Origin of the sequence: Amycolatopsis nalaikhensis, assembly GCF_030264295.1 — a bacterium.
GTDB lineage: Bacteria > Actinomycetota > Actinomycetes > Mycobacteriales > Pseudonocardiaceae > Amycolatopsis > Amycolatopsis nalaikhensis.
This window is the reverse complement of the sequence record NZ_CP127173.1, coordinates 7380270-7490903: the sequence shown is the minus strand read 5'-3', so window position 1 is coordinate 7490903 and position 110634 is coordinate 7380270. Positions and strand designations below refer to the sequence as shown.

115 protein-coding genes and 4 pseudogenes (1 of these 119 cut by a window edge) are annotated in these 110634 nt (G+C 73.2%); 58 read left to right on the top strand and 61 right to left on the bottom strand.

The features are described 5' to 3' along the window. Positions 1-113 precede the first annotated feature (113 nt). Positions 114-437 (top strand): DUF3140 domain-containing protein, encoded by a 324-nt coding sequence (locus QP939_RS36635; protein ID WP_285450979.1) that lies wholly within the window; start codon positions 114-116, stop codon positions 435-437. Between the two features lie 199 nt (positions 438-636). Here QP939_RS36635 and QP939_RS36630 read toward each other — a convergent pair whose 3' ends face one another. From QP939_RS36630 to QP939_RS36615, 4 genes are all read right to left on the bottom strand, one after another. Further along, complete coding sequence (locus QP939_RS36630; protein ID WP_285450978.1) at positions 637-1839, bottom strand: FAD-dependent monooxygenase; 1203 nt, start codon at positions 1837-1839, stop codon at positions 637-639. A gap of 31 nt (positions 1840-1870) precedes the next feature. Next, on the bottom strand, positions 1871-4858 hold the full coding sequence (locus QP939_RS36625; protein WP_285450977.1) for an ATP-binding protein: 2988 nt from the start codon (positions 4856-4858) through the stop codon (positions 1871-1873). A 116-nt stretch (positions 4859-4974) separates the two neighbouring features. After that, on the bottom strand, positions 4975-6048 hold the full coding sequence (locus QP939_RS36620) for a winged helix DNA-binding domain-containing protein (RefSeq protein ID WP_285450976.1): 1074 nt from the start codon (positions 6046-6048) through the stop codon (positions 4975-4977). Then, complete coding sequence (locus tag QP939_RS36615; RefSeq protein WP_285450975.1) at positions 6048-7166, bottom strand: epoxide hydrolase family protein; 1119 nt, start codon at positions 7164-7166, stop codon at positions 6048-6050. Before QP939_RS36615 ends, QP939_RS36620 begins: the two co-directional genes overlap by 1 nt. Positions 7167-7227: 61 nt before the next feature. Between QP939_RS36615 and QP939_RS36610 the strand changes: the two genes are divergently transcribed. Further along, positions 7228-8196, top strand: a complete 969-nt coding sequence (locus QP939_RS36610; protein ID WP_285450974.1) for a helix-turn-helix transcriptional regulator — start codon at positions 7228-7230, stop codon at positions 8194-8196. Here the strand turns inward: QP939_RS36610 and QP939_RS36605 are convergent. Both QP939_RS36605 and QP939_RS36600 read right to left on the bottom strand, forming a co-directional pair. Continuing rightward, on the bottom strand, positions 8165-8662 hold the full coding sequence (locus QP939_RS36605; protein WP_285450973.1) for an SRPBCC family protein: 498 nt from the start codon (positions 8660-8662) through the stop codon (positions 8165-8167). The two genes, QP939_RS36610 and QP939_RS36605, sit on opposite strands and share 32 nt — an antisense overlap. Position 8663: 1 nt before the next feature. Further along, positions 8664-8999, bottom strand: coding sequence for an ArsR/SmtB family transcription factor (locus QP939_RS36600; RefSeq protein ID WP_285450972.1), 336 nt, complete (start codon positions 8997-8999; stop codon positions 8664-8666). Positions 9000-9082: 83 nt separating this feature from the next. On the opposite strand from QP939_RS36600, the gene QP939_RS36595 reads away from it, so the two are divergent. Beyond that, positions 9083-10027: an alpha/beta hydrolase gene (locus QP939_RS36595; protein WP_285450971.1), complete on the top strand. Its 945-nt coding sequence runs from the start codon at positions 9083-9085 to the stop codon at positions 10025-10027. Here QP939_RS36595 and QP939_RS36590 read toward each other — a convergent pair. Next, entirely contained in the window at positions 9978-11165 is a 1188-nt protein-coding gene (locus QP939_RS36590) for an amidohydrolase (RefSeq protein WP_285450970.1), read from the bottom strand. The genes QP939_RS36595 and QP939_RS36590 overlap by 50 nt on opposite strands. Positions 11166-11245: 80 nt before the next feature. Here QP939_RS36590 and QP939_RS52405 point away from each other — a divergent pair. Both QP939_RS52405 and QP939_RS52400 read left to right on the top strand, forming a co-directional pair. Beyond that, a pseudogene (locus tag QP939_RS52405) lies at positions 11246-11884 on the top strand (aminotransferase class I/II-fold pyridoxal phosphate-dependent enzyme); the annotation flags it as partial. Between the two features lie 67 nt (positions 11885-11951). After that, complete coding sequence (locus QP939_RS52400; protein ID WP_491624957.1) at positions 11952-12707, top strand: Orn/Lys/Arg family decarboxylase; 756 nt, start codon at positions 11952-11954, stop codon at positions 12705-12707. A 117-nt stretch (positions 12708-12824) separates the two neighbouring features. Here QP939_RS52400 and QP939_RS36580 read toward each other — a convergent pair whose 3' ends face one another. Next, complete coding sequence (locus QP939_RS36580) at positions 12825-13442, bottom strand: TetR/AcrR family transcriptional regulator (RefSeq protein ID WP_285450969.1); 618 nt, start codon at positions 13440-13442, stop codon at positions 12825-12827. 117 nt (positions 13443-13559) lie between these two features. Between QP939_RS36580 and QP939_RS36575 the strand changes: the two genes are divergently transcribed. Further along, positions 13560-14294: an SDR family NAD(P)-dependent oxidoreductase gene (locus QP939_RS36575; protein WP_285450968.1), complete on the top strand. Its 735-nt coding sequence runs from the start codon at positions 13560-13562 to the stop codon at positions 14292-14294. Between the two features lie 28 nt (positions 14295-14322). Then, positions 14323-14949: an NADPH-dependent F420 reductase gene (locus QP939_RS36570; protein ID WP_285450967.1), complete on the top strand. Its 627-nt coding sequence runs from the start codon at positions 14323-14325 to the stop codon at positions 14947-14949. On the opposite strand, the gene QP939_RS36565 is transcribed toward QP939_RS36570, so the two are convergent. Further along, the gene (locus QP939_RS36565) at positions 14927-15703 is read right to left on the bottom strand and encodes an SDR family NAD(P)-dependent oxidoreductase (RefSeq protein WP_434219595.1); all 777 of its coding nucleotides are present in this window, start codon (positions 15701-15703) and stop codon (positions 14927-14929) included. The genes QP939_RS36570 and QP939_RS36565 overlap by 23 nt on opposite strands. A 93-nt stretch (positions 15704-15796) precedes the next feature. On the opposite strand from QP939_RS36565, the gene QP939_RS36560 reads away from it, so the two are divergent. Continuing rightward, complete coding sequence (locus tag QP939_RS36560) at positions 15797-16405, top strand: TetR/AcrR family transcriptional regulator (RefSeq protein WP_285450966.1); 609 nt, start codon at positions 15797-15799, stop codon at positions 16403-16405. A gap of 3 nt (positions 16406-16408) precedes the next feature. Here the strand turns inward: QP939_RS36560 and QP939_RS36555 are convergent, their stop codons facing one another. Together QP939_RS36555 and QP939_RS36550 are read right to left on the bottom strand one after the other, a co-directional pair. Then, a complete protein-coding gene (locus tag QP939_RS36555; RefSeq protein ID WP_285450965.1) occupies positions 16409-16888 on the bottom strand; it encodes a hemerythrin domain-containing protein in 480 nt (159 codons plus the stop codon). An 8-nt stretch (positions 16889-16896) separates the two neighbouring features. After that, complete coding sequence (locus tag QP939_RS36550; RefSeq protein WP_285450963.1) at positions 16897-17265, bottom strand: hypothetical protein; 369 nt, start codon at positions 17263-17265, stop codon at positions 16897-16899. Between the two features lie 97 nt (positions 17266-17362). Here QP939_RS36550 and QP939_RS36545 point away from each other — a divergent pair, with 97 nt between their 5' ends. Further along, positions 17363-18460: a carboxylate-amine ligase gene (locus QP939_RS36545; protein WP_285450961.1), complete on the top strand. Its 1098-nt coding sequence runs from the start codon at positions 17363-17365 to the stop codon at positions 18458-18460. Here QP939_RS36545 and QP939_RS36540 read toward each other — a convergent pair. Next, positions 18457-18861: an STAS domain-containing protein gene (locus QP939_RS36540; RefSeq protein ID WP_285450959.1), complete on the bottom strand. Its 405-nt coding sequence runs from the start codon at positions 18859-18861 to the stop codon at positions 18457-18459. The genes QP939_RS36545 and QP939_RS36540 overlap by 4 nt on opposite strands. A 111-nt stretch (positions 18862-18972) precedes the next feature. On the opposite strand from QP939_RS36540, the gene QP939_RS36535 reads away from it, so the two are divergent. Further along, complete coding sequence (locus QP939_RS36535) at positions 18973-20106, top strand: carboxylate-amine ligase (RefSeq protein WP_285450957.1); 1134 nt, start codon at positions 18973-18975, stop codon at positions 20104-20106. Between the two features lie 8 nt (positions 20107-20114). Then, entirely contained in the window at positions 20115-21119 is a 1005-nt protein-coding gene (locus QP939_RS36530) for an iron-containing redox enzyme family protein (RefSeq protein ID WP_285450956.1), read from the top strand. A 3-nt stretch (positions 21120-21122) separates the two neighbouring features. Here QP939_RS36530 and QP939_RS36525 read toward each other — a convergent pair whose 3' ends face one another. Both QP939_RS36525 and QP939_RS36520 read right to left on the bottom strand, forming a co-directional pair. Next, positions 21123-21335, bottom strand: a complete 213-nt coding sequence (locus QP939_RS36525; protein ID WP_285450954.1) for a CDGSH iron-sulfur domain-containing protein — start codon at positions 21333-21335, stop codon at positions 21123-21125. Continuing rightward, positions 21322-22041, bottom strand: coding sequence for a HemK2/MTQ2 family protein methyltransferase (locus QP939_RS36520; RefSeq protein ID WP_285450953.1), 720 nt, complete (start codon positions 22039-22041; stop codon positions 21322-21324). The genes QP939_RS36525 and QP939_RS36520 overlap by 14 nt, the downstream gene beginning before the upstream one ends. Before the next feature lie 151 nt (positions 22042-22192). Between QP939_RS36520 and QP939_RS36515 the strand changes: the two genes are divergently transcribed. Then, positions 22193-22357, top strand: coding sequence for a hypothetical protein (locus QP939_RS36515; RefSeq protein ID WP_285450952.1), 165 nt, complete (start codon positions 22193-22195; stop codon positions 22355-22357). 237 nt (positions 22358-22594) lie between these two features. On the opposite strand, the gene QP939_RS36510 is transcribed toward QP939_RS36515, so the two are convergent. Continuing rightward, on the bottom strand, positions 22595-23869 hold the full coding sequence (locus tag QP939_RS36510) for an ATP-grasp domain-containing protein (RefSeq protein ID WP_285450951.1): 1275 nt from the start codon (positions 23867-23869) through the stop codon (positions 22595-22597). An 84-nt stretch (positions 23870-23953) separates the two neighbouring features. Here QP939_RS36510 and QP939_RS36505 point away from each other — a divergent pair, with 84 nt between their 5' ends. Continuing rightward, the gene (locus tag QP939_RS36505; RefSeq protein ID WP_285450950.1) at positions 23954-25456 is read left to right on the top strand and encodes an FAD-dependent oxidoreductase; all 1503 of its coding nucleotides are present in this window, start codon (positions 23954-23956) and stop codon (positions 25454-25456) included. A gap of 166 nt (positions 25457-25622) precedes the next feature. Here QP939_RS36505 and QP939_RS36500 read toward each other — a convergent pair whose 3' ends face one another. After that, on the bottom strand, positions 25623-26147 hold the full coding sequence (locus QP939_RS36500) for a DUF1360 domain-containing protein (RefSeq protein ID WP_285450949.1): 525 nt from the start codon (positions 26145-26147) through the stop codon (positions 25623-25625). Further along, complete coding sequence (locus QP939_RS36495; protein ID WP_285450947.1) at positions 26144-26944, bottom strand: SDR family NAD(P)-dependent oxidoreductase; 801 nt, start codon at positions 26942-26944, stop codon at positions 26144-26146. Before QP939_RS36495 ends, QP939_RS36500 begins: the two co-directional genes overlap by 4 nt. Before the next feature lie 92 nt (positions 26945-27036). On the opposite strand from QP939_RS36495, the pseudogene QP939_RS36490 reads away from it, so the two are divergent. Both QP939_RS36490 and QP939_RS36485 read left to right on the top strand, forming a co-directional pair. Further along, positions 27037-28049, top strand: a pseudogene (locus QP939_RS36490) (DNA topoisomerase IB). Positions 28050-28183: 134 nt separating this feature from the next. After that, entirely contained in the window at positions 28184-28519 is a 336-nt protein-coding gene (locus QP939_RS36485) for a hypothetical protein (protein ID WP_285450944.1), read from the top strand. 77 nt (positions 28520-28596) lie between these two features. On the opposite strand, the gene QP939_RS36480 is transcribed toward QP939_RS36485, so the two are convergent. The 3 genes from QP939_RS36480 to QP939_RS36470 form a co-directional block, all read right to left on the bottom strand. Further along, on the bottom strand, positions 28597-29166 hold the full coding sequence (locus QP939_RS36480; protein ID WP_285450942.1) for a hypothetical protein: 570 nt from the start codon (positions 29164-29166) through the stop codon (positions 28597-28599). 104 nt (positions 29167-29270) lie between these two features. After that, positions 29271-29651, bottom strand: coding sequence for a VOC family protein (locus tag QP939_RS36475; RefSeq protein WP_285450941.1), 381 nt, complete (start codon positions 29649-29651; stop codon positions 29271-29273). A 4-nt stretch (positions 29652-29655) separates the two neighbouring features. Next, on the bottom strand, positions 29656-30636 hold the full coding sequence (locus QP939_RS36470) for a YihY/virulence factor BrkB family protein (protein WP_352248244.1): 981 nt from the start codon (positions 30634-30636) through the stop codon (positions 29656-29658). 87 nt (positions 30637-30723) lie between these two features. On the opposite strand from QP939_RS36470, the gene QP939_RS36465 reads away from it, so the two are divergent. Then, positions 30724-31191: an SRPBCC family protein gene (locus QP939_RS36465; RefSeq protein WP_285450939.1), complete on the top strand. Its 468-nt coding sequence runs from the start codon at positions 30724-30726 to the stop codon at positions 31189-31191. Between the two features lie 213 nt (positions 31192-31404). Here QP939_RS36465 and QP939_RS36460 read toward each other — a convergent pair whose 3' ends face one another. From QP939_RS36460 to QP939_RS36430, 7 genes and pseudogenes are all read right to left on the bottom strand, one after another. Further along, the gene (locus QP939_RS36460; RefSeq protein ID WP_285450938.1) at positions 31405-32997 is read right to left on the bottom strand and encodes a phytoene desaturase family protein; all 1593 of its coding nucleotides are present in this window, start codon (positions 32995-32997) and stop codon (positions 31405-31407) included. 15 nt (positions 32998-33012) lie between these two features. Continuing rightward, positions 33013-34083 carry an NAD-dependent epimerase/dehydratase family protein gene (locus QP939_RS36455; RefSeq protein ID WP_285450937.1) on the bottom strand — a complete coding sequence of 357 codons (1071 nt, stop codon included), beginning with the start codon at positions 34081-34083 and terminating at the stop codon, positions 33013-33015. A gap of 34 nt (positions 34084-34117) precedes the next feature. Continuing rightward, complete coding sequence (locus tag QP939_RS36450; protein ID WP_285450936.1) at positions 34118-36142, bottom strand: CocE/NonD family hydrolase; 2025 nt, start codon at positions 36140-36142, stop codon at positions 34118-34120. A 21-nt stretch (positions 36143-36163) separates the two neighbouring features. Further along, a complete protein-coding gene (locus tag QP939_RS36445; RefSeq protein WP_285450935.1) occupies positions 36164-37348 on the bottom strand; it encodes a zinc-dependent alcohol dehydrogenase in 1185 nt (394 codons plus the stop codon). Between the two features lie 175 nt (positions 37349-37523). Then, positions 37524-38519: an inorganic phosphate transporter gene (locus QP939_RS36440; RefSeq protein WP_285450934.1), complete on the bottom strand. Its 996-nt coding sequence runs from the start codon at positions 38517-38519 to the stop codon at positions 37524-37526. Then, complete coding sequence (locus QP939_RS36435) at positions 38520-38651, bottom strand: hypothetical protein (protein ID WP_285459927.1); 132 nt, start codon at positions 38649-38651, stop codon at positions 38520-38522. A gap of 136 nt (positions 38652-38787) precedes the next feature. Beyond that, positions 38788-39135: pseudogene (locus QP939_RS36430) on the bottom strand (DUF47 domain-containing protein); the annotation flags it as partial. Between the two features lie 95 nt (positions 39136-39230). Between QP939_RS36430 and QP939_RS36425 the strand changes: the two are divergent. Both QP939_RS36425 and QP939_RS36420 read left to right on the top strand, forming a co-directional pair. Further along, positions 39231-40160 carry a glycosyltransferase gene (locus tag QP939_RS36425; protein WP_285450933.1) on the top strand — a complete coding sequence of 310 codons (930 nt, stop codon included), beginning with the start codon at positions 39231-39233 and terminating at the stop codon, positions 40158-40160. 22 nt (positions 40161-40182) lie between these two features. After that, complete coding sequence (locus QP939_RS36420) at positions 40183-41391, top strand: glycosyltransferase (RefSeq protein ID WP_285450932.1); 1209 nt, start codon at positions 40183-40185, stop codon at positions 41389-41391. 69 nt (positions 41392-41460) lie between these two features. Here QP939_RS36420 and QP939_RS36415 read toward each other — a convergent pair whose 3' ends face one another. Genes QP939_RS36415 through QP939_RS36405 form a run of 3 tightly spaced genes read right to left on the bottom strand, consistent with a single transcriptional unit; the run spans position 41461 to position 44047 of the window. Next, positions 41461-42351, bottom strand: coding sequence for a glycosyltransferase family 2 protein (locus QP939_RS36415; protein ID WP_285450931.1), 891 nt, complete (start codon positions 42349-42351; stop codon positions 41461-41463). Further along, on the bottom strand, positions 42330-43196 hold the full coding sequence (locus QP939_RS36410; protein WP_285450930.1) for a glycosyltransferase family 2 protein: 867 nt from the start codon (positions 43194-43196) through the stop codon (positions 42330-42332). Before QP939_RS36410 ends, QP939_RS36415 begins: the two co-directional genes overlap by 22 nt. Then, the gene (locus QP939_RS36405; RefSeq protein ID WP_285450928.1) at positions 43193-44047 is read right to left on the bottom strand and encodes a polysaccharide pyruvyl transferase family protein; all 855 of its coding nucleotides are present in this window, start codon (positions 44045-44047) and stop codon (positions 43193-43195) included. Before QP939_RS36405 ends, QP939_RS36410 begins: the two co-directional genes overlap by 4 nt. A 71-nt stretch (positions 44048-44118) precedes the next feature. Between QP939_RS36405 and QP939_RS36400 the strand changes: the two genes are divergently transcribed. The 9 genes from QP939_RS36400 (at position 44119) to QP939_RS36360 (ending at position 52627) form a co-directional block, all read left to right on the top strand. Beyond that, entirely contained in the window at positions 44119-45084 is a 966-nt protein-coding gene (locus QP939_RS36400; RefSeq protein WP_285450926.1) for a UDP-glucuronic acid decarboxylase family protein, read from the top strand. A gap of 114 nt (positions 45085-45198) precedes the next feature. Further along, positions 45199-46866, top strand: coding sequence for a carbamoyltransferase family protein (locus QP939_RS36395; RefSeq protein WP_285450924.1), 1668 nt, complete (start codon positions 45199-45201; stop codon positions 46864-46866). Beyond that, positions 46866-47426 (top strand): D-sedoheptulose-7-phosphate isomerase, encoded by a 561-nt coding sequence (locus tag QP939_RS36390; RefSeq protein WP_285459926.1) that lies wholly within the window; start codon positions 46866-46868, stop codon positions 47424-47426. The genes QP939_RS36395 and QP939_RS36390 overlap by 1 nt, the downstream gene beginning before the upstream one ends. Continuing rightward, the gene (locus QP939_RS36385) at positions 47423-48790 is read left to right on the top strand and encodes a PfkB family carbohydrate kinase (protein WP_285450922.1); all 1368 of its coding nucleotides are present in this window, start codon (positions 47423-47425) and stop codon (positions 48788-48790) included. The genes QP939_RS36390 and QP939_RS36385 overlap by 4 nt, the downstream gene beginning before the upstream one ends. Before the next feature lie 25 nt (positions 48791-48815). Continuing rightward, positions 48816-49502 (top strand): SDR family oxidoreductase, encoded by a 687-nt coding sequence (locus QP939_RS36380; RefSeq protein WP_285450921.1) that lies wholly within the window; start codon positions 48816-48818, stop codon positions 49500-49502. After that, positions 49493-50443, top strand: a complete 951-nt coding sequence (locus QP939_RS36375) for a glycosyltransferase family 9 protein (RefSeq protein WP_285450919.1) — start codon at positions 49493-49495, stop codon at positions 50441-50443. Before QP939_RS36380 ends, QP939_RS36375 begins: the two co-directional genes overlap by 10 nt. Further along, positions 50436-51746: a UDP-glucose dehydrogenase family protein gene (locus QP939_RS36370; protein WP_285450917.1), complete on the top strand. Its 1311-nt coding sequence runs from the start codon at positions 50436-50438 to the stop codon at positions 51744-51746. Before QP939_RS36375 ends, QP939_RS36370 begins: the two co-directional genes overlap by 8 nt. Beyond that, positions 51743-52348: a flavodoxin family protein gene (locus tag QP939_RS36365; protein WP_285450915.1), complete on the top strand. Its 606-nt coding sequence runs from the start codon at positions 51743-51745 to the stop codon at positions 52346-52348. The genes QP939_RS36370 and QP939_RS36365 overlap by 4 nt, the downstream gene beginning before the upstream one ends. A 99-nt stretch (positions 52349-52447) precedes the next feature. Continuing rightward, positions 52448-52627, top strand: coding sequence for a hypothetical protein (locus tag QP939_RS36360; RefSeq protein ID WP_285450914.1), 180 nt, complete (start codon positions 52448-52450; stop codon positions 52625-52627). A 97-nt stretch (positions 52628-52724) separates the two neighbouring features. Here the strand turns inward: QP939_RS36360 and QP939_RS36355 are convergent, their stop codons facing one another. Both QP939_RS36355 and QP939_RS36350 read right to left on the bottom strand, forming a co-directional pair. Then, a complete protein-coding gene (locus QP939_RS36355) occupies positions 52725-53807 on the bottom strand; it encodes an FUSC family protein (protein ID WP_285450913.1) in 1083 nt (360 codons plus the stop codon). After that, positions 53804-55153, bottom strand: a complete 1350-nt coding sequence (locus QP939_RS36350) for an aldehyde dehydrogenase family protein (RefSeq protein ID WP_285450911.1) — start codon at positions 55151-55153, stop codon at positions 53804-53806. Before QP939_RS36350 ends, QP939_RS36355 begins: the two co-directional genes overlap by 4 nt. Positions 55154-55242: 89 nt before the next feature. Between QP939_RS36350 and QP939_RS36345 the strand changes: the two genes are divergently transcribed. After that, positions 55243-56721, top strand: coding sequence for an HAD-IIIA family hydrolase (locus tag QP939_RS36345; protein WP_285450910.1), 1479 nt, complete (start codon positions 55243-55245; stop codon positions 56719-56721). Next, positions 56718-57767, top strand: a complete 1050-nt coding sequence (locus tag QP939_RS36340; RefSeq protein WP_285450909.1) for a glycosyltransferase family 9 protein — start codon at positions 56718-56720, stop codon at positions 57765-57767. Before QP939_RS36345 ends, QP939_RS36340 begins: the two co-directional genes overlap by 4 nt. Here the strand turns inward: QP939_RS36340 and QP939_RS36335 are convergent. Continuing rightward, a complete protein-coding gene (locus QP939_RS36335) occupies positions 57716-58573 on the bottom strand; it encodes an SDR family oxidoreductase (protein WP_285450908.1) in 858 nt (285 codons plus the stop codon). The genes QP939_RS36340 and QP939_RS36335 overlap by 52 nt on opposite strands. A 150-nt stretch (positions 58574-58723) precedes the next feature. Here QP939_RS36335 and QP939_RS36330 point away from each other — a divergent pair, with 150 nt between their 5' ends. Beyond that, positions 58724-59245: an antibiotic biosynthesis monooxygenase gene (locus tag QP939_RS36330; protein ID WP_285450907.1), complete on the top strand. Its 522-nt coding sequence runs from the start codon at positions 58724-58726 to the stop codon at positions 59243-59245. Positions 59246-59336: 91 nt separating this feature from the next. Here the strand turns inward: QP939_RS36330 and QP939_RS36325 are convergent, their stop codons facing one another. Next, positions 59337-60356, bottom strand: a complete 1020-nt coding sequence (locus tag QP939_RS36325; protein WP_285450906.1) for a Ppx/GppA phosphatase family protein — start codon at positions 60354-60356, stop codon at positions 59337-59339. 78 nt (positions 60357-60434) lie between these two features. On the opposite strand from QP939_RS36325, the gene QP939_RS36320 reads away from it, so the two are divergent. Next, entirely contained in the window at positions 60435-61259 is an 825-nt protein-coding gene (locus tag QP939_RS36320; RefSeq protein ID WP_285450905.1) for an SDR family oxidoreductase, read from the top strand. Positions 61260-61353: 94 nt separating this feature from the next. Here QP939_RS36320 and QP939_RS36315 read toward each other — a convergent pair whose 3' ends face one another. From QP939_RS36315 to QP939_RS36295, 5 genes are all read right to left on the bottom strand, one after another. Continuing rightward, positions 61354-61650: a DUF1540 domain-containing protein gene (locus tag QP939_RS36315; protein WP_285450904.1), complete on the bottom strand. Its 297-nt coding sequence runs from the start codon at positions 61648-61650 to the stop codon at positions 61354-61356. Between the two features lie 263 nt (positions 61651-61913). Then, the gene (locus tag QP939_RS36310) at positions 61914-62753 is read right to left on the bottom strand and encodes an LLM class F420-dependent oxidoreductase (RefSeq protein ID WP_285450903.1); all 840 of its coding nucleotides are present in this window, start codon (positions 62751-62753) and stop codon (positions 61914-61916) included. Positions 62754-62792: 39 nt separating this feature from the next. Beyond that, entirely contained in the window at positions 62793-63539 is a 747-nt protein-coding gene (locus tag QP939_RS36305) for a succinate dehydrogenase/fumarate reductase iron-sulfur subunit (RefSeq protein WP_285450902.1), read from the bottom strand. Then, positions 63536-65467, bottom strand: a complete 1932-nt coding sequence (locus tag QP939_RS36300) for a fumarate reductase/succinate dehydrogenase flavoprotein subunit (protein WP_285450901.1) — start codon at positions 65465-65467, stop codon at positions 63536-63538. The genes QP939_RS36305 and QP939_RS36300 overlap by 4 nt, the downstream gene beginning before the upstream one ends. A gap of 2 nt (positions 65468-65469) precedes the next feature. Then, positions 65470-66186: a succinate dehydrogenase cytochrome b subunit gene (locus tag QP939_RS36295; protein WP_434219594.1), complete on the bottom strand. Its 717-nt coding sequence runs from the start codon at positions 66184-66186 to the stop codon at positions 65470-65472. A gap of 85 nt (positions 66187-66271) precedes the next feature. On the opposite strand from QP939_RS36295, the pseudogene QP939_RS36290 reads away from it, so the two are divergent. Further along, positions 66272-67220 (top strand): annotated as a pseudogene (locus QP939_RS36290) (LysR family transcriptional regulator). Positions 67221-67249: 29 nt separating this feature from the next. Further along, complete coding sequence (locus QP939_RS36285; protein WP_285450899.1) at positions 67250-67402, top strand: hypothetical protein; 153 nt, start codon at positions 67250-67252, stop codon at positions 67400-67402. Position 67403: 1 nt separating this feature from the next. Here the strand turns inward: QP939_RS36285 and QP939_RS36280 are convergent, their stop codons facing one another. Genes QP939_RS36280 through QP939_RS36270 form a run of 3 tightly spaced genes read right to left on the bottom strand, consistent with a single transcriptional unit; the run spans position 67404 to position 68880 of the window. Next, complete coding sequence (locus QP939_RS36280) at positions 67404-67775, bottom strand: hypothetical protein (RefSeq protein ID WP_285450898.1); 372 nt, start codon at positions 67773-67775, stop codon at positions 67404-67406. 14 nt (positions 67776-67789) lie between these two features. Further along, positions 67790-68494, bottom strand: coding sequence for a WXG100 family type VII secretion target (locus tag QP939_RS36275; RefSeq protein ID WP_285450897.1), 705 nt, complete (start codon positions 68492-68494; stop codon positions 67790-67792). Next, the gene (locus QP939_RS36270) at positions 68491-68880 is read right to left on the bottom strand and encodes a hypothetical protein (RefSeq protein ID WP_285450896.1); all 390 of its coding nucleotides are present in this window, start codon (positions 68878-68880) and stop codon (positions 68491-68493) included. The genes QP939_RS36275 and QP939_RS36270 overlap by 4 nt, the downstream gene beginning before the upstream one ends. Before the next feature lie 180 nt (positions 68881-69060). Here QP939_RS36270 and QP939_RS36265 point away from each other — a divergent pair, with 180 nt between their 5' ends. The 7 genes from QP939_RS36265 (at position 69061) to QP939_RS36235 (ending at position 74939) form a co-directional block, all read left to right on the top strand. Further along, positions 69061-70197: a serine hydrolase domain-containing protein gene (locus QP939_RS36265; RefSeq protein ID WP_285450895.1), complete on the top strand. Its 1137-nt coding sequence runs from the start codon at positions 69061-69063 to the stop codon at positions 70195-70197. Between the two features lie 184 nt (positions 70198-70381). Further along, complete coding sequence (locus QP939_RS36260; RefSeq protein ID WP_285450893.1) at positions 70382-70747, top strand: STAS domain-containing protein; 366 nt, start codon at positions 70382-70384, stop codon at positions 70745-70747. Positions 70748-70888: 141 nt separating this feature from the next. Then, positions 70889-71347, top strand: coding sequence for an ATP-binding protein (locus QP939_RS36255; protein WP_285450892.1), 459 nt, complete (start codon positions 70889-70891; stop codon positions 71345-71347). 181 nt (positions 71348-71528) lie between these two features. Next, positions 71529-71942, top strand: a complete 414-nt coding sequence (locus QP939_RS36250) for a hypothetical protein (RefSeq protein ID WP_285450891.1) — start codon at positions 71529-71531, stop codon at positions 71940-71942. A gap of 82 nt (positions 71943-72024) precedes the next feature. Beyond that, positions 72025-72705 carry a DUF6766 family protein gene (locus QP939_RS36245; protein WP_285450890.1) on the top strand — a complete coding sequence of 227 codons (681 nt, stop codon included), beginning with the start codon at positions 72025-72027 and terminating at the stop codon, positions 72703-72705. 83 nt (positions 72706-72788) lie between these two features. After that, positions 72789-73277 (top strand): DUF4383 domain-containing protein, encoded by a 489-nt coding sequence (locus tag QP939_RS36240; protein WP_285450889.1) that lies wholly within the window; start codon positions 72789-72791, stop codon positions 73275-73277. A gap of 213 nt (positions 73278-73490) precedes the next feature. After that, complete coding sequence (locus QP939_RS36235) at positions 73491-74939, top strand: phospholipase D-like domain-containing protein (RefSeq protein WP_285450887.1); 1449 nt, start codon at positions 73491-73493, stop codon at positions 74937-74939. On the opposite strand, the gene QP939_RS36230 is transcribed toward QP939_RS36235, so the two are convergent. Together QP939_RS36230 and QP939_RS36225 are read right to left on the bottom strand one after the other, a co-directional pair. Next, positions 74913-75374 carry a redoxin domain-containing protein gene (locus QP939_RS36230; protein WP_285450886.1) on the bottom strand — a complete coding sequence of 154 codons (462 nt, stop codon included), beginning with the start codon at positions 75372-75374 and terminating at the stop codon, positions 74913-74915. The two genes, QP939_RS36235 and QP939_RS36230, sit on opposite strands and share 27 nt — an antisense overlap. Before the next feature lie 8 nt (positions 75375-75382). Beyond that, the gene (locus QP939_RS36225; RefSeq protein ID WP_414641840.1) at positions 75383-75919 is read right to left on the bottom strand and encodes an RNA polymerase sigma factor; all 537 of its coding nucleotides are present in this window, start codon (positions 75917-75919) and stop codon (positions 75383-75385) included. 74 nt (positions 75920-75993) lie between these two features. Here QP939_RS36225 and QP939_RS36220 point away from each other — a divergent pair, with 74 nt between their 5' ends. After that, the gene (locus QP939_RS36220; RefSeq protein ID WP_285450884.1) at positions 75994-76698 is read left to right on the top strand and encodes a haloacid dehalogenase type II; all 705 of its coding nucleotides are present in this window, start codon (positions 75994-75996) and stop codon (positions 76696-76698) included. A 1-nt stretch (position 76699) separates the two neighbouring features. Here the strand turns inward: QP939_RS36220 and QP939_RS36215 are convergent, their stop codons facing one another. From QP939_RS36215 to QP939_RS36195, 5 genes are all read right to left on the bottom strand, one after another. Next, positions 76700-78274 (bottom strand): succinic semialdehyde dehydrogenase, encoded by a 1575-nt coding sequence (locus QP939_RS36215; protein ID WP_285450882.1) that lies wholly within the window; start codon positions 78272-78274, stop codon positions 76700-76702. Next, positions 78271-79908: a GMC family oxidoreductase gene (locus QP939_RS36210; protein WP_285450881.1), complete on the bottom strand. Its 1638-nt coding sequence runs from the start codon at positions 79906-79908 to the stop codon at positions 78271-78273. The genes QP939_RS36215 and QP939_RS36210 overlap by 4 nt, the downstream gene beginning before the upstream one ends. Before the next feature lie 191 nt (positions 79909-80099). Then, complete coding sequence (locus tag QP939_RS36205; RefSeq protein WP_285450880.1) at positions 80100-80582, bottom strand: hypothetical protein; 483 nt, start codon at positions 80580-80582, stop codon at positions 80100-80102. Continuing rightward, positions 80579-82957, bottom strand: coding sequence for a molybdopterin oxidoreductase family protein (locus QP939_RS36200; protein WP_285450879.1), 2379 nt, complete (start codon positions 82955-82957; stop codon positions 80579-80581). The genes QP939_RS36205 and QP939_RS36200 overlap by 4 nt, the downstream gene beginning before the upstream one ends. A 68-nt stretch (positions 82958-83025) precedes the next feature. Beyond that, entirely contained in the window at positions 83026-83481 is a 456-nt protein-coding gene (locus QP939_RS36195) for a MarR family winged helix-turn-helix transcriptional regulator (RefSeq protein ID WP_285450877.1), read from the bottom strand. 53 nt (positions 83482-83534) lie between these two features. On the opposite strand from QP939_RS36195, the gene QP939_RS36190 reads away from it, so the two are divergent. From QP939_RS36190 to QP939_RS36160, 7 genes are all read left to right on the top strand, one after another. Further along, positions 83535-83867 carry a DUF6292 family protein gene (locus QP939_RS36190; RefSeq protein ID WP_285450876.1) on the top strand — a complete coding sequence of 111 codons (333 nt, stop codon included), beginning with the start codon at positions 83535-83537 and terminating at the stop codon, positions 83865-83867. 81 nt (positions 83868-83948) lie between these two features. Next, entirely contained in the window at positions 83949-85742 is a 1794-nt protein-coding gene (locus tag QP939_RS36185) for a thiamine pyrophosphate-requiring protein (protein ID WP_285450875.1), read from the top strand. After that, positions 85742-86857 carry an enolase C-terminal domain-like protein gene (locus QP939_RS36180; RefSeq protein WP_285450873.1) on the top strand — a complete coding sequence of 372 codons (1116 nt, stop codon included), beginning with the start codon at positions 85742-85744 and terminating at the stop codon, positions 86855-86857. The genes QP939_RS36185 and QP939_RS36180 overlap by 1 nt, the downstream gene beginning before the upstream one ends. Then, on the top strand, positions 86854-89922 hold the full coding sequence (locus tag QP939_RS36175) for an FAD-binding and (Fe-S)-binding domain-containing protein (RefSeq protein WP_285450872.1): 3069 nt from the start codon (positions 86854-86856) through the stop codon (positions 89920-89922). The genes QP939_RS36180 and QP939_RS36175 overlap by 4 nt, the downstream gene beginning before the upstream one ends. A gap of 100 nt (positions 89923-90022) precedes the next feature. After that, entirely contained in the window at positions 90023-90370 is a 348-nt protein-coding gene (locus QP939_RS36170) for a hypothetical protein (protein ID WP_285450870.1), read from the top strand. A 15-nt stretch (positions 90371-90385) separates the two neighbouring features. Then, positions 90386-91396 carry an SDR family oxidoreductase gene (locus QP939_RS36165; RefSeq protein WP_285450869.1) on the top strand — a complete coding sequence of 337 codons (1011 nt, stop codon included), beginning with the start codon at positions 90386-90388 and terminating at the stop codon, positions 91394-91396. Then, complete coding sequence (locus QP939_RS36160; protein ID WP_285450868.1) at positions 91393-93135, top strand: glycoside hydrolase family 15 protein; 1743 nt, start codon at positions 91393-91395, stop codon at positions 93133-93135. The genes QP939_RS36165 and QP939_RS36160 overlap by 4 nt, the downstream gene beginning before the upstream one ends. 3 nt (positions 93136-93138) lie before the next feature. Here the strand turns inward: QP939_RS36160 and QP939_RS36155 are convergent, their stop codons facing one another. Then, positions 93139-93705 carry a helix-turn-helix domain-containing protein gene (locus QP939_RS36155; RefSeq protein ID WP_285450867.1) on the bottom strand — a complete coding sequence of 189 codons (567 nt, stop codon included), beginning with the start codon at positions 93703-93705 and terminating at the stop codon, positions 93139-93141. A gap of 89 nt (positions 93706-93794) precedes the next feature. Between QP939_RS36155 and QP939_RS36150 the strand changes: the two genes are divergently transcribed. After that, a complete protein-coding gene (locus QP939_RS36150) occupies positions 93795-94409 on the top strand; it encodes a class I SAM-dependent methyltransferase (RefSeq protein WP_285450866.1) in 615 nt (204 codons plus the stop codon). A gap of 9 nt (positions 94410-94418) precedes the next feature. Continuing rightward, positions 94419-94901 carry a DinB family protein gene (locus QP939_RS36145; protein ID WP_285450865.1) on the top strand — a complete coding sequence of 161 codons (483 nt, stop codon included), beginning with the start codon at positions 94419-94421 and terminating at the stop codon, positions 94899-94901. Between the two features lie 116 nt (positions 94902-95017). Here the strand turns inward: QP939_RS36145 and QP939_RS36140 are convergent, their stop codons facing one another. Beyond that, a complete protein-coding gene (locus QP939_RS36140) occupies positions 95018-95623 on the bottom strand; it encodes a hypothetical protein (RefSeq protein ID WP_285450864.1) in 606 nt (201 codons plus the stop codon). Positions 95624-95646: 23 nt separating this feature from the next. Continuing rightward, on the bottom strand, positions 95647-96135 hold the full coding sequence (locus QP939_RS36135) for a hypothetical protein (protein WP_285450863.1): 489 nt from the start codon (positions 96133-96135) through the stop codon (positions 95647-95649). A gap of 239 nt (positions 96136-96374) precedes the next feature. On the opposite strand from QP939_RS36135, the gene QP939_RS36130 reads away from it, so the two are divergent. Then, entirely contained in the window at positions 96375-97217 is an 843-nt protein-coding gene (locus QP939_RS36130) for an SDR family NAD(P)-dependent oxidoreductase (RefSeq protein ID WP_285450862.1), read from the top strand. 51 nt (positions 97218-97268) lie between these two features. Here the strand turns inward: QP939_RS36130 and QP939_RS36125 are convergent, their stop codons facing one another. Beyond that, entirely contained in the window at positions 97269-98060 is a 792-nt protein-coding gene (locus tag QP939_RS36125) for a S1 family peptidase (protein WP_285450861.1), read from the bottom strand. A 475-nt stretch (positions 98061-98535) separates the two neighbouring features. Further along, positions 98536-98904: a DUF6292 family protein gene (locus QP939_RS36120; RefSeq protein ID WP_352248203.1), complete on the bottom strand. Its 369-nt coding sequence runs from the start codon at positions 98902-98904 to the stop codon at positions 98536-98538. Between the two features lie 314 nt (positions 98905-99218). Here QP939_RS36120 and QP939_RS36115 point away from each other — a divergent pair, with 314 nt between their 5' ends. Genes QP939_RS36115 through QP939_RS36105 form a run of 3 tightly spaced genes read left to right on the top strand, consistent with a single transcriptional unit; the run spans position 99219 to position 101850 of the window. Further along, the gene (locus QP939_RS36115; protein WP_285459923.1) at positions 99219-100229 is read left to right on the top strand and encodes an Acg family FMN-binding oxidoreductase; all 1011 of its coding nucleotides are present in this window, start codon (positions 99219-99221) and stop codon (positions 100227-100229) included. Between the two features lie 14 nt (positions 100230-100243). Continuing rightward, complete coding sequence (locus tag QP939_RS36110; protein ID WP_285450860.1) at positions 100244-100483, top strand: SHOCT domain-containing protein; 240 nt, start codon at positions 100244-100246, stop codon at positions 100481-100483. Next, complete coding sequence (locus tag QP939_RS36105) at positions 100480-101850, top strand: wax ester/triacylglycerol synthase family O-acyltransferase (protein WP_285450859.1); 1371 nt, start codon at positions 100480-100482, stop codon at positions 101848-101850. The genes QP939_RS36110 and QP939_RS36105 overlap by 4 nt, the downstream gene beginning before the upstream one ends. 7 nt (positions 101851-101857) lie before the next feature. On the opposite strand, the gene QP939_RS36100 is transcribed toward QP939_RS36105, so the two are convergent. From QP939_RS36100 to QP939_RS36085, 4 genes are all read right to left on the bottom strand, one after another. After that, the gene (locus QP939_RS36100) at positions 101858-103378 is read right to left on the bottom strand and encodes a WS/DGAT domain-containing protein (RefSeq protein ID WP_285450858.1); all 1521 of its coding nucleotides are present in this window, start codon (positions 103376-103378) and stop codon (positions 101858-101860) included. A 97-nt stretch (positions 103379-103475) separates the two neighbouring features. Further along, complete coding sequence (locus QP939_RS36095) at positions 103476-104165, bottom strand: CBS domain-containing protein (RefSeq protein ID WP_285450857.1); 690 nt, start codon at positions 104163-104165, stop codon at positions 103476-103478. Continuing rightward, positions 104165-104671: a universal stress protein gene (locus tag QP939_RS36090; RefSeq protein ID WP_285450855.1), complete on the bottom strand. Its 507-nt coding sequence runs from the start codon at positions 104669-104671 to the stop codon at positions 104165-104167. Before QP939_RS36090 ends, QP939_RS36095 begins: the two co-directional genes overlap by 1 nt. 23 nt (positions 104672-104694) lie before the next feature. Beyond that, positions 104695-105282 (bottom strand): CDP-archaeol synthase, encoded by a 588-nt coding sequence (locus tag QP939_RS36085; protein WP_285450854.1) that lies wholly within the window; start codon positions 105280-105282, stop codon positions 104695-104697. A 181-nt stretch (positions 105283-105463) separates the two neighbouring features. Between QP939_RS36085 and QP939_RS36080 the strand changes: the two genes are divergently transcribed. Continuing rightward, positions 105464-105859, top strand: a complete 396-nt coding sequence (locus tag QP939_RS36080; protein ID WP_285450853.1) for a CBS domain-containing protein — start codon at positions 105464-105466, stop codon at positions 105857-105859. Between the two features lie 443 nt (positions 105860-106302). Here QP939_RS36080 and QP939_RS36075 read toward each other — a convergent pair whose 3' ends face one another. Together QP939_RS36075 and QP939_RS36070 are read right to left on the bottom strand one after the other, a co-directional pair. Next, complete coding sequence (locus tag QP939_RS36075; RefSeq protein WP_285450852.1) at positions 106303-107289, bottom strand: Acg family FMN-binding oxidoreductase; 987 nt, start codon at positions 107287-107289, stop codon at positions 106303-106305. 134 nt (positions 107290-107423) lie between these two features. Then, positions 107424-108707 carry an MBL fold metallo-hydrolase gene (locus QP939_RS36070; RefSeq protein ID WP_285450851.1) on the bottom strand — a complete coding sequence of 428 codons (1284 nt, stop codon included), beginning with the start codon at positions 108705-108707 and terminating at the stop codon, positions 107424-107426. A 170-nt stretch (positions 108708-108877) separates the two neighbouring features. Between QP939_RS36070 and QP939_RS36065 the strand changes: the two genes are divergently transcribed. The 3 genes from QP939_RS36065 to QP939_RS36055 all read left to right on the top strand — a co-directional run bounded on the left by QP939_RS36065 (position 108878) and on the right by QP939_RS36055 (position 110318). Then, positions 108878-109168: a hypothetical protein gene (locus QP939_RS36065; protein WP_285450850.1), complete on the top strand. Its 291-nt coding sequence runs from the start codon at positions 108878-108880 to the stop codon at positions 109166-109168. A gap of 24 nt (positions 109169-109192) precedes the next feature. Continuing rightward, positions 109193-109372, top strand: a complete 180-nt coding sequence (locus tag QP939_RS36060; protein ID WP_285450849.1) for a hypothetical protein — start codon at positions 109193-109195, stop codon at positions 109370-109372. Positions 109373-109862: 490 nt separating this feature from the next. Next, positions 109863-110318, top strand: coding sequence for a universal stress protein (locus QP939_RS36055; RefSeq protein ID WP_285450847.1), 456 nt, complete (start codon positions 109863-109865; stop codon positions 110316-110318). A 69-nt stretch (positions 110319-110387) separates the two neighbouring features. Here the strand turns inward: QP939_RS36055 and QP939_RS36050 are convergent, their stop codons facing one another. Next, positions 110388-110634 carry the 3' portion of a hypothetical protein gene (locus QP939_RS36050; protein WP_285450845.1) on the bottom strand. Its footprint extends 470 nt past the window's final position, so only the last 247 of its 717 coding nucleotides appear in the window; its start codon lies beyond the right edge, outside the window; the stop codon is at positions 110388-110390.

The following is a 110634-nucleotide window of genomic DNA, read 5'->3' as shown; positions in this document are numbered from 1 at the left end:
AACTCTGGTTGCCCGCGTCCCAGCGCACGCGGTCGCCCCTGCGGAACTCCTTGCCCATCACCACACCTCCTGACCTGGGGAGTACCCGTGATCACGCGGGGTACCCGTCCGGAATGGACGACGAGGAGACCCGCCGCGAGTTCGGCGACGCCGTGAACATGACCGCCCGGCAGCTGGACGACTGGCTGCGGACCGACGAGTCGAAAGCCGCCGGGCAGCACGACGGCGGCGGCGAGTCCGTCGGCCACCAGTCCGGCCGCCGGATCGTCGAGCTGCTGCGGACCAAAAAGGCCGACCTGACCGGCGACGACCACGCCCACATGCGCAAGGTCGTCGGGTACGTGCACCGGCACCTGGCCCAGCGGCCCTCCGGCGACGTCCGGGACACCACCTGGCGCCACTCGCTGATGAACTGGGGCCACGACCCGCTCGCCTAGGGCCTGTATCGAAGTCGGCGCCGGTGTCCGGCATGGACGCCGCGGCTTCCGCGAGGTCTTGAATGAGTCATTCAGGACCTCCGAAGACCTGAATGACTCATTCAAGACCTTTGACTAGCGGCCACCGGCGGCAGCGTGGACGGCGAGGCGTAGGTCGGCTGCGATCGCCGAACGGCTCCGACCGAATTCGATACAGGCCCTAGGCGTAGTCCTTCAGCACCAAGGCGTTCGCCGCCTCGCGGACGGGGCGGGCCATCTGCTCCAGGACGCGGTTGCGGCCCGGGAGGTGGGGCATCAGCTTGATCATCCGGGTGTTGATCCACGCGAACGCCCGCGACTGCGGGAGGATCCCGCGCAACGCCGTCTTCGCCAGCGCCTGGTTCTTTTCGATGTACGGCCGCATTTCCGCTTCGTACCGCGCGAACGCCGGCTCGTGGTCGCCCGCGGCCGCGGCCAGCTCGCCCGCCAGGACGTACGCGCCCGCCAGCGCCAGGCTCGTGCCCTGGCCCGACGCCGGGGACGGGCAGTACCCGGCGTCACCCAGCAACGTCACGCGGCCCGCCGAAAGCCGGTCGGCGACGATCTGGCACACCGGGTCGAAGTAGAAGTCGCCCGCCGCGCGCATCGCCTCCAGCAGCTCCGGGATTTCCCAGCCCAGACCGTCGAACTGGGACGCGACAAGCTTCTTCTGGCCGTCGACGTCGCGCCGGTCGTAGCGCAGCGGCGGGGCGCTGAACCAGAACGCCGCCTTCGCGTCGGCGGCCCCGGCCGTGCTGTAGACGTTGACCATCTTGCCCGGCGCCGCCGAGTGCAGCAGCTCCCAGCGGTCCAGCCGGTGCGTGTTGGGCACCGTCGAAATCGAGATGTAGGCGTCGAAGCGGCGCAGGAAGTCCTCTTCCGGGCCGAACGCCAGCGCGCGGACCCCGGAGTGCAACCCGTCCGCGCCGACGACCAAGTCGAACCGGCGCGGCTCGCCGTGCGCGAACGTGACGTCGACGCCCGCCGCGGACTGGTCCAGCCCGGTGATCCAGTCGCCGAAGACGTACTCCACGTCGGCGCGGGTGTGGTCGTACAGGATCTTCGCCAGGTCGCCGCGCAGGATTTCGGTGTCGTCGCCGTGGCGGAAACCGAAGGTGTCGGCGTCGAGCGTCGCGACCTCCTTGCCGCGCTTGTTCACGAACGCCGCACCGCGCATGTCGGTGCTCGCCGCGTGCACCTCGTCCAGCAAGCCCATCCGGCGGACGACGTCGACCGCGACGCCGCGGATGTCGACCTTGTAGCCGCCTTCGCGCAGGCTCGGGGCGCGTTCGACGACGGTGGCGCGGAAGCCGTGGTGGTGCAGCCACCAGGCGAGGGCGGGACCGGCGACGCTCGCGCCGGAGATCAGGATCGTCTTCGTCATGCCCCGCAGCGTGGCCGGGGCCGCCAACCGCTCACGAACCGAGCGCGAACCGCCGCTGACCGAACTCGCTCAACGCCTGCTCAGGCGGCATTTCCCGGCCACGGGCGAAGGCTTCGGCGTACGCGTCGGCGCCGATGCGGGCCCGGACCTGAGCCGTCACGGCGGCGACGTCGGGGTCGCCGGTCACGGGCGCGCCGCGCAGGCCCACGGCGACGCCGAGGAGGAACGCGGCCCGGTCGTCCTCGGCGCGTCCCGCGAGCACCCCGGCGAGGCCTTCGACCGCCTGGGCCGCGCCGGGCAGGTTCGCGTGCTCCAGCGCCGTGGCGAGGGCTTCCTGGTGCAGTTCGGTGGCTTCGTCGAGGTGGCCCTCGGCGGCCGCCGTCCAGCCGAAGCCGGTGTGCAGGCGGATCCGCGTCTCGCCGCCGGTCACCGGGTCGACGGCCAGGCCGACCGCGGCGGCGTACCAGCGGCGGGCGGCGGCCAGGTCGCCCGCGCGTCGCGCGATCTCGCCCAGCCCGCCGCGAGCCCGCGCCAGCGTCACCGGCGTGCCCGCGGCGCGTGCCTGCTCGGCGGCGGCTTCGTAGTCGGCGCGCGCGGCGTCGGGGTCCCCGGCGCGGAGCACGCCGTCCGCGCGGCGGCAGAGCAGGTCGGCGGCGTCCTCGAACGCGCTCAGTTCCCCCGCCAGCCGGACGGACTCGTCCATCAGCTCGCGGAACCGCGCGTGGTCGCCGCGCCAGTCCGCGAACTCCGCGAGCTTCTCCAGTGCGCTCGCCGCACCCCAGCGGTCACCGAGTTCGCGAAATCCTTGCAGTGCCTCGGAAAAGTGCGTCTCGGCCTCGGCGATCCGGCCCTGGTACTGGGCGCCGAGGCCGTCACCGATGCGCGCGAACGCCCGCGACCAGGCGTCGTCGCCGATCAGCCCGGCCAGCCGCTCCCCTTCCTTCGCCTTGGCGCGCGGGGAAAACGCCCACAGCAGGAACAGGTACGGGTAACGCAGCCGGTGGAGCGTCCGCAGGATCGGCTCGATCTCGACGTCGGTCGCCGACGCGTGGATCACGCAGAGGACGTACTCCTCGGCCAGCCCCGGCGGCGGTTCGGCGCCGATGGCGGCGAGCACGGCGTCGGCGAACGGCGTCGCCTCGCTGCGCAGGCCGCGCAGCCACCAGTACCAGGTCAGGGCCGCGACGAGCCGCAGGGCTAGCTCAGGCTCGTGCTCGGCGCTCCAGCGCAGGGCCGCGTGCAGGTCGGCGTGTTCGGCGGTCAGCTCGGCCAGTGCCGTCAGCTGGTCCGCGCCGCGCAGTTTCGGCTCGGCCTCACGGGCGATGTCCAAAAAGTACTTCGCGTGCGCCGCGCGACAGTCGTCGCCCTGCTCGGCGCAGAACGCGCGGATCGTCTCCAGCATCCGGTAGCGGGCACCGTCGAACTCCACGAACGACTTCTCGACCAGCCCGGTGAGCACGTCGCCGGACACCTCGCAGACGCGCTCGACGGCGTCGAGCCGCGCGCCACCGGCGAACCCGGCGAAGCGTCCGGCCAGCCGCCGCTCCGCCGGGTCGAGGAGGTCCCAGCTCCACTCGACGACGCCACGCAGGGTCCGGTGCCGCGGCTCGGCGGACCGATCGCCGCGGGACAGCAGGCCGAAGCGGTCGCCGAGGCGGGCGGCGACGTCGTCGGCCGACAGCGACCGCAGCCGCGCGGCGGCGAGTTCGATCGCCAGCGGCAGGCCGTCGAGGGCGGCGCAGATCCGCGTCACCGCGGCCGGATCGGGAACGGCGCCGAGCGCGACGGCCGCGGCCCGCTCGGTGAAGAGCCGCTCGGCGGCTTCGGCGGACAGCGCGCCGACCGGCACGAGCGTCTCGCCGGTCAGGCCGAGTGCCTCACGGCTGGTGGCGAGCACGCGCAGCCCGGGACAGGCGCCGAGCAGCCGCCGCACGAGCCGGGCGGTCTCGGCGACGACGTGTTCGCAGTTGTCGAGCACCAGCAGCACCGACCGGTCGGCGAGACCGGCGGCGAGCCGTTCGACCGGGTCCGGCGGGGCCCCGGGGGCCAGCACGCCTTGTTCACGCAGGCCCAGCGCCGCGAGCACGGCGTGCGCGACCTCGGTCGTCGCCGCCAGTTCGGCGAAGCAGACATCACCGCGTTCACGGACGGCGGCTTCGACGGCGAGCCGGGTCTTGCCCGCACCGCCCGGCCCCGTGAGCGTGACGAGCCGGGCGTCGCGCAGGGCGGCGGTGAGCCGGTCCAGCTCGACGCGGCCGACGAACCCGGTGAGCGGCACGGGAACCCGGCGCGCCGGGGCGGCCCGCAGCACCGCGGCGTGGGCGTCCGTGAGGTCGGCCGACGGGTCGGCGCCGAGTTCCTCGGCGAGCCGTTCCCGGACTTCGGCGAACACGGTGAGGGCTTCGGCGGAGCGGCCGCTGCCGTGGAGCGCCCGCATGAGCTGCGCGGCGAGCCGTTCGCGCAAGGGGTGTTCGGCGGTCAGCGCCCGGAGTTCGGCGACGAGCCGGTCGTGGTCGCCGAGCGCGAGAGCTGCGTCGACACGGTCTTCGGTGGCGGCGAGGCGGAGTTCCGCCAGGCGGGCCGCGGTGGGCGGGTCGGCGAGGCCGTCGAGCGCCGGTCCCCGCCACAGCGCGAGGGCCCGGTCGAGCAGGTCGAGCCGCGCAGCCGGATCGGGCGTGTCCCGCGCCTGGGTGACGAGCCGGTCGAACCGGTGGACATCGACGTTTTCGGGGTCGACGGCCAGCCGGTACCCGGCGGGCGTGAACTCGACGAGGCCATCGGGCGCGCCGCCGTCACGCAGGCGACGCCGGAGCCGGGACACCTGGGACTGCAGGGCGTCGGCGGCCCCGTCGGGCGGGTGGTCGCCGTGCAGGCCGTCGATGAGCCGGTCCGCGCTGATCACCCGTCCGGCATCGAGCGCGAGCAGCGCGAGCAAGCCGCGCAGCTGAGGCCCGCCGAGCGCGACGGGCGTCCCGTCGGAGCGGCGGGCTTCGACCGGCCCGAGGATGGCGAACTGCACCCGCCGATTCTGTCCCAGCGGCCCGGTCCGGCGGTCGGTTTCCGCGGAATCGGACTTCCGTGTCGCCCGCGCCGAGGAACAACGGCAGCCACCCGCCTCTTGGCAGAGTCCGGCGGTCAGATCCCGCCGAACCGGACCTCCGCCTCTCCCGCGCCGAGGAACTCCAGCAGCCGCCCACCTTCCGCCACGATCTCCGCCCGCTGCCCCGTCGCCAGCCTCCCGTGCGGCGTCACCGTCAACCCAGTCCCGTGCAACCGCCAGTCCGCGCGATAGAACCCATCCACCAGCAGGGTCCCACGCGAGGCTCCGTTCCCGGGCGGCAACGGCACCCGACGCCCGGGCGGAAGCACCCGTCCACGATCGGCATGCCCCAGCAACACGTTGTCGTACTCGGGCAAGAACCGCACCGGCGCCGGAACATCCGGCCCCGGCAGCAACCCATCCTCGACGTCGTACAGCACCTCACCCGACTCCGCGCGAAACGTCCGCAGCCCCATCGCCTCGACGACATCACGCACCTTCGTCAACCCGGACCAAGCCTGGACATCGGCGACCGAAGCCGGGCCGAAAGCGCGAAGATAGCGCCGGACAACATCCTCGAGCGACGGGTCCTCCGCGAGCGGCCGCCCCAGCCAGCCGTCCAGCGTGGTAAGCCTCGCGGGCCCGGTCTCGCCCCAAACCCCGCGAGGCGTGACCTGTGCGGTCGGCACCAAGTACGCGACCGCGTAAGACAGAGCCTCGGCGTCGTGCTCCGGCCACCGCTCGGCGAAGGCGTCCTGCACCTGACGCCGACTACGAGGCCGTTCTTCGAGCAGCTTCCGGCCGAGCGCCGCCACCTCGCCCAGGTCGGCCCCGCCGACGCGACGGCCGAAGTGCCCGGTGTAACCAGCCGCCACCACGCGCTGGACCAGCGGCCGCAGGACCCGCGCGTCGTCGGCGAGTACCAGGTGGACGGTCCCGCGCATGAGCAACCCGCGCACGACGTCGCGGCCGGTCACCAGACGAGCCAGTTCCTCCGGCCGGAATGCGGAAAGCCGCGTCCACAACGCGACGTACGGCGCCAGCGGGGCCTGCCCCTGCATCCCGACGAGGTGCCCGACCATCTCGGTGGCCGACAGCGACGCGCGCTCGAGCAGGTGCTGTCGCGCGAGCAGCGCGCGGTTGAGCGCGCGCTGCCCCAAGACCGTCATCAGCGGAGCTTGCGGAAGAACGCGCGGACGTCCGCGACGAGCAGCTCGGGAGCCTCCATCGCCGCGAAGTGACCGCCTTCCGCGAAGTCCGACCAGTGCTCGATCTTCCCCTCCGGGTCCATGATCCGGCGCACCACCGGCGAGGTGTTGAACACCGCCCAGCCCGCGGGCACCGCCGACGGCGCCAGCCAGCCGTGGCCCGAGTGCGCCGCCTCGTACAGGAACCGGGCCGCCGTCGCGCCGCTGCGCGTGAACCAATACAGGCTGACCGTCGTCAGCAGGCGGTCGCGGCTGATCCCGCCGTCCGGGTTGGTCCACGCGCGGAACTTCTCGGCGAGCCAGGCCAGCTGCCCCACCGGGGAGTCGGTGAGCCCCGCCGCGATCGTCTCGGGCGTGTGCGACTGGAGGTCGAGGTACCCGCGCCCGGCCTTCCACGCCTCCCGCGCGGCGTCCAATTCGGACTGTTCGGCGGCGGAAAGGTCCGCGGGCAGCGGGAGTTGCTCCCCGGCCAGGGCGATCGTGCCGCGGTCGCTGTTGACGTGCGTGCCGATGACGCGCTCGGGGTACAACGCGGCGAGCCGTCCCGTGACGCCCGCGCCGATGTCGCCGCCCTGCGCCGCGAAACGGTCGTAACCGAGCCGGGTCATCAGCTCGGCGAACGCCTCCGTCGTCCGCGCCAGTTCCCAGCCCGGCCCGCTCAACGGCGTCGAGAAGCCGAAGCCGGGCAAGGACGGCACGACGACGTGGAACGCGTCCTCGCCCGGCTCGGTCAGCGGCCCGATGACGTCGAGGAACTCGGCGAACGAGCTGGGATAGCCGTGGGTCAGCAGCAGCGGCAGCGCGTCGGCCCGCGGCGACCGGACGTGCAGGAAGTGGATGGTCTGGCCGTCGATCTCGGTCGTGAACTGCGGAAACGCGTTCAACGCCGCTTCCTGGGCCCGCCAGTCGAAGCCGTCGCGCCAGTACTCGGCCAGCTCGCGCACGGCCTCGGTGGGGATGCCGCGGGACCAGTCCGGCTCGTCGCCGGGCACCGGGTCGGCGAACCGGGCCTGGGTCAGGCGGCGGTGCAGGTCGTCCAGGTCGGCCTGCGGGATCTCGATGCGGAAGGAGTTCGTCATGGGACCAAGCTAGGAACCATCGCGGAAGACTTTCTTCCGCGATTCGTGCGATCCTCGGAAAATGTTGCAGACCTCCGCCCGCCTGCTGCGGCTGCTGTCGCTGCTCGAAACGCGCCGCGACTGGACCGGCGCCGACCTGGCCGATCGGCTCGGCGTCACCACGAGGACCGTCCGCAGCGACGTCGGCAAGCTGCGTGAGCTCGGCTACCCGGTCGAGGCCGCCCCCGGCGTCCAGGGCGGTTACCGGCTGGGCGCGGGCGCGCAGTTGCCGCCGTTGCTGCTGGACGACGACGAAGCGGTGGCCGTCGCGGTCGGGCTGCGGACGGCCGCCGGTGTCGCCGGGATCGAGGAGACGTCGGTGCGGGCCGCGGCGAAGCTGGAGCAGGTGCTGCCGTCCCGGCTGCGGCACCGCGTGCACGCCCTGCAGGCCGCGACGGTCGCCGTGCCCGGTGCCGGTCCCGCCGTCGACGCCGATGTGCTGAGCGCCATCGCGGCGGCGATCCGCGACGGCGAGCGGCTGCGGTTCGACTACACCAGCCACGAGCGCGCCGCGAGCCGCCGCGACGTCGAGCCGCACCGGCTGGTCAGCTGGGGACGGCGCTGGTACCTCGTCGCCTGGGACACCGGCCGGGACGACTGGCGCACGTTCCGCGTCGACCGGATGGCCCCGCGGGTGCCGAACGGCCCGCGCTTCGCCCGGCGCGAGCCACCCGAAGGCGACGTCGCGCGGTTCGTGCAGCGCAGCGCGGGCGCGGCGACGTGGCGGTTCCACGCGAAGGTGCGGCTGCACGCTTCGGCCGAGCACGTACGCGCCCGCCTCCCGCTGGCGGTCGAGGTGACCCCCGAGGGCCCGGTCCGCTGCGTCGCCGAGGTCGGCTCCGACAACGCGCAGATGCTCGCGCTGTACCTGGGAATGCTCGAAGTGGACTTCGAGGTGCTCGACGCGCCGGAGCTGGCCGCGGAACTGGCCAAGACCGGCGAGCGGTTCTTGCGCGCGGCTAGCGCAGGGAGTTCGCGATCTCCTCGATGAGGACCATCTGCTCCTGCATGCCGATCTCCATGCCGGACTCGAGGATCGTGTCCCGCAGTTCCTTGCTGCCCGTCTCGGTCAGCAGGCGCAGCAGCGTGCGGTCGCCGTCGAGGGCGGTGAACGTGACCGTGCTGACCGGCCCGTCCACGGAATCCAGCGGCACGCCGGGCATCTCGAACACCTCGGTGTAGACGATCCGCTCCTCCGGCACGACTTCGCGGTACTCGCCGTGGAAGCCGACTTCGGTACCGTCATCGGATTTCAGCACGTACCGCCACCGGCCGCCGGGCCGCAGGTCCATCTCGACGTCCGTCGTCGTCCCGCGGTGCCCGCTCCACCAGCGCCGCACCAGCTCCGGCGTGGTCCACGCGCGGTAGACCAGGTGCTTGGGCGCGTTGAACTCCCGCGTGATCAGGATCTGGTCGTCGGCCGGGAGGGTGATCTTCGCACTCTTCGTCTCCACCACGTCACTGCTCCTGTTCCTTGAGGTCTTCCAGGACGTCGTCCAGCAGCTCGAACCGCTCCGCCCACGTCCGCTCGTAGCGCTTGACCCAGTCGTGGATCGGCTTGAGCGCGGCCCCGTTGAGCCGGTAGAGCCGCTGGCGGCCGTCGCCGCGCACGTCGACCGCGCCCACCTCGCGCAGTACCCGCAGGTGCTTCGACACCTGGGGCTGCGCCAGGCCGAGGAGGTCGACCAGGTCGCCGACCGACCGCTCGCCGCCCATCAGGACGTCGAGGATCTGCCGCCGCCGGGGTTCGGCCACCGCGTTGAACGTGTCCGCCGTCGTCGCCGCTCGTGCCACGCGCCCATCATATTCCCATATGGGTATGCGTCAAGACCGGTGTGCCGGGTAACCGTCGCGGACCCGACAGGAAGGAGTCCGGCGTGGTCAGTGCGCAGGCGAAGATCCGGATGGCCCTGCTGCGCGCCTCGGGCCAGAAACGGTTCTACGACGACGCTTCGGCCCTGCACCACCGCCTGCCCCGCCACCAGCGCGCGTCGATGGCCCGGCCGCCGAGGCGGGTGCGCCGCCGCTGCGCGGTGGACCGGTGGGAGGTCCACGGTTTCCCCTGCTACACCTTCCGCCCGCGCGACGGCGCGACGAGCGACCTGCACGTGTTCCACCTGCACGGCGGCGGTTACGTCGAGCAGGTCGAGAAGCACCACTGGCAGTACGCCGCCGACCTGGTCGCCCAGCTCGGCTGCGCGGTGACGCTGCCGGTCTACCCGCTGGTGCCCCACCACGACCACACCACCACGATCCCGATGGTGCAGGCGGCCTACGACGGCGTCGCCGCGGGCGACGAACGCGTCGTCGTCTCCGGAGACTCCGCGGGCGGCGCCCTGGCCCTGGCGATCGCGCAGAACCTGCGTGCCGCCGGGCGGCCGCAGCCCGACCGGCTGGTGCTCTACTCGCCGTGGCTGGACGTGCTGCTCGAAGACCCGGTTTCGGAGCTGCTCGACGAGACCGACCCCATGCTCGGCATCGCCGGGCTGCGCGAAGCGGGCCGGATGTACGCCGAGGGCAGCCACCCGCGCGACCCGCTCGTCAGCCCGATCCACGCCGACCTGACCGGCCTGGGCCCGATCACGCTGTTCATCGGCACCCGCGACGTCCTGCTGCCGGACGCGCGCCGGTTCGTCGCACAGGCCAGGGACGCGGGGATCGAAGTGGACTACCGCGAATACCCCGGCATGTTCCACAACTGGCTGATGCAGGCCATTCCCGAGGGCCGCGAGGCGATGAACCACGTCGAGCGGCTGCTGCGCCGCCCGCCGGTCAGTGCTCGTTCCGCGCCAGGTCCCGGAAGCAGTCCCACGCCCGGCTGACCAGCGCCGGATGCGTCCGCAGGTCGATCGCCGTGCGGGCCAGCGCCGCCGCCGAGGCCAGCATCGCCGACCGGCCGCGCGGGCTCGCCGCCGCGGCCGCGAACTCCGGGGTGTGGTCGGAGTTCTCCTCGGCCGTGATCGCGACGAACGGGTGGATCGCCGGCACGCGGACGCTGACGTCGCCGATGTCCGACGACCCCAGGTACACCCCGGGTGTCGGCGGCGTCGCGTGGATCCCGCACGCGGCCAGGTGTTCGGTGAACCGCTCGGACAGCACCGGGTTGTCGCGGAAGTGCGCGTAGCCGCGCCCGAGGCGTTCGACGTCGACCTTCGCGCCGGTCGCCAGCGCCGCGCCCTCCGCGCACGTGGCGACGTCCTCGGCCAGCCGGTCCAGCGCGTCGGTCGTGAGCGCGCGCAGCCCGAACCGGCCTTCGGCCCGGTCGGGGACGATGTTCGTCGCCTCGCCGCCGTGGGTGATGATGCCCTGGACGTGGGCGCCGGCGGGCAGCCGCTGGCGCAGGACCGACACCGCGCCGAACGCCTGGATCAACGCGGCGAGCGCGTCGATCCCGTGCTCGGGGTCGCCGGTCGGGTGCACCGCGCGGCCGTGGAAGGTCACCTTCAGCTCGACTTGCGCGGTCAGCGGTGCCCACGACCACGAGTGGACGCCGGGATGGATCATCAGGGCGGCGTCGACGTCGTCGAAGACGCCCGCTTCGGCCATCGCGACCTTGCCGCCGCCGCGTTCCTCGGCCGGGGTGCCCACGGCGAGCAGGGATCCCGGGCTGTCCCCCAGCACGTCCTTCGCCGCGAGCGCGGCCCCGAGGCCCGCCGCGGCGATCAGGTTGTGCCCGCACGCGTGCCCGAGGCCCGGCAGCGCGTCGTACTCCAGCAGCAGCGCGACGCAGGGGCGTCCGCTGCCCGCCCGCGCGACGAACGCCGTGGGCAGCCCGGCGACGCCGGTCTCCACCTCGAAGCCGTCGGCGGCCAGCTCGGCCGTGAGCCGTCGCGCGGCGGCGTGTTCCTCATAGGACAGTTCGGGGTGTTCGTGCAGCGCGGTGGCGACGGCCCAGAGCCGCTCGTCCAGGTGCGCGATCCGTTCGTCGGCCCGCTCGTGCAGCTCCTCGTGCCACTCCATGCCCACCGGAATACCCCCACCACGCACGGTCACACCACCGGGGGTGTTTCACGAGACGCGCGTCCGGCTACTCCCCGGCAATGGACCACAGCAAGGCACCGGTGCTCGAGGCGCTGCGGGACTACCGCGACGCCGGTTACGTTCCGTTCAACGCGCCCGGCCACAAGCAGGGCCGGGGAGTCGACCGGCGGGTCCTGGACGTCGTCGGCGCCGACGTGTTCGCCTCCGACGTCATCGCCCTCAACGGCCTCGACGACCGGCTGATGCGCCACGGCGTGCTGTCCGAGGCCCAGCAGCTGATGGCCGACGCGGTCGGCGCCGAGCACACGTTCTTCTCCACCTGTGGCAGTTCGTTGTCGGTGAAGAGCGCGATGCTCGCGGTCGCCGGGCCGCACGAGAAGCTCCTGGTGCCGCGGCACGTCCACAAGTCGGTGATCTCCGGGCTGATCGTCAGCGGCGTGCAGCCGGTGTGGGTGCGGCCGCGCTGGGACGCCGAGCAGCGGATGACGCACCCGCCGGGCCCGCGCGAGTTCGCCGAGGCGTGCGACGGCGATTCCGAAGTCAAGGGCGCCCTGATGGTGACGCCCACCGACTACGGCACGTGCGGCGACGTCCGCGCGGTCGCCGAGGTCTGCCACGAGCGCGGCATCCCGCTGATCGTGGACGAGGCGTGGGGCGCGCACCTGCCGTTCCACGACGGCCTCCCGCCGTGGGGGATGTACGCGGGCGCCGACGTGTGCGTCACGAGCGTGCACAAGATGGGCGCGGCCGTCGAGCAGAAGCTCGGTGTTCCACCTTCAGGGCGACCGGGTCGACCCGAACGTGTTGAAGGCGCGCGAGGATTTGCTGGGCACGACCAGCCCGAGTTCCTTGGTGTACGCGGCACTCGACGGCTGGCGGCGGCAGATGGTCGAGCAGGGCAAGGACCTGCTGAGCGCGGCGATCGACCTGGTGACGTCGGTGCGCGGCCGCCTGAGCGACCTCGGCTTGACGGTGCTGCACGACGAGTTCCTCGGGCCGGACCTGGCGGATTCGGTCGACCCGTTGAAGGTCGTGCTCGACCTGGCCCCGCTGGGCATCAGCGGGTACCAGGCCGCCGACTGGCTGCGCGAGCACCAGCACGTCACGGTCGGGCTGTCGGACCACCGCCGGATCGTGGCCCAGTTCAACCATTCGGACGACGAGAAAACGGCGGGCGCGCTCATCGACGCGCTCGAGGCGCTGCTGCGGGCCGCGCCTTCGTTCTCGACGCCGCCGAAGGTGGACATCCCGCCCCCGCACGAGTTCGAGCTGGAGACGGCGATGCTGCCGCGCGACGCGTTTTTCGGCCCGGCCGAGCAGGTCCCGCTGAGCGAGGCACCGGGCCGGATCGCGGCGGAGATGATCACCCCGTACCCGCCGGGCGCGCCGGGGGTACTGCCGGGCGAGGTGCTGACGAAGCCGATCCTCGACTACCTCCGCAGCGGCCTGGAGGCGGGCATGCAGTTGCCCGACCCGGCAGACTCCGAGCTCAAGTCCGTCCGGGTCGTCGCCAAGCGCTGACGACGAAGGCGGAGATCCCGGCTGCGCGACGACCGGTACCAAGGCCGCCAAGGGACCCGGGGCGCGGAGTCCGCGTCGCGTCCCGCTACCGCTCCCGAATCGCCGAACCCGGCGCCGTCATCCGGCCGCAGTTCCGCGGTCATCGCCGGACCGCCGGGAAGATGACGCGGGGATGGCGTTGTCGATGAGGACGGCGGCGATGGCGGCAGCGGTCGGAAAGGAATCGCTGTCGACGACGCGGGTCCGCGCCGAGGCGCCGTCGATGAGCAGCGCCAGCTGTTCGCCGAGTTGCTCGGGGTCGGTGGCGCCGGCTTCGCGGGCGGTTTCGGTGAGCCGCGCGGCGATGGCCTTCTTGTAGTCGCGTGCGTACTGGGATGCCGGGTGCTGGGGGTCGTGGAGTTCGACCGCTGCCCCGATGTAGGGGCACAGAGGCGTCGACGCGGGGATGTCGAAGGCGGCGAGGAGCCGTTCGCGGGGCGTGAGGTCGGTGCGGTCGAACACTTCGGGCATGACGCCGGGGTCGAATCGGCGCAGGTATTCGGCGACGAGTTCGTCCTTGCTGGCGAAGTGCTGGTAGGCCGTGCGCTTGGACACCTGGGCCACGGCGCAGAGCTGATCGATGCCCGTGCGGTTGATGCCCTGGTCGCGGAACAGCTGCTGTGACGCGCTGAGGATGCGCTCGCGGGCGCCCCGGCCGCGGCGCTGACCCGAGGGGCCCTTCTCCAACTCCGTCATCCCTCGAGCATAGCCCAGCTCGGTACCGACCTGTGTACATAGCTTGCGCTTCCCGTCGGGCGTCGGCTACGTTAAGCACACCAACCTGTTTACCTAATCGTGCGTCAAGGAGTGATCGTGGGAAAACTCGCCGGCAAGGTAGCGGTGATCACGGGCGGATCGACCGGCATGGCGCTGGCGGGCGCGAAGCTGTTCGTGGAAGAGGGAGCGCACGTCTTCATCCAGGCCCGGCGGCAGGACGCGCTGGACGACGCCGTCAAGCTGATCGGCCGCAACGTGACCGCCATACAGGGCGACGCGGCCGAACCGGCCGACCTCGACCGCCTTTACGACACCGTCAGGCGGGAGAAGGGCTCGATCGACGTGCTGTGGGCCAGCGCCGGGATGGGCGAACCCGCCGTCCTCGGCGAGATCACCGAGGAACAGTTCGACCGCGCGTTCTCGCTCAATGCGCGCGGCACCCTGTTCACCGTGCAGAAGGCCCTGCCGTTGCTCAACGACGGCGCCTCGGTCTTCATGACCGGCTCGAACGCCTCACTCGGGGCCTTCCCCGGCTGGAGCCTGTACGCCGGAAGCAAGGCCGTGCAGCAGGCCTGGGCCCGCGTGTGGCTCGACGAGCTCAAGGATCGCAAGATCCGGGTGAACGTCCTGACCCCGGGCCAGGTCGCCACGGCCAAGCAGGAAGAACTGTTCGACGAGGCGACCAAGGCCGCGTTCGAATCCCTGATCCCGCGGGGAAAGATGGGCCGCCCCGAGGAGATCGCCGCCGTCGCGCTGTTCCTCGCCTCCGCCGACTCCAGCTACGTCAACGGCCTGGAACTGGTCGCCGACGGCGGCACCACCGCGATCTGATCCACAAGCCAGGAAGAGAGCACAGTTCATGAGCGGCATCACCCTCATCGGCACGGGGAACATGGCCCGCACGATCGGCACGCTCGCGGTGGCGGGCGGCACCGCCGTCGAGGTCATGGGGCGCGATCAGGCCAAGGCCGACGCTCTGGCCAAAGCGCTGGGCGGCGGTGCGACGGCGGGAAAGTGGGGCACCGTCCCGGCCGGGGACATCGTCATCACGGCCCTGTTGTACGACAGTGTCGTCCCGGCCGTCGCCGAGTACGGAACCGCACTCGCGGGCAAGGTCATCGTCGACATCAGCAACCCCTTCAACACCACATCCGACGGACTGGCCCACCGCGAGCAGACCTCGATCGCGCAGGAAGCCGCCAAGGTCGCCCCGGCCGGCGCCAGCGTGGTGAAGGCCTTCAACACCGTCTTCCGGCACGTCCTGGAGAAGGGCCGCGCCACCGTCTTCATCGCGGGCGACGACGCACCGGCCAAGGCGGCGGTGGCGGACTTCGTCACGAACCTCGGACTGCGCCCGCTGGACGTCGGCGGCCTGAAAATGGCGCACTGGCTGGAAGGCGCGGGCGTGCTCACGATGGGCCTCGCCCGCAACGGGGTCGGCCACTGGGACTTCGCCCTCGGCGTCACCGAATTCCCGGCGAGCTGAACCGCCCGTGGTCCGTCAGCGGACGGTGAAGCCCCCGTCGACGGTCAGGACCGTGCCCGTCACCCACGAATTCTCCGGGGACGCCAGGTAGAGCGCGGCCGCGGCGACGTCTTCCGGCCGGCCGATCCGGGCCATCGGGTAAGCGCGCCGGACGTACTCCTCGTAATCCGTGCGCTCGCCGGTGCTCGAAGGCCGGGGTGCGCACCGACCCGGGGACGATCGCGTTCACGCGCACCCCCGCCGGGCCGAGTTCGCTGGCCAAGGCCTTCGTGAACGCGTCGAGAGCACCCCGTGTCGCCGAGTACATCGACGCGGGCCGGCCCTCGACCATCTTCCGGCCCCAGTAGCTCGAGATGTTGACCACGGAACCGCCGGCCGCGGTCAGGCTGGGCAACAGCAGCCGGGTCAGCTGGAACGGCACGCCGAGGTTGACCCGGACCATCGCGTCGAAGTCGGCGTCGGTGGTGTCCGCCAGCGTCTTGAGGTGGGTGACGCCGGCGTTGTTGACCAGGATGTCCGCGCGCAGGTGCCCGAGGTGACCGGCGACGGCGCCGGGATCGGCGAGGTCGGCGGCCACGGTCGACACCTCGACGCCGTGCCGCCGCAGCCCGGTGGCGGCGGCCGCCAGCTTCCCGGCGTCGCGGGCGACCAGGACGAGGTCGGCGCCCGCACGGGCGAAGGCGTCGGCGATCGCGAAGCCGATGCCTTCGCTGCCGCCGGTGATCAGGGCCGTCCGGCCGGTGAGAACACTCATGGAAATCCTGCCTTTACGAAACGGAGAGCTTATATCCGTCTCCATTCATAGCAGACGGAGAGCAACTCTCCGGTGTGATGTTAAGCTCGGGCCATGAGCGGGGAAATGCGCGCGGACGCGCGGCGCAGCGTGGAACTGGTGGTCACCGCGGCACGGTCGGCGATCGCCGAGTTCGGGCTGAGTGTGTCGACCAACGAGATCGTCAAACGGGCCGGTGTCGGTCCGGCGACGCTCTACCGGCGGTTTCCGTCCCGCCACGCCTTGCTGGAGACGATCCTCCTGGAGGTGGTCGGGGAACTCGTGACCGAGGCCGAGGCGGCCGCGGAGCATCCCGATCCGCTGACCGGTTTCGCGGACTTGGTGCGCGCGCTTGCCGCGGCGCAGTCCGCGAACAAGGGGTTGTCCGACGCGCTGGCGGCCGAGTCGCCCTCGGCCGGCCGCGACGACGAGGTGGCAGCCGCCTTCGGAGAACTGCGCGCGCACATCCGGCGGGTTACCGAGCGGGCCCAGGAAGCGGGGGCGATCCGGGCGGACGTCGCGTGGCAGGACGTCCCGTTCCTGGCGGGCGCGGCGGCGGGGATGTCGACGCGGTGCCTGGGCCTGGACGCCGGGGAGGGCGGCCGCGACCGCGTCGTGGCGGTGGTCTTGGCCGGCCTCCGCGCGACGGACGCCGAACCACTGCCCGGCGTGCCACCGAGCTGACGATCAGGCGTGTGCGCTCTTCAGCTCCAGGGGGTTCTTCGGCGCGTCCGGGCGGGCGTCGATCATCCGCTGCCCCAGTTCCTGCAGCCGCTTGCGGCCCATCGCCGAGCGGACCTCCGGGAACCACTCGTCCTCTTCTTCCTCGACGTGGTGGCGGACGTTCTCGGTGAGCACCGTGACCTTCGCGTCGAATGTCTCGTCCTTCGGGTCCATGCCGACCAGCTCGGAGAGCATCCACACCACGACGTGGTGCTCCTCCACGCTTTCCAGGACGTGGTCCTTCGTCTCCGGCACGGCTTCGCGCGCCGCCGGGTAGAAGATCTCCTCCTCGATGTAGGCGTGGACAGTCAGTTCCTCGATGATCGAGTCGGCGATCCGGCGCTTCTCGTCGTACGCCTCGTCGTCGGCTTTTTCGAACTCCTTGAACAGCTTCTCCACGGTCTTGTGGTCGTTCTTGAGCAGCACGATCGCGTCGGTCGACATCGGTTTCCTCACGGTGCGGCCAGGCCTCGCAGGGCGACCTGGGAGTTTTGCAGTTCCTTCGTCATCAGCAGAGCCACGGTCCTGGCGTGCGCGAGCGCGCGGCCGACCTCCCCCACCGAGTCCCACGCCGCGGCCACCGAGTCACCACCCGCCTGGCGGACGACCTGACCGGACAACAGCCCGTCCTCCAGCCGCCCCTGCAGGGCGGGCAGCAGGTGGGTCAGGTCGTCGGCCAGCAGGCGCAGGGCACCGAGCACCTGGTACATCTCGGCCGGGGAGTCGAGCTCGCCGTCGCCGACGCAGCGGGCCAGCCGGCGCACGGTGGCGCCGGCGTCGGCTGCCAGCAGCGAAGGCGAGGTGGTGGTCCGCGGGTTCATGTCGGGCCGATTACCCCCTCCGGAGCGCGGAAAACGCGGTTTGCCCGATACGCCGCGCGGGTATTCCACGGTCTCCCCGACCCGCAGGAGACCACCGGTGACCGACCAGAGCGGCGATGTGCTGACCTTCGGCATCGAAGAGGAGTTCTTCGTCGTCGACCGCCGTGGCCATCTGTCCCAGGCGGGCGACGACGTCGTCGACGCCGCGGAGGCGGCCGTCGACGAGCACGGCGACCTGCAGCACGAGCTCACCCGGTCGCAGGCCGAGGCCGCCAGCGACATCTGCCGCACCCACGGCGAAGCCCTCCGCCAGCTGCGCGGGATGCGCCACGACCTGTCCGCGGCCGCGCGGCGGCGCGGGGTCCGGTTGCTGCCCGCCGCCAGCCCGCCACTGTCCGAAGAGGATCCGCCGAGCATCACGCCGAACCCGCGCTACGAGCGGATGGCCGAGCACTTCGGCGCGACCGCGCGGACTTCGCTCACCTGCGGCTGCCACGTGCACGTCGCCATCCCGGACAAGGAAAGCGGGATCCGGGTGATCGGCCGCGTCCGGCCGTGGCTGCCCGCGCTGCTCACGGTGACGGCGAACTCGGCCATCTCCGGCGGTTACGACACCGGTTACTGCAGCTGGCGCTACCAGCAGTGGAGCCGGTGGCCGTCGGCGGGACCGCCGCCGCGGTTCGCCTCGCTCGACGAGTACGAGAGCATCGTCGACGCCTGGCTGCGCGCCGGGTCCATCCTGGACCGCGGGATGATCTACTGGGACGTCCGGCTCTCGGAGAAGCAGCCGACGCTCGAGTTCCGCGTCGGCGACGTCGCCGCGACCCCGGAGGAAGCCGTGCTGCTGGCGGTGCTGGCCCGCGGTCTGGTCGCGACCGCGCTGGCCGACGACGGCCCGCCGCCGGACCTGCCGAACGAGGTGCTGCGGGCCCAGCTGTGGCGGGCGTCCCGCGAGGGGGCCACCGGCTGCTGCCCGCACCCGGTGAGCGGGGACCTGGAACCGGCCAAGACCGTGCTCGGCGACCTGCTCGCGCTGACCGCTCCCGCACTGGAGGCGGCAGGAGACCTGGACTTCGCCAAAGAGGGGATCACCCGTCTGGCCGCGGAAGGCGGTGGCGCCGACCGGCAACGCCGGAGCTTCGCCGAACGCGACCGCGCCACCGACGTCGTCGACCTGCTGGCCGAAGGAAGCTAAGAGAGTTTCAGCGGCTCGATACCGATCCGGTCGAGCAGGGAAAGGGCCCGGGTCGCCGCCCGGGACGTGCCGGGGTCGACGACGAGGTGGACGCCGTTCTCCTCCGCCAGCAGGTGGGCGCGCACCAGGGCCTGGATGCCCGCGGTGCCGAGGAAGGCGACCTCGCCCAAGTCCACGCGCAGGGCCCCCGGCCGGGCCCGGACGTGCTCGCACAACGTTTCTTCCAGCCGCGCCGCGGTGCAGGCGTCGAGCTCCCCGGACACCTCGACCACGACGGCGTCGGAGCTGCGCCAGCGAACCTGGCTGCGGAACAGTCCGTCGGAGGGGGCGCGCGGCGAAGGAAGCCGGTGCGCCGACGACGGATCGACGCCCGCCTCGCCCGGCTGTTCATAAGTCGTCATGGGTTCGAGGTACCCCGCGGCGCTCCGCCGCGAAACACACCCCGGTGCCGGCGCATTTCGGCGGCCGGAGCGGGTAACCCCGCCCCGCGCCCGCCCGGAAGGAGCTCCACCATGGCCGACGGCCCGCCCACGATGGGTGTCGAAGAGGAGTTCCTCCTCGTGAACCCCCGCACCGGTCACGCGTCGCCGTGCGCCGAGCCGGTCCTCGCCCGCCACCGCCACCACGGCCCGCTGCCCGACGGTGCCCGGGTGCACCGCGAGCTGCGGCTCACCCAGATCGAGGCGGCCAGCGGCGTCTGCGGCACCGCCGGCGAGCTCCGCCTGCAGCTGGCGGCCGCCCGCCGCGTGCTGGCCGGTGCCGCGGCGGCCGAAGACTGCGCGCTGCTGGCCACCGGCACGCCGATCGGGCCCGGCCCGGCCCACCCGCCCCCGGCGGGCACCGGCCGCTACGCCGACATCGACGCCGCGTACGGCGCCGTCGTCGCCGACTACGAAGCCTGCGGGTGCCACGTCCACGTCGGGGTCGCCGACCGCGACACCGCGGTCGCCGTCGTCAACCACCTGGGTCCCTGGCTGCCCACGCTGCTCGCCCTGTCCGCGAACGCGCCGTTCGACCACGGGCGCGACACGGGCTACCACAGCTGGCGGATGGTCCTGCAGTCCCGCTTCCCCGGTTCGGGCGTCGCACCGCACTTCGCCGGGTACGCCGAGTACCGGCGCGCGGTCGACACGCTGGTGGACTGCGGCGCGCTCGTCGACCCGGACCAGACGTTCTGGCTCGCCCGACCGTCCGGCCGGTTCCCGACGGTCGAGTTCCGCGTCGCCGACACCGCGTTGACCGTCGACCACGCCGTGCTGCAGGCCCTGCTGAGCCGGGCGCTCGTCCGGCAGGCGCTGACCGACCTCGACGACGGCCGCGAAGCCGCTCCCCTGTCGCCGCAGGTGGCCGCGGCGGCGGTGTGGGCGGCCGCGCGCCACGGCGTCACCGGGTCGTTGGTGGACGCCGTCGCCGAGACGCGGCGGCCCGCGTGGTCGCTGGTCGAGGCGCTGCTGGCGCACGTCCGCCCGGCGCTGGAGGACAGCGGCGACCTGACCGAGGTGCAGGCGATCGTCGCGGCGCTGCGAGCGGACGGCACCGGCTCCGCGCAGCAGCGGGCCGTCGCCGGGCGCGGCACCGCGGCGGCGGTGCGGTGGCTGACCGCGCGAACCGTGCCGGCGGGGCATGGAACGCGGCTCACGGGGTAGCCCGGAGCATGACGACTTCCCCCACGGCGGCGCCTGCCCTGCCCGCGCCGCGCGGGCCGCTGTCGGAGTCCGTGCTCGGGACGCTCCGGCGCGAGCGGCCGCGGGCGGACCTGCGGTTCGCCGGCCTGGCGGACGCGGATCCGCTCGGCGACGACCTCCAGCTGGCCCTGCACCTGTGCTACGAGCTGCACTACCAAGGCCTGCCGGGTGTGTCGGGCGACTGGGAGTGGGACCCGGAGCTGCTGCGCCTGCGCGGCGCCCTCGAGGCGCGGTTCCTCGCCGTCCTGCGCGAAAACGTCCCGGGCGGCGACGACGTCACCGGCGAGCTGGACGCCCTGCTCGTCGAACCCCTGGACGCCGAAGGGGTTTCGCACTTCCTGCGCGACCACGCCGACTGGCCGCAGGTGCTGGAGTACTTCGCGCACCGCTCGGTCTACCACCACAAGGAGGCGGACCCGCACGCGTGGGTGATCCCGCGGCTGCGCGGGCGCGCCAAGGCGGCGCTGGTGGCGGTGGAGTTCGACGAGTTCGGCGGCGGCCGCGCGGAGTTCGTCCACGCGCGGCTGTACGCGGACCTCCTGCGCGCGGCCGGTCTCCCGGACGGCTACCTCGCGCTGCTCGACCACGTCCCCGGCGTGATGCTGGCGGTCGTCAACATGATGTCCCTGTTCGGCCTGCACCGGTCGCTGCGGGGCGCGCTGTGCGGCCACTTCGCGGCGGCGGAGATCACCACGGCCCCGTCGGCGACCCGGCTGGACCAGGGGCTCGGGCGGCTGGGCGCGCCCGAGGCGTGCCGGTTCTTCTACACCGAGCACATCGAGGCGGACGCGGTCCACGAACAGGTGATGCGCCACGACGTGCTCGGCGACCTGCTCGACCGGGAGCCGGAGCTGGCCGCCGACGTCGTGTTCGGCATCCAGGCGACGGAGTTCCTCGAGGGCCGGTTCGGCGAACACGTGCTGGGTTCCTGGCGTGCCGGGCGGTCTTCGCTGCGGCTGCCGCTGCCGGACTGAGGTTCACTCGCGGCCGGGCTGCTGGGTCCGCACCCGGCGGCGGTGGCTCGTGTCGCAGAACGGGAACCGCTTGCTGCGGCGGCACGCGCACACCGCGACCACGAAGCGGTCGGAGCGCACGACGTCGCCGTCCGGGGTGCGCAGTTCCACCGGTCCCTCGACGAGGACGGGGCCGCCCGGCACGACGGTCACCCGGCGGGGTTCAGCGGTCGGCACGGAGCACCACCAGCTCTTCCACCCGCTGCCCCGGTTCGATCAGCCCGGCGGCCTCGAGGAACTCCGTCCGTCCGGAAAGGACGGGTCCGAACGGGATCCGCGCCCGCCGGACGACCGAAGCACGCAGGCCCCTGGTGGCGAGCAAGGTGAGCGACCGGTCCACATCGGACAGTGCGGAGTGGACGATCAGCATCGTCCCGCCGGGACGCAGGAGCGTGTCCGCGGCCGTGCAGAGCGGGTCGAGGACCGCGCGGCCGTCGCCACCCGCGTCCCAGCCGCGGGTGGCGCGGACCGTCGGCGCCGGGCACGGCACGTACGGCGGATTGGCGACGACGACGTCGAACGGGCCTTGCCGGACGGCCGTCGCGAGGTCGCCGCGGCACGGGTGGATCCGGAGGCCGCGGCTGAGGGCGTTGAGCCGCACCGACGCGAGCGCGCGGCGCGAAAGGTCCACCGCCAGCACGGTTTCCGCGCCGCGGGCGGCCAGGGTGACGGCCTGCGCGCCGGTTCCCGTGCACAGGTCGAGGGCCCGCGCGCCGTCCGGGATGGCGAGGTCGCCGATGGCCGAGGCGAGCAGGGCGGTGTCCTCTTGGGGCCGGTACACGCCGGGCAGCCGCAGCAGGCGCGGGAGGGCGGGTACCGGGCGGTGGACGACGGGCCGGGCGGCCAAGGGGCCCGGGCGGACGGGTTCCGCCGACGTGGTCATCTCGGTCTCCTTCACTCGCCGCGGCCCGGCGCGTCGCCGGCGGACAACCGCGTCGCCCCGGGCTACCCGGCCAAGATCGGGGCAAACACCCGGGTTGAACGCGGCGGAGTCGGGTATCCGGTCCGCAAAGGACCCGAAGGGAGACGCCGAGATGACGTCCCAGGACCGCACCCAGCACCCGACCGACCCGGCGGAGGGTGCCCGCGGCGACGACCCGCACGGCGACACCCCGCAGGAGCAACGCGAGACGCTGCGCGGCGAGCAAGGAACCTCGAGCGGCGACCAGCACGACGACACGGACCCGCAGTCCGGCTGACGGCCGGGTGGTTTACGCGGCCGGACCAAGCCGAGGTCCGGCCGCGGACCGCGAGGCCCACACCGGGCCGCGCCACCCCGAGACCGCGGCCGGAGCGGCTCACCCGGTCCCGTCGAGCACCGCCCACACCGTCTTGCCGCCCGACCGCGACCGCACGCACCCCCACCGCTCCCGCAGCTCGGGGCCCGGTGACGGACGCGACCGTCACCGGGCCCCGGTCCCGCGCGACCAGGCGCGTCACGCCGGGTCGAACTCGAACCGCAGGGCGTCGACGCACGCCTCGTACTTCCGCACCATCTCGTGCTCGGTGTGCGCGGCGACGAACAGGTGCGCCAGCTCGAAGCTGTAGCTGTCCTGCTCCGGCAGGTCGGACAGGCGCTGCCCGGCCTCCGGCACGAGCTCGATCTGGGTGCCGTCGATGCGCTCCTGGATCGTCGCGATCTCCTCGGGTGTCGGCACGCGCGTCACGACGCCGTCCTCGAAGCGGCGCAGGTACCACTTCCCGGCGATCTGGTACTTCCCCTTCCGCGGACGGCGGCCGGGGTCCTGGCCGAGCCCGAGGCGCACCATGATCTCGTGGTTCGCGACGCCGTCGACGAACTCGAACAGCTCCGCGTGCGACTGCGAGTGCCGCGGGTTGATCTCCAGCAGGCACACCTGGCCCGACTCCGGGTCGCAGAAGAACTCGATGCTGAAGGTACCGTTGTCGTAGCCGATGCGTCTCATCACCCGCTCGGCCACGTCGCGCATGCGCTGGACGGGCTCCTCGCCCAGCTGCGACGGGTACTGGTGGCGCAGGAACGACGAGCTGTCCGGGTAGTTGATCGAGTCGAGGGCGCCGTAGACGACGACCTCGCCCTGGTACACGTAGCCTTCGACGGCCGCCTGGACGCCGTGCAGGGCCTCCTCGGCCAGGCAGGCCGCGCCGCCGACTTCGGCGATCTCCGGCGGCAACCGCACCTGGTCGAGCACGTACCCGAACGGCTCCCCCACGCGGCCGACGCCGTCCCGGATCTCGGCGACGGCGTCGGCGAACTCCGCTTCGTTCTCGGCCTTGAAGGCGAGTTCCGAGGAGAACGACTTGACCGGCTTGAGCCACATCGGGAAGCCGACGCCCGCGGGCGGCGCGGGGTGCTCGTCGTCGAGGTCGACGATGCCGAAGTTCGGCAGCTCGTCGATGACTTCGCGCTGCTCCAGCCGGCTCCAGTACTTGTGCTCGCACTTGAGAATGGCTTCCAGCGGCACGCACGGCAGCCCGTACCGCTCGCAGAGGATGGGGACCAGGGAAGCCGCCGGGAAGTCCCAGTAGGTGACGATCGCGCCGATTTCGCCGTCGAACGCGTCGAGCTGGTGCTGCGCGGTCTTCAGGAGCGCTTCGACGTCGATGTCGCCGTGCTGCAGCTCTTCGGGGGTCAGGAGGCCGTGGAAGCGGTAGCTCGCGGCCCACGGGAGGCGGTCCAGCACGCGCTGGTTCTCCTCGTCCAGGCCGACCACGAAAATGTCGGTACTCATGCCGGAAGGCCTACCCGGCACCTGCCGGGCGAAACGGGCCGGACGGCGGGATTGCCGCGGTCGCTCCAGGGGTACCCCGCGCGGATGACAACGCTGCCCGAACCGCTTTCCCTGTGGGTCGACACCGCGCCCGCTCCGGACCGCACGGCGGTGCCGGTGCCCGAGGAGGCCGACGTCGCCGTGCTCGGCGCGGGCATCGCGGGCCTGACCACCGCGCTGCTGCTCGCCAGGGGCGGCCGGTCGGTCGTCGTGCTGGAGGCCGAGCGCGTCGCGGCCGGGGTGTCCGGCCACACGACCGCGAAGGTCAGCGCCCAGCACGGCGCCAAGTACGCGGAGCTGACCTCCCGGCACGGCGCCGAAGCGGCCAAGACCTACGCCGCCGCCCAGGCGGCCGCCTGCGAGTGGATCGCCACCACGTCCGCCGAGCTGGGCATCGACTGCGGCTTCACCCGCGCCGACAGCTACGTCTACACGACGCGCGAAAACACCGTCGACTCGCTGAAGGAGGAAGCCGACGCCGCCGCCGCGGCCGGGCTGCCCGCTTCGTTCGCCGAGGAGATCGCGCTCGACGTGCCCGCGCTCGGCGCCGTCCGCACCACCGGGCAGGCGCACTTCCACCCGCGCCGGTGGCTGCTCGGGCTGGCCGCCGAAGTCGAGCGCGCCGGCGGGACGATCGTCGAACACGCCCGCGCGACGGCGCTGAACGGGCAGACCGTCCGGACTTCGCGCGGCGACGTCGTCGCAGGCGAAGTCGTCGTCGCGACCCACTACCCCGTGCTCGACCGCGGCCTGTACTTCGCGCGGCTCGAGCCGATCCGCGACCTCGTGGTCGCCGGGCCCGCGGCCGGGAACGCCGCGCCGTCGGGCATGTTCCTCGACGCCGACACGCACCACTCCGTGCGCGGCTACACCGAGGAAGGCACGCCGATGGTGATCGCGGGCGGCGAGCACTACCGGGTCGGCGCGCACGTCAACGTCGAGCGCCGGTACCAGCGGCTGGCCGGCTGGGCGGACGCGCACGCGGGCCTGCACCGGGTGACCCACCGCTGGTCCGCGCACGACGTGTCCACAGTGGACGGCCTGCCGTACGTCGGCCGTTACCTGCCGGGCACGGCGAACCTGTGGGTCGCGACCGGGTTCGGCCAGTGGGGCATGACCGGCGGCACGGCGGCGGGCCACGTCCTCGCGGCGCGGATCCTCGGCGAGCCCCACCCGGCCGCGGACCTGTTCGACCCCAACCGGTTCGACGCGAAGTCGGTGCTCGGCGTGGCCCAGGACAACCTGACGGTCGCGCGCTACCTGGTCGGCGACCACGTGGCGGCGCTGTGGCGGGCGGAGAAGCTCGACGACCTCGCCCCCGGCGACGCGGAGGTCGTCCGCGTCGGCGGCGAACTGGTCGCGGCGCACCGCGACGAGGCGGGACAGCTGCACACGGTCGGCGCGCACTGCACGCACCTCGGCTGCCTGGTGTCGTTCAACGACGCGGAGAAGACCTGGGACTGCCCGTGCCACGGCTCGCGCTTCGGCGTCGACGGCGAAGTGGTCCAGGGCCCGGCAGTCCGCCCCCTGCGGCGCGGACCGGCCTGAGCCCCTGCGCAGCTCTGGCGGGTCCGCCGCAGCGGGTCCTGACCCGCGCCCGGCTGGCGCGGGCTCACCGCGAAATCCCGGCGGTCGGCGGCAGCGCGCAACCAGGTCGGTCCTGGCAGCGCACCCCGCCGCCGCTGCCGGAGCGCGCACACGTCAGGCCGCGTCGCTAGCCCGCGGCGAGCTTCTTACCCGCGTCGTAGAGCAGGTGCAGGACGTCAGCCGCGCCCACCACCGTCAGCACCGTCGCCGCCAAGCGGGTCGGGCGCGGGGCGAGCACCAGGCCCGCGGCCAGTCCGGTGCCGATCCACACGTCCAGGCAGAACGGACACGACACCAGCTCGCCCACCGCGTGTTCGGCGTGGCCCTTGCCGGGGACGGACTCGTTCAGCTCGTCCTCCCCCGCGGGCTCTTCGTACCGCGTGAACGGCGCCCGCAGCGGGCTGGTGATGGCCGCCTTGGCCAGCATGCGGCTGGCCTTGAACGTCGCGGTGCCCAGCAGGAGCGTGTCCCCGGCGCCGACGCGGCGTGGCAGCCGGGCGCCGAGAGCGCGGCCGAGGGCCGTCAAGCCGCCCACGAACGCGCCGTAAGCCCCCATCGCCCCGACGTACCCGCCGAGCGGCCGGTCGGCTTCCCCGGCGTAGTCGCGCTGGACGCGCTTCGCCTTCGCCGTGATGTCCTTGACCACGCTCATGCGTCCGCCGATCCGGGCTTCATCATCTTGCCCTGCTGTTTCGCCTTGGCCTGGTCCGGCAGCACGCGCGAGGCCGCCGACTGCAGCTTGTTCTTCGCCGAGCCCGGGACGACCTTGTCCTCGCCCGCCATCAGCGCGTCGAAACCGGCCTCCGCGATCTCGGCCGCGGAGTCCTTGTCCCCGGCCGCGATCTTGGTGTCTTCCATGTCCGCGCGCTCGAAGAACTCGGTGTCGGTCGGGCCGGGCAGCAGAGCCGTCACCGTCACGCCCTTGTCCGCCACCTCGGCGCGCAGGCCTTCGGAGAACGACGTCAAGAAGGCCTTCGAAGCGGCGTAGACGGCCTGGTAGGGCGCCGGTGAGGTGCCCGCGATCGACGAGGTGAACAGCACCCGGCCGTGCCCCCGCTCGACCATGTCCGGCAGCACGCGCTTGGTCAGGTGGACCGCCGAGCGCACGTTGAGGTCGACGACCGTGAGCTGGTCCTCCAGCCGCGTGTCGCCGGCGAATTCGCCGTTGATGCCGACCCCGGCGTTGACCGCCAGCGCCTCGACCGGGCGGCCGGTGCCGCCGAGGTGCCGGACGAGCTGTTCGACCCCGTCGGCGGCGGCGAGGTCCGCCCGCACCTCGTCCACGTGCGCCCCGCAGGCGCGCACCTCGTCGGCGGCCGCGGCGAGCTCGTCGTCCTCGGCGGTGAGCACGAGGTCGAAGTCGTGGCGGGCGAACTGCTTCGCCAGCTCGAGCCCGATCCCGCTGGACGCGCCGGTGACGACGGCCAGTGGCTTGGTGGCGGTGGTCATGCGTGCTCCTTCCGGTGCTTTTCCTTCCGCTTACCCGCGCCGCCCGCCGGCAATCATGGTTTCCCGGTACGCGGGGCGGGTATTTCGCGGCGATGGGACGCACCAGACTCCGGCGCAGCGACCTGCGCGGCCCTGCATCCGGCGGATCCGCCGCGGCCGGGGTTTCTCCTACCGGACGCCCGACGGCGAGCCGTTGACGGACCAGGAGACGCTGGAGCGGATCAAGGGCCTGGTCATCCCCCCGGCTTGGCGGGACGTCTGGATCTGCCCGTACCCGAACGGGCACATCCAGGCGGTCGGGATCGACGACGCGGGGCGGCGCCAGTACCTCTACCACGAGCAGTGGCGCCGGGACCGCGACGAGGAGAAGCACGACCGCGTGCTGGCGATGGCCCGCCGGCTGCCCGAGTGGCGAGCCTCGGTGGAGGCCGACCTGGCCGGGCGCGGTTTGACCCGGAAGCGGGTGCTCGCGGCGGCGCTGCGGATGCTCGACCGGGGCATCTTCCGCACGGGCGGCGAGGAGTACGCGGAGGAGAACGGCACCCACGGCGTCGCGACGCTGCTGCGATCCCACGCGGCGGTCCGCGGCGACGAGTGCCGGTTCTGCTACGTCGCGAAGGGCGGTCTGGACCGCGAGGTGGCGATCCGCGACCCGGCGCTGGCCTCGGTGGTGAAGTCGCTGCTGCGCAGCCGGGCGGAGAGCGAGCGCCTGCTGGTCTACCGCGAGGGCGGCAGCTGGCACGAGGTGCACGCGGCGGACATCAACGAGCGGTTCAAGGAGCTGGCGGGCGAGGACTGCACGGCGAAGGACCTGCGCACGTGGACGGCGACGGTCCTGGCGGCGGCCGCGTTCGCCGCGGCGGACCCGCCGACGTCGGAGAGCGCCCGCAAGCGCGCGGAAGCCCGCGTGATGAAGGAGGTTTCCCAGGCGCTCGGCAACACCCCGGCGGTGTGTCGATCGTCCTATGTGGACCCCCGGTTGGTGGAGGCGTACCGGGCGGAACGCACGATCGCCCCGGCGTTGAAGCGCGCGGGCCGCCTCAACGGCGACGACGCCCGGGAGGTGCTGGAGAAGGCGTGCGCCCGGCTGCTCAGCCGCGCGTGATTGAACATCACCCGAGTGGGGAAACCGCCCCGGGAGCAGCGGGCCGTCGAGCGACAGGAGGCACGGTGAGTGAGCGCCGATCCATCCGAACGTGTACTGGCCCGCGGACCCGGTCGTCCGGGAGCCTGGGTGCGATGACTTCCGAAGGGTCCCCCGTGCGCTGGCGCGCGTCGATCGGCCTCGCCGTCGGCGGCGGCGGTCCGGTGTCGAGCATCGTCGAGTCGGAGCACGGCAGCGAGGGCTCGGCGCGGGAGTGGATCGAGCACAAGCTGCCACGGACGAGGTTCCCGGCCTGGATCCCGGCGGCGCGCCGCGCGGACGGGGTGGAACTGTTCGGCCGGGTGGCGCGGGGGCACGTGGTGAGTGACCGGCTGTTGCCGACGTGGGAGTCGGACGCGGGCGTGGAGGTCTGGCACGCGGACCGGGCCGGTGAGGGTGTGCACTGGCGCCGCTGCGCGGCTGAGGACTGAGGGTTTCGCGCCGCCGCGGGTGAATGGATGGCGGCGGCTTCTCGCAGCGGGTGCGTGACCGCACCCGCCCCACGTCACTACTGCTGATGCGGCCCGCGCGGCGGCTGGTACCCCGGCGGCGGAGGCTGCTGGAACCCTCCCGACTGCGGATAACCCGGCTGCTGCGGCGGCGCGAACCCCGGCTGCTGCTGCGGGAAGCCCGGCTGCGGCGCGGGGAACCCCTGCTGCGGCGCAAACCCTTGCTGCGGCTGGAAGTTCTGCTGCACCGGATACCCCTGCGGCTGCAGCCCCGGCTGCGGACCAAAGCCGGGCGCGGTCTGAGCCGCCGGAGCCGATCCCCGCTTAGCCCGCCGCCGGACCGCGACCACCAGCCGCCAGCCGGAGCCCGCCGCGATCACCGTGCCGATCCCGAACGTCACCCAGCGGCCGCCGCCCTCGAAGCTCTTCGCGTCGTCGATCGCTTCCTGGTGCTTCTCTTCGTACGTCTCCGTGGACTTCTGGCCGTACTGGGTCTTTTCGCAGGTCTCGCCCGGCCGCATCTCCTCGCTGCCGCACAGCACCTTGCCGCCGGTCGGATCGGCCGTGCCGAACAGCCCGAGCGCCATCAACCCCAATCCGAACAGCAGGCCGATCGACCACGCGATCACGCTTTTCATCGTCTCCCCCTCGGAGTCTTCCCGTAGCGGGGCATATCAGACCACAAATCGCGCTGTGACGCACACGCTTCGGCTGTAACACCCGAACGGGGGACTCAGTCCGTCCCGATCCGCGTGCGGAGCAGGCAGAACTCGTTGCCCTCCGGGTCCTGCAGGACCACCCAGGACTCGGTGCCGTCCTGGCCGACGTCCGCCGGGCGGGCGCCCAGCGCCGTCAACCTGGCCAGCTCCGCCTCCTGGTCGCAGCCCTCCGGGCTCACGTCGAGGTGCAGCGGCAGCTTGCCCCGGCGCGGGTTGTCCGAGCGGGCCAGCACCAGCGTCGGCGGGCCCTCGCCGAGCTTCGCGCCCGGCGGGCCGAGCGCCAAGCCGTCGGGCTCCGGGCCGATCACCTCGTAGCCGAGCACCGGGCCCCAGAACTCCGCCAGCCGGTCGGGGTCCCGGCACTCCAGCACGAGCTCGGTGATCCGGCACGCCATCCGCTCAGCTCCGTTCGGTCTCCCCGGCCACCTCCGCGGCTTCGTCGGAGTCCATCGCCTTCGTGTCCTTCGGCGGCAGGAACGGCTCGGCCTCACCGCGCTCCCCCGCCTCGATCCCCCGGCCGCGCGCGAGCTCCGCGTCCAGCTCGGCCCCCAGCAACACCGCCAGGTTCGAGATCCACAACCATACTAGGAACACGATCACCCCGGCCAGCGAACCGTAGGTCTTGTTGTACGAGCCGAAGTTCGCGACGTACAGCGCGAACCCCGCCGAAGCCAGCACCCACAGCACCACCGCCACCAAACCGCCCGGCGTCAGCCACTTGAAGCCCGGCTGGCGGACGTTCGGCCCGACCCAGTAGAGCAACGCGAACGCCAGGCTCACCAGCACGGCGATCACCGGCCACTTCGCGATCTCCCACACGAGCACGCCGGTCGACCCGAGGCCCACCAGGTCGCCGATCCGGCGGGCGACCGTGCCGGTCGCCACCACGCCCAGCGCGCACACCGCCAGCAGCACCACGATCGCCACAGTCAGCGCCACCCGCAGCGGCAGCACCTTCCACAGTGGACGGCCCTCGGGCATGCCGTAGATCCCGTTCGACGCGCGCATGAACGCCCCGACGTAACCCGACGCCGACCACAGCGCCCCGAGCAGCCCGAGGATCGCCAGCGGGCCCGCCAGGCCGCGGGAGCCCGCCAGCTCGCGGATCGCCCCGACGAGGATGTCCTTGCCCTCGCCGGGGACGACCTGCTGGACGTTGTCGATCACGGTCTGGATCGCGCTCGGCCCGAGCAGGCCCAGCACGGCGGTGAGGACGACGGTGCCGGGGAAGATCGACAGCACGCCGTAGTAGGTCAGGGCGGCGGCCCAGTCGGTCAGGCCGTCGCGGTTGAACTGCTTGACGGTGCGCTTGAGCACCGCCCACCACGACCGCTTCGAAAGTTCGCCCGGCCCTTCGGGGGCTTTCCGTCGCCTGGCCACTTCGCCACCTCCGGTTCGTCGTCGCGGGCATACCCCGTCCGCGGCGGGGTACTCCTGCGGTGCCCCCGACGGAGCAGGAGGAGACCCGTGACCGAGGTCAGCCGCGTGATCGACGCACCACCCGACGCCGTGTTCGCCGTGCTGGCCGACGGCTGGCTCTACGCGGGCTGGGTGGTGGGGAGCTCGCACATCCGCGACGTCGAGGCGGACTGGCCGGCGGTCGGCGCGCGCATCCACCACAGCGTCGGTCCGTGGCCGCTGCACATCCAGGACGAGACCGTGGTGACGGCGGTCGAGCCGGGCCTGTCCCTGTCATTGGAGGCCCGCGGCTGGCCCATCGGCGCGGCGGCCGTCGCGCTGACGCTCGTGCCGCACGGCGACGGGAAGACGCTGGTCCGGATGACCGAGCACATCGTCGGCGGCCCGGGCAAGGTGCTGCCGGCGGCGCTGCAGTCGCTGCTGATCAAGCCGCGCAACACGGAGTCCCTGGCCCGGCTGGCGGACCTGGCGACGGGCAAGCACGCCCGCACCCAGAGCGGCCACCCGCGGCCCTAGCGGCGGGCGTTGGTCGGGGGTCGCGAATGACTCATTCGCGACCTCTGGCGCCCCCAATGACCCATTCGCGACCCCCCGCAGCCCGCGACCCCGGCACTCCACGACTCACTCGCGCCCCGCGGCCCGCCACCCCGGCGCCGCCAATGACTCATTCGCGACCTCCGGCGCCCCCAATGACCCATTCGCGACCCCGGCGGCCCGCAAGCCCGCGACTCAGCCGTAGATCGCGCGGTGCGCCGCCCTGATCACCGCCGCGTAGCCGCCGCCCAGCACTCCCGCCCGTGCCAGGGCCGCTCGGGCCGCGTTGGCTCCCGGGCCGCCGTGGACCGCGCCGCCCGGGTGGGCCGATGCCCCCGCTAAGTACAGCCGGTCCACCGGGGTGTCCGCGCGGCCCGTTCCCGGTACCGGGCGGAAGAACAGCTGCTGGTGGATCGCCGTCGTCCCCGCGTTGATCGCGCCGCCCACCAGGCCCGGGTTGCGGCCCGCCAGCTCGACCGGGCCCTGCACGTACCGCGCCTTGATCAAGTCCGTGAACCCCGGTGCGTTCGCCTCCACCGTCTCCTCGATCCGGCGCGCCCGCCGCTCCAGGGCCGACCGGTTCTCCATCGTGCCGCGCGGTACGTGCGTGTACGCCCACGCCGCCTCCGTCCCCGCCGGGGACCGCGACGGGTCGCTCGTCGTCATCTGGCCGAGCAGCAGGAACGGGCGGCGCGGGGTCCGGCCGCGGGCCAGCTCGGCGCCGAACGCCGACAGCCCGTCCAGGTCCGTGCCGAGGTGGATCGTGCCCGCCCCGCGCGCGGCCTCCGCCGTCCACGGGATCGGGCCGGACAACGCCCAGTCCACCTTCACCGTCGCGCTGTCCCACTCGAACTTGCCGAGGTCCTCGACCAGCCGCGGCGGCAGCCACTCCGTCCCCACCAGTTCGCGGTACAGGACCGGCGCCGGGACGTCGGCGAGCACCGCCTTGCGGGCCCGCACCGGATCGCCGGCCGCGTCACGGATCCCCAGTGCCCGCCCGCCGCCGACGAGGACCTCCCGGACCGGACGTCCACACTGGACGGTGCCGCCGCGGGACTCCAGCCTGCGGACCAGCGCCGCGACCAGTTCGCCCGCCCCGCCTTCGGGCACCGGGAAGCCGGCGTCCTGGCCGATCATCGCGAGCAGCCAGCCGAACACCGCGCTGCCCGCGTTGTCCACGGAAAGGTCGCTGTGCGCCGAATTCCCCGCGATGAGCAGCTTCGCGCCCTCGCCGGTGAACAGCTCGTCGCCGAACCGGCGCGCCGGGAGCGTCAGCATGCGCGCCAGGCGCAGGGCGTCGCCCGTCCCCGTGCGGCGCAGCAGCTTCAACACCGGGCGCACCGGCGGGAACGGCGTGAACAACGCGTTCAGCAGCGGCTCGCGGATCTCCCGCCACTGCGAGAACAGCCGCCGCCACGCGTCGCCGTCGCCCGGTGCGAACTCGTCGGCCGACGCCGCCGTGCGGTCGACGTCGCGGGACAGCACCGCGCACCGGTCGTCGGGCAGCACGTGCGCCAGGACGTCGGGGGCGTGCCGCCAGCGCAGGCCGTGCTCGTCCAGCCGCAAGCCCTGGAGCACCGGCGACACGGCCGACATCGGGTAGAAGGCGCTGAACAAGTCGTTGCGGAAGCCGGGCTCGGTGACCTCGGCGGTGCGGACCGCGCCGCCCGGGTGCTCCGTCGCCTCCACGACCAGCACCGACCAGCCCGCGTCGGCCAGCAGGTTCGCCGCCACCAGTCCGTTGTGGCCGGCCCCGATCACCACCGCGTCGAAGGCTTCCGCGCTCACTGGCCCTCCCGCTGTTCAGGCTTGCGACTGGTGGCTCGGCCCGACCCGGGTGAGCGAGCGGAGCCGGGACACCACCCCGTCGCGGCGCGGCGGGGCCAAGGGGGTGCTGGCCGCCCCCGCGCCCGACCGGAGCCCGTCGACCAGTTCGGCGAGCGCGGACGCGGCGTCGTACCGAGGTTGCCAGCCCAACGCGGTCTCCGCCAGCGTCGTGTCGGCCAGCGCCGCGCGGTCGGCGAGCTCGAGCCAGCCCGGGTGCATCGGCAGCGCGCCGGTGAACCAGGCCGCCCGCGACGCCGCCCGCACCACCGGCTTCGGCACCGGGACCCGGACGCCGCCGAGTATCGCGGCCAGCGCGTCGGCGTCGAGCACCTCCGGCGCGGCGAGGTTCACCGGCCCGGTGAACCCGCGGTCGAGGACCAGCCGGATCGCCTCGGCGACGTCGGCGGTGTGCACGATCTGCGCGCGCAGGCCGGTCCACAGCGGAACCGGCAGCCGCCCCCCGATCGCGGTCGCGGGCAGCACCGGGCCGAGCAGCCAGCGCGCGAACTCCCCGGCCGCGCGCCGGTGCAGGATCGCGCACGGCCGCAGCCGCGCGACCCGCACGTCGGGGTGCCGCTCCTCGAACCGGTCGAGCAGCGTCTCCAGCCCGGCTTTGCCACGGCTGTACGCGCTGCCCGGGATGCCGGTGCACGGCCGGTCCTCGGCCACCTTCTCCCAGCGCGGCGCGGGCCCGTAGGCGGCCACCGACGACGCGACGACCAGGTGCGGCACCCCGGCGGCCGCGGCCGCGGCGAGGACGTGCCGGGTGCCGTGGTCGTTGGTCCGCCACATCGGCGGATCCCCGCGCACCGGCGAGATGGCCCAGGCCAAGTGGACGACGACGTCAGCACCGTCGAACAGCTCGGTGAGCTCGCGGTCCGCGCCGCGGTCGCCGACATCGACGGCGCGCCAGCCCGCCCGGCGATACGGCTCGGCCGTCGTGTCGGGCAGCCGCCGGGCCAAACCGACGACGTCGTGGCCGGGTTCGAGGGCGGCCAGCAGCGCAGTTCCGACATTGCCGGTGGCTCCGGTGATCACTATCCGCACGCGGAAGGCTTACCCCGTGTCGCGACCGTGAAACTCAGACCAGGTCACGCGGGATCCGCCGGTGCCAGTTCCGCGAGACGACCCGCCGGGCGCCGTCGTAGCCGTCGAGCTGCGCGTCGACGACGAACTCGGTGTCGGTGCAGGACACCCGCGTGCGGGTCTCGCTGCGCGCCTGCCACTCGCCGCGGGCGAAGGTGACGACCCACTCGGTCTCCGCCACCGGCGAGCAGAAGTCGTCGGCCACCCAGCGGTAGCACTCGCGGACGTCGCGGGTGACCTCCAGGTCGAGGTCGTCGTAGCGGACCGTTCCCGCGTTCTTCACGATGTCCAGCGCCGAGTGGTAGTCGACGAGGTCACGGGAGACCGTCCAGCGCTGCTCCCCCGGCGTCAGCGCGGTGACGGACATCGGCGGCGCGCCTTCGGGTTCGCCGAACGGCCGGGCGGGCAGCTCGTCCGGCTCGGCGACCGGCCGCACCGGCAGCTCCAGCGCACTGTGTCCGGTGTGGACACTCAGGAGCACCGGCTTCGGCGGCGGCCAGGCCAGCGGCCAGTACGAAGTGGACAGTGACAGCCGGATCCGGTGCCCGGCCGGGAAAGCCTGGGCGACGGCGTTCAGCTCGATCTCGACCGCGCAGCGCTCGCCGGGCACCATCGGCGACGGCTCGTCGTGGCCGTCGCGGTGGGTCAGGTTGAGCAGCCCGTAGGTGACGCGGGTGGCCCGCCCGTCCGGCGCGACGTCCGAAAGCCGCGCGGCGATCATCGCCACCGGCTGGTCGGCCGAGACTTCGAGGCGCACCTTCGGCGAACCGAGGATCTCACAGCGTTCGCTGAGCACGTCGGTGTCGAAGACGAGCGACCCGCCGTCCTCCTCGCGCTGGTCGTAGGGCAGATCCGGTGGCGCGCTGTAGGACGCCCACTTGCCGGAGAACTGCCCGACCGACAACGGTGAAGACACCGTCAGCGCCTCGTCCTCGACGGTCTCCTCGGGCCGCGCCAGGCGGTGCCGGGCCAGCGGCAGCTCCTGCGGCTTGACGTGCGGCGAAGGCCACGTCGCCTCGCCGACCCAGCGACCGGGACGGTCCTCATAGGACGTCGACGGCGGCACGCTGTCCTGCATCCACGTGCGCAGCATCGGCCCGTCCATGGCCTCGTTCTCCACGCCGCGCAGCCAGTGGTCCCACCACGTCACGACTTCCTGGAGGTAGCCGATGGCCGGGCCGGGCTCACCGAGGTGCGGGTACTTGTGCGACCACGGGCCGATCAGCCCGCGGCGCGGCACGTCGAGGTGGGCCAGCAGCCGGATGACGGCGTTGGAGTAACCGTCGGCCCAGCCGCTCGAGGCCAGCACCGGCACCTGGACGTCGCTGTAGTTCTCCGACACCGAGGCGTGCCGCCAGTAGTCGTCGCGGCGCTGGTGGCTGAGCCAGTTGTCGATCCAGAGGCTGCAGTTTTCCAGGCGCTCCAGCCACATCTCGCGCCACCGCTCGCCGACGACCGCCGGGTCGGGCGGCAGCGTGGCGTAGGCGAACATCGTGCCGGACTCGGCGACGTTGTCCGAGAGCAGGCAGCCGCCCATGTAGTGCATGTCGTCGGCGAAGCGGTCGTCGGTGAACGACGAGATCACGATGGCGCGCAGGCTCGGCGGTTTCCGCGCCGCGACCTGCAGGGCGGCGAACGCGCCCCAGGAGATGCCCATCATGCCCGTGTCGCCGGTGCACCACGGCTGGGCCGCGATCCACTCCAGGACGTCCTCGGCGTCGAGCTGCTCGCGTTCGAGGTACTCGTCGGCCAGCACGCCCTCGGACTCGCCGGTGCCGCGGATGTCCACGCGCACGCAGGCGTACCCGTGCCCGGCGAGGTAGGGGTGGTGGATGGAGTCGCGGGGCGCGGTCAGGTCGCGCTTGCGGTAGGGGATGTACTCGAGGATCGCGGGCACGGGCTCGGCGTCCGACGAGACCGGCCGCCAGATGCGGGCGGAGAGCACGGTCCCGTCGGACACCGGGATCCGGACGTGGTCCTCCTCGGTGATTTCGTACGGCAGCGAGGTGACGGCTCGCAAGAGTCAGTTCCCTCCCAAGGATTACGGCTGCAGCAGGATCTTCTGGGCGCCGTCGAGCTTCTTCTGGAAGATCTCGTACGCGCGCGGCGCGTCCTCCAGCGGCAGCTTGTGCGTGGCGAAGCCCTCGACGCCGAGCGGGTCGCCGTCGCCGGTGAGCACCGGCATGATCTCGTCGATCCAGTGCCGGACGTTGGCCTGGCCCATCCGCAGCTGGATCTGCTTGTCGAACAGCTCCATCATCGGCATCGGGTCGACCATCCCGCCGTAGACGCCGGAGAGCGAGATGGTGCCGCCGCGGCGGACGGCGTCGATCGCGGCGTAGAGCACGCTGAGCCGGTCGATGCCCGCCTTCTCGGTGATCTTCGCGCCGATGGCCTGCGGCAGCATGGCGACGAGGTTGTGCGCCAGCCGCCCGACGGGGGCACCGTGGGCTTCCATGCCGACGGCGTCGATGACGGAGTCGGCCCCGCGCCCGTCGGTCAGCTGCCGCACGGAGTCGGCGATGTCCTTGTGGTCCCGCGTGTCGAGGGCGACGGCCCCGTGCTCGCGGGCGCGGGCGAGCCGCTCCGGCACGAGGTCGATGCCGATGACCTGCGCCGCGCCGCGGTGCCGGGCGATCCGGCAGCACATCTGCCCGATCGGCCCGAGCCCGAAGACGACGACGGTGCCGTCCTTCGGCACGTGGGCGTACTCGACGGCCTGCCACGCGGTGGGCACGACGTCGGAGAGGTAGACGAACCGCTCGTCCGGCGGGCCGTCCGGGACCTTGATCGGGCCGTACTGGGCCTGCGGGACGCGCAGGTACTCGGCCTGCCCGCCGGGGACCTGGCCGTAGAGCTTGGTGTAGCCGAGTAGCGCGGCGCCCTTGCCCTGCTCGGTGACCTGGGTGGTCTCGCACTGCGACTGCAGGCCGCGTTCGCACATCCAGCAGTGGCCGCAGGAGATGTTGAAGGGGACCACGACCCGGTCGCCCGGCTTGAGGTTCTTGACCTCGGAGCCGACCTCCTCGACCACGCCCATGGGTTCGTGGCCGAGGATGTCGCCTTCGGTCATGAACGCGCCGAGGACTTCGTAGAGGTGCAGGTCGGAGCCGCAGATCCCGGTGGAGGTGACGCGGATGACCGCGTCGGTGCCCTCCTCGATCTTCGGGTCCGGCACCTCTTCGACGCGGACGTCGCGTTTGCCGTGCCAGGTCACTGCCTTCATGGCTGTCCCTTTCCGCGTGCGGGTCTCGGGGGTCTCGGCCCTCCGGTTTCCCGCAGGCGGAAGAGGCAAACGCGGGGCGCGCGCGGGCTGAAGGGGACTTTGCTCTCATCAGATGCGAGGAAAGGCCCCTTCACCGCGTCAGATGCGATGAACGTCCCCTTCAGCCCACCGGGCGTCAGGTGAGCGCGTCGGCCACCAGGTACACCGCCGCCGCCACCGCGGCCGCCGCCGGGAACGTCAGGACCCAGCCCAGCACGATGTCCCGCGCGATGCCCCAGCGCACCGCCGACAGCCGCCGGGTCGCTCCCACGCCCATGATCGCCGCCGTGATCACGTGCGTCGTCGAGATCGGGGCCTTCACCGCGAACGCCGTCACGTACAGCACCGACGACGCCACCGACTCGGCCACGAACCCGTGCGGCGGGTCCAGCGGGAACACCCGCCTGCCCAGCGTCCGCATGATCCGGAGCCCGCCCGAGTAAGTGCCCAGCGACAACGCGATCGCGCAGGCGAACGTCACCCACAGGGGCACCGCGAACGTCGACTGCTCGCCCGCCGCCACCAGGGCCAGCACGATCACGCCCATGCCTTTCTGGGCGTCCTGCAGGCCGTGGCCGAGCGCGAGCGCCGAGGCCGACACGATCTGGAACCGGCGGAACACCCGGCCGCTGCGGTGCGGGTTCGCCCGCCGCAGCAGCCACAGCGCGGCCACCATCGCGACGTACCCGAGCAGCAGCCCCAGCAGCGGCGACGCCACCATCGGGATCAGCACCTTCTCCGCGATCCCGGCCCAGTGGACCGTGCTCGCCGCGGCCAGCGCCGCGCCGACCATCCCGCCGATCAGCGAGTGCGATGACGACGACGGCAGCCCGAAGTACCAGGTCACGAGGTTCCAGGTGATCGCGCCGGCCAGCGCGGCGAACACCACCGTCAGCGCGTCGGGGCCGACCGGGACGTCGATGATGCCCTTGGCCACCGTCGCGGCGATCCCGGTGGACAGCAGCGCGCCCGCCAGGTTCATCACCGCCGCCAGCAGCAGGGCCGCGCGCAGCGTCAGCGCCCTCGTCGACACCGCGCTCGCGATCGCGTTCGCCGCGTCGTGGAAGCCGTTGGTGTAGTCGAAGAAGAGCGTCAGGGCGACCACGACGACCAGGGCGGCCGTGCCCGTCACTCAGGACTCCTTGACCGCGATGGTCTGCACCACGTCGGCCACGTGCTCGAACGCGTCCGCGGCCAGCTCGAACTGCTCGACGACCTCCTTGGTCTTGAGCACCTCCAGCGCGTCGCCGCCGGGCTCGAACAGGTGGGCCAGGATCCGCCGGTAGATCCGGTCGGCCTCGTTCTCCAGCTCGTTGACCTCGATCCAGTACGGCTCGAGCTTCGCCCACCTTCGCCAGGCCCGGCATCGACGACGCGGTCAGCTCCGCGGCGCGGCACAGCACCCGGACCAGCACGTCCGTGCCCGGCGGGAACGCCTCGATGCGGTACAGCACGGCCAGGTCGGCCGCCGTGTCCATGAAGTCGAGCACGTCGTCGAGCTTGCCCGCGAGCGCCTGGATGTCCTCGCGGTCGAACGGCGTCACGAACGAGCTGTTCAGCTCGACCATGATCGTGTGCGTCAGCTCGTCGCCCTGGTGTTCGACCTCGTGCAGGCGCTTCGCGAACTGCTCGCGCTCGGCGGGCTCGGCGGCCACGAGCTCACGCAGCAACGCCGTCGCCGTCACCAGGTTTCTCCCCGCGTCGGTGAGCAGGTCGAAGAACCGGGTACCCCGTGGGGTGAACCGCATGAAAGGCCGTCCCTTCCTCGGCGCACAACCGCCGCGAGCCGAGTACCCCGCGCGGGGGCACGTTTAACGGGTGTTCTCCGGGAAACCAGGGGGTCATGACCGATCCCGGCTTCCGGCGCCTGAGAGTACTGCTCTGGCACGTCCACGGCTCGTGGACCGACGCGTTCGTCCGCGGACGGCACCACTACCTCGTCCCCGTCTCCCCCGGCGGCGCGCCGTGGGGCCTCGGCAAAGCGGGCCGGGACTGGCCTTCGGTGACCGAGGTTCCCCTGGACCGGCTGGCCGAGGCCGAGCCCGACGTCGTCGTCCTGCAACGCCCGGAGGAGCTGGACCTCGTGGCGCACCTGGGGGTGCCGTCCGTCTACGTGGAACACAACGCGCCGCGGCCGTACGCCGCGTCGAGCGAGCACCCGCTGGCCGGGCGGCCGGACATCACCGTCGCGCACGTGACCCACTTCAACGAGGCCATGTGGGACTGCGGCCGGGCACCCACGACCGTCGTGCCGCACGGTATCCCCGACCCCGGCCCGCGCTATACCGGCGAGCTGGCCGCCGGCGTGTCGATGATCAACGAGCCGGTGCGACGACGCCGCGTCACCGGCGCCGACCTGCTGGAGACGCTCGCCGAGGCGGCCCCGGTCGACCTGTTCGGCATCGGCACCGAAGAGGTCGGCGGCCGGGGCGACGTCCCCGCGCCCGCGCTGCACGACGAGATCGCCCGCCGCCGCGTCTACCTGCACACCGCCCGGTGGACGTCGCTGGGGCTGTCCCTGCTGGAGGCGATGCACCTGGCGATGCCGGTGGTCGTCTTCGCGGCGACCGAGGCGGTCGAGGCGGTGCCGCCCGACGCGGGCGTGCTGTCCACCGACGTCTCGGTGCTGGCCGAGGGGTTCCGCGAGCTGGTGAACGAACCCGACTTCGCCGCCCTCGCCGGCAAGAACGCCCGCGAACACGCCCTGAAGAACCACGGGCTGGCCGCCTTCCTCTCCACTTGGGACCACCTCCTCGCCGAGACGGTCCGCTGAACCCCGAAGGGAACCCCCACCGATGAAGATCGCGATGGTGTCCGAGCACGCCAACCCCCTCGCCGCCTTGGGCGAGGCCGATGCGGGTGGCCAGAACGTGCACGTCGCGGAGCTGTCGGCCGCCCTGACCCGGTCCGGGCACGACGTCACCGTCTACACGCGCCGGGAAGACCGGACGACGCCGGCCGAGGTGCGCGCGCCGCAGGGGTACCGCGTCGTGCACGTGCCCGCCGGGCCGCCGCTGAAGGAGCCGAAGGACCACCTGCTGCCGTACATGGGCGAGTTCGGCAGCTTCCTGCGCGACCGGTGGGCCACCGAGAGGCCGGACCTGGCGCACGCGCACTTCTGGATGTCCGGGCTCGCGACCGCGCTGGCGGCGAGCGCGACGGGGACGCCGGTGGCGCAGACGTTCCACGCGCTGGGCGTCGTCAAGAAGCGCTACCAGGGTGACCAGGACACCAGCCCGGCCGACCGGAACCGGCTCGAGCGGATCATCGGGCGCCAAGCCGGGCGCGTGGTCGCGACCTGTTCGGACGAGGTTTTCGAGCTGTCCCGGATGGGCGTGCCGCGGTCGCGGATCTCGATCGTGCCGTGTGGCGTGGACCTGCGGCGCTTCACCCCCGACGGGCCGGTCGCCCCCCGCCGGGAAGCCCACCGCCTGGTCGCGGTGGGACGGCTGGTGCCCCGCAAGGGCTTCGACATCGCGATCACGGCGCTGGCCCAGCTGCCGGACACGGAGCTGGTGATCGCGGGCGGCCCCGAGCGGGGCAGGCTGTCCCAGGACCCCGAGGCGCGGCGGCTGCGTGAGCTGGCGGACCGGCTGGGGGTGGGCGAGCGCGTGCGCTGGCCGGGGCAGGTGTCCCGTGAGGACTTGCCGGCGCTGCTGCGCTCGGCGGACGTGGTGGTGTGCACGCCGTGGTACGAGCCGTTCGGGATCGTGCCGCTCGAGGCGATGGCCTGCGGAGTCCCGGTGGTGGCGGCCGCGGTCGGCGGCCTGACGGACACGGTGGTCGACGGCGTGACGGGGCTCTTGGTCCGGCCGCACCAGCCGGCGGAACTGGCGTCCCGGGTCCGCCGCCTGCTCGGCGACCCGGCGTTGCGGCACGCGTACGGGACGGCGGGGCACGACCGGGCGGTGGCCCGGTACTCGTGGGACCGGGTGGCCGCCGACACGGTGCGGGCGTACCGGAAGCTGGTCCCGGAACCGGCCGCCGCGGCCGAGGCCCGCTGAGGGTTCCGCCGTCTTGAATGAGTCATTCAGGTCTTCGGAGGTCCTGAATGACTCATTCAAGACGCGCGCTCAGCCCACGTAGCGGCGCGCCGCGGAGTTCCGCTGGGGCTCCTCCAGCAGACGCAAGCCGTGCTCCACCCGGGCCGGGACCACCTTGCGCCGCGCCAGCACCCACGGCAGGCCTCGCACGACGTCGAGCAACGCCGCCGCCGTCGCGCCGTCGGATGGAGCGGTACGCAGAACCTCGCGGCCGCGGCGGAAGACCGCGGGCCACGGGCGGCGCAGCAGGAGCGTCCACAGTGTGTTGCGGATGCCGAGGCGACGGCGGTGGCGCGGGTCGCGCAGCTTCGACGGCGTGTGGTGGATCACCACGTCCTCCGCCCAGCACATCCACCACCCTCGCGCCGCGAGGTCCAGCGCGAACAGCTCCTCCTCACCGCCGAGCCACATCCGGGTGGAGAACCCCCCGACCTCGCGGAACGCACTCACCCGCACCGCCGTCAGCCCGGCCATGATCCCCAGCAGCGCCGGTCCCGGCAGCCAGTCCGGGCCCGGCACCGGCGACTCGCGCAGCTCCGGCGTGATCGGGTCCTCCGCCAAGCCGGGCTCGACCAGGCAGCGGCCGGTCACCGAGCCGAGGCCCGGGTGCTCGTCCAGCAGGTCGGCCGCGCGGGTCAGCGCACCCGGCTGCCAGCACGTGTCGTCGTCGCAGAACGCCACGTACGGCGTCGCCACCTCGGCGACGGCGATGTTGCGCGCCACCGCGCCGAGGTTCTCGCCCAGCCGGAACAGCCGGACACCCGGGAACTCGCGGGCCACCATCGCGGCCGTGCCGTCGCCGGACGCGTTGTCCGCGACGAAAATCGGCGGTGACTCCGGCAGCGAGGTCATGTGGGCCAGCGTTTCCCGCAGCTGCTCACGCCGGTTGCAGGTGATGATCACGACCGAGATGCGCGCCATTCGGCGGTCCTTTCCAGTGTCCGTGCCTGGTTTTCGACGTGCTCGGGCAGCACGCGGCGGGAGCCGAGCGCCCGCGGCAGCCGCGCCACCGCGCCGAGCACCGCCCCCGGGGCCGTCACCAAAGTCCGCGCCACCTCGCGGCGGCAGACGCGCGGCGGGCGCCGCAGCACCGCGATCAGCAGCCGGTTCCGCAGCTCGGCGCGGCGACGCCACGACGACGGCGGCCGCGACCGGGACGGGTGGTGGTGCGCCCGCAGGCGCCCGACGTAGCAGACTTCCCAGCCGCGCGCGGCCAGGTCGTAGGCGAGCAGCTGCTCCTCCGCGCCGAAGTGCAGCAGCGGGCTGAACCCGCCCACCTGCAGGTACGCCGTGCGGCGGACGATCGCGGAGCAGGCGAGGAAGCCCAGCACGAGCGGGCCGGGCGCGCCGTCCGGGCGGCCCAGCGGGCTCCGCGCCAGCTCGGGCGTCACCGGGTCGTCGCGGGCCTCCGGGCCGACGAGCGTGCGGGCGGCCAGCAGGCCGGTCCGCGGGTGCTCGTCGAAGATCCGCTCGGCCTCGGTCAGCGCGCCCGGTGCCCACCACGAATCGTCGTCGGAGAAGGCGACGTACGGCGTTTCGGCGACGAGCACCCCGAGCGTGCGGGCCGCCGCGCCGAGGTTCTGCGGCAGCCGGATCACGCGCACGCCGGGGTACCGCGCGGCGACGTCGGCCGTGTCGTCGCCGGACGCGTTGTCCAGCACCACGACCGGCGGCCGTGGTTCCAATGTGGACAGTTGAGCCAGGGTGCGGGCCAGCTCGGCGGCGCGGTCGCGGGTCGCGATGACGACGGTCGTGCGCGCCCTCACCGCGATCCCGCCAGCTCGTCGACCAGCCCGGCCAGCGACGGCGACGGCGGCTCCGGCACCCGGCCCGCGCGCGAGCGGCACCACTCCAACCGGGCGTCGAGCACGCCGGGGTTCGCGCAGTCTTCCGCGGCCACGACCGGCCAGCCGAGTGCCGCCGCCTGCGCGGTCACCTTCCCGCCGCCCGCGACCGGGTCGACGGCCAGCACCGGAACCCCCGCCTTGAGCCCGAGCACCAGCCCGTGCAGCCGGGTCGTCACGATCACGTCCATTGTGGACACCGCGGCGACGAACTGGTCCGGGGTCGCGCAGCGTGCCCAGTCCTCGTGCGCCAGCCGCGTGTCCAGGGGAACCCGGGCGCAGTCGAGCCGGGCGAGCCAGCCGGTCAGCGCCGCGTGGACGTCGTCGTGGCGCCCGGCGTCCCGGTACTCCGGCTGGCGCGGGGCCAGCACGACCCCGAGCACCGGCACGGCCGAGACCGAGGCCGCCAGTGAGAGGTCCGGGGTGACGCCGTCGTCGCGCGGCAGGACCCGGTGGAACCCGGTCACCGCCGGGTCGCCCGGGTCGGGCACGGAGACACCGACCGCGATCCGGCGGCAGGCGGCGTACCGCTCGTGCAGCGCACGCAGCTGCGGCCCGTGCACCGGGCCGCAGACGAACACCACGTGCGTGTAGTCCCCGGGCGGGGCGCCGGGCAGGTGCCGGCCGCCGGGCCGGAAGTTCGGGCTCCACGCGACGTCGTGGTCGATCCCGGCCCCGGTCAGCGCGGTCCCGGCCGCGCGCAGGCTGAGGACGTCACCCGCGGTCGCTTCGCCGTGCAGGAAACTGGCCCATCCGGTGAGCAGAACTCGCATGCCGGGCCGCGTACCCGCTCGCGGTGGCCTTACACGGTTTGGCCACCGGACGGCCGGGTAGCCGGATCGGCATGACGGATCCGGGAACGACCACGCGGTTCGAGCGGGCGGTGGTGACCGGCGGTGCCGGTTTCGTCGGTGCGCACCTCTGCGAACTGCTGCTCGACGAAGGCCTCGAAGTGATCGCCGTGGACAACCTCGCGACGTCGTCGGCCGCCACCCTGGCCGGCCTGCGCCGCCACGAGCGGTTCCGGTTCGTGCGCCACGACGTCACCCAGCCGATGCCGGTGCCCGGCCGGATCGACGTCGTGTTCCACCTGGCCTCGGCCGCGTCGCCGCGCGACTACCTCGCCCTGCCGATCGAGACGCTGCGCGCGGGCTCGCACGGCACCGAGCACGCCCTCGAGCTGGCCCGCCGCGACGGCTCGCGGTTCGTGCTCGCCTCCACCAGCGAGGTGTACGGCGACCCGCTGGAGCACCCGCAGCGGGAAGGGTACTGGGGCAACGTGAACCCGATCGGGCCGCGCAGCGTCTACGACGAAGCCAAGCGCTACGCCGAGGCCTTGACGTCGGCCTACCGCCGCGAGCACGGCGTGGACACGGCGATCGCGCGGATCTTCAACACCTACGGGCCCGGCATGCGCGCGCACGACGGCCGGATGATCCCGGCGTTCGTCCGCCAGTCCCTCGACGGCGAGCCGATCACCGTCACCGGCACCGGCGAGCAGACGCGCTCGATCTGCTACGTCGAGGACACCGTCCGCGGCCTGCTCGCACTCGCGCGCTCCGGGCACCCCGGCCCGATGAACATCGGCAACCCGGACGAGCTGACCGTCCGCCAGGTCGCGGAGCGGATCAAGGCCATCACCGGCTCCACGTCCCCGATCGAGTGCGTCGACGCGGTGGAGGACGACCCGCGGCGACGCTGTCCGGACATCTCGCTCGCGCGGGATGTCCTCGGCTGGGAGCCGAAGATCGACGCCGACGACGGCCTTCGTCGCACTGTGGCGTGGTTCCGCCGAGCACCGCTGCGCTGAGTAGCGACGCCCAGGGGTTTCGCCCCGCCGTCGTTTATCAACGACTCCGCCGGGTAGCGCTACAGGCGAGAGCGGACGGCGATGGTCCGCACCGGAAACGCCTAGGGCAGGTCGATGCGCATCCTCGGGATCAACGCCGTGTTCCACGACCCGGCCGCCGCGCTGGTCGTGGACGGTGAGATCGTCGCCGCGGCCGAAGAAGAACGCTTCAGCCGCCGCAAGCACGGCAAGCAGGCCGTCCCGTTCTCCACCTGGGAGCAGCCCGCGCAGGCGGCCGCGTGGTGCCTGGAGCGGGCCGGGTTGTCCGCCAAGGACCTCGATGCCGTCGGCTACTCCTACGATCCCGCACTCGTCGAGCCCGGCCTGCCGGGCCACGACCCGAGCGGCGAGGAGCTACGGACCGAGTTCGCGCAGCGGGCGCCGAAGTTCCTCGAAACCGCGCTGCCCGGACTGGACGGGCGGATCGTCCGGTTCGTCCGGCACCACGTCGCGCACGCCGCCTCGGCCGCGCTCGCCGCGCCGTTCGGCGACTGCGCGGTGCTGGTCGCCGACGGCCGCGGCGAGAGCACGTCCCACCTGTCCGGCGAGTACCGCGACGGCCGGTTCAAAGAGCTGGCGGCGCAACGGCTCCCGCACTCGCTCGGCCTGCTCTACGAAGACCTCACCGAGCACCTCGGCTTCGCCCGCTCCAGCGACGAGTACAAGGTGATGGCGCTGGCCTCCTACGGCACGCCGGAGTTCCTCGACGAGCTGTGCGAGCACGTCCACGTCACCGGCGACGGCGGGTTCCGCACCGCCGGGGTGGACCTGGCCGCACTGGCCCCGCGCCGCGCGGCGGGCGAGGAGCTGACCCGCCGCCACGCCGACCTCGCCGCCAGCGTCCAGCGGGTGCTCGAAGACATCCTGCTGGAGCTGGCCGACGACCTGCACGAGCGGACCGGGCACCGCGACCTGGCGCTCGCGGGCGGGATCGCCCTCAACTGCGTCGCGAACAGCCGCCTGCACGCCGAAGGTCCCTTCGAGCGGATCTGGGTCCAGCCCGCCGCCGGCGACGCGGGCACCGCGCTCGGCGCGGCCCTGCAGCTGGCCGCCGAGGCCGGGGAACGCGGCGCGCCGATGGGCGACGCCGGCCTCGGTCGCGAATGGACGGACGAGGAGCTGGAAGCCGTGCTCGTGCGGGCGAACCTGCCGTACGAACGCCCGGACGACCTCGCCGAGACCGTGGCCGAGGCGCTGGCGGACGACGCCGTCGTGGCCTGGTTCCAGGGCCGCGCCGAGTTCGGCCCGCGGGCGCTGGGGCACCGGTCGCTGCTGGCCCACCCCGGCCGCAAGGCCAACCTCGAGCGGCTCAACGACGTCAAGGGCCGGGAGCAGTTCCGGCCGGTCGCCCCGATGGTGCGGGCGGAACGCGCGGGCGACATCTTCACCCGCGGCCCGCTGCCCAGCCCGTACATGCTCTTCGTCCACGACGTCGCCGAAAGCTGGCGCGACCGCATCCCGGCCGTCACCCACGTCGACGGGACCGCCCGCGTGCAGACCGTCGAAGAGCGCGAAAACCCGGTGCTGGCACGGACACTCGCCGCGTTCGAGCGGTGGACCGGGCTGCCGGTCGTGATCAACACCAGCCTCAACACCGCGGGCCGGCCGATGGTCGACTCGCCCCGCGACGCGCTCGAGTGCTTCGGCTCGGCGCCGATCGACCTGCTCGCGCTGGGGCCGTTCGTGCTCCGGCGCCCGATCCGGACCGGCGCGGTGTCGCCGGTGGAGAAGGAGGTGCCGTGATGGAAGACCATCTCGCCGCGTTGGCCGAAGCCGCCCGGCGCACCCGCGAATCCGCGCCCAAGATCACCGCATGGGGACGGCACCTGGCCCGGGTGTTCGAGACCGGCGGCCGGTTGCTCGCCTGCGGCAACGGCGGCAGCGCGGCCGAGGCCCAGCACCTGACCGGGGAGCTCGTCGGCCGGTTCCGGCACGAACGGCGGCCGCTTTCGGCGATCGCCTTGCACGCCGACACGTCCGCGACCACGGCGATCGTCAACGACTACGGCGACCACGAGGTCTTCGCCCGCCAGGTGCACGCCCACGGGCGGCCGGGTGACGTGCTGGTCTGCCTGTCCACCAGCGGCAGCAGCCAGAACGTCGTGGCCGCGGCGAAGGCCGCGCTCGATCTGGGCGTCACCACGTGGGCGCTGACCGGCCCCGCCCCGAACCCGCTCGCCGCGGTGTGCGACGACGCGGTGACGGTCGAGGCGCCGACCGTCGCGACCGTGCAGGAAATGCACCTCGCCCTGGTGCACGGGCTGTGCGCGGCGCTGGACGACGCGCTCGGGGTGTCGGCGTGAGGCCGCTGGTCGTCCTCGGCGACACGCTGCTCGACGTCGACGCCGAAGGCACCGCCGAGCGGCTGTGCCCGGAGGCGCCGGTGCCGGTGGTGGACCTGACCGCGCGGCGGCGCCGCCCCGGTGGCGCCGGGCTGGCCGCCCTGCTGGCCGCGCGGTCCGCGGCCGAGGTCGTGCTGGTCACCCCGCTCGGGGCCGACGAAGGCGGGCACGCGCTCACCGGCCTGCTCGAACCGGACGTCACCGTGCTGCCGTTGCCGCTGCACGGCACGACGGTGTGCAAGACCCGGGTCCGCGCGGGCGGGCAGTCGTTGCTGCGCCTGGATTCCGGCGACGGCACGGCGACCGCCGAGCCGTTGCCGACGCGGGTCCACGAGGTCCTCGAAGACGCCGGCGCGATCCTCGTCGCCGACTACGGCCGCGGCCTGACGCGCAACCCGGACGTCCGGCGGCTGCTGCGGGAGCTGGCCGAGCGGATCCCGGTGGTCTGGGACCCGCACCCCCGCGGCGCACAGCCGGTGCCCGGCACCGGCCTGGTCACCCCGAACCTCGCGGAGGCCCGCGCGGTGCTCGCCGGGCACGACGAACCGGCCGAGCTGGCCAAGCTGCTGCGCGGGCACTGGCACGCCGGTGCCGTCGCGGTCACCGTCGGCGCGCGGGGTGCCGTGCTCGCCGACGGCCTCGGCGAGACGCACGTCCCGGTCCCCGCCGCCGCCCGGACTCCCGGCCACACCGCGCCCGACACGTGCGGCGCGGGCGACCGGTTCGCCGCCGCGGCCACCGCGGCCCTGCTGGGCGGCGCGGACCCGGCCGGGGCCGTCGCGACGGCGGTGGAGGCGGCCGCCCGGTTCGTCGCCGACGGCGGCGCCACCGCGCTGTCCACGAACGACGGCCCGGTCGCCGACCCGCAGCCCTCGACCGACGCTTTCGGCCTGGCGGACCGGGTCCGTGCCGACGGCGGGCGGCTGATCGCCACCGGCGGGTGCTTCGACCTGCTGCACCCCGGGCACGTCAGCCTGCTGCGGCAGGCCCGCGCCCTCGGCGACGCGCTCGTCGTCTGCCTCAACTCCGACGCGTCGGTGCGGTCCCTCAAGGGCCCCGGCCGCCCGCTGGTGCGCGACCGCGACCGGGCCCGGCTGCTCACCGCACTGTCCTTTGTGGACGCCGTCGCGGTCTTCGACGAGACTTCCCCGGCCGCCGTGCTGGAGCGGCTGCGGCCCGATGTGTGGGTGAAGGGCGGCGACTACGCGGCCGCCGACCTGCCCGAACGCGAGGTCGTCGAGCGTCACGGCGGCGAGGTCGTGCTCGTGCCGACCGTGCCGGGCTATTCGACGTCCCGGCTGGTCGCCGCCGCGGCCAGTGCCTGAACCCCCGAACTTCCGAAGGAGTGCGATGCGTCCCCTCGGCAACGTCCTGATCACCGGTGGTGCCTCCGGCCTCGGCGCCGCCACCGTCGACGCCGTCCGCAAGGCGGGCGGCACCCCGTACGTCCTCGACCGCGTCCGCCCCGAAGACCCGGCCGAGTTCGCCGAAGCCGACCTCACCGACACCGCGGCCACCGAGCGGGCCGTGCGCGACCTCGCCGAGCGCGCGGGCGGGTTCGACGGGGTCTTCACCGCGGCGGGCACCGACGCGTGCGGTCCGCTCGGCGAAGTGTCCACAGCGGACTGGGAGCGGGTGGTCAAGGTGAACCTGCTGGGCACGGCCGCCGTGGTCCGCGCCGCTCTCCCCTACCTGGAGCGCTCGCGCGGCACGATCGTCACGGTGGCGTCCACTCTCGGCATCAAGGCGGTGAGCGACGCGACCGCCTACTGCGCCTCGAAGTTCGGCGTCGTCGGATTCACCCGCGCGCTCGCCGCCGAGCTGGCCGGGCGCGTCGGCGTCACCCTGCTCATCCCCGGCGGGATGTGGACGCACTTCTTCGACGGCCGCACCGACCAGTACAAGCCACCGCCGGACGCCAAGCTGAACCAGCCCGAGCACGTCGCCGACACGGTCGTCTTCGCGCTGCAGCAGCCGCCGGGCTCGGAAGTCCGCGAACTGGTCGTCTGCGCGTCGGAGGAGGGGTCGTGGCCGTGAGCTCCGCGGTGCTCGTGCTGCGCGCGCTGGGGATCGGTGATCTGCTGACCGCCGTCCCCGCGCTGCGCGCGCTGCGGGCCGCGTACCCGGACGACCGGCTGGTGCTGGCCGCGCCCGAGGGGCTGCGGGACCTGGTGGAGCTGATCGACGCGGTCGACGAGCTGCTGCCGACGCCCGGCCTCGGCGAGCTGGCGTGGCCGGGGACGCCGCCGAAGCTCGCGGTCAACCTGCACGGCAGCGGCCCGGAGAGCCTGCACGACCTGCTGGCCACCGACCCCGGCGAGCTGCTCACCCACCGGCACCCGGACTTCCCCGACGTGCCCGGCCTCGAGTGGCGCGCCGACGTGCACGAGGTCGACCGCTGGTGCCGCCTCGTCGAGTACGCGCACCACGAGGCGGACCGGTCGGCGCTGCGGCTGCCCGCGCCTCCGGGCCCGAGCCCCGCGCCGGACGCCGTCGTGGTGCACCCCGGCGCGGCCTTCCCGGCGCGGCGCTGGCCGCCGGAACGGTTCGCGGGCGTCGTCCGCGCGCTGACCGCGGCCGGGCACCGCGTGGTGCTCACCGGCAGCGACGCCGAACGCGAGCTGGCGGCCTCGATCGCGGACCGGGCCGGGCTCGGCGACGACGCCGTGCTCGCCGGGCGGACGGGCCTGGCCGAGCTGGCCGCCCTGGTGGCCGGAGCCGCGCTCGTCGTCTGCGGCGACACCGGCGTCGGGCACCTGGCCACCGCGTTCGGCACGCCGTCGGTGCTGCTGTTCGGCCCGACCCCGCCCCGCCTGTGGGGTCCGCCGCCGGACGCCCGGCAGCACGTCGTGCTCTGGGCGGGCAACGTCGGAAACCCCCACGGCGAAGAACCCGACGGCGGCCTGCTGCTCCTCGGCGAGGAGCGCGTGCTCGCCGCCACGCGCACGGCTCTCGAAGCGCGGGTGGCCCATGGCTGAGCACATCGGGATCGTCGGCGCGGGCTACGTCGGCCTGACCAGCGCGGCCTGCTTCGCGCGGCTGGGCCACCGGGTGACCTGCGTCGACACCGACGAGTCCAAAGTGGACGAGCTGGGCCGCGGGGTGGTGTCCATCGCCGAACCCGGGCTGGACGAGCTGGTCGCCCAGGGCCTCGGCGACGGAACACTCACCTTCACCACCGCGCAGGCCGAGCTGTACGGTGCCGACGTCGTCCTCCTGTGCCTGCCGACGCCACCCGGTGGCGACGGCCGTCCCGACCTCGGCGTGCTCGAACGGGTCGTGCCGCAGCTCGGGCGGCTGCTGCGGCCCGGCTGCGTCGTCGTCACGAAGTCGACGGTGCCGGTCGGCACCGCGGCCCGGCTCCCCGGCCTGCTCGGCCGGGACGACCTGCCCGTGGTGAGCAACCCCGAGTTCCTCCGGGAAAGCCACGCCGTCGAGGACTTCCTCCACCCGGACCGGGTGGTCGTCGGCACCGACCCGCCGGGCTCGGCGGCGGCGCGGCGGATCGCCGCGCTCTACGAGCCGACGGGCGCCCCGGTCGTGCTCACCGACGCGGCCAGCGCGGAGCTGGCGAAGTACGCGAGCAACGCGTTCCTCGCGGTGAAGCTGTCGTACGTGAACGTCCTGGCGGAACTGTGCGAACGGTTCGGCGCCGACATCCGCGAGGTCGCCAGGACGATGGGCCTCGACGCGCGGATCGGCCCCGAGTTCCTCGCCCCCGGCCCCGGCTGGGGCGGCTCGTGCCTGCCAAAGGACACCACGGCCCTGCTGCACGCGGCCGACTCGGCGGGCGTCGACTTCGGCATCCTGCGGGACGCCGTGCGCGTCAACGCCCGGCAGCGCGCCCGTGTGGTGCGAGCCGTGCGGCAGGCCGTCACCGGGTCGGCGGCCGGGTCGCTCGCGGGCGCCCGCATCGGCCTGCTGGGCCTGGCGTTCAAGGCGGGCACCGGCGATCTGCGCGACTCCCCCGCACTGGCGGTGGCCGCCGAACTCGACCGCGCGGGCGCGGAGCTCACCGCGCACGACCCGGCGGTAGGTGACCTGCCCGGCCTGGCCGCGGTCCAGGTCGTCGACGACCCGTACCTGGTGGCCAAGGACGCCGCCGCGCTGGTCGTGCTCACCGAATGGCCGGACTTCCGGGACCTGGACTGGTCCCGGCTGGCCGCGGCGGCCGCGCGGGCGGTCGTCGTCGACACCCGCAACCTGCTCGATCCCGACGCCCTCGCCGAGGCCGGCTTCACCCACATCGGCGTCGGCACGCACCCACGGAGGCAGTCATGACCCTGCGCGTCCTCGCGCTGACCTGCACGCTCAAGCCGTCGCCCGCGAAGTCGAGCAGCGACCTCATCGCGCGCCAGCTGCTCGACCTGTTCGCCGAGCGGGGCGCCACCGGCGAGGTGGTCCGCGTGGTCGACCACGACGTCAGGCCGGGGGTGGAGGCCGACATGGGCGACGGCGACGCGTGGCCGGACATCCGCCGCAAGATCGCGGCCGCGGACATCCTGCTGGTCGCCACGCCGACGTGGGTCGGCCACATGTCGAGCGTCGCCCAGCGGGTCCTCGAGCGCCTCGACGCGGAACTGTCCGAAACCGACGACGAGGGCAGGCCGGCGATGTTCGGCAAGGTCGCGGTCGCGGCGGTGGTCGGCAACGAGGACGGCGCGCACAAGATCATCGCGGACCTGTTCCAGGCCCTCGACGACATCGGCTTCACGGTGCCGGCCCAGGGAGCGACGTACTGGAACGGCGAAGCCATGCAGGGCGGCGACTACCTCGACCTCGACGAGACGCCCAAGGCGGTGGTCTCGACGAACGAGACGGTGGTCCGCAACGCCGTCCACCTGGCGAACCTGCTCCGCGAGCACCAGTACCCGGCCTCCTGAGGACTACTCCGTTCGAGTGACGTCCGTCCGGCGGAGGAGTGTGGTCCCGGTCACGGGGGTAGCCGGGCGGGACCTTCCCACCCGCGCCAAGGGGGCTCGATGCCGAACCGAATGCTGATCAACCGCGACAGCAAGCCGATCCCGTGCGAGGAGTGCGGCTTGCCGACGCTGTATGTGGCGCGCCTCGTCTCGGGCGACGGTTCGCTGCTGGGCCAGACGATGGTGTGCACGACCTGCCGCCAGCACCGCGCCGACGCGGACGCCACCCCAGTGCGCTGACCTGGTTGGGCGCGCCCTCCTCTCACCCGCGGTCGTGAGTGTTTAGGGCGGTTAGAACCGCCCTAAACACTCACGACGGGCACGGCCTGCGCTCGGCTCAGCGGTTCTCCAGCTGCTCCACCAGGTGCCGTGCGGGCAGGGTCAGCGTGCCGAGCCCCAGCCGGGCGGGCACCCCGTCATCCTCCGCCGTCACCAGCCGTCGCTCCAGCTGGCCCAGCAGCGTCCGGCACCCGCCCAGGTCGACCGGCTCGCCGTCCTCCGCCACCGCGCGGACCGCGTCCGCCAGGCCGCGGATCAGGTCCGCCAGCGCGTCCCGCGCGTCCGCCCACGGGTACGCGAACGGCTCGTCCTCCCGCGCCGATGTCGTCCGCACCGCCGCCAGCAGCTGGGACACCGGTGGCCACAACGCGATGAGTGTCCGCAGTGGACGCTCGTGCCCGGCACCCGAGCCGGGACGACGCCGTCGCAGGTTCAGCACCCGGCCTTCGCGGGTCAGGCCGACCGCGTCCTCGGCCACCAGGACCAGGCTCCGCACGTCCCGCGCCTGGGCCAGCAGGTCTTCGACGTCGCCGGGTGGCTCGTCGCGGCAGACCAGCTCCGACGTCGTCTCCAGCAGCCCGGCCAGTGCCGCCGCCAGCCGGTCGGCCGCCGCCTTGAGCCGTTCTCCGTGCAGGGGCGGGAAAACCAGCGCGTTGACCGCCGCGCCGATCGTCGCGCCCAGCGCCGTTTCCAGCAGCCGGTCGCCCAGCAGCACCGGCTCGTTCGCCGTGCCGTACGAGATCACCAGCATGCCCGTCACGCCGACCCAGATCCCCGCCGAGCCGAACTGCCGCCAGTTCCCGGCCAGCAGCCCGAGGAACACGACGACGGCGAGCGCGACGGCCTGCCACGGGATCAGCTGGACCGCGACGGCGGCGAGCAGGACACCCGCCGCCACCGCGCCGATCTGCTGCGCCCAGCCCCGCAGCGACCGGTAGACCGTCGCGTCGACCAGGAACACCGCCGCGTACGGCGCCAGGAACGGCTGCGGCAGCCGCAGCACCAGCGTCGCCAGCAGCCACGCCCCGGTCGCGGCGAGCGTCGCCTTCGCGGCTTGCACCAGGCTTCGCCGCTCGCTCCCGGGGACCCGCAGCGCGCGGGCGAACCAGCCCACCGGGGTCCGGTCGTGCCCCTGGCTCATCCGGGCGGGGCCACGTGCACGAGCTTCGTCTGGGTCAGCTCGTCGAGCAGCTCGGGCCCATAGCCGTACCCGTTGCCGCTGCGGCCGCGCGGGTGCGCGGCCCCGCCGGGGGCGCCGCCGAACACATTGTTGACCTTCACCGTGCCCGCGGGCAGCTCGCGCCACGCGCGCTGAGCGTGGGCCATCGACGCCGTCAGCACGGTGGCCGCCAAGCCGTATTCGCCCTTCGCGGCTTCGGCGAGACCGTCGTCGAAACCGGCGACGACCCGCACCGGAGCCACCGGGCCGAACGTCTCCTCGGTCATCACGCGCAGATCGGGCTCGCAGCCGGTGAGCACGGTCGCCGGGTAGTGGGCGCCCGGCCCGTCCGGCACCGCTCCCCCGGTCAACAGCCGGGCACCGCGCTCGAGCGCGTCTTCGACGTGCGAGTGCACGTGGTCGCGGTGCCGCCGGTCCACCAGCGGCGCGAGCGTCCGCCCCTCGGCGTCCTTGACCAGCGCGGCCAGGAATGGCTCCGCGACGGCCTCGTGCACGTAGATCCGTTCGACGGCCACGCAGATCTGCCCGGAGTTGGCGAACGCGCCCAGCGCGGCCTGACCCGCGGCCCACTCCGGGTCGACGTCCTCGTCGACGAGCAGCGGGTCGTTGCCGCCGTTCTCCAGCAACGTCTTCGCGCCGGTCGCGGCCGCGCTCGCGGCGATCGACCGGCCGGTGGCGGTGCTGCCCACGTGCGCCAGGACGTCGACGTCGTCGCGCTGCGCGAGAACCGCGCCGACCCCGCCGTCACCGTGCAGGGTCTGCAGCACGCCACCCGGGAGCACGCCGCCGAGCACCTCACCCAGCAGCTCGCCGGTGTGCGGCGCGCGCTCGCTCGGCTTGTGCACCACGGTGTTCCCGGTGGCCAGTGCCGCGCCGAGGAGCCCGCAGGCGACCGCGACGGGGTCGTTCCACGGCGTCAGCGCCACGACCACGCCGCGCGGCTCGGGCACCATGAGGTCCGTCGCGCCGACGTCGCCGAGGAGGCTGCGGCCGCGGTGGACCGGGCCCAGCTCGGCGTACTGGTCGAGGGTGCCCGCGCCGGCGAGCACGCCTTCGCGGGCCTCGGCGCGCGGCCGTCCGGTCTCCGACTCGTTGACGGCGGCGAGCTCGTCAGCGTTGATCCGCAGCCGCTCGGCGGCGGTGTGCAGCAACGCGCCGCGCTCCGCGGCCGGAGTACGCGCCCACGTCGTGCGCGTCCGGTTAGCCAGTGCCAGCGCGGCGTCGATCTCGTCTTCGCCCGCGGTCGGCACGCTGCCGACCACGCTGCCGTCGGCCGGGTTCCGGATTTCGATCGTCCCCGCGGTCATCCGCACCTCCTTCTCGTCGCTGCCCGGTTACCCGCGAGCGCGCGATCGACACGCCGTTTGACCCGGTCCACCGCGGGTAGCCCACCGCGGTGACTGCCTCGCTCGACTACACCGTGGTGATCCCGACGACGGGCCGGGAGACGCTTCGGCCGCTGCTGGAAACCCTGCTGCCCGGGGAAGGTCCGCGACCGGCGGAGATCCTCGTCGTCGACGACCGCCCCGGCGGGTCCGGACTGGACGTCCCCGAAGGCGTGCGTGTGCTGCGCTCCGGCGGGCGCGGCCCGGCGGCCGCCCGCAACCTCGGCTGGCGCACCGCGAAGAGCGAGTGGATCGCCTTCGTCGACGACGACGTCGTGCTCGCCCCCGACTGGCCCCGGCAGCTGGCCGACGACCTGCTGCCGCTGCCGCCGGAAGTGGCGGCGTCACAGGCGCGCATCACCGTCCCGCTGCCCGGCGACCGCCGTCCGACCGACGACGAGCGCGGCACCGCGGGGCTCGAGCGGGCCCGGTGGATCACCGCCGACATGGCCTATCGGCGGCGCGTGCTCGTCGAGGCCGGTGGCTTCGACGAGCGGTTCCCCCGCGCGTTCCGCGAGGACTCCGACCTCGCGCTGCGCGTTGCCGAGGCCGGGTACCGGATTGCCCGCGGCGACCGTTTGACGACGCACCCGGCGCGGTGTGCGGGGTTCTTCTCCAGCCTGAAAGCCCAGCGGGGCAACGCCGACAACGCGCTGATGCGCCACAAGCACGGTGTCCTCTGGCGGCAGCGCACCGGCGCCGGGTCCGGGCGGCTCGGCCTGCACGCACTGTCCACAGTGGCCGGTCTCGCCGCGCTCGTGCTGCCGGTGCTGCGACAGCGCGGGAAAGCCATGCTGGCGGCCGGGGTGTGGGCCGGGATCACGGCCGAGTTCGCCACGAGCCGCGTGCTGTCCGGGCCGCGCACGCCCGGCGAGGTGGCCCGCATGGTCGTCACGTGCGTGCTCATCCCGCCCGCCGCGTGCTACCACCGGATCCGCGGGGAGATCGCGGCGCGGCGGCGCCGTCCGCCGGTCGCGGTGCTGTTCGACCGGGACGACACGCTGATCGTCGACGTCCCCTACCTCGCCGACCCGGACGGCGTCCGCCCGGTGCCCGGCGCCGTCGAGCTGGTGCGCGGCCTGCGGGACCGCGGGGTCCCGGTCGGCGTCGTGAGCAACCAGTCGGGGGTCGCGAAAGGACTGATCCCGCCGGACCGGCTGGCAGCGGTGAACGCCCGCGTCGAAGAGCTGTTCGGGCCGTTCGGGACGTGGCAGGTCTGCGTGCACGACGACGGCGACGGGTGCGCGTGCCGCAAACCCGCGCCCGGGCTGGTGCTGCGCGCCGCCGGGGAGCTGGGCGTCGACCCGGCGTCCTGCGTGGTCATCGGCGACACGGGTGCCGATGTCGACGCCGCGCTCGCCGCGGGCGCCCGCGCGGTCCTGGTGCCCACCGCCCGCACGCTCGAGCCGGAGATCGCCCGGGCCCGGCGGCACGCGGCCGTCGCGCGCGATCTGGCCGACGCGCTGCGCATCGCCGGGGTCGCCGGATGAGCCGGGTGCTCGTCGCCCGCCAGGACAACCTCGGGGACGTCCTGCTCGCCGGGCCCTGCGTCCGCGCGGTCGCCGCGCACGCGTCGCACGTGACGCTGCTGACCGGGCCGCACGGCCGCGCCGCGGGCGAACTGCTGCCGGGCGTCGACGACCTGCTGACCTGGCGGGCGCCGTGGATCGACCCCGAGCCGCCGCCGGTGACGGCCGAGGACACCGGCGCGTTCGTCGACCTGGTCCGCGAGACCGCGCCGGACCGCGCGCTGATCCTCACGTCGTTCCACCAGTCGCCGTTGCCGCTCGCGTTGCTGCTGCGGCAGGCGGGGGTGCCGTGGATAGGCGCGATCTCCGAGGACTACCCGGGCAGCCTGCTGGACCTGCGTCACCGCGTCGAAGGCGACCCGCCGGAAGCCGTCCGCATGCTGTCGCTGGCCGAGGCGGCCGGGTATGCGCTGCCACCGGACGACCACGGCGCCCCGGCGCTGCGCCGCCCGCTGCCGGACGTCTCCCGGCTGACCGGCGGCGGACCGTACGTCGTCGTGCACCCCGCCGCGTCCGTGCCCGCCCGCCAGCCGTCGGCGGCCTGGAGCCACCGGGTCGTGCGGGCGCTGGCGGCCGAAGGGCATCGCGTGCTGGTGACGGGCGCGCCGTCCGAGCGGCTGCTGACCCGCGGCGTCGCCGGGACCTCGGCGGTCGACCTCGGCGGCCGGACGTCGCTGGCGGAGCTGGCCGCGGTGCTGTCCGGGGCCCGGGTGGTCGTCGCGCCCAACACCGGGCCCGCGCACCTGGCCGCGGCGGCGGGCACCCCGGTGGTGTCGCTGTTCGCGCCGGTGGTGCCCGCGGCGCGGTGGGCGCCGTACGGGGTGCCGTTCGTGCTGCTGGGCGACCAGCACGCGGCGTGCCGGGACAGCCGGGCCCGCGTCTGCCCGGTGCCCGGCCACCCGTGCCTCGAGGGGATCTCCCCGGCGGAGGTCTGCCGCGCGGTCGCCGAACTCGCTCAGCCCGGCGTCGTCTCGCCGCCGAGCGCCGCGATGACCTCACCGCTGTAGTAGTTCGAAAGCCGGTTCGAGGCCAGGAAGACGTAGGACGGCGCCAGGTCGTCCGGGTGCGCGGCGCGTTCGAACGGCACCTGCAGGCCGAACTTCTCGACCTTCTCCGGCGGGAACGTCGACGGGATCAACGGCGTCCACACCGGGCCGGGCGCGACGCAGTTGACGCGGATCCCGCGGTCGGCGAGGGCCTGGGCCATCGCCATCGTCCACGCGTGGATCGCGCCCTTCGTCGCCGAGTAGTCGATGAGGGACTTGTTGCCGCGCAAGCCGTTCACCGAGCCGGTGTTGATGATCACCGAGCCTTCCCGCAGGTGCGGCAGCGCGGCCGACGTCACCCGGAAGTAGCTGTGCATGTTGACGTCGAAGGTCCGCAGCCACTGCTCGTCGGTGAGGTCCTCCGGCTTGTCGACCGGCCACTGGGTGGCGGCGTTGTTCACCAGGATGTCGAGGCCGTGGAGGTGGTGCACGGCCTGGTCGACGACGTCGCGGCAGTGCTGCGCGCCGCCGAGGTCACCGGGCAGCAGGTGGCATTCGCGGCCTTCGGCGCGGACGCGGTCGGCGGTGTATTCGGCGTCGACGTGCTCGTTGAGGTAGGCGATCGCGACGTCGGCGCCCTCCTTGGCGAAGGCGATCGCGACGGCGCGGCCGATGCCGGAGTCCCCGCCGGTGATCAGGGCCTTGCGCCCGGCGAGCAGGCCGCGGCCTTCGTAGTCGGCCATCGTGTCCCGCGGCCGGGGGTCCATGTCCTCGGTCAGCCCGGGTGGTCCCTGCTGTTGCGGCGGGCGCAACCGTTCTTCGGCCATCGGTCCTCCCTGAATCGGCTGGTCCGCGCCGGTTACCCGGGCGGCGCCGGCCCGAACCCTGTTTCACCCGCCCCGGCGGCGGGTAACCGGGTGATCGTGTCTCAGTCCACATCGGACACCAAGGTCCGCCGCGGTCACCAGGAGGAGCCGGTGACCACGGTGTACAGCTGGCGCGCGAAGCCGGACCGGATAGCGGAGTTCGCGGAGTGGGCCCGCGGAGCGACGGCGGAGGCGGCCCGCTTCCCGGGCAACCTCGCGGCGACGGTGGTGCACAACGAGGACAGCCGCGACTTCCACGTCGTCCACCAGTTCGCGACGAGGCGCCAGCTACGCGACTGGCTGGACTCCCCGGAGCGCGAGAAGTGGTTGCGCCACGCCCGAAAGCTGGCGGCGACGAAGACGGCGCAGCAGCACCGGACGGGGCTGGAGACGTGGTTCCACGTCCCGTCCGAGGCGGCGGCGACGATGAAGCCGCCGCCTCGGTGGAAGATGTGGCTGATCTCGCTGGTCGCGGTGTATCCGCTGGTGCTGGCGTTCCAGGCGTGGGTCGTTCCGCTGACGGCGGCTTGGCCGCTGTGGGCGCGCTCGGCGTTGTTCCCGGTGGTGCTGCTGACGTCGATGACATATGTGGTGATGCCGCTGGTCACCCGGCTGCTGCGCCGCTGGTTGTGACGGGGTGGGCTGAAGGGGACTTTCCTGGCATGTGATGCGAGGAAAGTCCCCTTCAGCGCATCAGATGAGACGAACGTCCCCTTCAGCAACCTCAGGACGGGACCGGTTGCTCCTCCGCCGGACGCAGGTGCCGAACCGCGGCATCCGGGTGCCGGGTCAACGGCTGCAGCGGCAACGCGGGCGTGTCCGCGACCCGCTCCAAGTGCCGCAGCAGAATGCCCTCCCGCAGCGCCCACGGGCAGATCTCCACGCGCGGCACGTCGAGCGCCGAGAGCGTCACCTCCGCCGCCAGCGCCCCCGCCACCACCTGCCGGGCTCGCGCGTGGGAAATCCCGCGCATCCTCGCACGCTCGGCCGCCGGGACCTGCGCCAGCCGCGGGAGCCAGTCGCGCAGGTCCGCCACCGACAGCTCCCTCGTCACGAACGGGCCCTTGCGCTGGGGTGCCGCGCCGGCGAGGCGGGCCAGCTGCTTGAACGTCTTCGACGTCGCCACGACGCGGCGGGGTGGGCCCTCCCAGCGCAGGCGGTCCAGGACCTCGGACAGCGTGTCGCGGACGCGCCGGCGCACCGCCTTCAGCTGCTTGCGCGTCGGCGGGTCGGCCGTCAGGAACTCGCGGGTCAGCCGGCCCGCGCCCAGGGGCAGCGAGACCGCCAGCTCCGGCTCGACGTCGCGGCCGAGGACCAATTCCATCGATCCGCCGCCGATGTCGATCAGGAGCAGCCGTCCCGATGACCAGCCGTACCAGCGGCGGGCCGCGAAGTACGTCAAGCGGGCCTCTTCCTCGCCGGAGAGGAACTGGGGGCGGATGCCCGAGCCCGCCTGGATGCGGTCGATGACCTCCTCGCGGTTGACCGCGTCGCGGACCGCCGCCGTGACGAACGGGTACAGGTGGTCGACCCCGAGCCGGACCGCCGCGTCGACCGCGCGGCTCACCGCCGCCGTCACGCGCTCGATGCCGTCTTCGCTCAGCTTCCCGTCCGGCAGCAGCTCCTCCGCGAGCAGCGTCGGCTCCTTCACCGCGTGCGCCGGGAGCGGCGGCGCCCCGGCGGACACGTCCACCACCTGCAGCTGGGCCGAGTTCGACCCGATGTCCAGCACGGCCAGTCTCATCCGGCCGGAGTACCCCGGCGGCCGCGGGTTTAGTCCGGGGAGCACGTGGTAGCCGCAGGGTGACGAAGGGAGAAGCCCGTGTCCTTGCCGGCGCCGTTGCCCGCCGAAGCCGCCTCGCCGCGGCGCGCCGTCGTGACCGGCGCCGACTCCGGCATCGGGCGCGCGGTGGCGGTCGCCCTCGCCGGTGGCGGCCTGGACGTCGGGATCACCTACCACTCCGACGCCGACGGCGCCGAGGAAACCGCCGCCGAAGTGCGCTCGCGCGGGGCCGCCGCCCACGTCCGGCGGCTCGACCTGACCGAGCTGCCCGGCGCCGCCGACGTCGTCGACGCCTTCGCCGAAGACCTCGGCGGTATCGACGTCCTCGTCAACTGCTCCGGCACCGGCAGCAGCCAGCGCGTCCTCGACCTCAGCTACGAAAAGTGGCGCGAAGTCCTCGACGTCGACCTCGACGGCGTGTTCCTGCTGTCGCAGCGCGCGGCCCGGCACATGATCGACGCCGGCCACGGCGGCCGGATCATCACCATCACCAGCGTCCACGAGCACGTGCCGCGCGTCGGTGCCGCGCCGTACTGCGCAGCCAAGGCGGGCGCGGGCGCGTTGACGCAGGTGCTGGCCCTCGAACTGGCCGAGCACGGCATCACGGTGAACTCGGTGGCGCCGGGCGAGATCTCGACGCCGATGACGGGCCAGACCGACGCCGACCCGCGCGAGCAGGAGCGCCCCGGCATCCCGCTCGGCCGCACCGGCCACGCGGCCGAGGTCGCGGCGGCGGTGGCGTTCCTCGCAACGCCGGCGGCCGGCTACATCACCGGAACTTCGGTCGCCGTCGACGGCGGCCTGCTCCTGATGGGCGCCCAGGCCGGGACGGCGTACCCCGGCCACGACTGGCGCTCCCCCTGAGACCAGGGGCCCGCGTCCTGGCTGCAGGGACCGGCGCGGGTCCCGGCCACGGGCCGGACGGCGGATCCCCCAGCCCGCCGTCCGGCCCCTTCCACTACTTGGTGAACGTGAGGCAGTTCGCCGCGTGCCCGCCCTCGCCGGGGCCGACCCGGATGCTGGACGCCGTGCACTCGAGCGACGAGTTGTGCCGGCAGTCGGCTCGCGAGCAGGCACCCACCTGCGCGACGACGCGGTCGAGGCCGCCCTTGGTGTTCAGCGGGACGAACGTGCCGCAGTCGGCGGAGCCGTTGTCGCCGCCGACGGTGATGGCGTAGGCGTGGCAGCCGTCGTGGTTGTAGGAGCACCCGCTGACCGTGCATTCGTGCACGGCGGGCATTTCGGTGGTGGTCATGGCGCGACTCCTGTTCCGTTTCCGTGGTGGGAAAACAGTTCGGTGCGCCCGACGCTGCCACCGGGTCGGAGGCCACGCAATTCGCGAAGACGCGGCCGGGTGATCTTCCCCGCCCGGCCGGGTGAGATTCCCGCCGGACTAACCCAGTCGGGTCGAGATGGACCCAAGCGCCCCAAGGCGGCCTTGGTTGCGTCACACGCACCGAAGGCCGCCTTGGTTGCGTCAGACGCACCGAAGGCCACATTGGGGCGCTCGGGACCGGCTCAGCGCAACGGCTCGAGGGCCTTCGCCAGCGGCTCCAGGACCGCCGGGGTGTGCGGCGGCGGGAGGTACACGATCGCCAGGTCGAGACCGACCTCGCCGAGGCTCTCCGCCTCCGCCGCGACCTTCGCGTAGTCCGCGTCCGGGCCCAGGCGGACGTGCGACGACAGCGTGATCTCCGCCGGGTCGCGGCCGATGTCCGCGCAGTGCGCGTGCAGCACGTCGCGCTTGCGGGCGAACTCCTCCGGGGTCCCGCCGACGAAGTTCCAGTGCTGGGCGTACTTCGCGGTCGTGCGCAGCGTGCGCTTCTCGCCGCTGCCGCCGATGCAGATCGGCGGGTGCGGGCGCTGCACCGCCTTCGGTTCGCACCGCGCGTCCGTCAGCTGGTAGTGCTCACCCTGGAACGTCGTCGTCTCCTTGGTCAGCAGGCTCACCAGGACCTCGCAGCCCTCCTCGAACCGGTCGCTGCGCTCCTTCACCGACCCCAGCCGCATGCCGTACGCGCCGGATTCCTCTTCGTTCCAGCCCGCGCCGACGCCGATCTCGAGACGGCCGCCGGAGATGATGTCGAGCGTCGCCGCCATGTTCGCCAGCAGGGCCGGGTGGCGGTAGTGGATCCCGCTGACCAGCGTGCCCAGCCGGAGCCGCTTCGTCGCCTGCGCGAGCGCCGTCAGCGTCACCCACCCTTCCAGGCACGGACCGGTCGAATCCGAAAAAATCGGGTAGAAGTGGTCGAACGTCCAGCCGGATTCGAACAGCTCGATCTCGTCGGCGGCCTGCCACACGGCGAGCATGTCCGCCCATTCGGTGTTCTGCGGTGAAGTCTTGATGGCGAATCGCATGATCACGATCGTATCCCTGGAGTTCCTCCAGGTCGCCGGTCAGCGGCGCCCGGACCGCGCGGCCTTGAAGTACTCCCGGTTGAGCGTGGCGATCGAGGCGAACGGGATCCCCTTCGGGCACGACGCGACGCATTCGCCGGTGTTGGTGCAGCCGCCGAAGCCTTCGGCGTCCATCGTGTCCACCATGTCCAGCACGCGCTGGGCGCGTTCCGGCTGCCCCTGCGGCAGCAGCGAAAGGTGGGTGACCTTCGCCGCGGTGAACAGCATCGCCGAGCCGTTGGGGCAGGCCGCGACGCAGGCGCCGCAGCCGATGCAGGTCGCGTTGTCGAACGCCAGGTCCGCGTCCGGTTTCGGCACCGGCGTCGCGTGCGCGTCCGGGGCGCTGCCCGTCGGGGCGCTGACGTACCCGCCGGCCTGGACGATCCGGTCGAGCGCCGAGCGGTCCACGACCAGGTCCTTGATCACCGGGAACCCCTTGGCGCGCCAGGGTTCCACGTCGACGACGTCGCCGTCGGCGAACGAGCGCAGGTGCAGCTGGCAGGACGTCGTGCGCTCCGGCCCGTGCGCCTGCCCGTTGATCACGACGCCGCACGAGCCGCAGATGCCCTCGCGGCAGTCGTGGTCGAACGCCACCGGCTCTTCGCCGTTCTCGATCAGCTCCTGGTTCAGTACGTCCAGCAGCTCGAGGAAGGACATGTCCGGGCTCAGGTCCTCGACCGGGTAGGACACCAGCCTGCCCTCGGCCGCCGGGCCCGCCTGGCGCCAGATGCGCACCGTGAGTTTCACTTGTAGCTCCGCTGGGTGGGGTGGACGTGCTCGAAAGTCAGTTCTTCGCGGTGCAGCACCGGCGGCGCCCCCGGCCCGCCGTACTCCCACGCCGCGACGTAGGCGAAGTGCTCGTCGTCGCGCAGCGCCTCGCCGTCGGGAGTCTGGTGCTCTTCCCGGAAATGGCCACCGCACGACTCCTCCCGGGCGAGGGCGTCGACCAGCAGCAGCTCCGCCAGCTCCAGGAAGTCGGCGACGCGGTGGGCCTTCTCCAGCTCCTGGTTCAGCTCGGCCCCGGTGCCGGGGACGCGGACGTCGCGCCAGAACTCCGCGCGCAGCTCGGGGACGCGCTCCAACGCCTTCGCCAGGCCTTCGCGGTTGCGGGACATCCCGCAGTGGTCCCACATCAGCAGGCCCAGCTCGCGGTGGAACGAGTCGACCGAGCGGGTCCCCTTGATCGAGAGCAGCCGGGAGATCCGCTCACGCACTTCGGTTTCCGCCTCCGCGGCGGCGTCCGGGCCGACGTCGGCGAGGCCGCCGCGGCCGAGGTAGTCGTTGAGCGTCGCCGGGAGCACGAAGTAGCCGTCGGCCAGGCCCTGCATCAACGCCGACGCGCCGAGCCGGTTGGCACCGTGGTCGGAGAAGTTGGCTTCCCCGATCACGAACAGCCCCGGGATGGTGCTCTGCAGGTCGTAGTCCACCCACAGCCCGCCCATCGTGTAGTGGATCGCCGGGTAGATCCGCATCGGCACCTCGTACGGGTTCTCCGCCGTGATGCGCTGGTACATGTCGAACAGGTTGCCGTAGCGGGCCTCGATCGCCGGACGGCCCAGCCGCGCGATCGCGTCGGCGAAATCCAGGTACACCCCGAGCCCGCCGGGACCGACGCCGAACCCGGCGTCGCAGACGTTCTTCGCCGCCCGCGACGCGATGTCCCGCGGCACCAGGTTCCCGAAACTCGGGTACAGCCGCTCCAGGTAGTAGTCGCGCTCCTCCTCCGGGATCTCGCCGGGCGGGCGGGTGTCGCCCTTGCGCTTCGGTACCCAGATGCGACCGTCGTTGCGCAGTGACTCGCTCATCAGCGTCAGCTTCGACTGGTGCTCCCCCGACCGTGGGATGCACGTCGGGTGGATCTGCGTGAAGCACGGGTTCGCGAAGTACGCGCCCCGCTTGTGCGCCCGCCAGATCGCCGTCGCGTTCGAGCCCTTCGCGTTGGTGGACAGGTAGAACACGTTGCCGTAGCCGCCCGTGGCGAGCACGACGGCGTCGGCCAGGTGCGTCGTGATCTCCCCGGTCACCAGGTCCCGCGCCACGATGCCCCGCGCCCGGCCCTCGACCACGACCAGGTCCAGCATCTCCGTGCGCGCGTGCAGCTCCACGTTCCCCGCGTCGATCTGGCGCGACAACGCCTGGTACGCGCCGATCAGCAGCTGCTGGCCCGTCTGGCCGCGGGCGTAGAACGTGCGCTGCACCTGCACCCCGCCGAAGGAACGGGTGTCGAGCAGGCCGCCGTACTCCCGCGCGAACGGCACGCCCTGGGCCACGGCCTGGTCGATGATCTGCACCGACGTCTGCGCCAGCCGGTACACATTGGACTCCCGGGCCCGGAAGTCACCGCCCTTCACCGTGTCGTAGAAGAGGCGATACACCGAATCGCCGTCGTTGCGGTAGTTCTTCGCCGCGTTGATCCCGCCCTGCGCCGCCACCGAGTGCGCCCGTCGCGGCGAGTCCTGGAAGCAGAACTGCACCACGTGGTAGCCCTGTTCGGCCAGCGTCGCCCCCGCCGAACCCCCGGCCAGCCCGGTGCCCACCACGATCACGCGGTGCTTGCGCCGGTTCGCCGGGTTCACCAGCTTGGCGGCGAACTTCCTCTCGTCCCAGCGGTTCTCCAGCGCAACCGCGGGAGCCTTCGTGTCGGCGATCGGGTCGCCGATCCGGTAACCGTCCATGGTCAGTGCACCAGTCCCGTCATGACCGCGACCGGGACGAGCGCGTAGCCGCCCGCGACCACGACCGCCATCCCGCTGCCGAAGATCTTGATCGCCCGTTCCCGCCGTGCGCTGGTGACGCCCAGCGTGCGGGCGGCGCTGGCGAAGCCGTGGTGGATGTGCAGGCCGAGCATCGCCAGCGCGGCGAGGTAGATCAGGTTCACCCACCACACCCGGAAATCGGCCACGAGGTTGTGGTACGGGTCGCCCGCCACGAAGTCCCGGTTCACCGTGCCGACGGTGAAGTCGAGGATGTGCCAGACCACGAACAGCGCCAGCGTCGCCCCGCCCCAGCGCATCGTGCGCACCGCGAAGGTCGCCCGCACCGGGCGGCGGTGGACGTAACGCACCGGGCGGGCCCGGCGGTCGCGCCGGACCAGCTGCACGGCCGCCGTGACGTGCAGGACCAGCGCGATCAGCAGGACCACGCGCTGGATCCAGAGGAACCACGCGTAGTGCAGCACGGGTTCGCCGATGGTGCGCAGCCAGTGGGCGTAGGAGTTGAGATCCTCCGCGCCGAAGAACGTCTTGAGGTTGCCGACCATGTGCGCGAAGGCGAACGCGAGCAGCAGCGCCCCGCTGATCGCCATGACGATCTTCTTGCCGATCGTCGAGTCCCAGAACCGCCGGAGGGCCGGGCGGGGCCGCCGCACGGCGGGCCGGTTTGCGAGGTCGTTCACCACCCGACCGACGGTAAGAGCCGCCGATCCAGAGGTCAAAGACATCATAACTCTGAAGTCGATAGGCAACGGCTATGCTCGACGGATGCAGTTCCAGCAGCTCGCCTACTTCGTCGCCGTGGCCGAACACCGGCACTTCACCCGCGCGGCCGAGCAGGCACGGGTCGCCCAGCCGTCGCTGTCCCAGCAGATCCGGGCCCTCGAACACGACCTCGGCGCCCCGCTGTTCCACCGGATCCGCGGCAACGTCACCCTCACCGAGGCGGGCGAAACGCTCCTGCCGATCGCGCGGCGGATCCTCGCGGAAGCCGAGAGCGCGCGGCGCGCGGTCCGGGAAGCTCGACGAGCTGGACCGCGGCCGGGTCCGGCTCGGCGCTCCCCCGAGCCTGTGCACGGGCCTGCTGCCCGCGGTGCTCGCCGCGTTCCGCCGCCGCTACCCCGGCATCCAGCTGGAGCTGCACGAAAGCGGTTCCGGCGACCTCCGGCAACGGCTCGCCGAGGGCGCACTCGACCTGGCCTTGCTGGCCGGCGCCCGGACGCCGGGCGACTCCGAACTGTCGGCGACGCCCCTGCTGCTGGAAGAGCTGGTGGTGATCTCGTCACCGGCCGTCCCGGTCGCGGCCGACGGCGCCCGCCTCGCCGTCCGCGACCTGGCGGAGGTCCCGCTGGTGATGTTCCGCCGCGGGTACGACGTCCGCGAAGCGACGGTGAACGCGTGCCGCACGGCCGGGTTCGAGCCGTCGTTCGCCATCGAGGGCGGCGAGATGGACGCCGTGCTGGAGCTGGTCCGCGCCGGCGTCGGGGCGGCGGTGGTGCCGAGCACGGTGGCGGGCGAGCGGTTCCGGATGACGCGGTTCACGCCGGAAGCGGGCATGACGCGGATCGTGCAGCTGGCCGCCCGCCGCGACGTCGACCCGACACGCGCGGTCCGCGCCCTGCGCTCGGCACTCGTGGGGTTCGTGGCCGACCCGGCCCACCGGGCGAGCCTCCCGCCCGGCATCGAATCCCTTGTGGACGGCCGGGCCCCGGCATGACCCGGCGCCGCGGCGGGTACCCCGGCTCCATGACCGAACCCGACGACGGACCCATCACACCCGACGCGCCCCGCCCGCCCGGCACCCCCGAGATCGACCTGGACGTCGAGATCCCCGAGACCGAGCGCGAGAAACCCGACACCGACGACCTCGACCAGGACGCCGCGGAACCGCCCAGCTGACTCACCAAGCGGTCGAGGTGAACGTCCGCGTGTCCGGGTCGCCGCGGTGCTGGTCGACGATCCGGCGGCAGGCCTCGACGATCGTCGCGCCCCGGCCCCGAACCAGCGCGACCAGTGCCGGATCGCCGTGGCCGCGCATCAGGTCCGGCCAGCTCGCCGTGCCGTTGTCCACCGCCTGCTGGATCGCCCGCAGCTCGGGCCCGGCCTGGCCGGTGCGGAACTGCTCGGCCGCGTACTCCTGCAACGCCGAGGACGGGTTCTCCACGTTCCGCCGGGCTTCGGCGAGGCGATCCTTGGCCTCCCGCAGGCGGGTGCCGAAGTCGGCCGCCGCGGTGGTGAAGCGCTTCTGCACGGCCTGCATGCTCTGGTCCATCGTCCTGGCTCCCCTCAGACGCCCGGGTTTTCCGGACCGCCGTACGGCTTCGCCGGCGGGGTGACGTTCACCTGCGGAATGGTCTGCGTCGCGTCGTGGTCGCGGAACCAGATGAGGATGCCGGTGACCGCCTGCGTGCCGTCGATCAGCGTGTCCGCGAGCGCCTTGACGCGCTTGATGGTGTCCAGCATTTCCTTGAAGTTCATGGCGATCTTCAGCGGCGCGATGCCGGGGAACTCGAGCAGGTCGATGACGAACCCGATCACCGAGCACAGCGTCTGCACGAACTGGTCGAGCATGTCCGACATGTCGTAGAGCTGGTCGCGGATCTTGTCGCAGGCCGCCTCCTGCTCGTGGCAGGCGTCGTACCAGTTCCGCAGGTACACCCCGAACGCGTCGGCCGCGTTGCCCTGCCAGTGCGGATCCAGGTCCGCGTACCCGGCCATCAGGTTCTCGCGCAGGTCGGCGGTCGCCCAGCGGACGTCGTTCCAGACGTCCGCGATCACCTTCAGCTGCCCGTAGTCGACCCCGATGGCGTCGACGAGCAGCCCGGCGACGCTGAAGTCGAACACCTCGTCCAGGAGCTTGTCGACCCAGGCGAAGTCGCCGAACGCGCCGCGGATGGCCTCCTCGGCGTTGCCGTACTTCTTGCTGTCTTCCGGGTCGGGCGGGTTGAGCCTGCCCAGCGGGTGCTTGCGGTCGGCGAAGGCGGTGGTCATCGCGGCTCCCCCGCGGTCAGCCGCTCCTCGTGGCCCGGGCGCGTGCGGGGCGGCGCGGACCCGTCGGGGTAGGTCTTGTCGAGGTCGGCGGCGCGCTTGCGGTCTTCGGCGGTGTACTGCGCGGCGGCGTCGGCCAGTGCCTTCGCCGTGTCGGCGAGCCGCTGCTGCATCACGCCGAGCAAGCCGGGCCGCCCACCGGCGCCGGTCTGCCATTCGGCCGCCTTGACGCAGCCGGCGGCGACGTCGGACAGGACCCCCTGCATCCCGTCCGTGCGCTTGGCGTGGTCGTCCAGGTGCTGGGCGAAGTGCGGCAGGTACCCGGCGTTGCGGCTGAGCAGTTCCGCGTAGGCGACGAGCTTTTCCGGTTCCACGGCGAATCCCGACATTTCCCTCTCCCCTTCGGTCGGCTACTCCGACGCCGCGCACCGGCCTCCGGTTCCGGTCCCCTCCGGGAAAACCCCGGTAGCGCAGGCACCACCGCGAATCCGGTGGGCAGCGCTACCGATCTTCGCGACGGATTCCGCCACGATTCGACGTATCGATCCGGTCGAACGAGGAGAAACCTGATGCGGACAGCGAAATCGGTGGTGGTCACCCTGACCGTCGCGGGGCTGACGGGGGCCGCCGTGTCCGGCGCCGTGGCGAGCCCGCCCGGCGACCCCGCCCTCCAGCGGAGCCTCGATGCCTTGGTACAGCAGGAAAAGTTCCCCGCCGCGCTCGCCACCGTGAGCCGGGCGGGCCGCACGACGACGCTGGTCGCCGGGTCGGCGCGGCTCGGGCAGCAGGTTCCGGTCCCGCGCGACGGCCGGGTCCGGGCGGGCAGCAACACGAAGACCTTCACCGCCGTCGTGGTCCTGCAGCTGGTCGCCGAGGGCGCGGTCGAGCTGGACGCGCCCATCGAGCGGTACCTGCCCGGGCTCGTGCGCGGCGAAGGCGTCGACGCCGGGGCGATCACCGTCCGGCAGCTGCTGCAGCACACCAGCGGCCTGCCGAACTACACCGAATACCTCGGGCTCGACGACTTCACGAAGATCCGGCACCGGTTCTTCCAGCCGCACGACCTGCTCGCCGCCGCGCTGGCGCACCCGGCGAAGTTCCCGCCCGGCACCCGGTGGGAGTACAGCAACACGAACTACCTCCTCGCCGGCCTGCTCGTCGAGCGCGTGACCGGCCGTCCGGTGCAGGAGCAGATCACCGAGCGCGTGATCCGGAAGGCGGGGCTGCGGGACACGTACTGGCCGCAGCCCGGCGACCAGACGATCCAGGGCCCGCACCCGCTGGGGTACGCCATCGGCGGCGCCGCCGCCGGCGACGTCGTCGACGCGACGGAGATGGACCCGTCCTGGGGCGGCGCGGCCGGTCAGCTGATCTCGACACCGGGCGACCTCGCGCGGTTCGACCGCGCCCTGCTCGACGGCAAGCTGCTCCCGCCACCGCAGCTGGCGGAGATGCGCAAGACGGTCGACGCGCCCTTGATGCCCGGCTGGCGGTACGGCCTGGGCCTGTTCCGCGTCCCGCTCAGCTGCGGCGGCGCGTACTGGGGCCACGGCGGGGACATCCAGGGGTTCGAGACCCGCGGCGGCGCCACGGAGGACGGCCGGTCCGTCGGGCTCGCGGTGACCGCCCTGCCCGGCACCTTCGGCGACGCCGGCAAGGCGGCCGAAGCCGTGGTGGCCACTGTGGACACCGCGTTCTGCCGGTGACGTCCGGCGGGGCGGGCGACGATCGACGCCATGCGGGACGCCACCGCCGCGGCCTGGCGCGGCTGAGCCACCACGCTGCCGCGGCCGGGCGCGGCTGTTACCTTCGGGGGACCGCACGGTGGAGACCCGGCCGTGGCCTCGCCGTGCGTCCCTGACGGCGAACCCGCCCCGGAGGAGGTCCCCGTTGACGGCACCGCCCGACTTCGCCATCGAGATCACGTCCACCGCCACCGAAACGCTGGTCAGCGCGGTCGGCGAAATCGACTCCGCGGTCAGCGCCCGGCTCTCCGACCAGCTGGCCGCCGCCGTCGCCACCGGACGGCACGTGGTCGTCGACCTCTCCGCGGTGACCTTCTGCGACTCCAGCGGCCTGACCGCGCTGATCCGCGGCCACACGGCCGCCGAGGCGGCGGGCACGAAGTTCCTCGTCGTGACCGAGCAGCGCGCCATCACCAGGCCGATCGCGCTGCTGGGACTCGCCGACGTCCTGCGGATCCTCCCCGACCTGGCGGCGGCCCGGGCCGCCCTCGGCCCCGGTGGGCGGGCGTAGGCGGGCCGCCTCCTTTCGCGCGGTGGCGGAACGGGGACGGACGGTGTGGGTAAGAGTCGCGAACCCGGGTATCCGCACTCCGGAGACGATCACGCCCCGGCGGTTCCGCGCCGGCGGCGAACGGTCGGGAGGAGTCGGACCGTGCCGGTGACCTGGGATGGCGACGACCGGGCCGGGTGGCAGCACTGGACCGCGGCCAGCATCGGCCTGGCGGGTCTGGCGGCCGCGCGGCACTGGGCCGAGGACGAGCTCGCGACCCTCGGCGAAGCACACCGGATCGACGCCCTCCTGGTGGTCTCCGAACTGCTCGACAACGCCTACCGCCACGCCGGCGGCCCGGTCCAGCTGCGCCTGCTCCGGCGGCACGACCCCTGCGAGATCACCGTCGCGGTCGCCGACAGCGGCTCGGGCGCACCCCGGATGCGCACGCCCGACCCCCGGGGCGGGCGCGGCCTGCTCCTGGTGGACCGGATCTGCTCCGCGTGGGGCGTGAGCCACCACGACGACGGCAAGGTCGTGTGGGGCACGCTCGGCTGCGCGGAGTCCGGGCTCGCGTGCACGCCTTCGCGCGACGACAACGGGGCGGGCCGCTCGCGCTGACTGTCCTCTTCGGACCCGGGCAGACCGATCGGCAATCGATGCACATTCACCTTTCCACCCGAGTTTCGTGCGAAAGGGTGACTTCGCTCCCGAACGCCAACCGATGGCGTACCGTTGCAAACCAGGACACGGCGTGCTCTCCCTCCCCCTCGGAGCACGCCGTGTCCGTGCGCGCGGATGTGTGAACCGGTTCCGCGCCGGGTACCCGGTGATCGTGCGCAAGATCATCGGCGGGTTCGCCGCCGTCGCGGCACTGGCCGCGGTGGCCGGCTGCGGTGCCGCCGACGCCCCGGACGCCGAGGCGGCCGCGAGGCGGTTCGTCACCGCGGCCGAGCGCGGAGCCGCCGACGAGGTTTGCGCGTTGCTCGCGCCGCGGGCGCGCGACGCCGTGGGTCCGCAGGGGTGCGGGCCGGTTCTGGCGGCCTTCCCGCACGCCCCGATCGAGTCCGCCGCCGCCTGGGGTGACGAAGCACAGGCCCGCTCGGCGGCCGACACGCTGTTCCTGCACGACTTCCCGGACGGCTGGCGCGTCACCGGCGCCGGGTGCCACCCGCGCAACGACCAGGTGTACGACTGCTCGGTCGGTGGCCGGTGAAGGCCCGGCCGGTGTTCACCGTCTACCTGGTCCTCATCCTGGCCGGGCTGGCGTACTTCGTCGTGATCGGGGCGCTGGGCCGATGAGCACGCGGACGTTCCTGCGGGACAACGGCCTTTCCCTCGGCTTCGGCGCGCTGTTCCTGGCCAGCCTCGTCGGCCAGGCCTTCGCGGGCCTCGCCGACTTCAACGACCGGCAGCTGGCCCGCGGCAGCCAGACCGTCGGACTGGCGGACTACCTGACGTCGTCGTCGTTCGCCGTCGACGTCGCCGAAAACTGGCAGTCGGAGTACCTGCAGTTCTTCCTCTACGTGTTCGCCACGGTCTGGCTGATCCAGCGCGGCTCGCCCGAGTCGAAACCGCTGAGCCGGGTCGGCCGGGGAAGCGACCGCGACCAGCTGCTCGGCAAGCACTTGCACCGCGGTTCGCCCCGGTGGGCGCGGGCGGGCGGCTGGCGGACGGCGGTGTTCGCCAAGTCGCTCGGCCTGGTCATGGCCGGGCTCTTCGCGCTGTCGTGGCTCGCCCAGTCGATCGCCGGGGTCAGCGCGTACAACGCGGAGCAGCTGAGCGAGTTCGGCAGCCCGGTGTCCTGGGGCGGGTACCTGGTGTCGGCCGACTTCTGGAACCGGACGCTGCAGAACTGGCAGTCCGAGTTCCTCGCCATCGGCTCGATGGCGGTGTTCAGCGTCTACCTCCGCCAGCGCGGCTCCCCCGAGTCGAAGCCGGTCGGCGCCGAACACGGCGTCACGGACGAATCGGGCTGAGGGCACGGTGGGTTAGGGCCCGGGCGAGGGGGTATGCCGCCACCGGTGTGAGGGTCCCGACGACCCTCACGGGAGAGGAAATCATGGCGACAGGCACTCCTTTGCCCACCTCCGCCGGGCGCACGGCCGCCCAGCTCGCCGCGATGGTCGTCGCGGCCGTGTTCCTCCTGGTCGGGGTCCTCGGCTTCATCCCCGGCGTCACCACCGACTACGACGGGCTGGGCTTCGCGGGGCCCGACTCGACGGCGATGCTGCTCGGCGTCTTCATGGTGTCGATCCTGCACAACATCGTCCACCTGCTCTTCGGCATCGTGGGCCTGGCGGCGGCGCGCACCCCGGGCGGAGCGCGGGGCTTCCTCATCGGCGGCGGCGTGGTCTACCTGGTGCTGTGGGTGTACGGGCTGGTCATCGACCACGGCAGCGACGCCAACTTCGTGCCGCTCAACAACGCGGACAACTGGCTGCACCTGGGCCTGGGCGTCGGGATGATCGCCCTCGGCCTCCTGACGGCCCGAGGAGCGCGTCGCTCGACGGGCGGTGTCGAGGCGGCCCGAGGACCGGGTCTCGGGTAGGGAGGCAGGGCTTCGGCGGCGGGCACGGGAGGTTGCCCGCCGCCGTGCCGAACATCGCGCCCGACTACTCGCGGCGCGCTCCTGCCCGGCCCGGTCGACGCCCCTCGCCCGCGCGGCGCGCATCACTCACCGACCACCGCAGGTTTCCGGCTGTCCCACGAAAACAACCGCCACCGCACGGCGAACTCCCCCGATCTGTAGTGCCATGGAAACGTGAAAAGAATCCTCGACAAGCTCGACGAGCGACTGGGCGACGGGCTCGAGCGCATCCTCTGCGCGCACCACGAACGGCGGTTGCGCGGGCTCGGCTGGGGGCACGTGCTCGAACCGGGCGGAGCCGAAGACCGCTTCGGCGGCCGGGCGCCGGTTCGCGACGGCAACCGCGTCTCCGTGCTCGTCGACGGTGAAGAATCGCTGCCCGCGATCGCCGACGCCATCCGGCACGCGCGGTCGCACGTCCACATCGCCAACTGGCACGCCAGCGCCGACTTCCGCATGACGCGGGAGCCCGGCGCGCCCACCCTGCGGGAGCTGCTCGCCGAGACCGCCGCGCGCGGGGTCGACGTGCGGGTGCTGCTGTGGGCCGGGCCGCCCGTGCCCGCCTTCCAGCCCACGCGGGGGCTCGCCCGCGCCGAACAGCGGAAGTTCACCGAGGGCACCGGAGTCCGGTGCGTGCTGGACTCCCGGGAACGGACCCTGCACTGCCACCACGAAAAGCTCGTGGTGGCCGACGACGCCGTCGCGTTCGTCGGCGGCGTGGACTTCACCGCGCTGGAAGGCGATCGGCACGACAGCCCGGACCACCCGCCGCGGGCGATCGGGTGGCACGATCTCGCCGCCCGGCTCGACGGGCCCGTCGTCGCCGATGTCGCCGACCACTTCCGGCGGCGGTGGACCGAGGTGGCCGGGGAAGACCTCGCGCCGCCCGCCGTGCCCGCACCCGCCGGCGGCAGCCGGGTGCAGGTGCTGCGGACGATCCCCGACGGCACCTACGACTTCGCGCCCCGGGGCGAGTTCACCGTCCTCGACGGCTACCTGCGGGCCCTGCGCTCGGCGCGGCGGCTCGTCTACCTGGAGAACCAGTTCCTCTGGTCACCGGAGATCGCCGAGGTGCTGCTGGCCAAGCTGGCCGACCCGCCCGACGACCGCTTCCGCGTGGTCCTGCTGCTGCCGCGCAAGCCCAGCAACGGCTCCGACACCACGCGCGGCCAGCTCGGCAGGCTGCTCGCCGCGGACGACGGCGGCGGCCGCCTGCTCGCCACCACGATCAGCGCGCACGACGGCGCCGCCGACGCCCCGGTCTACGTGCACGCGAAGCTCGGCATCGTGGACGACGAGTGGCTGACCGTCGGGTCGGCGAACCTCAACGAGCACTCGCTGTTCAACGACACCGAGGTCAACATCGCGACGGACGACCCCGAGGTGGCCCGGAGCACGCGGCTGCGCCTGTGGGCCGAGCACCTCGGCCGTCCGGTGGCGGAGCTGGCGACCGCCGACCCGGCGGACGTCGTCGACGACCTCTGGCGCCCCCTCGCCGAGGAGCAGGCTGAGCGGGAACGCCGGGGCGAGCGCCGCACCCACCGGCTCGTGCTGCTCCCCGGCGCCTCCCGCCGCGCCGCCCGGCTGCAGGGCCCGCTACGCGGACTTCTGGTGGACGGCTGACTCCAGCGCCGCGAAGATCCCGTCCCGGTCGTAGCTCGCGGTCGGCAGGGTCGCGCCGTGGGCGTGCCGGACGACGCCCCGCGCGTCGACGAGCACGCTGCCGGACTGCTGCATCGACCCGAAGACCTTGCGCGTCAGGCCGACGACCTCGTGCGGGGTGCCCTCGGGGCTGGTGAGGACCGGGAACGGGATTCCGCGCTTCGCCCGCCACGCGGCCGCGGTCACCCGGTCCTCGGGGACGGCGATGTAGACGCGGACGCCGGCGGTTTCGAACCGCTCGCGGTGCTCGGCGAGGTCGCGGACGTGCCGCGCGCAGACCGGGCACGTCGTCGACCGCGCGAAGTAGACCAGCGCCGCGTGGCCGGTGAGGCGGACGGGGTTGCCCTCGGTGTCTTCCAGCACCAGCCGGGGTGCCGGGGATCCGGGTTCGAGCACGGGAACTCCTAGTCGGTGGGGTGGAGGTGGCGCCGGACCGCGGTGCGGGCCCGGTGCAGCTGGGACTTCATCGCCGCGGTGCTCAGGCCGAGCTCGTCGGCGACCGCGCGCCCCGGCCTGCCCAGCACGTCACGCATGATCAGCACGCGGCGCTGGACGTCCGGCAGCGCCGCGATCGCCAGCGCGACGCGCTCGGCTTCCAGCCGCTGGAGCACTTCGTCCTCGGCCGAAGCCACCAGTCCCGCGGCGTCGTCGGCCTGGTCGAACCGGCGCCGGGCGCGGCGCAGGCACTCGTTGCGGACGATCCGGAACATCCAGGACGCCAGCGCGGCGGTCGCGCGCAGGGAACCGATCTTGCGGTACAGGACGAGCAACGCCTCCTGCGCCGCGTCCTCGGCGTCCTGCGGGGACGCGCACAGGTGCTCGGCGAAGCGCCGCACGTGCGGGTGCGCCCCGTGCACCACCGCCGTGATCGACTCCGGATCACCCCCTTGCGCGGCCACCACGAGCCGCTCACTCACCCAGCCGGTCACTGCCACCTCCATGCGTCATTTTCGACCACACCGGATAAGAGCGTTCACCGCGGCGAAAGGATTCACCCCGCACTACGCTCGGGCGCATGGACGACCCGGCAGCGGTACGGATCCTCGCGTTCGACGTCTTCGGCACGGTGGCCGACTGGCACTCCGGCATCACCGCGGCGGTGGCCGCCGAGGGCCTGCCGGTCGACGCCGCCGAGTTCGCGAGGGCCTGGCGCGCCGGGTACGCCCCGGTGCTGGCGCGGGTGCGCGCCGGTGAGCTCGGCTGGACGAAGCTCGACGCCCTGCACCGGCTGATCCTCGACGACCTGCTCCCCCGCTTCGACATCCCGGACCTCGGGGAAGAGCAGCGACGGCGGCTGGTCCACGCGTGGCACCGCCTCGACCCGTGGCCGGACGTCGTCGCCGGGCTCACCCGGCTGCGGGCGAAGTACCTGCTCTGCACGCTGTCCAACGGCCACCTCGCGCTGCTGGCGCGGCTGGCCAACCACGGCGGGCTCCCGTGGGACTGCCTGCTGTCGGCGGAGGTCTTCCGGCAGTACAAGCCGGAACCGGCGGTGTACCACGGCGTCGCGTCGGTGTTCGACGTGCCGGAGGCCGAGGTCATGCTCGTCGCCGCCCACCACGACGACCTCGCCGCCGCCCGCGTCTGCGGGCTGCGCACCGCCTACGTGGAACGGCCGCACGAGTTCGGCGCCGATGCCCCGAAGGACGTCTCGCCGGTCGCGGAGAATTCGCTGCACGTCCGCGACTTCGCCGAGCTCGCGGACGTGCTCGGCTGCTGAGCTACCGCACCCGCAGCTTCCGCATCAGCTTCAGCCCGGACAGCATGCCGTCGACGTACTTTTCGTAGCTCTGGCCGGGCCGCGGGCCCATGACCTGCTTCTTGAGCACGGCCAGGTTCTGCACGTCGGTGTACTTGAGCAGGCCCTGGTCACCGTGGCGGGCGCCGACACCGGAGTTCTTGACCCCGCCGGACGGCGTCCCCTTGGCGGCGAACGCGGTGGCGAGGATGTCGTTGACGTTCACGTTGCCGGACTCCAAACGCGCGGCGACCGCGCACGCGGCGCCGACGTCGCCGCCCCAGACCGAGGCGTTGAGGCCGTAGTCGGTGTCGTTGGCCAGCGCGACGGCTTCGTCGACCGTGCCGTACCGGTGCAGCGCGACCACCGGACCGAACGTTTCGGTGACGCCGCAGAGCATGTCCTTCGTGACGCCTTCGAGGATCGTCGGCTCGAAGAACGCCGGGCCGAGGTCGGGGCGCGGCTTGCCGCCGCACAGCACGGTCGCGCCCTTGGCGACGGCGTCGTCGACGTGCTCCTTGACGCGCCGCATGTGGTCGACGGAGACGAGCGAGCCCATGTCGGGCCCGAAGTCGTAGGCGGCCCGGACGTCCAGCGCGGCGGCCTTGGCCACGAACGCGGCCTTGAACTCGTCGTAGCGCGACTCCGGCAGGTAGATCCGCTCTACGTGCATGCAGATCTGGCCGGTGTTGCCGAACGCGCCGAAGACCGCGCCCTGCACGGCTTCGCCGAGGTTCGCGTCGGGCAGCACGATCATCGGGTTCTTGCCGCCGAGTTCGAGGCAGCAGCCGATGAGGTTGCGGCCCGCGCGCTCGCCGATCACCTTGCCGGTGGCGGTGGAGCCGGTGAACATCACGTAGTCGGCGTGGTCGATCAGCGTCGGGCCGACGTCCGGGCCTTCGCCGCAGACGACCTGGAACAGCCCGTCCGGCAGGCCCGCCTCCTCCAGCATCCGGATGCCGTGGAGCGGGGACAGCGCCGTCTTGTTGTCCGGCTTGAGCACGACCGCGTTGCCGGCCATCAGCGCGGGCACGGCGTCGGAAATGCCGGTGGCGAACGGGAAGTTCCACGGCGCGATGATGCCCACGACGCCCTTCGGCTGCCGGATCTCGGTCGACGTCGTGAGCAGCGGCACCGGCCCGCCGCGCCGTACCGGGGCCAGGAGCTTGGCCGCCCGCTTGAGGTAGTGGCTCATCACCATCGCGGGGTCGCAGGTCTCCTCGATGGCCATCCGCCGGTTCTTGCCGCTTTCGACCTGGATGAGGTCGGCGGTGGTCCGCGCGCGGTCGACGAACAGCGCGTGCGCCCGCTTGAACACGGCCAGCCGCCGCTTGAGCGGGGTCGCGGCCCACTTCCGCTGTGCCGCGCGCGCGGTGGCGAAAGCCTCCTCGATGTCGGACGGCGTCGACTGGGGCAGCTCGACGAGCGTCTCGCCGGTGTAGACCTCGGTGAGCGGCCAGGTCGTGCCCGCGGAACCCGGCACCCTGGCGACGAGCTGCCGGAGGAACTCGCCGGTCACCGACGCCGGGCGGGTCAGGCCGAGCGGGGTCACGGTCATGACCGGCCTGCCTCGGCCAGGACCAGCCGCGCCCCCATCTCGCCGATCATGATGGCGGGCGCGTTGGTGTTGCCGCCGGTGATCGAGGGCATGATCGAGGCGTCGCAGACGCGCAGGCCGTCGACGCCGCGGACCTTGAGGTCGGGGCCGACGACGGCCAGCTCGTCGACGCCCATCCGGCAGGTGCCGACGCCGTGGTAGACCGACGTCGCGCGGTTGAGGATCGCGTCGCGCAGCTCCTGGCCGCGCAGGTGCTCGCCGGGGTGGATCTCCTCCTTGACCGAGCCGTTGAAGGCCTTCGAGGCGAAGATGTCCCGCGCCATTTCAGAACCTTCGCCGAGCACTTCGAGGTCGGCCGGGTCGGAGAGGTACTCGAAGTCGATGAGCGGCGCGGCCGTGGGATCGGCCGAGGACAGCCGCAGCGTGCCGCGGCTCTTCGGGTAGATCAGCGTGACGAGCACGGTGAGCGCGGTCCGCTTGTCGACATCGTGGCGGATCGGGGCGTCCTGGTTGGGCGAGACGTAGGCCCACGGCAGCAGGTGCAGCTGGAGGTCGGGCACCGCGTCCGCTTGGGACGTCTTGAGGAACGCGACGGCCTCGAAGACGGAGTTCGCCAGGAAGGTCGTGCCGGGCCGCACCAGCTCCCTGGCCAGGCCGCGCGCGAAGTAGGACGGCCTGCCGGTGTTCCGGCTCGACGTCACGTGGAAGGTCAGGGCGTGGAACATGTGGTCGTGCAGGTTGTCGCCGACCGGCAGGTCCGCGACGACGTCGATGCCGTGCTCCTTGAGGTGCTCGGCGTGCCCGATGCCCGAGAGCATGAGCAGCTGCGCGGACCCGACGAACCCGGCCGAGAGGATGACCTCCTTGCCGGCGCGGACGGTGCGCCGGGTGCCGTCGGCGTCGGTCACCTCGACGCCGACCGCGCGGCCGTTTTCGATGACGACCTTGCGCGCCATGACCCGCGACTGCAGCTGCAGGGTCGGCGGCGCGAGGTGGTGGATGTAGCCGCGGGAGGCGCTGTAGCGCAGGCCGTCGGCGGCGTTCTGCTGCATCCGGCTGACGCCCTCTTGGGATTCGGCGTTGTAGTCGTCGAGGACCTTGCAGCCGATCGCCTCGGAGGTGGCCTGGACGAACTGCAGGGCGCCTTCCTGCGGGATCTTGTTGCGGGTGACCCGGATCGGGCCGCCGGCGCCGCGGTAGGCGTTCTCGCCGTCCTCGAAGTCCTCCATGCGCTTGTAGGCGGCGTTGACGCTGTCGGCGTCCCAGCCGGTGTTGCCTTCGGCGGCCCAGGAGTCGAAGTTGGCGCGGTTGCCGCGGACGTAGACCATGCCGTTGATGGAGCTGGACCCGCCGACGACCTTCCCGCGCGGCACCGGCATCCGTCGATCTAGAACGTGTTTCTGCGGAACGGTGTAGAACCCCCAGTCGAAGGGCTTCTTCAGCTGCGGCACGGCGTGCATGGGCCCGACCAGCCCCGGCTTCTTGACCAGCAGCTTCTCATCGGTCCGCCCGGCTTCGAGCACGATGACGCTGGCCCCCGACTCGGCGAGCCGGCCCGCGATGGCGGCCCCCGAGCTCCCCGACCCGACGACCACGTAGTCGGCCTCGTCCGCACGCGGCGCCCTGTTCGCCATTTCCGCTCCTCGGCCCGTCGCCCCGAAACTGTAACCTGTTCTAGTTCGGGCAACGGTATAGCGAGCAGGGCAGGTTGCGCAACGGTGCCGGGCGAGACGCGCCTCCGGACCCCATGGGCCGGGTGGTGGTCGTGAGTGGCAATTAGGGTTCTAACCCGAATCGCCACTCACGACCACCAGGTGTGCGGGCGTCAGCTGGCCAGCACCTGCGGGGACAACACCTTCAACATCGCGTTGGTCCACTTCAGCTGTCGCAGCGTCTGTGGGTGACACCGGCTCGCCACCTCGAGCAAGTCCGTGTCCTTGACCGCCTGGGCACCCTGCGCCAGCAACTCCCAGTCCAGCGAAACCCCGGCAACCTCCCGATGCAACCGACGCAGGTCGGCCAGCAACAGCAACCCCGGCTCGGGACGGCGTCCGCTCAACTCCGCCACCGTCGTCCGCAACGCCGCCATCGGCCCGAACGACGACGGCGCCTCCTCGGACAGCTGGACGTCGTACGCGCGGCCCGCGGAGGCGAGCGCGCGGACGTGGTCGCGAGACCAGCGGGCCAAGTCCAGAGCGACGTAATGGACCTCGTGCTCGACGGCGTGCCGCTCGGCGAGCTTCACCAGGTCCTTCGCCAGCCCGCCTTCCGAGCGGTGCAGTTCGCGGATCGCCAGCCCGAGTTTCATCGCAGCTCCTCCTCGACGCCGTTGTCGGTGCGGTCCGCCGACGGCACCTCCCGATGGGCGGGTTCCGCACGGCGGATCGCCGCCGCGGCCGTTTTGAACAAGGGCTGCTTGGACACCGGGTCCCAGTCCGTCGGGGTCAGCTCGTTCGCCGCGCGGTCGTCGTCGCGGTCGGTGTCGAAGTAGCCGTAGTGGAACGGGAGGAACAGCACGCCCTCGCGGATGCCGCCCACGCGCACCCGCGCGTGCACCCGGCCGCGCGGGGTGCTGATCTCCGCCCAGTCCCCCTCGTGCAGGTCGAGGCGCTTCGCGTCCGTGTCGGACACTTCCACCCACGACTCCGGCGCGGCCGCCTGCAGTTGCGGGGCGCGGGCGGTCTTCGTGCGGGTGTGGAAGTGGTGGATCGTGCGGCCGGTGATCAGGGCGAACGGGTGGTCTTCGCCGGGCGGCTCGTGCGGCTCGACGTACTCCGCGGCCTTCAGCATCGCCTTGCCGTCCGGGTTCATCGCCCGGTATTCGTCCGGCTCCATCGGCGCCCCGGTCACCAGGTCGCGGCCGTAGCTCTCGCAATAATCCGGCTGGGCGAAGAACTTCCCGTCGGTGTAGAGCCGCTCCGTTCCGTCGGGCCGGTCTTCCGGGCACGGCCACTGGACGCCGCTCGTCTCGCGCAGCTTCGCGTAGCTGAGCCCCGAGTAGTCGCACGGCCGCCCGGCCGACGCGCGCTTCCACGCCTCGAACGCGGATTCCGCGTCGTGCCACTGCGGGAACGGCTCGCCGTCCCGGCCGCGGAAGTTCATGCGGCGGGCGTAGTCGAGCAGGATGTCCAGGTCCGGCCGTGCCTGCCCCGGCGGCTCGACGGCCTTCTCCGACAGGTGCACCGTGCGGTCGGCGTTGGTGAACGTCCCGGTCTTCTCGCCCCAGATCGCCGCCGGGAGCACGACGTCGGCGAGCTCCGCTGTTTCCGTGCGGAACGCGTCCTGGACGACCAGGAACAGCCGCTCCTGCGCCAGGATCGACCGGACCCGGCGCAGCTCCGGCAGCGACACCGCCGGGTTGGTGGCCGACACCCACAGGAACCGCAGGGTGCCGTTTTCGGCGTAGCGCAGCATCTGCATGAGGTGCGTGGGCGGCCCGTAGTGCGGGATCTGGCTCTGCTCGACGTTCCACAGTTTCGCCAGCTCGGCGACGTGGGCGTCGTTGGCCCAGTTGCGGAGCCCGGTCAGGTCGCCGTCCGCGCCGCATTCGCGCGTGTTCTCGGCGGTGGGCTGGCCGTTCATCTGCAGCACCCCCGCGCCCGGCTTGCCGAGCATGCCGCGGAGCAGCACCAGGTTGTTGACCTGCACGGACGCAGCCGCGGCCTGGTGCGACTGGTAGAACCCCTGCAGCACGGTGCACAGCAGGCGCTCGGCCGAGCCGAGCAACTCGGCCGCCTCCCGGATCTCGGCCGCGGACAGCCCGCAGATCGCGGCGACGCGCTCCGGCGGGTAGTCCGCGACCATCTTTTCGAGGTCGGCGTACCCGACGGTGTGGCGCTCGACGTAGTCGTGGTCGACGCGGTCGTGGGCGATGAGCTCGTGCAGCAAGCCGTTCATCAGCGCCAGGTTGGTCCCGGGCAACGGCGCCAAATGCAACGTCGCGGCCCGCGCCACCGGCGTCTCCCGCGGGTCGACGCACAGCAGCGACGGCGGGTTCGGGCCGGCCAGCCGGTCCAGCACCCGGGTCCACAGCACCGACTGCGTCTCCGCCGCGTTGTGCCCGAAGAGGGCGATCACGTCGGCGTGGTCGACGTCGGTGTAGGACGCGGGCTGGCCGTCGCAGCCGAAGGTCTCCTTCAACGCGGCCGCGGCGGTCGCCGTGCAGAGCCGCGTGTTGCCGTCGAGGTGGTTGGTGCCGAGGCCGCCGCGCGCGATCGCCGCCAGCGTGTAGTACTCCTCGGCGAACAGCTGGCCGCTGGTGTAGAAGCCGAGCGCGCTCGGCCCCTGCTCGTCCAGCAGGGCCTTGCTGCGCTCGACGACCAGCGCCATCGCCTCGTCCCAGCTCGCCTCGACGAGTTCGCCGTCGCGCCGGACCAGTGGGGTGGTCAGCCGGTCGGGCGAGGCGTTGGCCTGCCAGCCGAAGAGGTCCTTCGGGTCGAGCCGGCCGTGGTTGACGCGGTCGTCGGCGCGGCCGCGCACCCCCACGATCCGGCCGTCGGCGACCGCGATGTCGAGGCCGTCGCCGTTCGAGTGCAGCACGGCGGCGCTGCGGACCCACCGGTCGACGTCCTCGGGCCGTACTCCCTCGGCGAGGTGGCTGTCCACCCGGACCGGCCACGGCTCGCCGGGTCCGTACGGCGTCCGCGTACCCCACGGCTGGGTGATTCCGTCACGCTGTGCCACAGCCGTACCTCCCGATCGTCGCGACTGGCGACGCCCGGATACCCCGGCGTGGATCCGCTAAACGGACGTCATTTGCCTCGCGCAAATGTCGGCGACGCCGCATCGGCGAACCGGGCGAACGCCGTGAGCACTTCGGCCCGTACGTCGCCGTCGAGGCGGTCGAGCACTCCGGTGAGGACCCGGCGGCGTTCGTGGTCGACCCGGTCGACCAGCTGCCGCCCCTTCGCGGTCGGCGCCAGCAGCGTTTCCCGCCGGTTCAACGGGTTCTGCGCCTTCTGCAGCAGCTCGAGCGCGGCGAGCCGGTCGCAGGCCCGCGTGACGGTCGACGGGTTCGCCGCCAGCTCTTCGGCGACCTTGCCCATGGTGACCGGGGTGCGCTCGGCGACCACCCGCAGCACGCGGAACTGGGTCAGCGTCAGCTGCTCGGTGGTGTGCGCGACGGTCGAATCGGCGATCGCCACCATCGCCCGCAGCACGGCCAGCGCCGCCCCCGCCTCGTCGTCACCACCGGAAATTTGCGTCACGCAAGCATGGTAGGTGAGGAAAACGGGTACAGCGACCCTCGAGGGAGGTGACCGTGAAACCGGATCCCGGGCACCGTGAAGCCGCGGCACTGCGCGACTACGTCGAGGCGGTCGCGGAGCTGCTGCGGGTGGAACCGGCGGCGTCGTGGAGCGAGCCGGGTGACCCGTCGACCGCCTACATCGCGCTGTCGCAGCAGGACCCGCGCCACCCCGGGCGGCTGCTGATGGCGGCCTGGAGCAGCGACACCGGGTGGTGCGTGGCGCTGGAGCCCGACCGCGGCGAGCCGCCGGAAGTGCTCGCGGCCTGGCCCGCGCCCCGGCGCCCGGCCCCGGCGGTGGTGGCCCGGCGGATCCACGAAGCCCTGCGGTCACCGGACCCGACATAGGGGATCTTCCGCACGCCCCGGCGTACCGCCCGGGGTGCCGGGTACCCCCAGCGCACACCCGACGCACGGTGAGGAGTTCTGATGTCCCAGACAGTCGGCGACCACCTGCTCCAGCGACTCCGGGAATGGGGTGTGGACCAGGTCTTCGCCTATCCGGGTGACGGGATCAACGGCCTCGTCGCGTCGTTCGGCAAGGCGGGCAACCAGCCCCGGTTCGTGCAAGCCCGGCACGAGGAGATGGCCGCGTTCGCGGCGGTCGGCTACGCGAAGTTCAGCGGCAAGGTCGGCGTCTGCATGGCCACCTCCGGCCCGGGCGCGATCCACCTGCTCAACGGCCTCTACGACGCCAAGCTCGACCACGTCCCGGTCGTCGCGATCGTCGGCCAGACCGCGCGCAGCGCGATGGGCGGCAGCTACCAGCAGGAAGTCGACCTGCAGGCGCTCTACAAGGACGTCGCGAGCGAATACCTCGTCGAGGTCAACGTCGCCGAGCAGCTGCCCAACGCCCTCGACCGGGCGATCCGGACGGCCGAGTCGTCCCGCTGCCCGACCGCGGTGATCATCCCCGCCGACCTGCAGGAAGAGCCGTACGAGGCGCCGAAGCACGCGTTCAAGCAGGTGCCGTCGAGCCCGCCGAGCACGTCCTGGCCCGCGCCGGTCCCGCCCGAGCGCGACCTCGACGCCGCGGCCGAGGTGCTCAACGCCGGGGAGAAGGTCGCGATCCTGGTCGGTCAGGGCGCGCGCGGCGCGGCCGAGGAGGTCCGCCAGCTCGCCGAGGTCACCGGCGCCGGCGTCGCGAAAGCGTTGCTGGGCAAGGACGTCCTCTCCGACGAGCTGCCGTTCGTCACTGGCGCGATCGGCCTGCTCGGCACCCGGCCCAGCTACGAGCTGATGCGCGACTGCGACACGCTGCTGATCGTCGGCTCGAACTTCCCGTACAGCCAGTTCCTGCCGGACTTCGGCCAGGCGCGGGCCGTGCAGATCGACCTCGACGGCCGGTTCATCGGGATGCGCTACCCCACCGAGGTCAACCTCGTCGGCGACAGCGCCGCCACCCTGCGCGCGCTGCTGCCCCGGCTGACGAGCAAGCCGGACCGGTCGTGGCGCGAAACGATCGAGAAGAACGTCGCCTCCTGGTGGGAGACTGTCGACAAGGAAGCCGCGGTCGACGCGGAGCCGGTGAACCCGATGGCCGTCGTCTCCGAGCTGTCGCGCCGGATCCCGGACAACGCCATCGTCACCGCGGACTCGGGGTCGTCGACCAACTGGTACGCGCGCAACCTCCGGATCCGCGGCGACATCCGCGGGTCGCTGTCGGGCACGCTGGCGACGATGGGCCCCGGCGTGCCGTACGCCATCGGCGCCAAGTTCGCCCACCCCGACCGGCCGGTGATCGCCCTGGTCGGTGACGGCGCCATGCAGATGAACGGCCTCGCCGAGCTGATCACCGTCGCCCGCTACCAGAGCCTGTGGACCGACCCGACGCTCGTCGTCTGCGTCTTCCACAACAACGACCTCAACCAGGTCACCTGGGAGCTGCGCGCGATGGGCGGGGCCCCGAAGTTCGAGGAGTCCCAGAGCCTGCCCGACGTCGACTACGCCGGGTTCGCGCTGTCGCTGGGCATGACCGCGGTGACCGTCGACCGGCGCGACCAGCTCGGCCCGGCCTGGGAGACCGCGCTCGGCGCCGGCAAGCCCGCGCTGCTGGACGTCCGCTGCGACCCGGAGGTGCCGCCGATCCCGCCGCACGCCACCTTCGAGCAGGTGAAGTCGGCGACCGAGGCCGTGCTCAAGGGTGACCCCGACGCGCTGCACCTGGTCGTCCAGGGCGTCAAGACGAAGCTGCAGGAGTTCCTGCCGGGCAGGCGGGGCTGATGCCAGGCCGGTCGCCGGTCGTCGACCGGGTTCGCGCCGACGCCTTCGAGGTACCCACCCCCGGGCCCGAAGGCGACGGCACGCTGACCTGGGACGCGACCACGATCGTCGTCGTCCGGGTCGACGCGGGCGACGTCACCGGCCTGGGCTGGACCTACGCCGACGCGGCGTGCGTGCCGCTGGTCGAGGGCAAGCTGGCGGCGGCGGTCACCGGGCAGCCGGTGGCCGACGTCCCGGCCCGCTGGACGGCCATGCAGCACGCCGTCCGCAACCTGGGGCGGCCCGGTCTGGTCTCCTGCGCACTGTCCGCTGTGGACATCGCGCTGTGGGACGCCGCGGCGCGGTGGCTGGACGTGCCGGTGAGCCGCCTGCTCGGCCGGGTGCACGAGACCGTGGACGTCTACGGCAGCGGCGGGTTCACCACCCTCGGCGAGGGCGAGCTGGTCGCCCAGCTCGACGACTGGGTGCGGCGGCGGCGCATCCCGCGGGTGAAGATCAAGATCGGCGAGTCGTGGGGCCGCGCCGTGCACCGCGACCTCGAGCGCGTCGCGCTGACCCGCGACAAGGTCGGCGACGACGTCGAGGTCTTCGTGGACGCCAACGGCGGGTACTCGGCCGGCCAGGCCCGCCGGGTCGCCGAGCGCCTCATCGAGTGGGGGGTCAGCTGGTTCGAGGAGCCCGTGTCGAGCGACGACCTCGCCGGGCTGGCGGCCGTCCGGGTGCCGGGTGGCCCCGACGTCGCGGCCGGCGAGTACGGCTACGACCTGCCCTACTTCGCCCGGATGCTGCCGGTGGTGGACTGCCTGCAGGTCGACGTGACCCGCTGCGGCGGCTTCACCGAATGGCGCCGGGCGGCGGCCCTCGCGGCGGCGGCGAACCGCGACGTCTCGGCGCACTGCGCGCCCAACCTCTCGGCGCACGCCGGGGTGGCGACGCCGAACTTCCGGCACATCGAATGGTTCGCCGACCACGACCGCATCGAGAGCCTGTTCTTCGACGGCTGCCTCGACCCGGCCGGCGGCGCCGTCACCCCCGACCTCTCCGCGCCCGGCCTCGGCCTCGCCTTCCGCGCCGACGCCGCGGCCGAGTACCCGGTACGAAGGAGGAACCCGTGACCCAGGTGCACCTGCCCGACCCGGTCGTCCGGCCCCCGGACCGGCCGGACGTCGACCTCGACGCCTTCAGCCGCGCGCTGCGGGACCGCGTCAACGGCGAGGTCCGGTTCGACCGCGGGACCCGGGCCGCCTACTCGACCGACGCGTCCAACTTCCGCCAGGTGCCGCTGGGTGTCGTGCTCCCCCACACCCCCGAGGACGCCGTCGAAGCCTTGGCGGTGGCGCGGGAGTTCGGGGCGCCGGTGCTCTCGCGCGGCGGCGGGACCAGCCTGGCCGGGCAGTGCACGAACACCGCGCTGGTGCTGGACTGGTCGAAGTACTGCACGCGCCTCGAGTCCGTCGACGAGCGGGCCCGCACCTGCGTGGTGCAACCCGGGATCGTGCTCGACGAGCTGAACCGGCAGCTGGCCGACACGGGCCTGCGGTACGGGCCCGAACCGGCGACGCACATGAACTGCACGCTCGGCGGGATGATCGGCAACAACTCCTGCGGCGCCACCGCGCAGCGCACCGGCAAGGTGGTCGACAACATCGCGCGGCTGGAGGTCGTGCTCGCCGACGGCACGCGGTTCTGGTGCGGCGAGACGACCGACGAGGAGTACGCGGCGATCGAACGTCGCGGCGACGCCCGGGCCGCGGTCTACCGGCAGCTGCGCGCGCTGCGCGACGAGTACGCCGACGAGATCCGGCGCCGGTTCCCCGACATCCCCCGCCGCGTCTCCGGCTACAACCTCGATTCCCTGCTGCCCGAGCACCACTTCGACGTCGCCGGGCTGCTCGTCGGTTCGGAGTCCACTTTGGTCACCGTGCTGCGCGCCGAGCTGGAGCTGGTGCCGGTGCTGCCGGAGCGGACCCTGGTCGTGCTCGGCTACCCCGACATCGCCAGCGCGGCCGACGCCGTGCCGTCGATCCTGCCGCACGAGCCGGTCGCGCTGGAAGGCGTGGACCACAAGCTCATCCGCGACCAGCAGATCAAGGACATGAACCCGCAGGCGCTGGCGGAGCTGCCGCGGGGGCGGGCGTTCCTGATGGTGCAGTTCGCGGCCGACACGCACGACGAGGCCGACCGGCAAGCGCACCGGATGCTCGAAGCGTTGCACGACACCGAAAACGAGGCCGACGTCGAGTTCCTGGACGACCCGGCGCGGGAGAACGAGCTGTGGCAGGTGCGCGAGGCCGGGCTCGGCGCCACCGCGCACCTCCCGGGCCGCGCCGACACCTTCGAAGGCTGGGAGGATTCCGCCGTCGCGCCCGAGCGGCTCGGCGAGTACCTGCGGAAGCTGACGGCGTTGTACGAAGAGTTCGGCTACGCCGGGGAAACCGGCCCGAGCCTGTACGGCCACTTCGGGCAGGGCTGCGTGCACACGCGGATCCCGTTCGACCTCTACAGCGCCGACGGCGTCGCCACCTACCGCCGGTTCATGGAACGCGCCGCCGACCTCGTCGCCGAGCTGGGCGGTTCGTTCTCCGGCGAGCACGGCGACGGCCAGTCGCGCGGCGAGCTGCTGCCGAAGATGTTCGGCGAGGAGATCGTCCGGGCGTTCGGGCGGCTGAAGGCGATCTTCGACCCGGACGACCGGATGAACCCGGGCAAGGTGGTGGCGCCGTACCGGCTCGACGAGCACCTGCGCCTCGGCGGCGACTGGGCCCCGGCCGACCCGCACGACCTGCACTTCCGCTTCCCCGACGACGGCGGCTCGTTCGCCCAGGCCGCCAACCGCTGCGTCGGCGTGGGCCGCTGCCGCCAGCACACGACGGACGGCGGGGAGGTCATGTGCCCGTCGTACCAGGTGACGGGCGAGGAGGAGCATTCGACGCGCGGCCGCGCCCGGCTGCTGTTCGAGATGCTGAACGGCCACGGCGACAGCCCGGTCGGCGACGGCTGGCGCTCGACCGAGGTGCGGGACGCGCTCGACCTTTGCTTGGCGTGCAAGGGGTGCAAGACGGACTGTCCGGCCAATGTGGACATGGCGACGTACAAGGCGGAGTTCCTGGCGCACCACTACGAGGGCCGCCCGTGGCGGCGGCCGCGGTCGGACTTCACGATGGGGTGGCTGCCCGCGTTCGCCGGGGTGGTCGGCCGCCTGCGGGCGGGCAAGGTGGTCAACGCGCTCACCCACACGCCCGGACTGTCCCGATTGGCGACGCTCTTGGCGGGGGTCGAGGACCGCGAAATCCCGTTGTTCGCCGGGGAAACGCTGCAGCAGTGGTTCGCGCGGCGGCGTCCGGCGGAGGGCGCGCGCGGCACGGTGTTGCTGTGGCCGGACACGTTCACCAACACGTTCCACCCGCACATCGGGCGGGCCGCGGTCCGCGTGCTGGAGGACGCCGGCTGGCGGGTGACGATGCCGCTGGAGCCGCAGTGCTGCGCGCTGACGTGGATTTCGACGGGCCAGCTCGGCGTCGCCAAGCACATCCTGGCCCGCACGGTGCGGACGCTGGCACCGCACCTGCGTGAGGGCGGGCTGGTGGTGGGCCTGGAGCCGAGCTGCACGGCGGTGTTCCGGTCCGACGCGTTCGAGTTGTTCCCGGGCGACCAGGACGTCCGGCGGCTGCGCGCGCAGACGGTCACCTTCGCCGAGCTGCTGACCGAGCACAGCCCCGGCTACCGGCCGCCTCGGCTGGACGCGAAGGCGATCGCGCAGGTGCATTGCCACCAGCACGCGGTGCTGGGCTGGGACGCCGATCAGCGCTTGCTGGCGGCCGCGGGGGTGGACGCTTCGCGGCTGGACTCCGGGTGTTGCGGGCTGGCGGGGAACTTCGGGTTCGAGAAGGGGCACCTCGAGGTGAGTGAGGCCTGTGCCGAGCGAGTGCTGCTGCCACGGGTGCGGGAGGCCGACGGGGACACGGTCGTGCTGGCCGACGGGTTCAGCTGCCGGACGCAGATCCACCAGCTGGACAGCGGTGGTCGCGAGGGGGTGCACCTGGCGGAGCTGCTGGCGAGTGCGCTCGGCGATGAGCCGGAACGCCCGAAGGTGCGGGGTCGGGCCGCGATGGCGGCCGGGCTCGCGCTGGGTGCGGCGGCGGCCGCCGGGGCCGGGGTGGCGCGGTGGAGGCGGCGATGAAGACGCACGTCGGCCACCCACGGCACCGCACCGAAGCCACAACCGTGCGGCCGCAATCCGGAGCGGGCGCGGCGGCCGCAGGCCAACCGAGGAGCCGCCGATGAAGACGCACGCCAACCCACCCACCGCACCCCTCCACCCCGCGCGGGCGCGGCGGCTCGCCGTCGCCCGAGCGGTCTGGAGCGGCGCGCTGCTGACCGCGTCCCGGACCGTCCTCGCCCAGCACCGGACCGTCCTCACCGTCCTGGCCGCGAGGCACCTCACGCAAGCCGTCCTCGCCTTCCGCCGTCCCGAGGGGTTCGCCGCCCGGTGGGCGTGGACCGCCGATGTCGCGCACGGGGTCAGCATGCTCGGGCTCGCCCGCCTCTCCCCCGCGTGGCGGCCCTTCGCCCTGTCCAGCGCCGCGAGCGCCGCCGTCTGGGCCTACTCCGCCCGGAAAGCCCGCTAGGAAGGAGCAACTCCCATGGCAGACCAGCAAGTCGTCGTCGTGACCGGGGCCAGTGGCGGGATCGGCCGGGCCGTGGCGCGGGCCTTCGGGGCGCGGCAAGCCCGCGTCGCGCTCGTCGCCCGCGGTGAACGCGGCCTGAAAGCCGCCGCCGACGAGGTGCGCGCCGCCGGCGGTACCGCCCTCGTGCTGCCCACCGATGTCGCCGATGCCGCCCAGGTCGACGCCGCCGCCGAGCGGGCCGAACGGGAAGTCGGGCCCATCGACGTCTGGGTGAACGTCGCCTTCACCTCCGTCTTCGCCCGCTTCGACGACATCCGGCCGGACGAGTTCCGCCGCGTCACCGAGGTCAGCTACCTCGGCTACGTCTACGGCACCATGGCCGCGCTGCGCCGGATGAAGCCGCGCGACCGCGGGACCGTCGTGCAGGTCGGGTCCGCCCTCGCCTACCGCGGCATCCCGCTGCAGAGCGCCTACTGCGGCGCGAAACACGCGATCCAGGGCTTCAACGAGTCCCTGCGCTGCGAACTGCTGGCCGAGCACAGCGGCGTCCACGTCACGATGGTCCAGATGCCCGCGGTCAACACCCCGCAGTTCTCCTGGGTCCTTTCGCGCCTGCCGCGGCACGCGCAGCCCGTGCCGCCGATCTACCAGCCCGAGGTCGCCGCCCGCGCCGTGCTGCACGCCGCCGACCACCCGCGCCGCCGCGAGTACTGGGTCGGTGGCAGCACCGTCGGCACCCTCGCCGCCAACGCCGTCGCGCCCGGGCTGCTCGACCGCTACCTCGCGAAAACCGGCATGAAATCCCAGCAGACCGACCAGCCCAAGCCCGCACGGCAGCCCGCCAACCTGTGGGCGCCCGCCGACGGCCCGAGCGGGCACGACTTCGGCGCCCACGGCGAGTTCGACCGCCGCTCGACCCCGCGCAGCTTCCAGACGTGGGCCAGCAGGCACCACGGCGTCGTCGCCACCTGCGGCGGCGCGCTCGCCGCGGCCGGGCTCGCGCTCTGGCGCCGGGCCCGGTCATGACCGACTGGCACGACTTCCCGCCGCACGTCCTGCGGGAGTACGCGCTGCTGGCCGACGGCGAACGCGGGGCGCTCTGCGGCCCCCGCGGCGACATCGCCTGGCTGTGCGCGCCCGGCTGGGCCGACAGCGCCGTACTGTCCTCTTTGGTCGGTGGCCGCGGCACCTACTCGGTCAGCGCGGTCGGCACCACCGTCTGGGGCGGCTACTACGAACCGGGCACGCTCATCTGGCGCGGCCGGTGGACCGGCACGGACACCGCCGTGGAGTGCCGCGACGCCCTCGCCTACCCGGCCGACCCGCACCGCGTCGTCGTCCTGCGCCGCATCGAAGCCGTCGAGCAGGACGTCCGGATGCGCGTCCAGCTCGACGTGCGCGACGGCTTCGGGGCGCGCTCGATGCGGTCGCCGTCCCTCGGCGACGACGGCCGGTGGACCGCCCGCACCGGCGACCTGCGGCTCCGCTGGACCGGCGCCGCCGACGCCCGCCCCGACCCGCAGAGCAGGCTCGTCTTCGAGCTCGTCGTACCCGGCGGCACCCACCACGACCTCGTGCTGGAAATCAGCGATCGGCGCCTGCCGGACCCGCCCGACCCGGACGACCTGTGGCGCGCCACCGAGCACACGTGGCACCGCGCGGTGCCGGAGTTCGGCGCGACGGTCGCCCCGCGCGACGCTCGCCACGCCTACGCCGTGCTCCGCGGCCTGACGACGGCCGGTGGCGGCATGGTCGCCGCCGCCACCCTCGGCCTGCCCGAACGCGCCGAAGCCGGCCGCAACTACGACTACCGCTACGTCTGGCTGCGCGACCAGTGCTACGCGGGCCTCGCCGCGGCCGTCGCCGAGCCGCACCCGCTGCTCGACGACGCCGTCGCCTTCACCACCGCCCGCGTCCTCGAACACGGGGACAAGCTGCTGCCCGCGTACCGGACCGACGGCACGCCGCCGCCGGACGAGACGACGCTCGACCTGCCCGGCTATCCCGGCGGCCGCCCGGTCGTCGGCAACCACGTCAACCGCCAGTTCCAGCTCGACACCCTCGGCGAGCTGCTGCAGCTCTACGCGGCCGCGGCCCGCCACGACCGGCTCACCCCCGACGTCGGCCGGGCCGTCGACGTCTGCGTCGACCTGATCACCCGGCGCTGGGACCAGCCCGAGGCGGGTGTCTGGGAGCTGCCGGACGAGTGGTGGACGCACTCCCGCCTGGCCTGCGTGGCGGGCCTGCGCGCGATCGCCCGGCAGCACACCGCGCGCCGCGCCGCCGAGCTGTCCGGGCTGGCCGACAAGCTGCTCGCCGAGACGACGCGCCGCTGCGTCGACGACCGCGGCGCGTGGCGGCGCAGCCCGGACCGCTCCGGCACCGACACGGCCCTGCTGCTGCCCGCGGTCCGCGGCGCGCTGCCCGCCACGGACCCGCGGACGATGGCGACCCTCGAAGCCGTCCGCACCGACCTCTGCCAGGACGGCTACGTCTACCGCTTCGCCCCGGACGAGCGGCCCCTCGGCGACGCCGAAGGCGCGTTCCTGCTGTGCGGGTTCATCCTGGCGCTGGCCGAATGGCACCGCGGGCACGACGTCGAGGCGTTCCGCTGGTTCGAGCGGACCCGCGCGGCGTGCGGCCCGCCCGGCCTGCTGGCCGAGGAGTACGACGTCCGCCAGCGCCAGCTGCGCGGGAACCTGCCGCAGGCCTTCGTGCACGCCATGCTGCTGGAGACCGCCCACCGGCTCGGCGCACCGGCCTGACGCTCAGCGGACGTGCGCCCGGACGCCGTCCAGCCCGAAGAGGATGAGCAGCTCGACCGCGCCGCCGTCGGCGCTGCCCAGCCAGTGCGGCGTCGACGTGTCGAACTCGGCGGCCGAGCCGGGCGCCAGCGTGAGGTCGCGCTCCCCCACCACCAGGCGCAGGGTGCCGTTGAGCACGTACAGCCACTCGGAGCCCTGGTGCGTCTGCGGCGTCGGTTCAAGGGGTTCCGGGACGGCCGGGATCATCATCTTGAACGCCTGCGTCCCGCCCGGGCGCCGGGACAGCGGCACGAAGACCATGCCGAACCGCTTGATCGGCTTGAGGTGGATCCGCGGGTCGCCGGTGCGCGGGGCGCCGACGAGGTCGTCCAGCGGGACGTCGTAGGTCCGGGCGAGCGGCAGCAGCAGCTCCAGGGTCGCCCGGCGCTGCCCGCTTTCCAGCCGGGACAGGGTGCTCTCCGAAAAGCCCGTCGTCGCCGACAGCTCGGCGAGGGTGATGCCCCGTCCGCGGCGCAGCGCCCGCAGCCGCGGGCCGACCGCGTCGAGCACTTCCCCGGTTTCCTCGTCCACCCCGCCAACTTGCCACAACGGCAAGTTTCCGTGCCAGCCGCGCGGGCGCCCGGCGAAACTGGCCGCATCCTCCAGCGAAAGGAGCCCCGATGGGCACCACCGACGCGGTCCGCTTCTGGGACGGCGTGTACGCGGACCGGCCGGCGGCCACCGACCCGCGGCCGAACGTCCGGCTCGTCGAGGCGGTCGGCGACCTGCCGCCCGGCGACGCGGCCGACCTCGGCTGCGGCGAAGGCGGCGATGCGCTGTGGCTCGCCCGGAAGGGCTGGCGCGTCGCCGCCGCCGACATCTCGGCCGTGGCGGTCGAGCGGCTCGCCGCGCGGTCACTCGGCCTGCCGGTGACCGCCGAACGGCACGACCTGCGGGAGTCCTTTCCGGACGGTCGCTTCGACCTGGTCTCGGCCTGCTACCTGCACACGCCCTACGACCTGGACCGGGCCGCGGTGCTGCGCGCGGCCGCGCACGCGCTGCGCCCGGGCGGGCGGCTGCTGGTCGTCGACCACGGCTCGACCGCGCCGTGGTCGTGGAACCAGGACCCCGACGTCCGCCACCCGGCCCCGCACGAGGTCGCGGCGGACCTCGCCCTCGACCCGGCGACCTGGACGGTCGAGCGGGCGGAGTCCCCGCGCCGGACGGCGACCGGGCCGGGCGGGCAACGCGCCGAAGTCACCGACCACGTCCTGCTGATCCGCCGCACCGCCTGAGGAGCCACCATGCCGACGCGCACCCGACGCCGTGACACCCCGCCGCCCCGGACCGGGGGCACCGAAGCCGAAACCCTGCGCGGGTTCCTCGACTACCTCCGGACCTCGATCGCCGCGAAGGTCGACGGTGCCCCGGAACCCCAGGTCCGGACGGCGGGCGTGCCGTCGGGCACGAACCTGCTCGGCCTGCTCACCCACCTCACCGCCGTCGAGGCCGCGACGTTCCTCGGCGAGCGGGTGCGCAGCTGGCCGTCGACCTTCCGGGCGGCCCCGGAGGACGGCGTGGCCGAGGTCGTCGCCCGCTACCGGGAGACGGTCGAGCGCGCGAACCGCGTCCTCGACGGCTGCCCCGACCTGGGCGCGCCGGTGCCCGGGCGGGACGGCGCGCCGAGTGTCCGCTGGGCGCTGACCCACCTCATCGAGGAGACCGGCCGCCACGCCGGCCACGCGGACATCCTCCGCGAGCTGATCGACGGCAGCACCGGCCGCTGACCCCGGTGGCCGGCCGTGCTGAAGGGGACTTTCCTGGCATCTGACGCGCTGAAGGGGACTTTCCTCGCATCAGATGCGCTGAACGTCCCCTTCAGCGCACACCGTCGACCCGGAGCTCAGCCGCAGTGCTCGGCGCGTTCCTGGTCGGTCATCTTCGCGGTGTGCTGCGTGATGTCGCCGGCCGCGCCGGGCACCGGGCCTTCCGCGTCGAAGTCCTGGTACCAGATGTAATGGCCGTAGAACCGGTCGCCGAAATGCATTTCGTACGTGCCGTGCACCTTCTGCATCTTCGGCGCGCGTTCCACCCAGCCCTTTTCGCCCGGCCGGACGTCGACGTTGGTCGCCTGCCCTTCGGTGTGCGACGACTCCCAGGTGTGCTGGTAAGACGTCTCGATGGACACCTTGAACACTTCCGAAAAGCCGTATTCGGCCGACAGCGAGACACCGAAACTGTTCGACTCGCCGGTCGTGTCCGACCAGTTCACCGTGCTGCGCTGCAGGTCCGCCGTGCAGTTGTAGGCCGCCTCGCCGACCTGGTGCGCCGGTCCGGTGTGCTCCTCCGGCGGCCCGGCCGGGTGGAACACGCACGAGTCCGTGCCGTTGTTGCACTTGTCGAGCAGTTCCCGCGGGGTGGGCTGGTCCTCGGCGGAGGCGACCGGCCCGGTGAAGACGAGCCCGGCGGCGGTGAGCAGGCCGATCACGGCCGTGTGCTTGCGGTTCATCCGTCCGTCCTTCCACGTGCGTGTCAGCTGAAGCCGATCGACTGGGTGCGGTTGTCCATGTAGGACCCGACGTTGCCGGTGTTCTCCTTGAACGGGCCGTCCCGGTCGCCGGAGAGGCCCGGTTCCGGATAGAGCCAGATCCAGCAGTCACCCCACGGCTGCACCGAGGTGATCTTGTTCTTCCAGTCGTCGCCGAGGTCGAACTGCCAGTTGACCCAGCCGTCCTTCTTGCACAGTTCCGGCCCGGTGATGGTCAGCGAGTCGCCGGTGTAGTCCGGGCCGTCGAAGAACGTGCCCTGCACGACTTCGCCGTCCGCCCGCGCGGCGATCTTCGCCATCGACGTGTGGGCCAGCGCCTCCTGGAGGTCCGGGAAGCATTGCCGCGCCCCGGTTTCCGTGTCGAGCACGCAGTGGTTTCCGGTGTCCGCCGCATTCGCGGGAGCCGCACCGAGCAGAGCCACGGTCGTCGCCGCGGCGGCCGTCGCGGCGGTTCTGGTCCAATTGCGCACCATGTCGAATCCTCTCTTTCGCATTCCGGAACGGAATGGCCGGAATTGCCGTGAATTCGACGGTACTGCAGGCTTCCGGAGGTCGCTTACGCGTTGCCCGTCGATACCGGACGGTTTGCCTCTTCGTCTCGGAATCACGCGCCCAGGCGGACGTGACCGGCGTCACTGGCCCACCCTGTCACGGCGGCGGGGATGCCGGTGTCTTGTGGCCGACCAGGTGAACCGAAGAACGAGGAGACACCGTGAGCAAGATCTGGTTCGTCACCGGCGCGTCGCGCGGCTTGGGCCGCCAATTCGTCGAAGCCGCGCTCTCCCGCGGGGACAAGGTGGCCGCGGCCGCGCGGTCCACCGGCGGTTTCGCCGAGCTGTCGGCGACCTACGGCGACGCCCTGCTCCCGGTCGAGGTGGACGTGACCGACAAGGAAGCCGTCTTCAAGGGGGTGACCCGGGCCGTCGAGCACTTCGGCCGCCTCGACGTCGTCGTGAACAACGCGGGCTACGCGCAGATCGGCGCGATCGAAGAACTGTCCGAAAAGGACCTGCGGGACCAGCTGGAGACCAACGTGTTCGGCGCGTTGTGGGTCATCCAGGCCGCGCTGCCGCACCTGCGGGCGCAGGGCTCGGGCCACATCGTCCAGCTGTCGTCGGCGGCCGGGCTGATGGCGATGCCGCTGGGTGGCGCGTACCACGTCTCGAAGTGGGGCGTCGAAGCCCTGAACGAGTCCCTCGCCCAGGAGGTCGCCGAGTTCGGCGTCAAGGTGACCATCGTCGAGCCCGCCGGGTTCGCCACCCGGGACGGCAAGAACCCGGACCCGCTCGCCAACGGCCACCTGGCCGAGCTGAACCCGGCTTACGACGGGCTGCGCAGGCGTCTCGGGGAGGCCATGCGCGACCAGCCCGCGGGCGACCCCGCCGCCGCGGCCCAGGCCCTCCTGAAGCTGATCGACGCCGAGAACCCGCCGCTGCGGGTTCTCTTCGGCCTGGGTTTCCACCCGATGCTGCGGAAGGTCTACGCCGACCGGCTCCGGACCTGGGACGACTGGCAGGAGCTTTCGGCCGAGGCCCAGGGCAAGCCGGACGCGTGAAACCCCCGGGACGCGGCCGCGTCGTGGCGGCCGCGTCCGGGGGTCACGGGGTCAGCCGAGGTGCGAGCTGATCACCGAGTAGTCGTTGCCCACGTTGGTGTACACGCCGGGGAAGTCCTTGCGGGCGCAGCCCTGGCCCCACGAGACGATGCCGGCGAGCTTGCCGCCGACGTAGGCCGGGCCGCCCGAGTCGCCCTGGCAGGAGTCCTTGCCGCCTTCGGGCACGCCCGCGCAGAACATCGACGCCTTGTCGTACTTCGAGCCGCCGGTGCTGTACTTCTCGGCGCAGGTGTTGTTGTCCACCACCGGCACGGAGACCTTCAGCAGCTGGTCGGAGACGTCGCCGCCCTCGGACGTCGTGCCCCAGCCGACCACCGTGACCTCCGCGCCCGCCTGGTAGGCCGGGTCGTCGGCCGACTGCACCAGCGTCGCCGGCTCGTACGGCAGCTCCTTGTCGAGCGTCAGCACGGCGTTGTCGTGCTGCATGCCGTTCATGTCGAAGTCCGGGTTCTGCCAGACGTCGCTGACGCCGGCCTTCTCGCCGGAGGTGTCGCTGAACTTCGTCTGCCCGCCGATGATCTGCATCTGGGACGCCTCGACGCCGTCGGTGCAGTGCGCCGCGGTCAGCACCTTGTTCTTCGCGACCAGGGTGCCGGCGCAGTGCTGCGCGCCGTTGACGTTGAAGATCACGGTGGCCGGGAAGTCGTCGATCGAGGTGGGCGTGCCGCCGACGATCCGCGGGTCGCCCGCCGAAGCGCCGGGCGCCGCGACGACGACGAGGGCGCCGGCCGCGGCGAGCGCCAGTGCGGCCCGCCGGACCACCGAACGTCCGTCTACCTGCATGAACATCTCCCTTCGGGGACCTGGAAGGTGGTGTTCACGAGCAGACCAGACCGGCTCGGGGCCCGGTTACCTACGAAAGTAGTTATCTGAAAATCACGAGACGATGGTTGGTTTTTGTCCGACATCGGTGGCGGACGAGCACCTTGCGCGGTAGTTGCGCGCGGGGTCCCGGGGAAGGCGGACCGCTTCCCGCCGATCACGGCCGCGGCGGCCAGCGACGCCCAGGTGGTCGAGGCAGTGCGCGCCGCGCGGTGGGGGTCCGGCAGTGGTGAGCGCCGGTCCTCGCCGAGCGCGGAGCGGACCGGCGCGAGGTGCGGCGGCTGAGCCAGCACGACGCCCGCGGCGAGCCAGGCGCGTTCCACCGCGTACCCGACCCGGCGCACTTCGACCCGGGGGCGCCTAACCGTCGCGAATGACTCATTCGCGACCTCCCACGTCCCGAATGAGTCATTCGCGACGCCGGACGCGGGACGGCTCAGCCCGCCTCGGCCAGGAACGGCACCCGGTAGCGCAGCAGGCGGTCCAGCAGTTCGCGGCGGTCGCCGCGCAGGTCGGCCGGGATCGCCTCGCCCGTCGCGCCGCCCGCGGCCCGGATCGCCGCGACGAAGCCGCGGACCCGCGACGGGGCGGCCACCACCTCGCCGCCGAGGTAGGCGAGCACCAGCAGGTCCTCGCCGGAGTGGGTTTCCATCGCGAACGCCCAGCCGTGGCGTTCGTCCCAGACCAGAGCCGTGTCCCGGCCGGGGTACCGGGCCAGCCGCACGTCCAGCGCGACGTACGCCGAGGCGGGGTCGTCCAGGTCCGCGGTGCAGGACTCCTCCCCCACCCCGACGGCGGTGCTCACCGCGGCCAGGTAGCCGGACAGCCCACCGCACAGGCCGTGGTCACGGTCGATACCGGTCAGCAGGGAAATCAGCCTCCATCACTCCGGAACGGATCCCCCTGGGTCTCGACCGTACGTCGCGGACCGGGCCGCCGGATGGCGTCCTTCGGCCCTGGCGGCGGGGACTTTGGTCACTTCACGCCCACGGCGGTCCACATCGGACACCGTCCGGCACCGAAAGTCCCCCGCGCTGAGGCACTCCGGCCCTCCCCGCGACGGCGCCGCGGTGCGATGGTCGACCCGCAAGACACCCCCGACCCCGAAGAAGGCCGATGATGGAGCGAGGACTTCCCGACGACTTCACCGTCAAAACCGCCGTCGCCATGGCGGTCCGCGCGCCGTCGGTGCACAACTCCCAGCCCTGGTATTGGCGGCTGGGGCACAGCTCGCTGCACCTCTACGCCGACCCCGACCGTCTCCTGCGCGAAACCGACCCCGACGGCCGCGACCTCATCCTCAGCTGCGGCGCCGCCCTCCACCACGCCCGTGTCGCCTTCGCCGCGCTCGGCTGGGCCGCCCACGTCCACCGCCTCCCCAACCCCGACGAGCCCGATCACCTCGCCGCCATCACCCTCGAGCGGCACGAACCCACCCACGACGAAATCGCCATGGCCGCCGCCATCCCCCGACGGCGCACCGACCGCAGACGCCACAGCTCCTGGACGGTCCCGCGCGGGCACGTCGAAGCCATGGCCACCGCAGCCGCGCGGGAAGGGACCATCCTGCAGGCCGCCGAGAACGCGGCGCGCTACCACCTGGCCACCGCCATCGAAGAAGCCTCCGAACGCCATACCGGCGACCCCGCTTACCGCACCGAGCTGGCGGCGTGGAGTGGGCGTCACCTCTCCCCCGACGGTGTGCCCGCCCGCAACACCCCTGCCCCCGACGACACGCCGGGCGCCCTGCGCACCCGCCCGTTCGCCGATCCGCTGCTCACCCAGCCACCCAACGCCAAGGCCGAAGACGACGAAACCGTCCTGCTCGTCCTGAGCACCGCCTCCGACGACCGCATGTCACGCCTACGCGCCGGAGAAGCCACCAGCGCGGTGCTCCTGACCGCGAACGCCTTCGGCCTCTCCTCCTGCCCGCTCACCGAACCACTGGAACTGCGCGACGTCCGCGAGACCATCGCCGAACACGTCACCGGCGGCTCCTACCCCCAAATGATCCTGCGCATCGGCTGGGCACCCGCCAACGCCGATCCGCTGCCCGCCACCCCACGCCGCGACCTCGCCGACGTCCTGCAACCCCTCGAAGCCGCACCGAAACACTTCCAAGCCCGCTAGGAAAGGAGCCGGTCATGCCGTACTGGCACTACCCCGGAACCATGGGCTGGGCCGGCGGCATCGGCATGCTCGTGCTGATGGCGCTGATCCTGGCCGCGGTCGTCAGCCTCGTCGTCGTCCTGGCCCGGCGGGCGCCGCTGCCCCCGAGCCCGGGCGACACCGCCCGGCGGATCCTCGACGAACGGTTCGCCCGCGGCGAGATCGACGAGGAAGAGTACGAGCGCCGCCGCGACGCCCTCACCCGGACGAGATGAACCCCCGAGAGGACGTCATGGACCGGCTCAGCCCGCTCGACGCGGCTTTTCTCCAGATCGAGGACGAGGACCCGGCCTCCTCGCTCGCCATCGCCTCGGTGGCGGTCGTGGAAGGGCCGGCGCCCGGGCACGACGAGTTCGTGGCGGCCGTGCTCGCGCGGCTGGCCGGGGTCCCGCGCTACCGGCAGAAGGTGCGCACGGTCCCGTTCGACCTCGGGCAACCGGCCTGGGTCGACGACCCGGGGTTCGACCCCGCCGCGCACTTCGGCCGCGTGTCCCTCCCGGCGCCGCACGACGAGACGGCGTTGCGCGAACTGGTCGCCCTGCTGATGGGCGAACGGCTGGAGCGGAACCGGCCGCTGTGGGAGTTCTGGGTGATCGAGGGCCTGCCGGACGGGCGCTGGGCGATCCTGTCGAAGGTGCACCACGCGCTGGCCGACGGGCTCGCGGTCACCCGGCTGCAGACGATCCTGTTCGGCGGCACCCCGGCGGGCACGCGGCCCGCCACCGCGGCGCCGGATCCCGGTGTGGCCGGCCTGCTGCTGGACGCGGCCGGCACGCTGCTGCGCACCCCGTGGGATCAGGCGCGGCTGGTGGCCCGCCAGGCCCGCCACCCGAACCGGCTGGCCCGCCGCGTCACCGAGGCCGCGCGCGGCCTCGCCGCGATGACCTCGGCGCTGCTGCCGGTGTCCCCGACCCCGTTGACCGGGCCGCTCGGCCGCGCCCGGCGCTACTCGACGGCGTCGGTACCGCTGGCCGACGTCAAAGCCGTCGCCCGGGCGTACGACGTGACGGTGAACGACGTCCTGCTCGCCGCGGTCGCGGGCGGTTTCCGCGAACTGCTGCTGCACCGCGGGGAAGCACCCGCCGCCGACAGCGTGCGCTCGCTCGTGCCGGTGTCGGTGCGGACCGGGACTTCGCTCGACAACGAGGTTTCCCTGCTGCTGCCCCTGCTGCCGGTCGACGTCGCCGACCCGGCCCAGCGCTTGATCCGGGTGCACCGCCGGCTGAGCAAGCTGAAGGCGGACAAGGAAGCCGACGCGGGCGCACTGCTCACGGCGACCGCCGCGCACGCGCCGTACGCCCCGGTCGCGTGGGCGATCCGGGCGGCCGCGCACCTGCCGCAGCGCAACGTCGTCACGGTGACCACGAACGTCCGCGGGCCGTCGGAACCGCTGTTCGCGCTCGGCCGCCGGATCGTCGAGATCTTCCCGTACGTCCCGATCGCGGTGCGGCTGCGGGTCGGCGTGGCGATGCTCAGCTACGCCGGGCAGGTGAGCATCGGAATCACCGCCGACGCCGACGCGGTTCCCGACACCGACGTGCTCGCCAAGGCGATCGGGCGGGACGTCCTGGCCCTGCGCTGAACCCCCGTCACGCGCTGACCGCGGCGAACTCCGCGGCCAGCGCGTCGACCAGGGCCGCCGGGTCCGGGACGAGCTTCCGGTCGGTCCCGAACCCGAAGCGCACCTGGCCCGCGTAGCTGAACACGCAGATCGTGATCGCCTGGCGGCCGCTGCACGGCGCCCACCCGACGATGCCTTCGACCGGCGCGCCGGCCAGCGTCATCGGCGTGCGCGGGCCCGGGACGTTCGTGAGCACGCCGACGGCCTTGCCCGCGAAGAACCGGCTCAGCGCCAGGCCGACCGGCGCCGGGCTCCGCGCGATCGCGTATTGCATCCCGAAGGTCAGCACGGGTTCGTAGGAGTCGCGGATCCGGGCGACGCGCCGGTGCACCTCGGCGAGGCGCTCGGCGAACGTCCGGCGGCCGAGCGGCAGCCGCGCGAGCACGAGCGAGAAGTGGTTGCCCAGGGTGGCGGGCAGCTCGTCGTCGAAGGAGGACAGGCTCACCGGGATCAGCCAGCCGACGTCGGAGGGGCCGGGCCGCGCGGTGCCGTGCGCGGTGAAGTACCGGTCGAGCGCGCCCGCGACGAGCGCGGTGCAGACGTCGTTGACCGTCGTGCCGGTCTCGTGGCCGATCCGGGCGAGCTCGGCGAGCGGCACCGGGTCGCCCCACGCCGCGGTCTTCTCGACCCCCGGCTCGCCGTCCCAGATTCCGGTGGCCGTCGACGGGCCGAGGAGCTCACCGGCGCCGGTGGCGCTGTGCCAGACCGTCGTCGCCGCACCGGCGACCGCGTCGACGACCCGGCGCGGGCCACCGTCCAGCCCCGAGCTCAGGAACCCGGCGGCCGCGCCCGCGGCACCCGCGGCGGCCGTCGCGCCGAGCACCGGCAGGGACACCGCGGTCTCCAGCACGGGATGCACCCGGGCGGCTTGCCGACGCGCCTTCGCGCCGGCGTCGCCCAGTGCCTCGAGCACGGCGGCGCCGAGGCGGACCACCGGCTGTGCCACGGCTTCGCGGCGCGGCGCGGCCCCGCCGACCTTGGCGTGCGGCGCGGATTCACCGTCGGCCGGGTCCAGGAGGCTGAACAGCACCTGCGTCAAGCGGATCCCGTCGGCCATCGCGTGGTGCGTCCGGCAGACCAGCGCGCTGCCGCCACGGTAGTCCCGCAGCAGGTCGATGGTCCACAAAGGATGCCGGGGGTCGAACGGCTCGCCGCGCCGGGCGGCGACGAACGCCTCGAGGGCCGCCTGGTCCGCCGGCGCCGGGAGATCGCGCACGACCAGGTGCTCGCCGAGGTCGAACGAGCGGTCGGTTTCCCACACCAGGCCGCGGCCGCGCCGCACCGCCCGCTGCAGGTACACCGGGTACCGCGCGAGCAGCCGGTCGGCCACGAGCGAGCGCAGCCGCGCCGGATCCACCGGGGTGCGCGTCCACAGCACCGACGTGACGACCATCAGGTTCTCGGGCCGGTCCAGGTGCAGCCACAGGCTGTCCTGGGCGGGCACCCGCCGGCGCGGCCCGGCCGTCTTCCGCGTGCTCGGCACAGTCATCGTCGTTCCCCTTTCCGGTTACAGGAAACGCTTTTCCGGCGCCCGGCGAAGCGGTCATCGTCCGATGTGGACGATGACCCCTTCGCTGTGCGCCGGTTCAGTTGTGTGGCTTGTTCGGGCTCAGGACCCCGACCGGGCCGGGTCGCACCGGTGACACGCCCCGGTCGTCGAGGTCAGCCTTCAGCTGCTGCCGCACCTCCACCACGCCGTCGACCCGGCGGGTCAGCGCCGTGATCACCGGGATCATGCTGGCCCGCTCGACCGTGCCGTTCAGCGTCACGATCCCGTTGTGCACCGCCACGTACAACGACGCCGGGTCCACGGCCATCTCCCGCCGCAGCACCTCCTCCCGCACTTCCTCGCGGATCTCCCGGTCCGTGCGCAGGAACACCCGCAGCAGGTCCGACCGGGACACGACCCCGACGAGCTTGCCGTCGCCGTCGACCACCGGCAGGCGGTGGAAGTGGTGCTCCTCCAGCAGTTTCGTGGCGACCGCGACGTCGTCGTCCGCCCGGACAGTGATCGCCGGCGTCGTCATCAGGTCGGCGACGAACGCCGCGCCCGCCTTTCGCCGCGCCTGCCGCTTGAGCAGGCCGTGCGGGGTCGCGCGCTCGAGCAGGTCACCCTGGGAGACGACGCCGAGCACGTGCCCTTCCTCGTCCACGACCGGGGCGCCGCTGATGCGCCACGAGGCCAGCAGGACCGCGACGGCCTTGAACGGCGCCTCCGGACCGACGGTGACGACGTCGGCCGTCATGACCGACCCGACCTGGCGGTGGCCGGGCATCACAGCAGCGGCCCGGGGTAGTACGACGCCGCGGGCTCGGGCACCCGCTCCGGCTCCGGTTCGGGCACGGTCCGCGCCGGGATGACCACCACCGGGCAGCTCGCCTCACGCAGGCAGTGCTCGGCGACCGACCCGACCAGCAGCTTCAGCAACCGGCCCCGGCCGTGGCTGCCCAGTACGAGCATCGCCGCGGTCTTCGACGCCTCTTCCAGCGCCACCGCGGCCGAATGCTCGACCAGCTCGGCCCGGATGGCGACGCCGGGGTGTTCGGCCCGTACCACGCCGACGACGTCGTCGAGCTGGATCCGCTCCCGCTCGGCGACACTCTGCGGCGACCCGGCGACGGCCGCGCCGAGGTCGTAGACCGGCTCGAACGTCCAGGCACGCAGCGCGACGACCCGGCGGCCGCTCGCCGCGGCTTCCGCCGCCGCCCAGCGCAGCGCGGCCGCGCTCACCGCCGAATGGTCCACCCCGACGACGATCTCGTCCTCGTATGCCGTGGTCATGTCAGTTCACCTTCTCCTCGTTCTCAAGAATGGGTTTCGCGGTTCTGTTCCTGGAGCCACTCCTGCTGCCAGCGGGCGTAGCGGGCGCGGTCCAGGAAAAACACGGTGAGCCGGTAGCACGCGGCCAGCACGGCCAGGGTTCCGAGCCAGAGGCCGAGCCCGGCACCGACGGCGTCGATCACGACACCCGCACCGCTCAGCGGCGGGTCCACCGGAGTGCCGGTGCGGTCCACCCACACGGTGAGGGTCTCGCCCGCGAGCGTGCCCCGGTCGGCGACGACCTCGCCGACGCGTCGCGTCCCGTCCGCCAAGGTCCACGTCGCGTCGGTGGGTGCGCCGGTGCCGACGACACCGCTGCGCGTGTTCGCCGTGATCGGCGGGCCGTCGGCGAGCAGGGTCGCGGTCACCCGCGTGCGCTCGCTCAGCTCCCGCGCCGACTGCACTTGTTGCCGGGCATGGGTTTCCGACCCGACGGCGGCGGCGAACGGCAGGGCGGCCAGCGCGAGCAGGACCAGGAAGACGAGCAGTCCGGCCTGGACGCGGTCCGACGGCCGCGCCACGGAGCCGCGGCGGGGAAGAACGGTGCGCCACAGCCGCGCGATCGAGATCATCGTTCTGCCTTTCCGCCGTGAATTCCGTGCTCCCCCAGCGTCTTCGAAATCGGGCACGGCGCGAAGAGGCGTTGGACCCCGGCGCGACGACACTCGGACGGCGTCCCGGGGACTTTGGACCCTGCCCCGGCGCGGAGATCGGCGGGAGGGTCGGGAAAACCGACGGGAACGGAGCACGGCCATGCGCGCACGCGACATCATGACGACCCCGACGTACGCGTTGGCGCCGTCGGCGACCCTGGCGGAGGCGGCCGAGGTGATGAGCGGCCGCGGGTTCACGACGATGCCGGTGGTCGACGCCGACGGGCAGCTGCTCGGCCTGCTGTCCGAAGCGGACATCCTTCGGGCGCCGGAGAGTCCCGGCGACCCGGACACGGGTGTGGTGCTGGCGTGCCGCCCCCGCACGGCGGGAGCGGCGATGCGCCGGACGGGGCTCGCGGTGACGGCGGGGATGGAGATCGACGAACTGGCCCGCCTGATGTCCGAGGCCGGGGTGCGGTCGGCACCGGTCGTGGAAGGTCGGCACGTGGTCGGGATGGTGACGTTCCGGGACGTGCTGCGCGCGGGCCGAGAGTGAATCGCGGGTTTCTTGGGGCGGCCGCTGCCGGGCATCGGTGATGGGCGCCCGGCGTGGTGCGGATGATTGCGGCCCGCGCGGGTGCCGCGCGGCCGGAGGCCCGGCGCTCGCTGCGGCCGGTGCGGCCGTCGCCGCACGGGCCCGGCAGCGCGCGGTACGGCGCGGCCAGGCTCGGCGCCCGGCGCACGCGCGGCCCAGCGCGGTGGGCTGGGGGCGGCGCGGCCGAGGCAGGGCGCTCGGTGCGGCCCGCTCCCGTGCGCGAGGTCGAGCGCCCGGCCCGGCGAAACAGCTCCTCGCGGCGCGGGCGACAGCCCCCACCTCGGCGCCATCATTCCAAGCGCCCGGCGCAACCGGTGCGGCACAATGCCGCCCGCGAGATTCGGGCGCCCGGCGCGAACTGACCCGGCCCGGCGGGTCAACGTCCGCCGGGCTTGCGCGACCTCTCAGCCCGCCGTCACATCCGGGCCCGTTCGGTGCCTGAGCACCTCGTCGACCGGGCGGCGGGCCGTCAACCGGGTCGGGTAGCCGTACCCGATGCGCAGCAACGTGTGCGGTTGGCCCAGTCCGGCGAAGATCCGGTCGAGCGACTCTCGCGTCCTCGGCGTCTCGAACGGCTGGGACAGGAACGAGGTCGCCAGGCCTTCCGCCGTCGCCGTCAGCAGGATGCGCTGCATCACCATTCCCGCGCGCACCTCCGCGTGCGGGCCTCGGTCGCGGGTCAGCACCGCTCCGAGCAGCGGCTCCTGCTCGTACTCGCGCGATGGCAGGTCCGGGTTCTCGTGGGACCCGCGCAGCGAGACGATCCCGTGCCCGTGCGGGGGCGGGCCCGCCGCGATCTTGGGCACGCCGTCGGGGCTGTCGGCCGCTCGTTGCGTCCAGTACGCCGTCTCCGCGCGGAACGCCAAGTCCTCCGCCTGCAGTGCCTCCGCCTGCCGGACCAGTGACGCCACCGGCGTGTAGCGGCCCGACGCGTCGAGGTAGTCGATCTGCCCGCCCTCCTGCAGGGCCGCGGACTTCAGCGCACTCCGCACCGACGGCGGCACCTCCTTGTCCAGCAGCGGCCGCCGGTTGGTGTGCCGGCGGAAGACCGCCTCGGCCAGCTTGCGCTCGACCGCCGTCGCCTTCTGGTTGCCGTCGAGGCGGAGCACGGCCACCAGGTCCGGCTCGGCCGGGTCCGGCAGGATCCGCACGACCGCCGCGAGCCCGTTGGCGCGCAGGCAGATCTGCAGGTTGAAGGCGGCGGCACCGCAGGCGAGCCGGGCCTCCCGCGCATGCGGGTCGGCCACGGTGAGGACGCGCTCGCGGTCCAGCCACACCTCGATCACGTCGCCCTCGACGGCGAACCGCCACGGCTGGGTGTTGTGCGGCGAAGGCGCGCGCACGGCCGAGGCGAGTGCCTGGTCGAACACGGTGGGCAGTGGACGGCTCATCACGGGCTCCGGGTTCGGGGGACGCTGACACCCCCAGCATCACCGGCGCCCACCCCCCTCGGCGACGGCCGCGCGTCACGAGCGGCGAGGACCAAAGACCTCACCGCCCGAGCCGCGCGCGAGGACCGAAGTCCTCAGCACAGCACTCGCTCACCGTCCTCGGGGACCACCGCGCACCAGCCCGCCTCCGCGTGCAGCTCCTTCGCGAACGCGTGCGCCGCGTCCGGCCGCCCTTCGACGACGAACGCCGTCTCCACGGGCGGGGCCGCGCTCGCCCAGGCCAGCGCCTCCGCCGTCGCGGCGAACCCGCCCGGTGCGCCGAGCGCGGTCACCTCCGCCCGGACCGGCACGTACCGCCCGTGGATCTTGAGGTGGCGGGCACCGTCCGCGAGCTGGGCCGCCCGGGTCCCCGGCTCCGGCGCACCCGGCAGCACCACCCCGGTGCGCGGGTCCGGCAGCAGCGCGGCGAGGTGCCGCAGCACGCGCCCGGCGTCCGCCGTCGCGAAGCCCGCCAAGATGATCGACGGCTCGTCCGACACGCGCGAGACCAGCGTTTCGGGCACCGCCACCCGGGCGTCGCGGCACAGCTCGGCCGCGGCCCGCTCGTGGACGCCGGTCGCCGTTTCGGCGTCCACGACCACCGGCAGCGGCGGGATTTCCCGCGTCGCCACGAGGTCGTGCAGCAGGGTGAGCAGCTCGGTAGCGCCGAGCACGGAGACCGGCACGACCACGCTGCCACCCCGCCGGACCGCGCGGTGCACCGCCGCCGCGAACCGGCCCGCCCGGTGGTCGCCGCCGGGTGATCGCGGTGTCGCGAGCACCAGCGCGTCGCAGCTCGGCCGCGGGTCCGGCGCGCGCAGCAGGGCGTGGTCGGCGGCGCCGAGCGGGCCCGCGAACACCACCGAACGGCCACCGGCGCGCACGGCGGTCCAGGCCGCGCCGAGCCGCCCGCCCGCGCGGCCGAGCTCGAACTCCGCGCCGGCGAGCCGCCGCGGCGAGCCGAACTCGACCGGCCGGACCAGGGCGAGCGCGCGTGCGACGTCCTCGGCGCGGAACGGCGGCGCGGCCGGGCCCGGTTCGCAGCCCTGGTTCGCGTCGGCGTCTTCCTCGAACTGCTGGGCGGCGTCGGACAACACGATCGGGAGGAGGGCGGCGGTCCCGGGCGTCGCGAACACGGGCCCGTGCCAGCCTTCGGCGACCAGCTGCGGCAGAAACCCCGCGTGCCCGAGTCCGGCGCTCGGCAGGACCACCGCGTCGGCTTCGTGGAGCTCGGCCGGTCCGGGTGAGAAGTTGCGCCGCCACCGCGCTTCCGGCCCGGCGAACAGGCCGCACCCCACCAGGACCTTCGCGTCCGGCGTCTCGAGCAGGTACCGGGCGCCGGTGGTTCCGGCCGCACCGCCGGCGAAAGTCAGCCGCACCGGCTTCACCCGCGCCGATCCGCGGGCGGGAACAGCTCGCCGACCGGCAGCCGGGGTGCGGGTGCCGACGGGACGGCGGGGTAGCCGAAGCGGAAGATCGCCTGCGGCACACCGGGCAGCCCGAGCCCGAGACGAGCCGGGCCCGGAACCCGGTGAGGTGCAACGGTTGCGTGAGCACCGAGCCGACCAGTGCCTTCGCCGTCGCGGTGAGCCAGACGCGCTCCAGGGCCGCGCCGGCGGCGATGCGGTCGGCGCGTGTGTCGCCGTCGGTGCAGACGACCAGCAGGTTCTCCGCGGCCAGCCGCGAGGCGAGCACGACGTCGTCCGGCACCGGCGTGTCCGTGCGGACGAGCCCGGCCACGGGCAGGGCCTCGGCGCTGAGCGCGGCTTCGGGGACGCCGTCGCCGATCGCGGCCCAGCCGTGGGTGTGCGTGGTCCACAAGGCCAGCTCGCGCTGGTAGCCGCGGTCGTCGCGGAGCACGCGCGTGGCGAAGCCGAGCAGCTCGGCCAGCTTCTCGAGGTGGGCGGGCGCGACGACGTGCACGCCCGCCGTCTCCCCCGCGGTGACCACGGCGGTCCGGACGGCGGCGGGCACGCGGCCGTGGAAGAAGGCGCGCCGGTGGCTGCGGCGGCGCGCGATGGCGTGGTACAGCGCGAAATCCTGAGCCGATGCGGGCCGCGGACGGCCGATCGTGACAGTCGCCGCGACATCGTCGGGGTACTCGACGTGGCAGTCGCGCCCGAGCACCCGGACCGCGAGCACGAGGTTGGTCAGCGCGGCCCCGCAGGACAGCAGCCGGTCCCGGCCGTCCGGGTCGTGGCGCCGCAGCTCGACGTCGAGGCGTTCGACCAGGTCGATTTCGGTGCCGCGCGGCTGAAGCCGCCACGGCTGGGTGTTGTGCACGGAAGGCGCGCGGCTCACGGCGCGGCCGAGGATGCCGAGCTGGTCGGTGGTCAATGCGGCCGGTGCGGCGGCGGTCATCGCGGTCACTCTCCTCGCGCGGAGCACGGCGCTCCGCCGACCGTCATCGTGCGGCCGCCCGCGGCGGGGGCACCGGAGCACAAAGTCCCCCGGTCCGGCGGAATTCGTCCCCTACCGCCGCGCCGCGGTCCGGCCGCACGATCGGGACGCAACCGGAGGAAAGAAGGCACACCATGGATTCAGGAACCGGCCGGGTGGTCGTCGTCGGCACGGACGGCTCCCCCCGCGGCGACGCGGCCCTGCGCTGGGCCGTCGAGGTGGGCGCGCACGCCGGTGACACGGTCCGCGCGATCCTCGTCCGCCCCCGCGACACGCTGCTGCCCGGAACGTCGTTCGCCATCCAGCCGCACGGCCGCGCCCCGGAGGCGGATTACCACCTCGACGAGCACGTGGCCGGGCTGGCCCGCACCTCGAAGGCGAAGGTGGAGACGCGCACGGTCCACGGAGACCCGGCGACGGAGCTGGTCACCGCCTCGGCCGACGCGGACGTCCTGGTGCTCGGCGCCCACCGCGGCGGCGCGCTGGCGGATCTGGTGCTGGGCAGCGTCGGCCGCGAGTGCGTCCGGTTTTCCCGCTGCCCGGTCGTGGTCATCACGCCGGAAGCCGCACACCGCTTCGCACCCGCTTGAGGCCCACTCGGAAAGGGAAGGCGGGAATCCCGGCCGAAGACCGGGGTTCCCGCCTTTCACCGTAGGGAGTCACCGCTTGGCGGGCGCGAGCCCGACGACGAGCAATCCCTGCGGAATCCCGGGCAGCAGCGACTCTTCGACGTACCGGGCGCGCTCCGCGGGTGCCTGCGCGGGCAGGGCGAAACGCCGCGAACCGAACCCGCGGACCGCCGTCGCCAGGCGGGTCGCGTGCAGCGCGGCTCCGGCCAGGACTTGGTGCCGCCTGGTGTCGGCGGGCGTGGTCACCAGCAGCGATGACTGCCCGGCCAAGTCGGCG

Bases quoted from the DNA above. Each gene is read 5' to 3' on its own strand.
- QP939_RS36210 (WP_285450881.1), bottom strand. From the start codon at position 79,908: ATGGCGAACAGGGCGCCGCGTGCGGACGAGGCCGACTACGTGGTCGTC.
- QP939_RS36105 (WP_285450859.1), top strand. From the start codon at position 100,480: ATGAACCCCCGAGAGGACGTCATGGACCGGCTCAGCCCGCTCGACGCG.
- QP939_RS36615 (WP_285450975.1), bottom strand. From the start codon at position 7,166: ATGACGAACTCCTTCCGCATCGAGATCCCGCAGGCCGACCTGGACGAC.
- QP939_RS36415 (WP_285450931.1), bottom strand. From the start codon at position 42,351: ATGGCGCGCATCTCGGTCGTGATCATCACCTGCAACCGGCGTGAGCAG.
- QP939_RS36350 (WP_285450911.1), bottom strand. From the start codon at position 55,153: ATGACCGCGGGGACGATCGAAATCCGGAACCCGGCCGACGGCAGCGTG.
- QP939_RS36315 (WP_285450904.1), bottom strand. From the start codon at position 61,650: ATGACCACCACCGAAATGCCCGCCGTGCACGAATGCACGGTCAGCGGG.
- QP939_RS36325 (WP_285450906.1), bottom strand. From the start codon at position 60,356: ATGAGACTGGCCGTGCTGGACATCGGGTCGAACTCGGCCCAGCTGCAG.
- QP939_RS36475 (WP_285450941.1), bottom strand. From the start codon at position 29,651: ATGGCGTGCCGGATCACCGAGCTCGTGCTGGAGTGCCGGGACCCCGAC.
- QP939_RS36055 (WP_285450847.1), top strand. From the start codon at position 109,863: ATGGATTCAGGAACCGGCCGGGTGGTCGTCGTCGGCACGGACGGCTCC.
- QP939_RS36245 (WP_285450890.1), top strand. From the start codon at position 72,025: ATGAGCACGCGGACGTTCCTGCGGGACAACGGCCTTTCCCTCGGCTTC.
- QP939_RS36630 (WP_285450978.1), bottom strand. From the start codon at position 1,839: ATGACGAAGACGATCCTGATCTCCGGCGCGAGCGTCGCCGGTCCCGCC.
- QP939_RS36395 (WP_285450924.1), top strand. From the start codon at position 45,199: ATGCGCATCCTCGGGATCAACGCCGTGTTCCACGACCCGGCCGCCGCG.
- QP939_RS36565 (WP_434219595.1), bottom strand. From the start codon at position 15,703: ATGAGTGTTCTCACCGGCCGGACGGCCCTGATCACCGGCGGCAGCGAA.
- QP939_RS36285 (WP_285450899.1), top strand. From the start codon at position 67,250: ATGACCGAACCCGACGACGGACCCATCACACCCGACGCGCCCCGCCCG.
- QP939_RS36165 (WP_285450869.1), top strand. From the start codon at position 90,386: ATGGCAGACCAGCAAGTCGTCGTCGTGACCGGGGCCAGTGGCGGGATC.
- QP939_RS36505 (WP_285450950.1), top strand. From the start codon at position 23,954: ATGACAACGCTGCCCGAACCGCTTTCCCTGTGGGTCGACACCGCGCCC.
- QP939_RS36535 (WP_285450957.1), top strand. From the start codon at position 18,973: ATGGCCGACGGCCCGCCCACGATGGGTGTCGAAGAGGAGTTCCTCCTC.
- QP939_RS36300 (WP_285450901.1), bottom strand. From the start codon at position 65,467: ATGGACGGTTACCGGATCGGCGACCCGATCGCCGACACGAAGGCTCCC.
- QP939_RS36560 (WP_285450966.1), top strand. From the start codon at position 15,797: ATGAGCGGGGAAATGCGCGCGGACGCGCGGCGCAGCGTGGAACTGGTG.
- QP939_RS36075 (WP_285450852.1), bottom strand. From the start codon at position 107,289: ATGAGCCGTCCACTGCCCACCGTGTTCGACCAGGCACTCGCCTCGGCC.
- QP939_RS36100 (WP_285450858.1), bottom strand. From the start codon at position 103,378: ATGACTGTGCCGAGCACGCGGAAGACGGCCGGGCCGCGCCGGCGGGTG.
- QP939_RS36500 (WP_285450949.1), bottom strand. From the start codon at position 26,147: ATGAGCGTGGTCAAGGACATCACGGCGAAGGCGAAGCGCGTCCAGCGC.
- QP939_RS36590 (WP_285450970.1), bottom strand. From the start codon at position 11,165: ATGGAGTGGCACGAGGAGCTGCACGAGCGGGCCGACGAACGGATCGCG.
- QP939_RS36355 (WP_285450913.1), bottom strand. From the start codon at position 53,807: ATGAGCCAGGGGCACGACCGGACCCCGGTGGGCTGGTTCGCCCGCGCG.
- QP939_RS36205 (WP_285450880.1), bottom strand. From the start codon at position 80,582: ATGAAACTCGGGCTGGCGATCCGCGAACTGCACCGCTCGGAAGGCGGG.
- QP939_RS36340 (WP_285450909.1), top strand. From the start codon at position 56,718: ATGAGCCGGGTGCTCGTCGCCCGCCAGGACAACCTCGGGGACGTCCTG.
- QP939_RS36540 (WP_285450959.1), bottom strand. From the start codon at position 18,861: ATGACGACTTATGAACAGCCGGGCGAGGCGGGCGTCGATCCGTCGTCG.
- QP939_RS36580 (WP_285450969.1), bottom strand. From the start codon at position 13,442: ATGACGGAGTTGGAGAAGGGCCCCTCGGGTCAGCGCCGCGGCCGGGGC.
- QP939_RS36160 (WP_285450868.1), top strand. From the start codon at position 91,393: ATGACCGACTGGCACGACTTCCCGCCGCACGTCCTGCGGGAGTACGCG.
- QP939_RS36265 (WP_285450895.1), top strand. From the start codon at position 69,061: ATGCGGACAGCGAAATCGGTGGTGGTCACCCTGACCGTCGCGGGGCTG.
- QP939_RS36145 (WP_285450865.1), top strand. From the start codon at position 94,419: ATGCCGACGCGCACCCGACGCCGTGACACCCCGCCGCCCCGGACCGGG.
- QP939_RS36610 (WP_285450974.1), top strand. From the start codon at position 7,228: ATGTTGCAGACCTCCGCCCGCCTGCTGCGGCTGCTGTCGCTGCTCGAA.
- QP939_RS36620 (WP_285450976.1), bottom strand. From the start codon at position 6,048: ATGACGGTCTTGGGGCAGCGCGCGCTCAACCGCGCGCTGCTCGCGCGA.
- QP939_RS36280 (WP_285450898.1), bottom strand. From the start codon at position 67,775: ATGGACCAGAGCATGCAGGCCGTGCAGAAGCGCTTCACCACCGCGGCG.
- QP939_RS36445 (WP_285450935.1), bottom strand. From the start codon at position 37,348: ATGAAGGCAGTGACCTGGCACGGCAAACGCGACGTCCGCGTCGAAGAG.
- QP939_RS36125 (WP_285450861.1), bottom strand. From the start codon at position 98,060: ATGCAGGTAGACGGACGTTCGGTGGTCCGGCGGGCCGCACTGGCGCTC.
- QP939_RS36220 (WP_285450884.1), top strand. From the start codon at position 75,994: ATGGACGACCCGGCAGCGGTACGGATCCTCGCGTTCGACGTCTTCGGC.
- QP939_RS36310 (WP_285450903.1), bottom strand. From the start codon at position 62,753: ATGCGATTCGCCATCAAGACTTCACCGCAGAACACCGAATGGGCGGAC.
- QP939_RS36185 (WP_285450875.1), top strand. From the start codon at position 83,949: ATGTCCCAGACAGTCGGCGACCACCTGCTCCAGCGACTCCGGGAATGG.
- QP939_RS36115 (WP_285459923.1), top strand. From the start codon at position 99,219: ATGGAGCGAGGACTTCCCGACGACTTCACCGTCAAAACCGCCGTCGCC.
- QP939_RS36225 (WP_414641840.1), bottom strand. From the start codon at position 75,919: ATGGAGGTGGCAGTGACCGGCTGGGTGAGTGAGCGGCTCGTGGTGGCC.
- QP939_RS36170 (WP_285450870.1), top strand. From the start codon at position 90,023: ATGAAGACGCACGCCAACCCACCCACCGCACCCCTCCACCCCGCGCGG.
- QP939_RS36555 (WP_285450965.1), bottom strand. From the start codon at position 16,888: ATGTCGACCGACGCGATCGTGCTGCTCAAGAACGACCACAAGACCGTG.
- QP939_RS36370 (WP_285450917.1), top strand. From the start codon at position 50,436: ATGGCTGAGCACATCGGGATCGTCGGCGCGGGCTACGTCGGCCTGACC.
- QP939_RS36080 (WP_285450853.1), top strand. From the start codon at position 105,464: ATGCGCGCACGCGACATCATGACGACCCCGACGTACGCGTTGGCGCCG.
- QP939_RS36095 (WP_285450857.1), bottom strand. From the start codon at position 104,165: ATGCCCGGCCACCGCCAGGTCGGGTCGGTCATGACGGCCGACGTCGTC.
- QP939_RS36400 (WP_285450926.1), top strand. From the start codon at position 44,119: ATGACGGATCCGGGAACGACCACGCGGTTCGAGCGGGCGGTGGTGACC.
- QP939_RS36275 (WP_285450897.1), bottom strand. From the start codon at position 68,494: ATGACCACCGCCTTCGCCGACCGCAAGCACCCGCTGGGCAGGCTCAAC.
- QP939_RS36550 (WP_285450963.1), bottom strand. From the start codon at position 17,265: ATGAACCCGCGGACCACCACCTCGCCTTCGCTGCTGGCAGCCGACGCC.
- QP939_RS36530 (WP_285450956.1), top strand. From the start codon at position 20,115: ATGACGACTTCCCCCACGGCGGCGCCTGCCCTGCCCGCGCCGCGCGGG.
- QP939_RS36110 (WP_285450860.1), top strand. From the start codon at position 100,244: ATGCCGTACTGGCACTACCCCGGAACCATGGGCTGGGCCGGCGGCATC.
- QP939_RS36180 (WP_285450873.1), top strand. From the start codon at position 85,742: ATGCCAGGCCGGTCGCCGGTCGTCGACCGGGTTCGCGCCGACGCCTTC.
- QP939_RS36090 (WP_285450855.1), bottom strand. From the start codon at position 104,671: ATGACCACGGCATACGAGGACGAGATCGTCGTCGGGGTGGACCATTCG.
- QP939_RS36215 (WP_285450882.1), bottom strand. From the start codon at position 78,274: ATGACCGTGACCCCGCTCGGCCTGACCCGCCCGGCGTCGGTGACCGGC.
- QP939_RS36135 (WP_285450863.1), bottom strand. From the start codon at position 96,135: ATGGTGCGCAATTGGACCAGAACCGCCGCGACGGCCGCCGCGGCGACG.
- QP939_RS36405 (WP_285450928.1), bottom strand. From the start codon at position 44,047: ATGCGAGTTCTGCTCACCGGATGGGCCAGTTTCCTGCACGGCGAAGCG.
- QP939_RS36570 (WP_285450967.1), top strand. From the start codon at position 14,323: ATGAGCGGCATCACCCTCATCGGCACGGGGAACATGGCCCGCACGATC.
- QP939_RS36420 (WP_285450932.1), top strand. From the start codon at position 40,183: ATGAAGATCGCGATGGTGTCCGAGCACGCCAACCCCCTCGCCGCCTTG.
- QP939_RS36515 (WP_285450952.1), top strand. From the start codon at position 22,193: ATGACGTCCCAGGACCGCACCCAGCACCCGACCGACCCGGCGGAGGGT.
- QP939_RS36140 (WP_285450864.1), bottom strand. From the start codon at position 95,623: ATGAACCGCAAGCACACGGCCGTGATCGGCCTGCTCACCGCCGCCGGG.
- QP939_RS36335 (WP_285450908.1), bottom strand. From the start codon at position 58,573: ATGGCCGAAGAACGGTTGCGCCCGCCGCAACAGCAGGGACCACCCGGG.
- QP939_RS36085 (WP_285450854.1), bottom strand. From the start codon at position 105,282: ATGATCTCGATCGCGCGGCTGTGGCGCACCGTTCTTCCCCGCCGCGGC.
- QP939_RS36635 (WP_285450979.1), top strand. From the start codon at position 114: ATGGACGACGAGGAGACCCGCCGCGAGTTCGGCGACGCCGTGAACATG.
- QP939_RS36240 (WP_285450889.1), top strand. From the start codon at position 72,789: ATGGCGACAGGCACTCCTTTGCCCACCTCCGCCGGGCGCACGGCCGCC.
- QP939_RS36365 (WP_285450915.1), top strand. From the start codon at position 51,743: ATGACCCTGCGCGTCCTCGCGCTGACCTGCACGCTCAAGCCGTCGCCC.
- QP939_RS36485 (WP_285450944.1), top strand. From the start codon at position 28,184: ATGACTTCCGAAGGGTCCCCCGTGCGCTGGCGCGCGTCGATCGGCCTC.
- QP939_RS36380 (WP_285450921.1), top strand. From the start codon at position 48,816: ATGCGTCCCCTCGGCAACGTCCTGATCACCGGTGGTGCCTCCGGCCTC.
- QP939_RS36495 (WP_285450947.1), bottom strand. From the start codon at position 26,944: ATGACCACCGCCACCAAGCCACTGGCCGTCGTCACCGGCGCGTCCAGC.
- QP939_RS36520 (WP_285450953.1), bottom strand. From the start codon at position 22,041: ATGACCACGTCGGCGGAACCCGTCCGCCCGGGCCCCTTGGCCGCCCGG.
- QP939_RS36425 (WP_285450933.1), top strand. From the start codon at position 39,231: ATGACCGATCCCGGCTTCCGGCGCCTGAGAGTACTGCTCTGGCACGTC.
- QP939_RS36270 (WP_285450896.1), bottom strand. From the start codon at position 68,880: ATGTCGGGATTCGCCGTGGAACCGGAAAAGCTCGTCGCCTACGCGGAA.
- QP939_RS36360 (WP_285450914.1), top strand. From the start codon at position 52,448: ATGCCGAACCGAATGCTGATCAACCGCGACAGCAAGCCGATCCCGTGC.
- QP939_RS36390 (WP_285459926.1), top strand. From the start codon at position 46,866: ATGGAAGACCATCTCGCCGCGTTGGCCGAAGCCGCCCGGCGCACCCGC.
- QP939_RS36150 (WP_285450866.1), top strand. From the start codon at position 93,795: ATGGGCACCACCGACGCGGTCCGCTTCTGGGACGGCGTGTACGCGGAC.
- QP939_RS36510 (WP_285450951.1), bottom strand. From the start codon at position 23,869: ATGAGTACCGACATTTTCGTGGTCGGCCTGGACGAGGAGAACCAGCGC.